106 protein-coding genes and 2 tRNA genes (1 of these 108 only partly in view) are annotated in these 115,343 nt (G+C 32.7%); 53 read left to right on the top strand and 55 right to left on the bottom strand.

From position 1 onward, the window contains the following. The 5 genes from Q4Q47_RS10820 to Q4Q47_RS10800 form a co-directional block, all read right to left on the bottom strand. Positions 1 to 6,335: the 5' portion of an RHS repeat-associated core domain-containing protein gene (locus tag Q4Q47_RS10820; protein ID WP_303306673.1), read on the bottom strand. The gene continues 229 nt to the left of window position 1, outside the view; 6,335 of the gene's 6,564 nt are visible here — the first part of the coding sequence; it begins with the start codon at positions 6,333 to 6,335; the stop codon falls past the left edge of the window. 16 nt (positions 6,336 to 6,351) lie between these two features. Continuing rightward, complete coding sequence (locus Q4Q47_RS10815; protein ID WP_303306672.1) at positions 6,352 to 6,804, bottom strand: T9SS type A sorting domain-containing protein; 453 nt, start codon at positions 6,802 to 6,804, stop codon at positions 6,352 to 6,354. Between the two features lie 5 nt (positions 6,805 to 6,809). Next, the gene (locus Q4Q47_RS10810) at positions 6,810 to 8,087 is read right to left on the bottom strand and encodes a hypothetical protein (RefSeq protein WP_303306671.1); all 1,278 of its coding nucleotides are present in this window, start codon (positions 8,085 to 8,087) and stop codon (positions 6,810 to 6,812) included. Continuing rightward, the gene (locus tag Q4Q47_RS10805; protein ID WP_303306670.1) at positions 8,084 to 8,935 is read right to left on the bottom strand and encodes a hypothetical protein; all 852 of its coding nucleotides are present in this window, start codon (positions 8,933 to 8,935) and stop codon (positions 8,084 to 8,086) included. Before Q4Q47_RS10805 ends, Q4Q47_RS10810 begins: the two co-directional genes overlap by 4 nt. A 644-nt stretch (positions 8,936 to 9,579) precedes the next feature. Next, positions 9,580 to 9,652, bottom strand: a tRNA-Gln gene (locus Q4Q47_RS10800). Positions 9,653 to 9,889: 237 nt separating this feature from the next. Here Q4Q47_RS10800 and Q4Q47_RS10795 point away from each other — a divergent pair. Both Q4Q47_RS10795 and Q4Q47_RS10790 read left to right on the top strand, forming a co-directional pair. Further along, a complete protein-coding gene (locus tag Q4Q47_RS10795) occupies positions 9,890 to 13,201 on the top strand; it encodes a DUF2723 domain-containing protein (protein WP_303306669.1) in 3,312 nt (1,103 codons plus the stop codon). 6 nt (positions 13,202 to 13,207) lie between these two features. Further along, positions 13,208 to 13,939, top strand: a complete 732-nt coding sequence (locus tag Q4Q47_RS10790; RefSeq protein WP_303306668.1) for a polysaccharide deacetylase family protein — start codon at positions 13,208 to 13,210, stop codon at positions 13,937 to 13,939. A 77-nt stretch (positions 13,940 to 14,016) separates the two neighbouring features. Here the strand turns inward: Q4Q47_RS10790 and Q4Q47_RS10785 are convergent, their stop codons facing one another. Continuing rightward, positions 14,017 to 14,313, bottom strand: coding sequence for a thioredoxin family protein (locus tag Q4Q47_RS10785; protein WP_169672107.1), 297 nt, complete (start codon positions 14,311 to 14,313; stop codon positions 14,017 to 14,019). A gap of 54 nt (positions 14,314 to 14,367) precedes the next feature. Next, positions 14,368 to 15,603, bottom strand: coding sequence for a metallophosphoesterase (locus Q4Q47_RS10780; protein WP_303306667.1), 1,236 nt, complete (start codon positions 15,601 to 15,603; stop codon positions 14,368 to 14,370). 180 nt (positions 15,604 to 15,783) lie between these two features. On the opposite strand from Q4Q47_RS10780, the gene polA reads away from it, so the two are divergent. Beyond that, positions 15,784 to 18,639, top strand: coding sequence for a DNA polymerase I (gene polA, locus Q4Q47_RS10775; RefSeq protein ID WP_303306666.1), 2,856 nt, complete (start codon positions 15,784 to 15,786; stop codon positions 18,637 to 18,639). A gap of 17 nt (positions 18,640 to 18,656) precedes the next feature. Here polA and Q4Q47_RS10770 read toward each other — a convergent pair whose 3' ends face one another. Next, the gene (locus Q4Q47_RS10770) at positions 18,657 to 20,573 is read right to left on the bottom strand and encodes a T9SS type A sorting domain-containing protein (RefSeq protein ID WP_303306665.1); all 1,917 of its coding nucleotides are present in this window, start codon (positions 20,571 to 20,573) and stop codon (positions 18,657 to 18,659) included. A 177-nt stretch (positions 20,574 to 20,750) separates the two neighbouring features. On the opposite strand from Q4Q47_RS10770, the gene Q4Q47_RS10765 reads away from it, so the two are divergent. After that, positions 20,751 to 22,673: a sensor histidine kinase gene (locus Q4Q47_RS10765; RefSeq protein WP_303306664.1), complete on the top strand. Its 1,923-nt coding sequence runs from the start codon at positions 20,751 to 20,753 to the stop codon at positions 22,671 to 22,673. Then, positions 22,670 to 23,296: a response regulator gene (locus tag Q4Q47_RS10760; RefSeq protein ID WP_303306663.1), complete on the top strand. Its 627-nt coding sequence runs from the start codon at positions 22,670 to 22,672 to the stop codon at positions 23,294 to 23,296. The genes Q4Q47_RS10765 and Q4Q47_RS10760 overlap by 4 nt, the downstream gene beginning before the upstream one ends. 87 nt (positions 23,297 to 23,383) lie before the next feature. Here Q4Q47_RS10760 and Q4Q47_RS10755 read toward each other — a convergent pair whose 3' ends face one another. Continuing rightward, complete coding sequence (locus tag Q4Q47_RS10755) at positions 23,384 to 23,953, bottom strand: hypothetical protein (protein ID WP_303306662.1); 570 nt, start codon at positions 23,951 to 23,953, stop codon at positions 23,384 to 23,386. 121 nt (positions 23,954 to 24,074) lie between these two features. On the opposite strand from Q4Q47_RS10755, the gene Q4Q47_RS10750 reads away from it, so the two are divergent. After that, on the top strand, positions 24,075 to 24,917 hold the full coding sequence (locus Q4Q47_RS10750) for a hypothetical protein (RefSeq protein WP_303306661.1): 843 nt from the start codon (positions 24,075 to 24,077) through the stop codon (positions 24,915 to 24,917). A gap of 297 nt (positions 24,918 to 25,214) precedes the next feature. Here the strand turns inward: Q4Q47_RS10750 and Q4Q47_RS10745 are convergent, their stop codons facing one another. After that, on the bottom strand, positions 25,215 to 27,161 hold the full coding sequence (locus Q4Q47_RS10745) for a YgiQ family radical SAM protein (protein ID WP_303306660.1): 1,947 nt from the start codon (positions 27,159 to 27,161) through the stop codon (positions 25,215 to 25,217). A gap of 138 nt (positions 27,162 to 27,299) precedes the next feature. Between Q4Q47_RS10745 and Q4Q47_RS10740 the strand changes: the two genes are divergently transcribed. The 14 genes from Q4Q47_RS10740 (at position 27,300) to Q4Q47_RS10675 (ending at position 42,192) form a co-directional block, all read left to right on the top strand. After that, entirely contained in the window at positions 27,300 to 28,271 is a 972-nt protein-coding gene (locus Q4Q47_RS10740; RefSeq protein WP_303306659.1) for a hypothetical protein, read from the top strand. A 5-nt stretch (positions 28,272 to 28,276) separates the two neighbouring features. Then, a complete protein-coding gene (locus tag Q4Q47_RS10735; RefSeq protein ID WP_303306658.1) occupies positions 28,277 to 29,356 on the top strand; it encodes a DUF3179 domain-containing protein in 1,080 nt (359 codons plus the stop codon). Between the two features lie 165 nt (positions 29,357 to 29,521). Further along, positions 29,522 to 29,977 (top strand): 50S ribosomal protein L13, encoded by a 456-nt coding sequence (rplM, locus tag Q4Q47_RS10730; RefSeq protein WP_303306657.1) that lies wholly within the window; start codon positions 29,522 to 29,524, stop codon positions 29,975 to 29,977. Further along, positions 29,977 to 30,363: a 30S ribosomal protein S9 gene (rpsI, locus tag Q4Q47_RS10725; RefSeq protein WP_303306656.1), complete on the top strand. Its 387-nt coding sequence runs from the start codon at positions 29,977 to 29,979 to the stop codon at positions 30,361 to 30,363. The genes rplM and rpsI overlap by 1 nt, the downstream gene beginning before the upstream one ends. 215 nt (positions 30,364 to 30,578) lie before the next feature. After that, on the top strand, positions 30,579 to 31,409 hold the full coding sequence (gene rpsB / locus Q4Q47_RS10720) for a 30S ribosomal protein S2 (RefSeq protein ID WP_303306655.1): 831 nt from the start codon (positions 30,579 to 30,581) through the stop codon (positions 31,407 to 31,409). 85 nt (positions 31,410 to 31,494) lie between these two features. After that, positions 31,495 to 32,469 (top strand): translation elongation factor Ts, encoded by a 975-nt coding sequence (gene tsf, locus Q4Q47_RS10715; protein ID WP_303306654.1) that lies wholly within the window; start codon positions 31,495 to 31,497, stop codon positions 32,467 to 32,469. Positions 32,470 to 32,615: 146 nt separating this feature from the next. Then, complete coding sequence (locus Q4Q47_RS10710; RefSeq protein ID WP_303306653.1) at positions 32,616 to 33,254, top strand: TlpA disulfide reductase family protein; 639 nt, start codon at positions 32,616 to 32,618, stop codon at positions 33,252 to 33,254. A 111-nt stretch (positions 33,255 to 33,365) separates the two neighbouring features. Next, positions 33,366 to 34,073 (top strand): UMP kinase, encoded by a 708-nt coding sequence (pyrH, locus tag Q4Q47_RS10705; protein WP_303306652.1) that lies wholly within the window; start codon positions 33,366 to 33,368, stop codon positions 34,071 to 34,073. A gap of 138 nt (positions 34,074 to 34,211) precedes the next feature. After that, the gene (gene frr, locus Q4Q47_RS10700) at positions 34,212 to 34,769 is read left to right on the top strand and encodes a ribosome recycling factor (protein ID WP_303306651.1); all 558 of its coding nucleotides are present in this window, start codon (positions 34,212 to 34,214) and stop codon (positions 34,767 to 34,769) included. 59 nt (positions 34,770 to 34,828) lie between these two features. After that, a complete protein-coding gene (locus tag Q4Q47_RS10695; protein WP_303306650.1) occupies positions 34,829 to 36,100 on the top strand; it encodes a DUF5686 family protein in 1,272 nt (423 codons plus the stop codon). Positions 36,101 to 36,148: 48 nt separating this feature from the next. Continuing rightward, complete coding sequence (locus Q4Q47_RS10690; RefSeq protein ID WP_303306649.1) at positions 36,149 to 38,536, top strand: efflux RND transporter permease subunit; 2,388 nt, start codon at positions 36,149 to 36,151, stop codon at positions 38,534 to 38,536. A gap of 91 nt (positions 38,537 to 38,627) precedes the next feature. After that, positions 38,628 to 40,061: an asparagine--tRNA ligase gene (asnS, locus tag Q4Q47_RS10685; RefSeq protein WP_303306648.1), complete on the top strand. Its 1,434-nt coding sequence runs from the start codon at positions 38,628 to 38,630 to the stop codon at positions 40,059 to 40,061. Between the two features lie 68 nt (positions 40,062 to 40,129). After that, a complete protein-coding gene (gene rpoN / locus Q4Q47_RS10680; RefSeq protein ID WP_303306647.1) occupies positions 40,130 to 41,587 on the top strand; it encodes an RNA polymerase factor sigma-54 in 1,458 nt (485 codons plus the stop codon). Further along, positions 41,587 to 42,192, top strand: coding sequence for a hypothetical protein (locus Q4Q47_RS10675; protein ID WP_303306646.1), 606 nt, complete (start codon positions 41,587 to 41,589; stop codon positions 42,190 to 42,192). The genes rpoN and Q4Q47_RS10675 overlap by 1 nt, the downstream gene beginning before the upstream one ends. Positions 42,193 to 42,351: 159 nt before the next feature. On the opposite strand, the gene Q4Q47_RS10670 is transcribed toward Q4Q47_RS10675, so the two are convergent. The 11 genes from Q4Q47_RS10670 to Q4Q47_RS10620 form a co-directional block, all read right to left on the bottom strand. Continuing rightward, positions 42,352 to 42,852, bottom strand: coding sequence for a barstar family protein (locus Q4Q47_RS10670; RefSeq protein WP_303306645.1), 501 nt, complete (start codon positions 42,850 to 42,852; stop codon positions 42,352 to 42,354). Between the two features lie 40 nt (positions 42,853 to 42,892). After that, positions 42,893 to 43,585, bottom strand: coding sequence for a porin family protein (locus tag Q4Q47_RS10665; RefSeq protein WP_303306644.1), 693 nt, complete (start codon positions 43,583 to 43,585; stop codon positions 42,893 to 42,895). A gap of 349 nt (positions 43,586 to 43,934) precedes the next feature. Then, the gene (locus Q4Q47_RS10660; RefSeq protein WP_303306643.1) at positions 43,935 to 44,411 is read right to left on the bottom strand and encodes an ExbD/TolR family protein; all 477 of its coding nucleotides are present in this window, start codon (positions 44,409 to 44,411) and stop codon (positions 43,935 to 43,937) included. Positions 44,412 to 44,436: 25 nt separating this feature from the next. Further along, positions 44,437 to 45,024 (bottom strand): ExbD/TolR family protein, encoded by a 588-nt coding sequence (locus Q4Q47_RS10655; RefSeq protein ID WP_303306642.1) that lies wholly within the window; start codon positions 45,022 to 45,024, stop codon positions 44,437 to 44,439. Positions 45,025 to 45,027: 3 nt separating this feature from the next. Then, positions 45,028 to 45,459, bottom strand: coding sequence for a hypothetical protein (locus Q4Q47_RS10650; RefSeq protein ID WP_303306641.1), 432 nt, complete (start codon positions 45,457 to 45,459; stop codon positions 45,028 to 45,030). A 19-nt stretch (positions 45,460 to 45,478) separates the two neighbouring features. After that, positions 45,479 to 46,261: a MotA/TolQ/ExbB proton channel family protein gene (locus Q4Q47_RS10645; RefSeq protein WP_303306640.1), complete on the bottom strand. Its 783-nt coding sequence runs from the start codon at positions 46,259 to 46,261 to the stop codon at positions 45,479 to 45,481. 73 nt (positions 46,262 to 46,334) lie between these two features. Continuing rightward, positions 46,335 to 46,422 (bottom strand) — tRNA-Ser (locus tag Q4Q47_RS10640). A gap of 76 nt (positions 46,423 to 46,498) precedes the next feature. Then, positions 46,499 to 47,530, bottom strand: a complete 1,032-nt coding sequence (locus Q4Q47_RS10635; RefSeq protein ID WP_303306639.1) for an asparaginase — start codon at positions 47,528 to 47,530, stop codon at positions 46,499 to 46,501. A 3-nt stretch (positions 47,531 to 47,533) separates the two neighbouring features. Continuing rightward, positions 47,534 to 48,301 carry a TatD family hydrolase gene (locus tag Q4Q47_RS10630; protein WP_303306638.1) on the bottom strand — a complete coding sequence of 256 codons (768 nt, stop codon included), beginning with the start codon at positions 48,299 to 48,301 and terminating at the stop codon, positions 47,534 to 47,536. 148 nt (positions 48,302 to 48,449) lie between these two features. Further along, a complete protein-coding gene (locus tag Q4Q47_RS10625) occupies positions 48,450 to 49,184 on the bottom strand; it encodes a tetratricopeptide repeat protein (RefSeq protein WP_303306637.1) in 735 nt (244 codons plus the stop codon). A gap of 5 nt (positions 49,185 to 49,189) precedes the next feature. Further along, complete coding sequence (locus Q4Q47_RS10620; RefSeq protein ID WP_303306636.1) at positions 49,190 to 49,771, bottom strand: RNA polymerase sigma factor; 582 nt, start codon at positions 49,769 to 49,771, stop codon at positions 49,190 to 49,192. Positions 49,772 to 49,903: 132 nt separating this feature from the next. Here Q4Q47_RS10620 and Q4Q47_RS10615 point away from each other — a divergent pair, with 132 nt between their 5' ends. Together Q4Q47_RS10615 and Q4Q47_RS10610 are read left to right on the top strand one after the other, a co-directional pair. After that, on the top strand, positions 49,904 to 50,398 hold the full coding sequence (locus tag Q4Q47_RS10615; RefSeq protein WP_303306635.1) for a hypothetical protein: 495 nt from the start codon (positions 49,904 to 49,906) through the stop codon (positions 50,396 to 50,398). 81 nt (positions 50,399 to 50,479) lie between these two features. Then, entirely contained in the window at positions 50,480 to 51,454 is a 975-nt protein-coding gene (locus Q4Q47_RS10610) for a hypothetical protein (protein ID WP_303306634.1), read from the top strand. Positions 51,455 to 51,609: 155 nt separating this feature from the next. On the opposite strand, the gene Q4Q47_RS10605 is transcribed toward Q4Q47_RS10610, so the two are convergent. From Q4Q47_RS10605 to Q4Q47_RS10480, 26 genes are all read right to left on the bottom strand, one after another. Next, a complete protein-coding gene (locus Q4Q47_RS10605; RefSeq protein WP_303306633.1) occupies positions 51,610 to 52,704 on the bottom strand; it encodes a DUF4476 domain-containing protein in 1,095 nt (364 codons plus the stop codon). Positions 52,705 to 53,072: 368 nt separating this feature from the next. Then, entirely contained in the window at positions 53,073 to 53,600 is a 528-nt protein-coding gene (locus Q4Q47_RS10600; protein ID WP_303306632.1) for a GNAT family N-acetyltransferase, read from the bottom strand. A 154-nt stretch (positions 53,601 to 53,754) separates the two neighbouring features. Next, positions 53,755 to 54,336: a DUF1287 domain-containing protein gene (locus tag Q4Q47_RS10595; RefSeq protein WP_303306631.1), complete on the bottom strand. Its 582-nt coding sequence runs from the start codon at positions 54,334 to 54,336 to the stop codon at positions 53,755 to 53,757. A 196-nt stretch (positions 54,337 to 54,532) separates the two neighbouring features. Further along, complete coding sequence (locus tag Q4Q47_RS10590) at positions 54,533 to 55,150, bottom strand: hypothetical protein (RefSeq protein ID WP_303306630.1); 618 nt, start codon at positions 55,148 to 55,150, stop codon at positions 54,533 to 54,535. Positions 55,151 to 55,217: 67 nt separating this feature from the next. Then, positions 55,218 to 55,520: an antibiotic biosynthesis monooxygenase family protein gene (locus Q4Q47_RS10585; protein WP_303306629.1), complete on the bottom strand. Its 303-nt coding sequence runs from the start codon at positions 55,518 to 55,520 to the stop codon at positions 55,218 to 55,220. 186 nt (positions 55,521 to 55,706) lie between these two features. Then, positions 55,707 to 56,204, bottom strand: coding sequence for a YybH family protein (locus Q4Q47_RS10580; RefSeq protein ID WP_303306628.1), 498 nt, complete (start codon positions 56,202 to 56,204; stop codon positions 55,707 to 55,709). Positions 56,205 to 56,460: 256 nt separating this feature from the next. After that, positions 56,461 to 56,973 (bottom strand): GNAT family N-acetyltransferase, encoded by a 513-nt coding sequence (locus Q4Q47_RS10575; RefSeq protein WP_303306627.1) that lies wholly within the window; start codon positions 56,971 to 56,973, stop codon positions 56,461 to 56,463. A 355-nt stretch (positions 56,974 to 57,328) separates the two neighbouring features. Then, positions 57,329 to 57,805, bottom strand: a complete 477-nt coding sequence (locus Q4Q47_RS10570) for a YHS domain-containing (seleno)protein (protein ID WP_303306626.1) — start codon at positions 57,803 to 57,805, stop codon at positions 57,329 to 57,331. Position 57,806: 1 nt separating this feature from the next. After that, positions 57,807 to 58,010, bottom strand: a complete 204-nt coding sequence (locus Q4Q47_RS10565) for a hypothetical protein (protein ID WP_303306625.1) — start codon at positions 58,008 to 58,010, stop codon at positions 57,807 to 57,809. Between the two features lie 12 nt (positions 58,011 to 58,022). Beyond that, positions 58,023 to 58,367, bottom strand: coding sequence for a YciI family protein (locus Q4Q47_RS10560; protein WP_303306624.1), 345 nt, complete (start codon positions 58,365 to 58,367; stop codon positions 58,023 to 58,025). Between the two features lie 99 nt (positions 58,368 to 58,466). Then, entirely contained in the window at positions 58,467 to 59,747 is a 1,281-nt protein-coding gene (locus Q4Q47_RS10555) for an RNA polymerase sigma factor (RefSeq protein WP_303306623.1), read from the bottom strand. Positions 59,748 to 59,797: 50 nt separating this feature from the next. Further along, positions 59,798 to 60,310: a DinB family protein gene (locus Q4Q47_RS10550; protein ID WP_303306622.1), complete on the bottom strand. Its 513-nt coding sequence runs from the start codon at positions 60,308 to 60,310 to the stop codon at positions 59,798 to 59,800. Between the two features lie 106 nt (positions 60,311 to 60,416). Then, positions 60,417 to 60,794, bottom strand: coding sequence for a nuclear transport factor 2 family protein (locus Q4Q47_RS10545; RefSeq protein ID WP_303306621.1), 378 nt, complete (start codon positions 60,792 to 60,794; stop codon positions 60,417 to 60,419). An 86-nt stretch (positions 60,795 to 60,880) separates the two neighbouring features. After that, positions 60,881 to 61,321, bottom strand: coding sequence for an SRPBCC family protein (locus Q4Q47_RS10540; protein ID WP_303306620.1), 441 nt, complete (start codon positions 61,319 to 61,321; stop codon positions 60,881 to 60,883). Positions 61,322 to 61,493: 172 nt separating this feature from the next. Then, positions 61,494 to 62,282, bottom strand: coding sequence for a PhzF family phenazine biosynthesis protein (locus Q4Q47_RS10535; RefSeq protein ID WP_303306619.1), 789 nt, complete (start codon positions 62,280 to 62,282; stop codon positions 61,494 to 61,496). Positions 62,283 to 62,350: 68 nt separating this feature from the next. Continuing rightward, positions 62,351 to 62,992, bottom strand: a complete 642-nt coding sequence (locus Q4Q47_RS10530; protein WP_303306618.1) for an MIP/aquaporin family protein — start codon at positions 62,990 to 62,992, stop codon at positions 62,351 to 62,353. 194 nt (positions 62,993 to 63,186) lie between these two features. Beyond that, a complete protein-coding gene (locus Q4Q47_RS10525; protein WP_303306617.1) occupies positions 63,187 to 63,585 on the bottom strand; it encodes a GlcG/HbpS family heme-binding protein in 399 nt (132 codons plus the stop codon). A 119-nt stretch (positions 63,586 to 63,704) separates the two neighbouring features. After that, a complete protein-coding gene (locus Q4Q47_RS10520) occupies positions 63,705 to 64,544 on the bottom strand; it encodes a helix-turn-helix domain-containing protein (RefSeq protein WP_303306616.1) in 840 nt (279 codons plus the stop codon). A gap of 172 nt (positions 64,545 to 64,716) precedes the next feature. Next, positions 64,717 to 65,274, bottom strand: a complete 558-nt coding sequence (locus Q4Q47_RS10515; RefSeq protein WP_303306615.1) for a hypothetical protein — start codon at positions 65,272 to 65,274, stop codon at positions 64,717 to 64,719. A gap of 358 nt (positions 65,275 to 65,632) precedes the next feature. Next, positions 65,633 to 66,286 (bottom strand): class I SAM-dependent methyltransferase, encoded by a 654-nt coding sequence (locus tag Q4Q47_RS10510; RefSeq protein ID WP_303306614.1) that lies wholly within the window; start codon positions 66,284 to 66,286, stop codon positions 65,633 to 65,635. Positions 66,287 to 66,293: 7 nt separating this feature from the next. After that, positions 66,294 to 66,761: a VOC family protein gene (locus tag Q4Q47_RS10505; protein ID WP_303306613.1), complete on the bottom strand. Its 468-nt coding sequence runs from the start codon at positions 66,759 to 66,761 to the stop codon at positions 66,294 to 66,296. A 65-nt stretch (positions 66,762 to 66,826) separates the two neighbouring features. Further along, entirely contained in the window at positions 66,827 to 67,573 is a 747-nt protein-coding gene (locus Q4Q47_RS10500) for an AraC family transcriptional regulator (protein WP_303306612.1), read from the bottom strand. Between the two features lie 137 nt (positions 67,574 to 67,710). Then, entirely contained in the window at positions 67,711 to 68,211 is a 501-nt protein-coding gene (locus Q4Q47_RS10495) for a hypothetical protein (RefSeq protein WP_303306611.1), read from the bottom strand. A gap of 187 nt (positions 68,212 to 68,398) precedes the next feature. Then, on the bottom strand, positions 68,399 to 68,791 hold the full coding sequence (locus Q4Q47_RS10490) for a DUF4345 domain-containing protein (RefSeq protein ID WP_303306610.1): 393 nt from the start codon (positions 68,789 to 68,791) through the stop codon (positions 68,399 to 68,401). Between the two features lie 68 nt (positions 68,792 to 68,859). Further along, positions 68,860 to 69,561, bottom strand: a complete 702-nt coding sequence (locus tag Q4Q47_RS10485; RefSeq protein WP_303306609.1) for a helix-turn-helix transcriptional regulator — start codon at positions 69,559 to 69,561, stop codon at positions 68,860 to 68,862. Between the two features lie 159 nt (positions 69,562 to 69,720). Further along, positions 69,721 to 70,479 carry an NADase-type glycan-binding domain-containing protein gene (locus Q4Q47_RS10480; RefSeq protein WP_303306608.1) on the bottom strand — a complete coding sequence of 253 codons (759 nt, stop codon included), beginning with the start codon at positions 70,477 to 70,479 and terminating at the stop codon, positions 69,721 to 69,723. A gap of 610 nt (positions 70,480 to 71,089) precedes the next feature. Here Q4Q47_RS10480 and Q4Q47_RS10475 point away from each other — a divergent pair. From Q4Q47_RS10475 to Q4Q47_RS10460, 4 genes are read left to right on the top strand one after another with little or no spacing between them, the layout of a single operon-like run. Beyond that, entirely contained in the window at positions 71,090 to 73,045 is a 1,956-nt protein-coding gene (locus Q4Q47_RS10475; RefSeq protein ID WP_303306607.1) for a DUF7849 domain-containing protein, read from the top strand. 40 nt (positions 73,046 to 73,085) lie between these two features. Beyond that, on the top strand, positions 73,086 to 75,683 hold the full coding sequence (locus tag Q4Q47_RS10470; protein ID WP_303306606.1) for a CHAT domain-containing protein: 2,598 nt from the start codon (positions 73,086 to 73,088) through the stop codon (positions 75,681 to 75,683). Continuing rightward, the gene (locus tag Q4Q47_RS10465; protein ID WP_303306605.1) at positions 75,646 to 76,095 is read left to right on the top strand and encodes a retropepsin-like aspartic protease family protein; all 450 of its coding nucleotides are present in this window, start codon (positions 75,646 to 75,648) and stop codon (positions 76,093 to 76,095) included. The genes Q4Q47_RS10470 and Q4Q47_RS10465 overlap by 38 nt, the downstream gene beginning before the upstream one ends. Before the next feature lie 58 nt (positions 76,096 to 76,153). After that, positions 76,154 to 76,786, top strand: coding sequence for a response regulator (locus tag Q4Q47_RS10460; RefSeq protein ID WP_303306604.1), 633 nt, complete (start codon positions 76,154 to 76,156; stop codon positions 76,784 to 76,786). Between the two features lie 650 nt (positions 76,787 to 77,436). Here the strand turns inward: Q4Q47_RS10460 and odhB are convergent. Next, complete coding sequence (gene odhB / locus Q4Q47_RS10455; protein ID WP_303306603.1) at positions 77,437 to 78,645, bottom strand: 2-oxoglutarate dehydrogenase complex dihydrolipoyllysine-residue succinyltransferase; 1,209 nt, start codon at positions 78,643 to 78,645, stop codon at positions 77,437 to 77,439. A 46-nt stretch (positions 78,646 to 78,691) separates the two neighbouring features. Further along, positions 78,692 to 81,433, bottom strand: coding sequence for a 2-oxoglutarate dehydrogenase E1 component (locus Q4Q47_RS10450; RefSeq protein ID WP_303306602.1), 2,742 nt, complete (start codon positions 81,431 to 81,433; stop codon positions 78,692 to 78,694). A gap of 233 nt (positions 81,434 to 81,666) precedes the next feature. Between Q4Q47_RS10450 and Q4Q47_RS10445 the strand changes: the two genes are divergently transcribed. Further along, positions 81,667 to 82,119, top strand: coding sequence for an alpha-ketoglutarate decarboxylase (locus tag Q4Q47_RS10445; protein WP_303306601.1), 453 nt, complete (start codon positions 81,667 to 81,669; stop codon positions 82,117 to 82,119). A gap of 7 nt (positions 82,120 to 82,126) precedes the next feature. On the opposite strand, the gene Q4Q47_RS10440 is transcribed toward Q4Q47_RS10445, so the two are convergent. Next, a complete protein-coding gene (locus Q4Q47_RS10440; protein WP_303306600.1) occupies positions 82,127 to 82,558 on the bottom strand; it encodes an RrF2 family transcriptional regulator in 432 nt (143 codons plus the stop codon). A 121-nt stretch (positions 82,559 to 82,679) separates the two neighbouring features. Here Q4Q47_RS10440 and Q4Q47_RS10435 point away from each other — a divergent pair, with 121 nt between their 5' ends. The 22 genes from Q4Q47_RS10435 (at position 82,680) to Q4Q47_RS23830 (ending at position 103,812) form a co-directional block, all read left to right on the top strand. After that, complete coding sequence (locus tag Q4Q47_RS10435) at positions 82,680 to 83,180, top strand: c-type cytochrome (protein WP_303306599.1); 501 nt, start codon at positions 82,680 to 82,682, stop codon at positions 83,178 to 83,180. A 99-nt stretch (positions 83,181 to 83,279) separates the two neighbouring features. After that, positions 83,280 to 83,852 carry a fasciclin domain-containing protein gene (locus tag Q4Q47_RS10430; protein ID WP_303306598.1) on the top strand — a complete coding sequence of 191 codons (573 nt, stop codon included), beginning with the start codon at positions 83,280 to 83,282 and terminating at the stop codon, positions 83,850 to 83,852. 29 nt (positions 83,853 to 83,881) lie between these two features. Further along, a complete protein-coding gene (nosZ, locus tag Q4Q47_RS10425) occupies positions 83,882 to 85,846 on the top strand; it encodes a Sec-dependent nitrous-oxide reductase (RefSeq protein WP_303306597.1) in 1,965 nt (654 codons plus the stop codon). A gap of 283 nt (positions 85,847 to 86,129) precedes the next feature. Beyond that, a complete protein-coding gene (locus tag Q4Q47_RS10420; RefSeq protein WP_303306596.1) occupies positions 86,130 to 86,729 on the top strand; it encodes a hypothetical protein in 600 nt (199 codons plus the stop codon). A gap of 45 nt (positions 86,730 to 86,774) precedes the next feature. Beyond that, entirely contained in the window at positions 86,775 to 87,215 is a 441-nt protein-coding gene (locus Q4Q47_RS10415; RefSeq protein ID WP_303306595.1) for a nitrous oxide reductase accessory protein NosL, read from the top strand. A 4-nt stretch (positions 87,216 to 87,219) separates the two neighbouring features. Further along, on the top strand, positions 87,220 to 88,455 hold the full coding sequence (locus Q4Q47_RS10410) for a nitrous oxide reductase family maturation protein NosD (RefSeq protein WP_303308458.1): 1,236 nt from the start codon (positions 87,220 to 87,222) through the stop codon (positions 88,453 to 88,455). Continuing rightward, the gene (locus Q4Q47_RS10405; protein WP_303306594.1) at positions 88,449 to 89,156 is read left to right on the top strand and encodes an ABC transporter ATP-binding protein; all 708 of its coding nucleotides are present in this window, start codon (positions 88,449 to 88,451) and stop codon (positions 89,154 to 89,156) included. The genes Q4Q47_RS10410 and Q4Q47_RS10405 overlap by 7 nt, the downstream gene beginning before the upstream one ends. After that, positions 89,149 to 89,931, top strand: coding sequence for an ABC transporter permease (locus Q4Q47_RS10400; protein WP_303306593.1), 783 nt, complete (start codon positions 89,149 to 89,151; stop codon positions 89,929 to 89,931). The genes Q4Q47_RS10405 and Q4Q47_RS10400 overlap by 8 nt, the downstream gene beginning before the upstream one ends. A gap of 18 nt (positions 89,932 to 89,949) precedes the next feature. After that, on the top strand, positions 89,950 to 90,372 hold the full coding sequence (locus Q4Q47_RS10395; protein ID WP_303306592.1) for a hypothetical protein: 423 nt from the start codon (positions 89,950 to 89,952) through the stop codon (positions 90,370 to 90,372). Positions 90,373 to 90,416: 44 nt separating this feature from the next. Then, the gene (locus Q4Q47_RS10390; RefSeq protein ID WP_303306591.1) at positions 90,417 to 90,812 is read left to right on the top strand and encodes a hypothetical protein; all 396 of its coding nucleotides are present in this window, start codon (positions 90,417 to 90,419) and stop codon (positions 90,810 to 90,812) included. 325 nt (positions 90,813 to 91,137) lie between these two features. Then, a complete protein-coding gene (locus tag Q4Q47_RS10385) occupies positions 91,138 to 91,983 on the top strand; it encodes a hypothetical protein (RefSeq protein WP_303306590.1) in 846 nt (281 codons plus the stop codon). Positions 91,984 to 92,271: 288 nt separating this feature from the next. Continuing rightward, positions 92,272 to 94,272, top strand: a complete 2,001-nt coding sequence (locus Q4Q47_RS10380) for a TonB-copper family protein (RefSeq protein ID WP_303306589.1) — start codon at positions 92,272 to 92,274, stop codon at positions 94,270 to 94,272. A gap of 155 nt (positions 94,273 to 94,427) precedes the next feature. Further along, entirely contained in the window at positions 94,428 to 95,876 is a 1,449-nt protein-coding gene (gene nirK, locus Q4Q47_RS10375; RefSeq protein WP_303306588.1) for a copper-containing nitrite reductase, read from the top strand. A 38-nt stretch (positions 95,877 to 95,914) separates the two neighbouring features. Further along, positions 95,915 to 96,664 (top strand): formylglycine-generating enzyme family protein, encoded by a 750-nt coding sequence (locus tag Q4Q47_RS10370; RefSeq protein ID WP_303308457.1) that lies wholly within the window; start codon positions 95,915 to 95,917, stop codon positions 96,662 to 96,664. Continuing rightward, a complete protein-coding gene (locus tag Q4Q47_RS10365; RefSeq protein ID WP_331497707.1) occupies positions 96,661 to 97,380 on the top strand; it encodes an SCO family protein in 720 nt (239 codons plus the stop codon). Before Q4Q47_RS10370 ends, Q4Q47_RS10365 begins: the two co-directional genes overlap by 4 nt. A gap of 5 nt (positions 97,381 to 97,385) precedes the next feature. Then, entirely contained in the window at positions 97,386 to 97,820 is a 435-nt protein-coding gene (locus Q4Q47_RS10360) for a c-type cytochrome (RefSeq protein ID WP_303306587.1), read from the top strand. A gap of 17 nt (positions 97,821 to 97,837) precedes the next feature. Further along, the gene (locus Q4Q47_RS10355; RefSeq protein ID WP_303306586.1) at positions 97,838 to 99,178 is read left to right on the top strand and encodes a cbb3-type cytochrome c oxidase subunit I; all 1,341 of its coding nucleotides are present in this window, start codon (positions 97,838 to 97,840) and stop codon (positions 99,176 to 99,178) included. Positions 99,179 to 99,319: 141 nt separating this feature from the next. Then, positions 99,320 to 100,093: a CbbQ/NirQ/NorQ/GpvN family protein gene (locus Q4Q47_RS10350; protein ID WP_303306585.1), complete on the top strand. Its 774-nt coding sequence runs from the start codon at positions 99,320 to 99,322 to the stop codon at positions 100,091 to 100,093. Positions 100,094 to 100,160: 67 nt separating this feature from the next. After that, positions 100,161 to 101,936: a nitric oxide reductase activation protein NorD gene (locus Q4Q47_RS10345; protein WP_303306584.1), complete on the top strand. Its 1,776-nt coding sequence runs from the start codon at positions 100,161 to 100,163 to the stop codon at positions 101,934 to 101,936. A gap of 28 nt (positions 101,937 to 101,964) precedes the next feature. Continuing rightward, the gene (locus Q4Q47_RS10340) at positions 101,965 to 102,942 is read left to right on the top strand and encodes a DUF438 domain-containing protein (RefSeq protein WP_303306583.1); all 978 of its coding nucleotides are present in this window, start codon (positions 101,965 to 101,967) and stop codon (positions 102,940 to 102,942) included. Then, positions 102,933 to 103,574, top strand: a complete 642-nt coding sequence (locus tag Q4Q47_RS10335) for a cytochrome c oxidase subunit 3 (protein ID WP_303306582.1) — start codon at positions 102,933 to 102,935, stop codon at positions 103,572 to 103,574. The genes Q4Q47_RS10340 and Q4Q47_RS10335 overlap by 10 nt, the downstream gene beginning before the upstream one ends. A gap of 1 nt (position 103,575) precedes the next feature. Continuing rightward, entirely contained in the window at positions 103,576 to 103,812 is a 237-nt protein-coding gene (locus Q4Q47_RS23830) for a cytochrome C oxidase subunit IV family protein (RefSeq protein ID WP_303306581.1), read from the top strand. A gap of 128 nt (positions 103,813 to 103,940) precedes the next feature. On the opposite strand, the gene Q4Q47_RS10325 is transcribed toward Q4Q47_RS23830, so the two are convergent. The 5 genes from Q4Q47_RS10325 to Q4Q47_RS10305 all read right to left on the bottom strand — a co-directional run bounded on the left by Q4Q47_RS10325 (position 103,941) and on the right by Q4Q47_RS10305 (position 108,423). Further along, positions 103,941 to 105,155 (bottom strand): hypothetical protein, encoded by a 1,215-nt coding sequence (locus tag Q4Q47_RS10325; RefSeq protein ID WP_303306580.1) that lies wholly within the window; start codon positions 105,153 to 105,155, stop codon positions 103,941 to 103,943. Between the two features lie 262 nt (positions 105,156 to 105,417). Continuing rightward, positions 105,418 to 106,149, bottom strand: coding sequence for an iron-sulfur cluster repair di-iron protein (gene ric / locus Q4Q47_RS10320; protein WP_303306579.1), 732 nt, complete (start codon positions 106,147 to 106,149; stop codon positions 105,418 to 105,420). A gap of 51 nt (positions 106,150 to 106,200) precedes the next feature. After that, entirely contained in the window at positions 106,201 to 106,635 is a 435-nt protein-coding gene (locus tag Q4Q47_RS10315; RefSeq protein ID WP_303306578.1) for an RrF2 family transcriptional regulator, read from the bottom strand. Between the two features lie 422 nt (positions 106,636 to 107,057). Continuing rightward, the gene (locus tag Q4Q47_RS10310; protein WP_303306577.1) at positions 107,058 to 107,405 is read right to left on the bottom strand and encodes a hypothetical protein; all 348 of its coding nucleotides are present in this window, start codon (positions 107,403 to 107,405) and stop codon (positions 107,058 to 107,060) included. Positions 107,406 to 107,448: 43 nt separating this feature from the next. Next, positions 107,449 to 108,423 (bottom strand): polyprenyl synthetase family protein, encoded by a 975-nt coding sequence (locus Q4Q47_RS10305; RefSeq protein WP_303306576.1) that lies wholly within the window; start codon positions 108,421 to 108,423, stop codon positions 107,449 to 107,451. A 123-nt stretch (positions 108,424 to 108,546) separates the two neighbouring features. Between Q4Q47_RS10305 and Q4Q47_RS10300 the strand changes: the two genes are divergently transcribed. Genes Q4Q47_RS10300 through Q4Q47_RS10285 form a run of 4 tightly spaced genes read left to right on the top strand, consistent with a single transcriptional unit; the run spans position 108,547 to position 115,263 of the window. Beyond that, on the top strand, positions 108,547 to 109,152 hold the full coding sequence (locus Q4Q47_RS10300) for a TetR/AcrR family transcriptional regulator (protein WP_303306575.1): 606 nt from the start codon (positions 108,547 to 108,549) through the stop codon (positions 109,150 to 109,152). 1 nt (position 109,153) lies between these two features. Then, entirely contained in the window at positions 109,154 to 110,497 is a 1,344-nt protein-coding gene (locus tag Q4Q47_RS10295) for a TolC family protein (RefSeq protein ID WP_303306574.1), read from the top strand. Between the two features lie 13 nt (positions 110,498 to 110,510). After that, positions 110,511 to 111,680: an efflux RND transporter periplasmic adaptor subunit gene (locus Q4Q47_RS10290; protein WP_303306573.1), complete on the top strand. Its 1,170-nt coding sequence runs from the start codon at positions 110,511 to 110,513 to the stop codon at positions 111,678 to 111,680. A gap of 22 nt (positions 111,681 to 111,702) precedes the next feature. Further along, positions 111,703 to 115,263: an efflux RND transporter permease subunit gene (locus Q4Q47_RS10285; protein ID WP_303306572.1), complete on the top strand. Its 3,561-nt coding sequence runs from the start codon at positions 111,703 to 111,705 to the stop codon at positions 115,261 to 115,263. The last annotated feature ends 80 nt before the right edge of the window (positions 115,264 to 115,343 follow it).

The following is a 115,343-nucleotide window of genomic DNA, read 5'->3' as shown; positions in this document are numbered from 1 at the left end:
GATCTCCCTGGTAGATGTTCAAGTAATACAGTATTACCATCAGTTGATTCAAACCGACCATAATCTATTCCAGCTCCTCCTCCAAAACCAACATTTCCATTAAAATTGAAATAAAGACCATAATTATTTGTACCATCCCTTACTATTCCTATATCAAAACCAATTCCTCCTATAAAAGCACCGTTAACTGAAACTCCAACAAAATATGGAGTATAACCACCGCCACTAAAGCCTCTTGAATTTTCATCAATAAAAGAAGATGTATATTCTGATCCAGCCAAAAGAGAATCTATCCAAAAACCTTCCTCCATACGTTTAAATTCTTCAGCAGTAATAAAATGTCCTCCACTTGCATCAATAATAACTTCTAGTTTTTTCTCTGGGAACTTAATAGCATCTTCAATCGTGCCACTGCCTCCTGCCTTGGTAGTCCACGAAAAATCCAAACCTCTAGCTTCATTTGTAGTAAGTCCAACTGTTCCTAATGGAGTAAGCACCGAAACCTTAGTTGCAAATATACCAAATGCCTTGCCTCCGGTTAATAAAGCATGAATACTTTCTCCTGTAATAGCTCCTAGAATAGCACCTATAATAACCCCTTTCCAAGTGTCTCCATCCCATTTCCAGTTAAAAGGGTTTAATTCGCCAGCATTAGCAACTGTGCCTCCAATATAGGCACCAACAAGAGCCCCAATAAGAATTGGTAAAAGAGCTTCTCCCGATGGGTCGGCATATTTTAGAGGGTTGTTCCATACATAGCCAAATCTATTAAAACTTTGGGTATTATAAGGGTCTTGTACAAAATTATCTGGCGATAAAAACCTTCCTAAATTAGCATCATACATACGACCATTCATATGTATAAGCCCTACACTCACAAAGTGTTCATGCCCAGTATAGCCTCTTCCTAATAACGACGACTCGTAATTAAATGTTGTAGCTCCATTTAATCCCAAAAATTGCTCTACTTTACCCCAAGCCCCAAAATGAGTTTGCTCTACAATATTGGCACTGCTGTCGGTAATCGATAAAATACTACCTAAATAATCACGGTGTAGATAAGCCCACCCTAGCCCTCCCGAAGGGAGGGAACTATCCTTAATGTGCACTATGGGTGCAGTATAGGCATCTCCACCAACATAAGTTATTATTTTTGTAGAGCTGTCGTTACTATCATGTACAATTTCTATAGGCATAATAGATGAATAAGTTTTTTTATACCTAAGGTTTTCCTTATTGCTGTCTAACCCACCATAATAAGCCACTGTTCTGTTCATCATAGGGCCATATTCAAAATTAACACGACCCTTATTTTCTTCTAAAATATTAACAGGTTTTTTAAAAGCATTATAGGTTATTTGCTGTAGCGCATGATCTGCATAGTATGTATCTCCTGTGGCATTTAGCTCTATTTCTTTCAATTTATACCTGCCTTGTGTTTGATACGCATAATCTCCTACTGCCGAATTGTTTGTTATTCTACCTAAAGGATCGTAACTCTTGGTATGCGAAATGGCACCTGAAATTTGAGTGAGTCTATCTAAATTATCGTAGGAGAAATTTTCTGACCCTGTAAATGCTTTATTATGTCGGCTTGTTAGATTACCTCTTTGTGCATCAAAGCTAAGATCCAACTCTAAAGCGATAACCCCATTGGGATCTGCTTTTTCATCTTTAAATTTTACTGGTAGCCCGTACTGATCATACTCTTTACCCTTAACAATACCATTTCCTAAATTAACCTCGGTAAGTTGTCCACGGTTATTTACAGTGCTGATTTTCCAAAGTATGGTACCTGCATTAAAATCGCTTACTTTATTTAAACCACCCGATTGGGCATGAAAATGGTTTTTAATTTTAACTGTGTTTTCATCTCCTGAAATTAAACTTTTAGAATAATAGGCTTCATCCTGTATTCTTCCTTGGCTATCGTAAGTAAACGTTTTCTTAAAGCTGGCATGATTTGTTGTTTCTTGTACAAAGTTTAACCTGCCTTTATGAGTGCCTGACATATCGTAATCGTAAGTATAAGTAAATGTTTTGCTGTTAATGTTGTCGGTACTTGAAATGTTTGTAATCAATTTAGTAGTATTATCATACTGATAGCTTGAGGTTATATTGGTTTCATTTCCTGAGATGGTTTTACTTATTGTTTTACCGTAATCATCATAAACCATGTTAGTTTCTCCATTATCAGGTGTGGTCTCCTTGGTTAATTCCCCAAAAATATTATACTCATAAGTATATATTCCAGCAGAAGGGTCGTTCATCTGGGTTTTTCGCCCCCAACCATCTATGTTCATGGTAATCACATGACCTCCATAATCGGTTGTTTTATTAGCTCCATTGGCATAATAGGTATAATTAACGGTACCACCAGGGTCCTGCACCTGTACAATGTTACCCAGAGCATCTTTGGTTGTTGTAACCGTTTTAACCCCATCATCTGCTGTTCCAGTTAATCCATTATAAGTAAGATTTATGGTTCTGCCTGTTGGTAAGGTTCTGGAAAGCTCACGACCGTACTCGTCGTAATAATAGCTAGTCCAAAGCCTTATTCCTCCTGTAAAAGGGTCGCTCTGCCTGGTTATTCTACCTTGAATATCATATTCATAATCTAAATCTACCCATTCATTGTTTACATTACGCACTCTAGTTTTGGTTTCCCATCCCCAACGGTTCACGTAGATTTCTTCCTCACCTCCTAAACTATTCGTTGTAGTTCTTTTTAAATTTCCGGTAGAGCCTCCTAAATACCCAATAGTAATGGCATTACCTATATAGTCTTCTTCTTCAATTAAACGATTCCAACTATCAAATTGATATGCTGTGGTTTGTCCAAACGGGTTAGTTTTAGAGACTAGATGACCATTAGTGCTGTTATAAACATAGGTTGTTTTTAAGCCTTCTATATCTTCAGCTTCTGTCATAAAACGGCCATCAATACTATACTTAAACTTTTCTGTTCTTTGCTTACCGTCTCCACTTAGTGTTTTTTGAGTGATGTTACCAAAATTATCATAAACAAAGGTTTCTGTTAACCATGGTGTGCCATTTCCTTTTTTCTTTATTTCTGAAACTAGGTTATTGGCATAGGCATATTGCTCTTCCGTACTAAATGTATCACCTCCTAAAGTTTTGCTTATTACTTTTTTGGTTGGCCTTCCTGCATGATAACTAGCATCTATAGCAGCTGTATTATTGCTATAAGTAAATGTAGTGGTGCTTGATCCTCCAGAATATGTACTGTTAGTTGACAGCAGGTTATAATACGAATCGTAAGTTAAGTTTTCTGTTGTGGTTACATTACTAAGACCATTGGTAGTAATCACTTTATTAGGGTGATTTTTAAAGACCTTACTACTGCTTAGCGAAGTGGTATACTCATAAGATGTTTTACTTACGAATGATGTTGGCTCATTTTCAGACGGGTTAGCGCCTGATATCGTCCATTGTTTAATGGGTGCATTTCTTTTGAGTGGATCGTTTTCCGTAGTTGTCCACAATGTACCTACATTAGTTCCTTCCCAATTGGTTCTTGAAAACTTTGTAAAGCCTATAAAACCTAGTCCTTCAAGATTTGCTACTGCGCCATAATACCTAAACCGTTGCTTCCGTTCTAAGAGGCTGGCATTTTGTGTCACTTCTTCTACGACTTTTAGAGACCCTCCATTAGCAATATCTACAAAAGGATATGTTTGAGAAGATCCCGCTGAGTATATTGAAGAATTTCCATCTAATTTTGCATATTTCATGGTGGTTACAATACCGTTATTTTCATTTCCGATAAGACAAACATCTGATCTATGATCTTTTTTAATATCATAGGCTTGTATTTTTTTACCACAAATAAAGGCATACTCGGATCCTTTTCTTCGACTAGAGATATCTGTATAAACGGGTATTCCATACTTGGTAATACCGTCATTATTAGCTTCCACATAATTGGTGAATCTAAAATTGATATCACTGTTGGACGTCATTCCAAAATTCGCCACAATACCTAGGGCTTGATGCGAGTGTGTATCAAAATGTCGAGGCGTTATTGTTTTGTGATATACGATGTCTGTTTTGCCGTCATTATTAAAGTCTACAGGTATATAGTAATACTCAAAGATTGACTCGTCTCCTACTACCGAAAAAGGCCATGGCCTGTCTTCATATATATAATTTGATCCACCCCCACTAAAATCGCTATAAACAACCTGAATATCTTTGCTAAAAACGGTATAGTTCTTCCCAGTAGAAATAAAGAATTTCCAGATACTACTACCGTTGGCTGTGGCAATAGCAAAATCTGATTTTCCATCACCATTATAGTCTCCAGGAAGAATCGGGTAATCTAAATCTATACCTGTATCTGATTTTTCTTCAATTAATCCTAAAGTAAGATCTTTTGTCAGCTTATAAACATATACTTTACCACCAGTAAAATGTAAAATATCCGTCTTTCCATCACCATCAAAATCCGCAGGAATTAATCGATCATTATTACCCACGGGAATGTTTAAACGCCCTAATTCTTTTGAAAAGTTAGAGGTTGCTCTTCTATCCAAATTTATAAAATAGGCATCGGAATAGTTGTAGTTATAGTCATCACATTCTTCTATGTATTGATCAAGCCAATGATCATACTCCATATGGCAATTTCTTTTGTAACTATATGGTTTACTGATAGCTATCACATCCGTTATTCCATCTCCATTAAAATCTCCCGACAAATAGTTCAAAGGCACCATATCCCCTTCATTGTCAGGATTTGTTCTGCCTGTAAAATCTACACCAGGTTTTGCATGAAACCCTTCTTTTAAAGTAAGGTGGTCAGCTCCTTTATAGTCTACGCTTGCACTGTTAGATATGATGTTACTTGCAGTTACTTCAAAACCAGACTCCGTTTTACTACCTCCATTCACAGGCGTTGTAATATTTAAAACTTGTGGATCATCACTCTTTTTAGCATACCTTGGGGCATTCCACTGCTTTGTATACTTTAAGGTAACCCCATATTTGATATCATAAAATTCAAACTTGTCACCTTTTCTGGCTACTAACCCCTGTTGAGTCATTACTTTATTATTGACATCTAACAATGTGCTTGTAAAAAGACCATCATAAGTGCCAATCCATTTCTTTGATCCTACAGCATTATTTTCATATATTTCCTTAAATAATCTTATTTTTTTGTCTTCATCAGTATTCCTAATCTTCTTATAAGTAACGATGTCCATTTTACCGTCACCATCAAAATCTCCATTGATCATATTATCATCTTGGGCTGAAATATCATTATACAAACTAAAGGGTTGATCTATTTTATCTAAATCATCTACTGTAGAATCATATGCGAACTTTACTGGAGCCAAAGCTTCATAAGCACTATTTTGCTCTGTAATACTACTTAGTCTTTCATAATCTAAGGAACTATAATCATAAACTAAATCGTATTTTCTATAGAGTTGTCCATTGGATTTTATTTCTATACGGTCTAGAATATTACCGTTTTTAAAACCAAAGTCTGCGACAAAAGAATAATCATTTCGCTTTCTGTCTTTATAAAAAAACTGAATATCATTGGGTGCCGATTGACCTTCCTGAGCGCCATAGGTTATGTTTTTAATAAGTAGTATGCCTAAACTATTCTCATAGCTATAATTTACATTATTGTTTTGTGTATCTTGCCTTTTAGAAATAGCCCATTCCAATTTACTAAGACTATTATTACCGTTACCATACCAAAACCTTGACCCATCGGAGTTATAGACTATAAAATAAGATGGTCCGTAATTTGCCCCATATGAAGACGTGCCATGGGCTACAACTTTTATGTTAGAATAATTTTCAGTTTGATAAACAGACCCGTCTGCTCCGTAAGTCCCACTTTTTAATATTAAACGTTGTCCGTCTAATGCGTATCTATCATTGCTATCAAAATCTACTGGGTCAATGAAACCGTCATGGTATAGGGTGGTAGGCACTCTTGTTATGGATGATAATCCTGTAATATTCCAACCCCAACCTGCTATACCATCAGAAGATTGGCTACTGTATGCCAACCCTATAGATGGCGAACTTCCTTTAATGCCTGATGGTAATGTAAACGGTACTTGGTAAACTGCCGCTCCTGATGCAGAAACTGTTGTTCCTCCAGAAGTTGATAAACCTACGGTAGAATTGGTTGTTGTTGATAAATTAGAACTAGTAAATGAATTTAAATTATCGTTAGACGTACTTTCGTGAAATTGAACACTGGAATTTTGTAGTGCAATATTCTGAGACGTAATATTAGAAATATTAAGCAATAAAGCACCTAATACTATTATTTTATAGTTTTTCATTTATTAAATGAATTATTTATTTTTTGATGATTTTTTTAGTGAGTGTCGTTCCGTCCTTAAGAAAGAATCTTACAATATACAAGCCAATAGGCCATGAAGACAAATCTATGTTGGCCTCATGATTTCCCAAAGTATAATTAATACGATGTATTTTAGAGGTTAAGTCTATAAGTGCTATTTCGTTAATAGCATGGCTATAATCTTGATCCCATTTAATAGTTAGAAGCCCTTTTGTAGGATTAGGGAAGATTGCTAAACTGTTATCGAATTCTTCATTAACAATAATTTCTTCTTCCTGACTAACTGTCTCTTTTTTATTAACACTTTTAGCAGTATTGCAGCTACCATCTTCGCAATATTTTCTTTCGACTTGATTGCTTGCAGAATCGTATGAAAAAATAAGTTTTGATTGCGAAAATACTATTGTAGTCATTAAAAAAAATAAAAGCGTAAGCGTATTGTTCTTCATAAATATTATTTTTTACTGTTAAGCAATTGTTCAATTTCCGCTAACCTTTTAGACAAAGACTTTAATGCTTCGTTTTCCTTTTTAAGCATTTCAATTTCCTTTTCTTGCTCAATAGTATAAAGCGTTAACTCCTCAATTTTTTGAAGTAGTTTAGAGTCCATTTCTCCTAAAAAGAAACCGTCTTTTTTAACTTCTTCTGCACTTGGAATGTCTTTTAAATGGCCGTTTTCTTTTATGTGTTGTTCTACTTCTTTTAGTGTTGGTAAATCGTAATTCTTTTTGAAAACAAAATCTGCCCAATTCGCATAGGTGGCTACTTTTACTTCTGTCGCTGCTATATCTCCATTTACGCCTAGTTTGAAACCTTTGGTATCTGTGGTGCCGATGCCAAAGTCTCCATTATTTTTAAGATATAAATGGTTATCATCATAATTTCCTGATCCTGAAAAAATCAATCCACCCAATGCCGAATGTTTTATTGCTGCATTGGTGTGCCCTGCTCTATGAAATGATAATACAACATCACCTCCATCACCATTTTGTAGTTCTAAAGTGTGCGCACCTGTTTGCCAGTGAGGACTAGTAACATTACCTATATCTCCCGTTATCGTTGTAGTTCCATTAACATGAAGCCTTTCAACGGGATTAGTGGTTCCTATACCAAAATACCCACTATTGATATAAGAATCTGCATTTGGTCTTAAATAAATATCTGCATTACCCGTGCCATCTCTTAATATCAAATTAACATTGTCTGATGCTTCCCAAAAACCAGACCAATTGCTACCATTTGTATTCATCCTTGATATCCAATGGTCTGTAGATTTGTCGCTATAAATATCTAATAATGCATTTGGTCCGGTCGTTCCAATACCTACACTTCCATTCGAAGCAATATGCATTCTATCTATATTCCCTGTTCTAAACCTTAAATAATCTCCTGAGTTACTTCCATATATCCGAGCATTTGTACCTCCCCATTCTATAGCATAAACATCATCCAACCGGATTAACCCAGAACTAATATGTAACTTTTGCGAGGGGCTTGTTGTACCAATTCCCACACTACCAAAATTCTTAATAGTCATAATATTTCCTGCCCCAACATTAGTTCCTTGGGAAATATTCAAATCATTATTTAAGCCATGGTTAATATGAAAAATAGAGTTTCCATTGCCAGGCAAAAAAGATATCGCAGCTTGATTATTTCTATTTAATTCAGCTGTTTGCCCAAACCCCAAATGACCGATTATTAAACTTAAACTAAAAATTACTTTTCTCATTTTTGTATTGTATTTAATTGTTGTTCAAGTTTTGTTACTCTTTCTAATAATAATTTAAGCGTCTTATTTTCTTCTTTAAGTTCTTTTATTTTAGAAACTTGTTTTTCTAAAGCTTTTATTCCCTTCTGCTGCTCAATTGTATACAGGGTTAATTCTTCTATTTTTTGAAGTAGCTTAGAGTCCATTTCTCCTAAAAAGAAGCCATCCTTTTTTACCTCTTCTGCACTTGGAATGTCTTTTAAATGGCCGTTTTCTTTTATGTGTTGTTCTACTTCTTTTAGTGTTGGTAAATCGTAATTCTTTTTGAAAACAAAATCTGCCCAATTTGTATAAGTTGCCACTTTTACTTCTGTAGCTGCTATTTTTCCTTGGACACCTAGTTTAAAGCCTTTGGTGTCTGTGGTGCCGATACCTAAATTACCATTATTGTCAAGCCTCATATATTCGGTTAATTGGTGTTGAGCACCAGAATCATAACTAATATGATTCCTATAAAGCCATCTAAAACCATAATTTGAACCCTCAAAAATGCCTTTACTGGTATATGTATTTCTTCCATAATAATTATCTTTAGCATCATCATCATTTCTGTAGGCATTAAAACCAATGTATCCAGCCCATTTGCTAGAACTCCCTCCCCAGTTAGCTTCATTAGTCCAGTCTATATTTAACACTCCCCATTTGCCAACTGAAGCTCTTCCTTCAACTTGTAATTCACTGTATGGAGTTGTTGTTCCAATACCAAGCTTTCCATCTTGTTTAAATGTTGTTCCATTAATAGTTTGATCCTGTGCGCTTAATTGTAAAACAAACAGGCTAAGGCTAAAAATAAATAAAGCTTTTTTCATTTTTAAATTATGATTTAATTTTAAGTTTTAAAATCACAAAAAATTATAGAGGGAGAGGCTATAACAATTTGGGGGTTTTTTATGCTATTCTTTGTAAGAAAACAAATGTAAATACAAATGGCTTTATAAGAAAATTTATATGACAAAAAAAATATTGATTTTTTTGTTACAAAACCAAAATGGTGAGTTTGGAAAAAAGACGTTGTAGTTAAGAAATGAAAAAAGCAGGCCTTGAAGTGTGAATTTCTCTTTGGCTTACTTGATATTCACGAGCCTTCAATGTGATTTCTTTTGATTGGTACCCTCATTTAAACTCTCAAATTGCATCATTTCGACACAGTATAATTCCGGTAAAATTAATTTCAGTAAGTCTTATGATAATTCCAAGGGTCGTTTTTTTGACAAGGATCAAATTATATTTTCATTCCACGCACAACTTTTGCGCATGATCCCCTAAACTTCTTGCCTAGACGACTTTACTTTTTAAAATAAAAAAACCCAATCAAACTAATGATCGGGTTTTACAATTATGTTGGCCCACTAGGACTCCCTTCGACTACGCTCTGGACAGGCTTCTCGCCCAAACACTGTAATCTTAAAACAAAAAGTCCTAACCTTTTTCAAGATCAGGACTTCAATTAATGTTGGCCCACTAGGGCTCGAACCTAGACTCTTTGGTACCAAAAACCAACGTGTTGCCAGTTACACCATGGGCCAATGTATTATTGAGGGTGCAAATTTAGTACAAAGTTTTATTTGTACAAGTATTTTTTGAAAATAATTTCGAATACTTAACGTTTCCTTTAAAAACACTTGGAATATCATCAGTTATTATGATTGTTTTTATATGACATTATCCGATGTAATTTCACATATGTTAAGACTAACTAAATAGTTATGTCTCGTTTCATATTTATTATTAAATTCGCCAAAGCAAACAAACTATAGATATACATGGCACATTTCAACTTTAAAAAATGGAATACTCTTTTAGGTTGGTTATCTTTTTTAATAGCTCTTATCACTTACACCTTAACAGTAGAACCCACTGTAAGCTTCTGGGATGCAGGTGAATATATTTTAACATCATCTAAATTGCAAGTTGGACATCCTCCAGGAGCACCATTATTTCAAATGTTTGGTGCCTTTTTCTCAATTTTTGCTTTAGAACCTTCTCAAATTGGGTGGGTGATGAATATGATGAGCGCCGTATCTAGTGCATTCACTATTTTATTTATGTTTTGGACGATTACTTTATTGCTTAAAAAACTTGTTGGTAATAATGGAGATCTTAATAAAAGCCAATCTATGGCTATTCTAGGAAGTGGTCTGGTTGGAAGCTTAGCTTTTACATTCACAGATTCTTTTTGGTTTAATGCCGTTGAAACTGAGGTATATGCCATGGCTACCTTAATTATGGCTGTTTTATTTTGGCTAGGTTTACGTTGGGAACAAGACATGAATAAACCTCGTGGAAATCGTTGGCTTATTTTAATTGCCTTTGTTATCGGGTTATCTTTTGGGGTTCACTTTATGGGATTACTTACTATTCCTGCTATTGGTCTCGTTTATTATTTTAAAAATTATAAAACCATTACGGTTAAAAACTTCATTCTCGCCAATGTTGTTTCAGTAGCCGTTTTACTATTCATTTTTAAGCTCTTAGCTCCAAATATTCTTAAAATTTTTAGTGTTTTCGAAATCTTTTTTGTGAATACTATTGGATTACCTTTTAATTCTGGATCTATCATTGCAGGCTTATTATTATTGGCTGTTATATACTATGCATTACGTTATACCAGGCAAAAAAACTTTGTTCACTTAAATACAGGAGTCCTTTGTCTAACCTTTGTTATTATTGGGTTTTCCACATGGCTTATGCTTCCTATTCGTGCGAATGCCAATGTGGTCATTAATGAAAACAACCCATCGAGTGCTAGAGAATTACTAGCTTATTATAACTTAGAGCAATACCCTGAAACACATTTGTTTTATGGCCCCCAGTTTACAGATCAATATGCCTACCTAGATGAAAATAATCCTTATGTCGATGACAAACCAAAATATGAAAAAGACGAAGCAAAAGGTGAGTATGTTGTTGTAAACGATTATAAAAACGCGAAGCAAAATTACAACTCAAAACATGCTTCCTTTCTTCCACGTATGTGGAGTGCCGAACATGCTGAAAATTATATGATGTTTTCTGGTTTTTTAAACTTTAAGTTAAAACCGGATTATCAAATGGAAAATCAATTACGAACGACGGTTTCAAATTTTAAAAATGATGTTGCCCAAGGCAATGTAGATTACGAGGACTATAACAATTTCTTAAAACGATTTAAAAGCTATATAGATATTGAAAAACCTTCACTTGGAAGCAACATCGCTTACATGCTTGAGTATCAATTAGGGTACATGTACTGGCGTTATTTTATGTGGAACTTTTCTGGAAGACAGGACGATATTCAAGGCCGTTATGATAATCATGGAAATTGGATTACAGGTATAAAACCTTTAGATGAAACACTTTTAGGCTTCTCACAAGATAACTTACCAAGTGATGTTAAAAACAACAAAGCGAGAAACACCTATTATTTATTACCTTTTATATTAGGAATTCTTGGGTTTTTCTTTTTATTCAATAAAGATAAAAAGCTGTTTTGGACTATGCTTGTTTTTTTCCTTTTTACAGGAATAGCCATTCAAGTTTACACCAATGTACGTCCATTTGAACCTCGTGAACGCGACTACTCGGTTGTTGGCTCTTTTTATGTGTTTGCGCTTTGGATTGGTTTTGGAGTCTATGCTATTTTTGATACCTTAAAGAAATACATGCCAGAAAAATTATCAGCACCAATCATTACGGTAGCTTGTCTCATACTGGTTCCTGGTATTTTAGCTGCCAACAATTGGGATGATCATGATAGATCTGATAAATACACGGCTAGAGCTATGGCAAAAATGTATTTAGACTCTTGTGCAGAAAATGGTATATTATTTACTATTGGTGATAATGATACTTTTGCGCTTTGGTATGCTCAGGAAATTGAAGGGTACAGAACCGATGTCCGTGTTGTTAACACCAGTTTATTCCAAACCGATTGGTATATAGACCAAATGAAGCGTAAAGCATATGAAAGTGACCCTATACCATCTCAATTAACACACGATTTATACAAATACGGTACTAACGATTATATAGTCATAGAACCTGTTGTAAAAGACACTTTAGAAGTCAAGAAATTTTTAGATTTTGCTGCAAGTAATAATCCGAAAACAAAATATAGGTATGTATTACAGCAACAAGGTGTTGACCTCAACCAAGTAAGAAATCAAGATTTAAATGCCACCTATTTACCTACTGAGTTTTTAAGAATTCCTGTAAACAAAGAGAATGCTTTAAACTCTGGTATTGTAAAACCTGAAGATGCTGGTAAAATAGTACCTTATATTGATATAAATATTAAAGGAGGCGCACTTTATAAAAACAGGTTGCTTATGCTGGATATTGTTGCCAATAACGAATGGAAACGCCCCATATACTTTACAGGAGGTAGTTTTGGTGACGATGATTATATCTGGATGAAAGATTACTTACAGCTTGATGGTATGTGCTATAAATTGGTCCCTATTAAAACAGCTGTTGACAGAGCCAATCCATTTGACATGGGACGTGTAGATGCCGATCTTATGTATGAAAAGGTAAAAAAATGGGATTGGGGCAATAGTGGAAGTCCAGATATTTATCATGATGTTGAAACTCGTAAAAACTCAATAACCTATAGAGGCAATTTAGCCAGATTAATTGAAAAATTAATTAATGAGGAAAAATTGGATAAGGCAGAAGAAATAGCAGATATAGCCATGAAAAATATGCCCGTTGAATATTTTGGGTACTACACACTATTAGAACCTTATATTGGTGCCTATTACGAAGTTGGCAACAAAGAAAAGGCACAGCGTTTGTTTAAGGAGGTCGCTAAAAAATACCAAGAAAACTTAAGCTACTATAGCAGTTTAAAAACCGATAATCAAGAACGTTTATTTGAAGATATTTATACGGATATTCAGCGTTATAAAGGGCTGGTTGATGTTTTAATAGAATATGATATAGAGTTCGCCGAAACGGAAGGAGACATTTTTAACAATCATTTAAGATCATTTAAACATTTTTATGGTGATCAACCAGAAGAAGAATTAACGCCAAAAGTTGAAAAAGACATTCAGTCTACGGATAGTATCGTGCCAATAGATAGTACTAATTAACATGGTATGAGGTATGCCTTAACACCTGTAAAAACACCTTTAGTTGCTAAAAAAATGTTCCCAAATTATATTTGGGACATCCCGACAACGGATAAAGTTTTATACCTAACATTTGATGACGGTCCCACTCCAGAAATTACAAACTGGGTACTGGACACTTTAAAAGAATACCATGCAAAAGCTACTTTTTTTTGTATCGGAAATAACATTGAAAAGCACCCGGAGATCTTTCAAAACATCTTAGATGAAGCCCATAGCATTGGAAACCATACTCACAATCATGTTAAGGGCTGGAAAACTAAAAGTAAAGACTATTTAAAGAATATTGAAGCCGCACAAAAGACCATTAATAATCAAATTCTAAATAACAATTCTGAAATCATCAATCATCAATCATCAATCGTTAATCATCAATCGTCAATCATCAATCGTCAATCACCAATCATTAATCTATTTAGACCTCCTTATGGGCAGATAACTCCTAAACAAGGAAAAAAGTTAATAGCATGGGGTTACAAAATAATCATGTGGGATGTGCTGTCTTTTGATTGGGATCATACTGTTAGTGAGGAAACCTGCTTAAACAACGTTACTAGTAAAGCAACCAATGGCAGCGTTATTGTATTCCACGATAGCGTAAAAGCTTCAAAAAACATGCAGTATACACTGCCAAAAACATTAGAATTCTTTAGTAAAAAAGGGTACTCCTTTAAAGCTATAAAATCAGAAAAAAAATAGCTAAAGTATATTTATTTTAAAAAAGTCCACTTCAAAAAATTGATTTTGATTGAGATTCCTGTCTTCACAGAAATTTGTTAAGCGTATTGCTGAATAATGCCTATAAGTGTATTGGCATCCTGTTCTCCGCTTTGGCGCCATTTCATCTCGCCGTCTTTATAAATAATAAGTGTTGGTAAAGTTTTCACTCTTAAAGCTTCTGCCAGTTCTTCATTCTTTTCAACATCAATCTTTATAACTTTAGCTTTATCACCAAGTGCTGCAGCAACATCTCTTAAAACAAGATGCATAGCTGTTGACTGATCATTCCATTCTGTATAAAAATCTAACAAAACAGGAATTTCTACATCTATAAGTTCCCCAAATTTTGACATACCTTATTGTTTATTAGTCAAATTTTCTTATACAAATATAGCATTTCTTAGCAATTATGCGTTATTTGCACCTTTTTTAAGTTCTATAACTGTAATTTCTGGCCATATTCCTACACGCCCTGGAAATGCTAAATACCCAAAGCCTCTATTTACATTTATATACTGCCCTAGTTCCTCATAAATACCTGCCCAATATTTATAACGCCATTTTGCAGGGCTCCACTTAAACCATCCTGGTATTTCAATACCAAACTGCATCCCATGGGTGTGGCCACTTAACGTTAAATGATAATGATAATCGTCTTGAATCACCTTTCTTTCCCAATGAGATGGATCGTGGCTCATCAAAATCTTAAAATCATTTTTATCAATAACACTTGAAGCTTTTTTTAAATCACCTGCCGTTTTAAATCCGCCTGCTCCCCAGTTTTCGACACCAATCAAAGCAATGCGTTCACCATTTCTTTCTAAATACCTACTCTCATTCAACAATACATCGAACCCTATGTCTCTTTGGAGGTTTTTTAAATCTTCTAAATTTTGTTTTTTTGCTTCTTCAGACTCCCATTGAACATAATCGCCATAATCATGATTCCCTAACACAGAAAACAAGCCATCCTTAGCCTTTAGTTTGCCAAAAATATTTTTATAAGGTACCAATTCCTCTGCTTTGTTGTTTACCATATCACCCGTAAACAATATCAGATCGCTTTGCTGCTCGTTTATTAAGTCAACTGCATAATTCACCTTATCCATATTATCAAAACTCCCAGAATGGATATCGCTAATTTGAGTTAATTTGTAGCCATCAAAAGCCTCAGGTAAATCCTCAAAGTGAAGCGTATATTTTAATACTTTATAATTGTACCTTCCTTTATAAATTCCATAAATAATGGAGGCTAACGGTATAGTAGCAATACCCAATGCAATCTTGCTTATAAACTGGCGTCTTGACGCAAAATAATTTCCTTTAGCCGTATCACCTTCAGTAAAATACCTAAAAACCGCTTGTGGTACTCTAAAAATATCTTCACCAACCATAATAGCTAACACAACCATTTTAGGCACTAACAAGGCTATAAAAAACCCAAAAGCATACGCATGTCCATGAGAGAACCCATCACTTCTATTAAAACCGTAATAATGAAATACAAAATTACCTATCACTAAAACGGTGATAAACCAATATAGTATTTGAAGCCAATTATTTTTTGAAACCGTTTTAAATGCTTGAAAAGCATAAATATCTGCGATTCCAAAAATGACCAGAAAAATAATCCAACGAAGCATATTTCTTTTTTATCAAATATAATGGTATTCTAAATTAATGATTGTAAAGTGAATTTTATTTAACTAATTGTTAAGATTTAAGGTATTTTGCATTTTAAAAAATATTAAATCGAAAACAGACTTAAATCAAATTTTAAGCATAACTTTTTGTAGCTTTGATTTTCCATCAAAATAAACAAAATGTCAGATAACAAACGTGTCTTTTTAGTTGATGCCTTCGCATTAATTTTTCGTGGCTACTATGCCTTTATAAAAAATCCTAGAATCAATTCTAAAGGTGTTGATACTTCGGCAATTATGGGGTTTATGAACTCTCTTTTAGACGTGATCAAGCGTGAACGTCCAGATCATTTAGCAGTTTGTTTTGACAAGGGAGGAAGTGTAGACCGCGTTGATATGTATGAAGCTTATAAGGCAAATAGAGACGAGACACCTGAAGCAATAAAAATTGCTGTTCCCATTATTCAAGACATTTTAAAAGCCATGCACATTCCTATTATGGTTAAGGAAGGTTATGAAGCCGATGATGTTATTGGAACACTTGCTAAACAAGCCGAAAAAGAAGGTTATCAAACCTTTATGGTGACTCCCGATAAGGATTTTGCACAATTGGTTTCTGAAAATATTTTTATGTATCGCCCAGTTTTTGGAGGTGGTTACGAAACTTGGGGCATCCCTGAAGTTCAGAAAAAATTTGAAGTTACTGATCCCTTACAAGTCATTGACTTTCTAGGAATGATGGGGGATTCCAGTGATAATATCCCTGGGCTTCCTGGCGTTGGTGAAAAAACAGCAAAAAAGTTTTTAGCTCAATATGGCAGTATGGAAAACCTCTTAGCCAACACCAATGAGTTGAAAGGCAAAATGAAAGAGAAAATTGAAGCAAATGGTGAATTGGGAATCTTATCAAAAAAATTGGCGACCATAATGCTAGATGTCCCAGTAACTTTTGATGCTAAAGATTTTGAATTAGACCAACCCGATATTCCTAAAGTAACTGAGATTTTCCAAGAATTAGAATTTAGGCGTTTAATTGACAATTTCAATAAAACATTTACTACTAATAGCGAAACTCCGCAAACGAATACAGCATCAACTACAAAACAAGCAGAAACAAAAGCGACGCCTAAAGAACAAGCGTCAGCCGGAGCAGGACAATTTTCTTTATTTGGAGGTGATGTTTCAGATTCAAAAACCCCAGAAGTCACTTCAGAATATACACGAAAAACAGCCGAAACAACATCTCATTTTTACCAAAGTGTAGATTTTGGAATGGCCACCAAACTCTTCATTAAAAATTTAATGAATCAGACTTCTGTATGTTTTGATACTGAAACCACCGGTTTAAACCCTATTACAGCAGAATTGGTTGGTATCGCTTTTTCATGGGAAGTAGGCAAAGGATTTTATTTACCATTTCCGGAAGACAAAACAGAAGCACAAGAACTTATTGAACAATTTCGGCCTTTTTTTGAAAGTGAGGATATTCAAAAAATTGGCCAAAATTTAAAGTATGACATTAAAGTTCTTGCTAAATATAATATTGAAGTTAAGGGGAAGTTGTTTGACACGATGCTGGCTCATTATCTTATCAATCCTGATATGCGGCATAACATGGATGTGTTAGCCGAAACATATTTGAATTACACCCCTATTTCTATTGAAACACTTATTGGAAAAAAAGGAAAAAATCAATTATTGATGCGAGATGTTCCTTTAGAAAAACAAACCGAATATGCGGTTGAAGATTCTGATATTACGCTTCAATTAAAAGAGCATTTTGAAAAAGAATTAGGAGAAGCTAATACTCAAAAACTTTTCGATGATATTGAAGTACCTCTACTGCGAGTACTAGCTGCTATGGAATTAGAAGGTATTAATTTGGATAAAAAATTCCTTGAGACGCTCTCGGAAGAATTAAATAAAGATATTGCTTCATTAGAAACTAAAATTTACGAGGCTGCCGGCGAGGAATTTAATATCGCATCACCAAAACAACTAGGTATCATCCTTTTTGAAAAATTAAAACTTGTAGATAAGCCCAAGAAAACCAAAACAGGTCAATATGCCACGTCTGAGGATATTCTATCTTACTTAGCAAAAGAACATGATATTATTCAAAATATTTTGGATTATAGAGGTTTGGCAAAACTAAAAAGCACCTATGTTGATGCTTTACCAAGTCAGGTTGAAGCATCAACTGGTCGTGTACATACAGATTATATGCAAACTGTTGCAGCCACCGGTAGATTAAGTAGCAACAACCCTAATCTTCAAAACATTCCTATTCGTACTGAACGTGGCAAACAGGTCAGGAAGGCTTTTGTTCCACGAAGTGAAGATTACACACTTTTAGCTGCTGATTATTCTCAAATAGAACTCCGCATTATTGCAGCCTTAAGTGAAGAAGAAACCATGATTTCTGCATTTAAAAATGGAGAAGATATTCATGCATCTACAGCTTCAAAAGTATTTAATGTGCCTTTAAATGAAGTAACTCGCGAGCAGCGTAGCAATGCTAAGACTGTTAATTTTGGTATTATATATGGTGTTTCAGCTTTTGGACTAAGTAATCAAACAGACTTATCGCGAAGTGAATCTAAAGAACTCATCGATACATATTATGAGACCTATCCAAAACTCAGAAACTTTATTAGTGAACAAGTTGATTTTGCCAGAGATCATGGGTATGTACAAACAGTATTGGGACGTCGTCGTTACTTAAAAGATATTAATTCCAGAAATGCTGTTGTTCGTGGTGCTGCCGAACGTAATGCCGTAAATGCACCCATACAAGGCAGTGCTGCTGATATTATTAAAATTGCCATGATTAATATTTATAACAAGCTAGAAGCCGGCGATTACAAAAGCAAAATGCTATTGCAAGTTCATGATGAATTGGTGTTTGATGTCTATAAACCCGAATTAGAAACCATCAAATCTCTTGTTAAAACCGAAATGGAAAACGCTTACACGTTATCTGTTCCTTTAGATGTTGATTTAGATATTGGTGATAACTGGTTGGAGGCGCATTAACATGAGTAATGTCTGTTTTAATTTTTCATAAATTTTATACCTTTTTGGTTATCAATGCGAATAAAATATAGTCCATTGGTTAAGTCCAAGATATCTATTGGTTCATTATTTTTTATGTTGTTTGACTTAAGTTGAGTTCCTAAAATATTATAAATAGCATAATTTTTAATTCCTGTAAGACCTGAAATTTTAATAAAATCTGAAGATGGAATAGGATATAATCTTAATACATTTTCATTTACAAACATTTTTACATGAAGTGCTTGATTTGTGGAACGTTGATATGAAAACCCATTTTGCATCGATGTACTTTTTGTAAATCCACTTTTGCTTAAAGTGTTCCCTGTCCACGATGTAAATTTTATATCTATATATATATTGTCGGTTAATAAATGAACTACCATATCTAAATTGAGCATACTTTGCGGATCACTACTAATAGTGTTTTCCCAAGTATCAAAATTAAGAGCTTCAATATTTGCTGTTGTTCCAAAAGCCCATTCAGTATCTAATGGACTTACTAATGATGTATAATCTGTTTCAAAAGCAATATTGAAAATCCCTCCTGTATTTGCTCTTGTTAACCATACATTATCTGTAATTCTGTCTTGGTTGGCTTCTTGAGTCCAATCTGAATTATCAATTAAAGAAAACGCTTGCGAAGCCCCTGTCCATATTGATTGGGGAAATTCAAATACTCTCACATGACCAGATAAATTGGCACTTCCATCATTATTAAAAGCTCCAACTGCGACTATACCATTAGCTGACATTGAAACAGCTCCACCGAATTCATCCTGGACAGCCTCTCCAACTATACCATTACCCTGTTGAATCCAATCAAGTCCATTATATCTAAAAACGCGAACATGCCCAATATTATAACCCGTAACGCCAGTACTATTATCATATGATGGTGCTCCAATAGCCACCGTTAAACCGTCCGAGCTTAAAGAGAATGTATTAGGATTACCTACACTATCTCCGCTTGTTTCACCATTAATATCAGATCCCATTTGTACCCAATCACTACCATTATATTGAAAGATTCTTACATGCCCAGAAATAGTTCCATTACCGTCATTACCACTTGCTCCCATGGCTACCCTATTACCATCACTAGATAATGAAACACCTCCAGGGTTATCATTGGCAAGTTCTCCTGCTATGCCTGATCCTAATTCAATCCACGCACTCCCATTATATTCATAAACTCTGGTACTCCCCAAACTGCTTCCTAAGCTATCATCACCGGGAATAGCTATGGCCAAACGCGACCCATTAGCTGATAGTGAAACGCCTCTTCCTAATTGATCAACTGCATTGCCAACAAAATCCGCTCCGGTTTGTAACCAATTTGTACCATTAAAAGAGAACACACGTACATTCCCTGAAAAACTACTATTTGTACTGGAACCGATGGCTACATGCAACCCGTCTGAGGATATGTCTATCTTTGTACCATTGCCATCATTGTTTCCTGCTCCTAAAATACCGGTTCCTACTTGTACCCAATTACCGCCACTGAAATCATAAACTGTTGTTTCACCAGAATTTATGTTAACTCCAGTGTTGCGTACGGCATGCACTGCCAATCTTAAACCATTGGACGATAAGGATACTTCGTTTCCGAAAAAAACACTTGCAGCCGGACCGTCAATATCCTGACCTAATTGAAACCAAGTCCCATTAATATTTTGATATACCCGCACATGACCAGAATCGGTTCCATTTCCGCCATTAGAGGATGCTCCTATGGCAACAATTGTTCCATCAGCAGATATAGAAACTGATCGTCCTGAACGGTCAACAGCTGCTTCTCCATCAATATCTTGGCCAACCTGTGTCCATTGAGAATACGCACTACTAATACCTAAGAATAGAAAAGTAAAAATTAAAACAATCACTTTAATTTTTTGAGTAATTTTTTTCATAGCAAAATCATTTTCAATTATCAAATAAAATTATAGCTATAAAAATTATTCCCATATACCTAATTATAGGTATATCTTCTTTGGATTGATTGGACTATTTTTGAAAGTATAAACCTCAAAAAACACAGCAAGCAAAGAAATATTCAGTAATTTTAACAATAGCTATCTATTTTATTCATGAAAAAAACACTAATCATATTATGTTTTATTTCCTCTTTTGCTTTTTCGCAAAACAAAAAAATTGATAGCCTTAAATTAATCGTTGGCGTTTCTCAAGATTCATTTAAAATTGCAAAAGTAAATTTACAATTGGCAAAGCTTCATGAACGCATAGACCTTAATAAAGGAAAAATATATGCCTACAAAGCCTTTAAATACAAAGCCAACGACTCGCTGTTAGCCGAAACTAACAATCAATTAGGTCGTTTTCAGTTTTTTACGGCCCAATTAGATTCTGCAACCTATTATTTTGAAAACACAAAACGATTACTCCAAAAATTAAATGATGAAAAACGTGTTGCTATAGTAAACATAAGTCTTGGAGCTATACAATTACGCCTTGGAGATTATAATAAGACCATAAAAACATTAACAGAGAGTGCTACTTATTTTGAAAAAACCAACGATTCGCTTAATACCGCAAAATGCTACAGTAATATAGCAAGTGCGTTTGCAGAATTAGAGCTTTATCCTAAAGCCATAGAATATAGCGAAAAAGCCTTGGGGGTGTTTGAAAATTTAAAACAGACTCCATTTCAATTGATTACTTTACCAAACCTAGCAACACAATACTATAAAAATGGTGACACCATTAAAGCCATTATTTATAATAATGAAGCTGAACAATTGGCCATTAAAGTTAATGATAAACGATCGTTGTCAATTATCTATAACAATTTAGGAGAGTTATATTTAGATAAAGCCCCGCAAAGAGCGCAATTATATCTTGAAAAAACGTTGCAGCTTAAAAATGAGATTAATCTAAAATCGGGTATTGAAATTACCCAAAGTAATTTGGGCTATATTCATCTTAAAAACAAAAACTATAAGATTGCTATTTCCTACTTTAATAAAGCTATAAAGCAAGTTAAAGGCAAACCATTGGTCTTTGTTTATAATAATTTAAAAGAAGCTTATAAAGGTTTAGGCCAAATAAATAAGGCTTTGGAATATTCCGAAAAATCTAACATTCTTAATGATAGCATCTTAAACACAGAAAATCAAAAGAATTTTTTAGAAGTGCAAACCAAATATGAAACCGAGAAAAAGGAAAAAGAAATTCTACAATTACAAACTGATAACATTAAAGTAAACTACAAACGAAAACAAAATCGGAACTTATTAATTGCTACATTATTTGCACTATTATTGGCTTTATTACTGATCTACTTTTTACAGAAAAATGCAAAGAAAAAGCGAATCATTATGGAACAAAATTTAACCATTCAAGAACAAGATTTCAATCAGCTTTTAAAAACGCAAGAGCTTGAAGGGATTGATGCTATAATAAACGCACAAGAAATTGAACGCCATAAAATGGCTGCAGATCTACATGATAATTTAGGCAGTAAGGTTGCTACGCTTAAGTTATACCTCGAAAGTTATAACGACAAAGAAGATTTTTCTGAATTCTATGATAAACTTAAAAAGTTGATGAATGATACCTATAATGAAATTAGAAGCATTTCGAAAAATAAAAATTTTGGAGCTCAAATTAATAAAGGATTAATTCCGTCTACAAAAATCATTGCCAAACGCATTTCTGATTCTAAAAAAATAGATATCAAAGTTATAAATATTGATGTGAATAAACGCATTGAAAACAAATTAGAAATTCAAGTGTTTAGAATTATTCAGGAATTACTTACAAACATTATTAAACATTCAAAGGCTTCGGAAGCCATAGTACAATTTTCAGAACATGATAATACATTGAATATTATCGTTGAAGATAATGGTACTGGCTTTGATATCAATACACCCAAATCAGGAATTGGCTTAATAAATATAGAGAAACGCATCGAAAATATTGAAGGAGATTTAGTTATAGATACTTTAAAAGGCAATGGAACTACTATTATTTTAAATATCCCATTATGACCATTAAAATTATTATAGTAGACGATCATCAATTATTTATAGATGGTATAAAATCAATCTTATCTAAAGCCTTAGAAATTGAAACTATTGGTGAAGCCAATAACGGTCTTGAAGTATTAAAATTACTTGAAAATGGCATAGAGCCGGATATTATTCTTACGGATATAAGAATGCCCATTCTAGATGGTGTTTCGTTAACAAAAACATTAACCAGAATGCATCCGAAAATAAAGGTATTAGCATTGAGCATGTTCGATCAGACGATTGATGTTGTTGAAATGTTGGAAGCGGGAGCTAAAGGATATGTTACAAAAAATGTGGATAAGAAAGAACTGATCATGGCCATTAATACTTTAGTAAAAGGCGAATTCTTTTTTAGCGATAACCTTCCTGACGATATAAAAGATTGGTTTCATAAAGAGCATATAGAAACTGAAAGTACATTAACAAGACGTGAAAAAGAAATATTGAGCCTTTTAGTGAAAGGGCGTACCTCGATTGAAATGGCAAAACAATTAAAATTAAGTAAATACACTATCGATACACATCGAAAAAACATTCATAAAAAACTTGGTATTAAAAGTAATACGGGGTTAGTAAAGTACGCTCTTAAAAATCTTTAAAGAGCACAATTGCTTATTGATTTTGATTTAAGCCTTGAAGGTTATTGGTTAGAGACTCATTAGGAAACACCCCTAAACTAAAAACTTTCAAAGGTTATCTAAACTCGGTTTAATAGTAACGGTAACCGTAATAGAAACATCTGTTATAAAACTCACAGGATTATCAGACACAGAACCATGATACAAAAATCCAATAGATCTAAACATGGTAATAGCAGTATTAACGTTAGAGAAATCTCCGTCTAGGGTGAAAAGTGTATTATTAAAATCTGCCTGTGCCAAATTAGTTACCACGGTATCAAAAGATTCACCTCCTTGCCCGACAGAAAAAGTTATTTGCCCTTCAACAAAAGCATCAGGATTTCCTTGAACATTTTTAAAAAAATAACGCACGCTATTAATTTCAATTTTTGTAATCTCGTCTGGAGAGCCAAGAAAGTCTACTATATTAGGGTCTTCAGCAAAATTCCAAACCCCAAAGTTAGATTCAAAGTTCATGGCTTCATCTGGAGTACTACCATTAGGAACATTAACTTCAAGTTCAGTAATAAAAGTAGATTGTACTTCAATTTCTTCCTCAAATAGTTCTTCCAGCTCATCACAACCAAAGCAAAACCCTAGAAATAATAAAAACATATACTTTATTACTAACTTCATTTTATTGCTGTTTTTAGGTTTCAAGTAAAATTATAGCACCTTCTCAATCAATCAAATACCTAATTATAGGTATTTGATACTCAAAGCTCTGTCAATAGTTTTGTTATAAAACCTTAACATCATGAAATCAATTTCTTTATCTCTCATTATTATCATACTATTTACAACCGGTGTATCCTCTCAAAACATTGGGCTTAAGGATATCGTTCAAAAACGTTCAAACGAGTTTAACGCCTCCGTTAAGGCAGATCAGTATGGCGGCAGTATAGCTTTTAACAGAACCTACAGAACCAATTGTGTTGGTACTTATGATATTATCTGGAAATTCAATAAAAATTTATCTCAATTACAGAATGGAGAACGATTTACCATAACCATTACATGTAAAAACTGCAGAACAGCCTGTGGTTATAAATGGACGATTGCCAATGTATATGCAGCAAATAATATCACTAGTATTAGTCAATACCCAAACTACGCCTACAATGCCAACATAACACAGGTTAGCACAACTGCCTCTTCGTCTGGTGTTCATGATTGGTATCCTAGGCACAGATCTCATACCTATACCTTTGTTTATAATAAGAAGAAAAATGTGCCATTAACAGCTTTCGTATTCAATTTTGCGGGGTATAATGTGTATTATGTCTTTGAAGAAGGTGCTTCGGGTTCAAAAGCAGTTAACTGCCATACCTTATTTGGTCTTGGAAAGCTTATATATGGACTGGAATTAGGTGCTTATGAAGGTTATGGGTGGGAATGGATGAATACTACAATTGATTATGCCCTTGAGCATATTAAAGCATCAAATTGCTTAAGCAGCACCTATCTTACAGATTTAAAACGCCAAATTTATAGATCCCCAAACACAAAAACATTTTTAGAAGAGATAAAATCTTATTCCAGAAAACTTGATAGTGAAATTACTAGTTCGTGTGGATGTTGTGCAACCTGTAAAAATTAAAGAGAAATAAAAACCTATGCTTTTAACACTCTAAAATTTCATAAAAACGATTCCTTATACCAGTTCTGATTTAAAATTGTTCAAATAAAACACAGCGACTTTTTACATAGGTGAAAAAGAAAATGCAAACATAGCCTTCGCTACGGTTAATTTTTATTTTAAAGCATAGGTGAAAAGGGCAAATTTTGGTGAGTAATTTTAAGTTAGGAATGGTATTATTAGTTGAAACCACTAATCAACTTGTTAGATTTCATTTTTTTTTACAGCAAATAGATTATGCTTTTTTATAAAAACCCGTTAATTGTGCTTCCTTTTTGACCGAAACTTAGCCTTATTCTTTCGCTTGTTAAAAGGAACTGCATCATCAAAAGTATGCTTAGGTTTACCAGGTTTATTTTTTCGCCATTTGTCGTTTTCTGGCAATAAGACTTTTAATAAATCCTGACGCCCCAATTTACTTAAGGTCTTTCTAATCCAATCTTTATTTTCCTTTTTATACCAAAAGAAAAATCGGTGCTGTTCATCTTTTTCCTTACGTGTTTTTGGTGTATTTACTTTTTTAAGTGTATAAGGATGATACCCGCTATAGTAAATGACGGTAGCCACTGTCATAGGAGTTGGTGTAAAACCCTGTACCTGCTCAAGTTGGAAACCCATATCCTTGGTTTCAGCAGCCAGGTTGGCCATATCTTCGACTTCGCAAGCCGGATGATTTGATATAAAATAAGGAATCAACTGAAGCTTTAAGTTCTTTTTAATATTGATCTTATCAAAACGCTCCTTAAACTTATGAAAATAAGTAAACGATGGTTTACGCATTAACTTTAAAACGGGGTCACTAGTATGCTCTGGCGCTACCTTAAGTCTACCAGACACATGTTTTGTCATCACCTCTTCAGTATAATCATCCAATTCTTTTGCATCCGCATTTTTATTAAACTCCGGCACAAGCATATCATGACGAATACCACTACCAATAAAGGATTTTTTTACTTTTGGATGACTATCAACTGCCTGATATAATTTGGTTAAAGGTTTATGAGAGGTATCTAAATTACTACAAATAACTGGCGAAATACAGGAAGGTGCCACGCACTTGTCGCATATAGATTGTACTTTCCCTTGCATTTTATACATATTCGCACTTGGCCCACCAATATCTGATAAATAGCCTTTAAAGTCTGGCATATTTGCCACAGTGTCAACTTCGCGCAATACAGACTCCTGACTACGAGATGCAATAAACTTCCCCTGATGCGCTGAAATAGTACAAAAACTACACCCGCCAAAACAACCACGATGTATGTTTATAGAAAATTTAATCATTTCAAACGCAGGAATAGGTCCGCGTTTGTTGTATTTAGGATGCGGCAGACGTGTATATGGTAAATCGAAAGAGGCATCTATTTCCTTTTCCGTCATGGTAGGGTATGGCGGATTAATCATCAAAGTCTTCTCACCTACTTTCTGAAAAATACGACGCGCAGCCAACTTATTAGATTCCTGTTCAATAATTTTAAAGTTAGATGCAAAAGCTTTCCTATCCTTTAAGCACCTTTCGTGCGATACAATTTCAACATCTTCCCAATTACTATTCTTAGGTACTTTAGCGCCTTTATCTAAAAGCACTGCCGTTTGTTTTATAGTAGTAATACTGTTAAAAGGCACGCCTTTTTGCAACAAGCGAACAACCTCTCTTAAAGGTTGCTCTCCCATACCGTAAACCAACATATCTGCTTTCGAACTTTCTAAAATAGTAGGCACTAATTTATCACTCCAATAATCATAATGCGTTACACGACGTAAAGAAGCTTCAATACCGCCAATTAAAACAGGAACGTCAGGCCATTTTTCTTTTAATATTTTAGAATAAACTGTTGTGGCATAATCTGGCCGAAAACCAATATCTCCATTTGGCGTATACGCGTCTTTATCACGACGCTTTTTATTAGCATTGTAATTGCTAATCATGGGGTCCATACAACCACCTGTAACTCCAAAAAACAATTTTGGAGCACCCAATTTTATAAAATCTTGAAGATTATCGTTAACATTAGGTTGCGGCACCACAGCTACACGCAAACCATAACTTTCTAAAATACGCCCAATTACAGCAGGACCAAACGACGGATGGTCTACATAAGCATCACCACTAAATAAAATAACGTCTAGTTCTTCCCAACCACGTATTTTAACCTCTTTGTTTGTGGTAGGTAACCAATCTGAAAGTTTTAGCTCTTGCATAACTCTGCAAAAGTAGGCAAAAATTGACTCTTAAATAAAATAGACAAATGAATCATATATGTAAATCATTATTAATGTTAAAATTAGTAAGGCTACTTATTTTTTAACGACACCTTATATAGCGTTTAGAGATTTGCCATGAATTTTAGAGAACTTTTTTTCATTTTGTGTGTTTTAGTTATTACCCCAATTAGTGCTCAAACTTGCTGTTCTGGCGGCATCCCCTTATCGAATAATTTAGGATTGGCTCAACAGGAAAAAGGTACTATTCAAATAGGTTTGAGCTATGATTACAATAATTTAAACACCTTAAATTCGGGTACTGAAACTCTAAATGACAATTCTAGATTACGTATCACGCATTCGGTTTTATTGAACACCAATTATTCTATTACCAATAGACTGTCAATCGAAGGTTTATTCACTTGGGTAAATCAAAGACGGAAAATTTCGCAATTTGGAAATGAAAACTTAGATCAAACTTCGGGTATTGGAGATGCTGTCTTATTGTTAAAATATAACTTTCCCGAAATATTAGGTAAAGAAAGTAACATCGCCATTGGTCTAGGCTCAAAAATTCCTTTAGGGTCATCCACAGAAACAAACGATCAGGGAATCACATTGAATGCCGATTTACAGCCCGGAAGTAATGCCTGGGACATTATTTATTGGTCCTCTTTTTCTAAGAACTTTAACTTTAGACCTTCACTAACGTTTTCTTCGAGAGCCATTTATAGAAGTACAGGAACAAATGATTCTTATTTTGGAAATAGCTCCTATAAATTCGGTAATGAATTTCAAGGGTTTATAAGTTTCTCAGATCAATTTGCACTATTTAAAACTTTATCAACCCCTAGCCTTTCATTTAAATATAGAAATGCAAGGCAAGATAAAATTGATGGTTTCAACTTAGATAATACAGGTGGTAATTGGGTTTCTATAATACCCAACTTCTCAATTAACCTAACACCTAACATCGTGTTTTCTACGAAGGCAGAATTACCTATTTATAATAATGTTGACGGTACACAACTAACACCAACTTATAGAATTACCTCTGGATTTTTACTAAAAATAAATCCTAAAAAGAATGTTTTACAATTAAATTAAACGCTATGAAAAAAAAAGTTTTTTACTTATTTGTATGTTGCTCGTTGCTAATTTCCTGTAGTAGCAGTAACGATGCTAGTAATTACATCTCTCCTGAGAATAGTAACAATAATAATATTTCTGGACAATGGTCAATACCTATTTCAGAAGTCAAAGACGGGGGCCCAGGTAAAGACGGCATTCCATCAATTGATAATCCTAATTTTACTACTGTCAATAATGCCAACTTTCTAAATGATGATGATCTTGTTGTCGGAATTGTAAAAGGTAACCAAGCAAAGGCTTATCCGCACATTATCTTAGATTGGCATGAAGTAGTTAACGACGAAATAGATAACACCTTTATCACTTTAAGTTATTGTCCATTAACTGGGACTGCTTTCGCTTGGGAAAGCAAAAGTAATGGAGCTTTTACCACTTTTGGTGTGTCTGGCTTGCTATACAATGCGAATCTTATATTATATGACAGGAATACAGATAGCAATTGGTCCCAATTAGGGCTTGAATGTGTAAACGGACAACTAATTAACGATAAGCCAAAATTAATTGATGTTGTAGAAACTAATTGGAAAACATGGAGAGCACTTTACCCAAATACAGAAGTTTTAACAACACAAACAGGTTTTTCAAGAACTTATGACACCTATCCTTACGGAGATTATTCAACAAATAATGCTCGATTCATATTTACACCTTCAATTACCAACTCTGCTTTACCTAATAAAGATCGTGTTTATGCAATTATAGATAATAACAAGTCTAAGGTCTATCAATTTTCAAACTTCAATAATGGGCACGTAATTAGAGAGACCTTTAACGGTACCAGCTATTTAATTGTAGGTAACGAAGATTTAATCTACGGATTTAAACTATCTATTGATCATGAAAATTTAACTTTTGATTACGATTTTAGTAGTTCTGGCGTTTTCTTTAAAGATAATGAAGGAAACAAATGGTCCATTTTCGGCAAAGCTATTGAAGGTCCGAGATTGGGAGAAACACTTTTAGGAGCGAAATCTGTTGTAAGCTATTGGTTTGCTATAGCGGCTTTTTACCCAAATCCAGAAATTTATACACCTCAATAAGCAGCCGTTAAAACCCAGTATCTAACATACAATTTATCAATAAATTTCGATGTGAAAATTTTACATGAAATAATATCACTCCTCTATTTGATAATCAAATATATAATCGTAAATTTGCAAACTCTTTTTGAGAGAGGAATGTTTAATAAATAAAAATTAATTAGTGTGGATACATTAAGCTACAAAACGATTTCAGCCAACAAGGCTACTGTAAACAAGCAGTGGGTTTTAGTTGATGCTGAAGGTCAAGCACTTGGTCGTCTCGCTTCTAAAGTCGCAAAACTTTTAAGAGGTAAGCACAAGCCAAACTTCACACCACATGTTGATTGCGGCGATAACGTTATTATTATCAATGCAGAAAAAATCAGCTTATCTGGAAACAAATGGAACGATAAAACGTACATTCGTCACACAGGTTATCCAGGTGGTCAAAGAAGTTTAACTGCTACAGAATTGTTTGGAAAAGACCCAGCAAGAGTGGTAGAAAAATCAGTAAAAGGAATGTTGCCTAAAAACAAATTAGGTGCAGATTTATTCCGTAATTTAAATGTTGTTGTTGGTTCAGCTCATACTCATGAAGCTCAAAAACCTAAAACAATTAACTTAAACGAATTCAAATAATGGAAGTAATTCACAAAATTGGTCGTAGAAAGACGGCTGTTGCTCGTGTGTATGTTGCCCCAGGAAAAGGGAACATCACGATTAATAAAAAAGACATAACGTCTTACTTTACTACTGCAACATTACAGTACAAAGTAAAACAACCTTTAGTTATGACTAACAATGATAGCAACTTTGATATTACAGTAAATGTATTTGGAGGAGGTATTACAGGTCAAGCAGAAGCTGTTCGTTTAGCTATATCTCGCGCCATGTGCGAATTAGATGCTGAAAACAGATCAACTTTAAAACCAGAAGGTTTATTAACTAGAGATCCAAGAATGGTGGAGCGTAAAAAATTCGGACAGAAAAAAGCGCGTAAGAAATTCCAATTCTCTAAACGTTAAAATCCTGAACTGGATTCAGGATCTGTTTCTCAGATACCTTTATCATGTTCAAAAATAAAAATTAAAAAGTTGCTGAAATAAATTCAGCATTTTAAAAAAACTAGTTATTGTTGTCCTAGTCCAAAAGACAGGATTTAGTTTAGCATCTAAATGAAGCCAAAAGCTAAAAGCTGAATGGAACATTGCTAATTCAACAGAACGTAAACTATTACAAAATGGCAGTAGAAGTAAAAGAATTACTTGAAGCAGGTGTACACTTCGGTCACCTTACACGTAAATGGGATCCAAACATGGCTCCTTACGTATATATGGAGCGCAACGGTATCCATATTATCAACCTTTATAAAACAGCGGCAAAAATTGATGAAGCAGGTGCTGCATTAAGCAAAATTGCTAATTCTGGTCGCAAAATTTTATTCGTTGCAACAAAAAAACAAGCAAAAGATATCGTAGCAGAAAAAGCTGGTTCTATTAACATGCCTTACATCACAGAGAGATGGCCAGGTGGTATGCTAACTAACTTTGTTACTATTAGAAAAGCTGTTAAAAAAATGGCTTCTATTGATAGAATGAAGAAAGATGGTACGTTTATGACGCTTTCTAAAAAAGAGCGTTTACAAGTAGATCGTTTAAGAGCTAAGTTAGAAAAAAACTTAGGTTCTATTAACGATATGACTCGTTTACCAGGCGCTTTATTTGTTGTAGATATTAAGCGTGAGCATATCGCGATTAAAGAAGCACAAAAATTAAACATTCCTATTTTTGCAATGGTAGATACCAACTCTGACCCACGTCAAGTTGATTATGTAATCCCTGCAAATGATGATGCTTCTAAATCAATTGATAAAATTTTAACTCACGTTACAGCTTCTATCGCTAATGGTTTAGCTGAACGCAAAGCAGAAAAAGATGCTACAGCGTCTGCTACTGAAGCTCCAAAGGCTAAAGCTAAAGCTGCTCCAGCTAAAGACACTCCGGCTAAAGATGCGGCTCCTAAGGCGAAAGCTGCTCCAGCTAAAACAGTTGCAGCCGAAGAAGAAGAATAAATTAACAATTACACAATACAAATAAGTCGTTTAATTTTTTTCTTAGCCGAAATTATTTGAACGACTTTTTTAAATTAAATAAGATATGGAATCTACAGTAAAAATTACAGCAGCAGAGGTAAACAAACTAAGACAAGCAACTGGTGCTGGTATGATGGATTGCAAAAAAGCTTTAGTTGAAGCTCAAGGCGATTTTGACAAAGCCATTGAAGTATTACGTAAAAAAGGACAAAAAGTAGCCGAAAAAAGAGCTGACAGAGATTCTTCTGAAGGTGCAGCTATTTCCAAAATTAATGCAGACCAAACTCAAGGGGTTGCTATCGTATTAGGTTGCGAAACTGATTTTGTTGGTAAAAATGAAAATTTTATAGCATTAGCAAATGAATTAGCTGAAATTGCTTTAAACTATAATACAAAAGAAGATTTTTTAGCTGGTGATTTTGGAGGCATGACCGTTGCAGATAAACTAACTGAACAAACTGGTGTTATTGGTGAAAAACTAGACATCACTGCTTTTGAAAAATTAGAAGCTCCTTTTGTTGGAACTTATGTGCATATCAATAAAATTGCTGCATTAGTAGGTTTATCTTCGAAAGTAGATAACGCTGAGACATTAGTTAAAGACGTAGCTATGCAAGTAGCTTCTATGGGAGCAACTACTTTATCTTATAAAGATTTCGATCCTGCGTTTATTGCTTCAGAAACAGAAGCTAGAATTGCAGTTATTGAAAAAGATAATATTGAATTAGGTCGTTTAGGTAAAACACTTAAAAATGTACCTCAGTTTATTTCTATGGCACAATTAACTCCTGAGGTTTTAGCTAAAGCTGAAGAAGATGCTAAAGCTGAATTAAAAGCTGAAGGTAAGCCAGAACAAATCTGGGATAGAATTTTACCAGGGAAAATGGAGCGTTTTATTTCTGATAACACAACTCTTGATCAAGAAAAATGTTTATTAGATCAAAACTTCATTAAAGATGAAAAGATAAATGTTGCTAAATATGTAACATCTTACGGCGATGTTGAAATCACAGGTTTCAAACGTGCTTCTGTAGGGTAATAAATAAATTCCTGTGCAGACAGGAATCCTAATAATAAAAGCCACTATTCTTTAGTTAGAATAGTGGCTTTTATTATATTATACTTTTAACACTAAAAAATAATTCTCTTCGTTTAACACCTAAGTATTTTACAAAAACCTAACAAATGAAAAAACTAGCAACCATATTAATGGTTTTCAATTTACTAACAATTAGTTCATTTAGTCAAATAGATTCAATTGCTATTAATAAAATGCGGCACCCAGAAGCTTTATTAAATAAAAAGCTTCCTGATTTTTCAGGTACAAGCTTATCAGGTATTTCATGGGATAATAGTAAAATTAAAGGAAAAGTAATTCTTATCAACTTTTGGTTTATAGGTTGCCCTCCTTGCATGAAAGAAATAGAATATTTAAATCAAATTAATAAAGAGTATAAAGACAAGGATTTTGTTTTATTATCAATAGCACCCCAAATTGCAGAAGATTTAAATTCTTTTAATAATAAAGAATACCAAGAAAATGTTCCGTCTCAAGTTAGAAAAGTCTTAAAAGCACCTATCATTGAATATGAAATTATTCCCGTTTGCGATACTAAGAAATATAGTGACTATACAAAAATGGGAATTGAATGTAATTATACTTATAATAACTTCAATGTTTTAGGGTTTCCAACAACTTTTATAATAGACAAAGATGGCATTATAAAATACATTAAGACAGGGTTTGCTGTAAATTCGAATAGCGACAAACAATTAATAATTGGTGAATATAAAAAAGTAATAAACGAATTATTAGAAAAATAAAAACTATTAAACGTAAACAATAAAATCTTCTTTCATAAAATAGTATATTCACTATATTTGCAAAACTTTAGTTTCCGCTTGGACGGAAACCTCACAAATCAAAAATAAACTGTGAAATACAAAAGAATACTCCTTAAACTATCAGGGGAAGCATTAATGGGAGATCGCCAATATGGTATCGACCCAGAGCGATTAGCAGAATATGCACAAGACATAAAAACCATTACAAATAAAGGTGTAGAAGTTGCCATTGTTATTGGAGGTGGAAACATCTTTAGAGGTGTCGCAGGAGCTAGCAAAGGTATGGACCGTGTACAAGGTGACCATATGGGTATGCTGGCAACCGTTATTAATGGTTTAGCCTTACAAGGCGCTTTAGAAGATGCCGATATACCAACACGTTTACAAACAGCAATTAAAATTAACGAAGTTGCCGAGCCTTTTATTAGAAGAAAAGCCATGCGTCATTTAGAAAAAGGACGTGTCGTTATTTTTGGCGGTGGTACAGGAAACCCTTATTTCACTACAGATTCTGCTGCCGTTTTAAGGGCTATAGAGATTGAAGCAGATGTTATTTTAAAAGGAACCCGTGTTGATGGCATTTATAATAAAGATCCCGAAAAAGATAACAATGCTATTAAATTTAATTTCATATCTTTTGATGATGTTTTACGTAAAGGGTTAAAAGTAATGGATACCACAGCATTTACGCTTAGCCAAGAAAATGAATTACCTATTATTGTTTTCGATATGAATAAAAAAGGTAATTTATTAAAAGTAGTTTCTGGCGAAAAAATTGGTACTGAAGTTAACTTATAATATTTGGCGTAATTTTTGAAATAAGTATATTCGTATTTGGTTTTGAACCAATAAATTAAAATGCGAATAACATTTGTACAAGTCATTTTAACGAATAAGTATAGATAATCATATATATTGACCTAAAAGTTTGACACAATGAACGAAGACATACAATTTATATTAGATTCAACAAAAGAAGCTATGGATAATGCTCTGAAGCATTTAGAAAAGCAATTTGTTAATATTAGAGCAGGGAAAGCCAGTCCTGCTATGCTTGGTAGCGTCATGGTAGATTATTATGGGTCACAAACGCCATTAAGTCAAGTTGCTAATGTAAATACACCGGATGGAAGAACCATTACCGTTCAACCTTGGGAAAAAAGTATGCTACAAGAAATAGAACGTGGTATAGCCTATGCAAACCTTGGTTTTAACCCAATGAATAATGGTGAAACTATCATTATTAACGTTCCACCTTTAACAGAAGAACGTCGACGTGATTTAGCAAAACAAGCTAAATCTGAAGCTGAGGATGCTAAAGTTAGTATAAGAACAGCTCGTAAAGATGCTAATCACGACATTAAAAAAGTAGACGATATATCGGAAGATTTAATAAAGAATGCTGAAATTGACGTACAACAAATGACTGATACTTACGTTAAAAAGGTTGATGATCTTTTCGATATAAAAGAAAAGGAAATTATGACCGTATAATTTAAAAAAGCGACATTTTAGTCGCTTTTTTCGTAAACCTTTAGTCTCTCAATTCTTAAATGATAAAACACTTTTCCCTCTTACTTTGTTTTATTTGTGCAACCTTTACATATGCGCAAAGGTCATCAGAAAACATTTTAGAACCCGCTCAGGATTCTATTAAAAAAAATGAATTTATTAAACACCTTGGTAACGGGTATCTACCTACCAAATATTTCAACTTCGATTTAAGATATTTAATTAAATACAACCAATATGAGGGTGTAAGAACAGGCATAGGTGGGGTTACTAATGACAACTTTTCTGAAAAATACCGTATAAATAGCTATGGCGTATATGGTTTTAGAGATCATCGTTTTAAATATAGCATCGGTGGAGGTTTTAGATTAGCTAAAAAAACAAATACCTGGATAAATCTAACCTATACTAATGATTTACAGGAAACAGGAAGCACTAAGTTTTTAACAGATGGCCGGTTCTTTCAATTTTTTGAACCTCGCTTATTAAACATAGATTTGTTTCACAAACTTGTTACAAAATCTATAAATTTAGAGCATCAATTAAATCCCAAATTATTAACAGAAACTGAATTGGCCGTTAGTAATATAGATCCTACTTACAACTACGGATATGTTTTAGACAATAATATAGTTAACTCTTTTCATTTAACTACAGCTAAGTTGTCTTTACAATGGAATCCGTTTAGTAAGTTTGAAATTTTAGAGAACGAATTAAAAGAAACTAAAAAAGGCTATCCACAGTTTACACTTCAATATACCAAGAGCTTTAAAGATGTTTTTAAAAGTGATTTTAACTTTTCTAAATTAGATTTTAGAACTATTTATAAAATTGGAAATGAAAATGATGGGGTTTCTGAAATAACTTTAGTTTCTGGAATAACAAATGGTAATACACCGTTAACACACTTGTATCATGCTTACCCCAATAATATTACCAAAGAAACTATTATGCAACGTTTTTCGGTAGCTGGACTAAATAGCTTTGAAACCATGTATTTTAATGAGTTCTTCTCAGACAAGTTCACGACAGTACAGTTGAAGCATTATTTAAAACCTTTTAATATTTCAGAACATTATAAACCGCAAATCGTTTTAATAACTCGATATGCCTTAGGGGATATAAAACAACCTGAATTGCATCAAAATGTAACTTTTGGATCTTTAAAAAAAGGATACACAGAATCTGGGTTTGAAATTAATAAATTGCTGTTTGGCTTTGGCTTAAGCTTTACATACCGCTACGGCGCCTATCATTTATCAGAATTTAGTGACAATGTTGCTTTTAAGTTTACATTTAACGTCTCTTTATAATGTATTACACTCCTTTTTTCTACCTTTGCGCTTCGTTTTATATAAAGCATGTTTAAACTTTTTACAGCCAACTTTTGGGACGTTACCGCCAGATTGATTTTACGCAATAAAATCATCATTCTGCTTGGAATTATAATAACCACATATCTTTTTAGCACCCAGTGGGATAATATGCGTTTCACTTATACTGAGGCTAATTTACTACCGGATGACCATGAGGTAAATATAACTTACAATAACTTTTTAAAAATCTTTGGGGAAGAAGGGAACCTTATCGTTCTTGGTGTAAAAGATAGCACCCTTTTTACAGTTGAAAAATTAAATGCCTGGAATAAGCTCTCCGAAGGTTTTAAAAAATATAATGAAGTTGAAACAGTTGTTTCTATTAAAGACCTTCAAAAGCTTATAAAAGATACTAAAAATGAAAAATTTAATTTAGAACCGTTTATAAAAGACTCTATTTCGTCTATTGCACAAGTCGAAACGCTTCAAGAAGAACTCTTTAAAAAATATCCTTTTTACGATAATTTTTTATTCAATAATAAAACAAAAACTATTCGAACGGCTATATATTTAGACAAAGCTATTGTAAACACAGCTGCCAGAAAGGATTTTGTAGTTGATATTTTAATACCTAGTATAGATGCCTTTCAGGAATCGAATAATTTAGATGTTAGAATATCTGGAATGCCTTATATAAGAACATTAAATTCTCAAAACATTATAGATGAAATAAATCTATTTGTTCTTGCGGCGTTATTGGTGACCTCTTTAATTTTCTTTTTCTTTTTCAGATCGTTCAGAGCTACTTTTATTTCACTGGTCGTAGTATGCATTGGGGTGATGTGGACTCTTGGGATATTGGGTTTACTAAACTATGAGATTACTGTTTTAACGGCATTAATTCCGCCTTTAATTATTGTAATAGGTATTCCAAACTGTATTTTTTTAATCAATAAATACCAGCACGAAGTTAAATTACATGGTAATAAAGTAAAATCATTACAACGGGTTATCACCAAAATTGGGAATGCCACTTTAATGACCAATGTAACGACAGCATCCGGTTTTGCTACATTTATACTAACAGAAAGCACATTATTAAAAGAGTTTGGTATTGTGGCATCTTTAAGTATTTTAGCCATTTTTATTTTATGCCTGCTTATTATTCCTATTATTTACACCTTTTTACCTTTTCCTAAAGACCGTCATTTAGAGCATTTAAACAAACGCTGGATAGGTGGTTTTGTAAATTGGATGGAACACATGGTAAGGCAAAAACGTATTGCCATTTATACCACATCTTTAATTCTACTTATAGCCAGTATTATTGGGATTTATCAAATTAAAATATCAGGTAGCTTAATTGAAGACATGCCGCAAGAATCCGGCTTTGTAAATGACATCCGTTTTTTTGAAGAGGAGTTTAATGGTATAATGCCTTTAGAAATTATGATTGACACTAAGCGTAAAAAAGGTGTTATGAAACTTTCTACTTTGAAACGCATGGATCAATTAGAGGATTTAATTATTGAAACTCCAGAATTGTCTAAACCAATCTCTGTAGTCGGTTTAGTTAAGTACTCTAAACAAGCTTATTATAATGGTAATACTAAATTCTATCAATTACCGACATCTCAAGAAAATAGTTTCATCCTATCATATGCTAAAAACTCATCTTCAAACGTAGACTTACTTAAGAACTTTGTTGATAGTACTGGTCAATATGCTCGTATTACAACATTTATGAAAGATGTAGGAACCGATAAAATGGAACGCATTGAAGAAAATCTAGAAACCAAAATAAACAAAGTTTTTCCAGAGGAAAGGTACGATGTTACCATGACAGGGAAAGCCTTGGTCTTTCAAAAAGGCACCAAATATCTTGTTAAGAATTTAGCAATATCATTATCACTTGCCATCTTTTTAATATCCCTATTTATGGCATATATGTTTAGGTCGGGAAGAATGATTATTGTATCGTTAATACCAAACTTATTACCATTGTTAGTAACAGCAGGTTTAATGGGCTATTTAGGAGTTCCTATAAAACCTTCAACTATATTAGTATTTAGTATTGCTTTTGGTATTTCTGTAGATGATACCATTCACTTTTTAGCAAAATATCGTCAAGAACTTCAAGCGAACCATTGGAAAATTAAAGTCTCTGTTTATGGTGCTTTACGTGAAACCGGAGTTAGTATGTTTTATACTTCTATCGTATTATTCTTTGGATTTTCGGTATTTACTATTTCAAGCTTTGGTGGCACCGTTGCATTAGGAGCCTTAGTCTCTGCTACCCTGCTATTTGCCATGTTATCAAACCTTCTTTTATTACCCTCTCTGTTACTATCGCTAGAGCGTAGTATTGCGAATAAAGAAGTACTAAGAGAACCGGCTATTAATATTATACCTGAAGAAGACGAAGATGAATAAATTTCAACATAAAACTGATTTCGTTTTTTAAATATTTGATGCTCGAAAGCCAATTGGCTTTTTTATCTTTACATTTTAAATTTTAGCATATATGAAATCACGAACTGTTTCAGAATTACTATCTCAGGATATCGTTTTCCCAGAAGTAGAAATTAAAGGTTGGGTTAGAACCTTTAGAGCAAATCGTTTTATTGCCATAAATGATGGTTCTACACTAAATAATATTCAATGTGTTGTTGATTTTGAAAATTTCGATGAAGCGCTTTTAAAGCGCATTACAACTGGAGCAGCTATACATATTAAAGGCGAATTAGTTGAAAGCCAAGGAAAAGGGCAAAAAGTCGAAATACAAGTAAAAGAATTAGAGGTTTTAGGAGATTCGGATCCTGATAGCTACCCTATTCAACCAAAAAAACATTCATTTGAGTTTTTAAGAGAAAATGCACATTTACGTACACGTACAAACACATTTAGTGCTGTGATGCGTTTACGTTCGGCATTATCGTTTGCTATTCATAAATATTTTAACGAGAATGGCTTTTACTATATGCACGCTCCTATTATAACAGGAAGTGATGCTGAAGGAGCAGGAGAAATGTTTAAAGTTTCTAATCTAGATGCTAAAAATCCACCTTTAAATGATGAAGGCCATATAGATTACTCAAAAGATTTCTTTGGAAAAGAAACCAATTTAACGGTTTCTGGTCAACTTGAAGCTGAAACCTATGCGATGTCTTTAGGCAAGGTATATACATTTGGCCCTACCTTTAGAGCGGAAAATTCGAATACATCGCGTCATTTAGCTGAATTCTGGATGATTGAGCCTGAAGTCGCTTTTATGGATTTGGCTGGTAATATGGATTTAGCTGAAGATTTTATGAAGTCTGTTATAAAATACATTTTAGATAATAACCGTGAAGATTTAGAATTTCTAGATAAGCGTTTACAAGATGAGGACAAAACAAAACCTCAAGCTGAAAGAAACGAAATGACTTTAATAGAAAAATTGAATTTTGTAACAGAAAATCACTTTAAACGTGTTAGTTATACTGAGGCTATTGATATTTTACGCAATTGCAAACCCAATAAGAAAAAGAAATTTAAATATTTAATTAACGAATGGGGAACAGATTTACAAAGTGAACATGAGCGCTTTCTTGTAGAAAAACACTTTAAATGCCCCGTAATTTTATTCGATTATCCAGCAAATATTAAAGCCTTTTATATGCGTTTAAATGAAGACGGAAAAACGGTTCGTGCTATGGATATTTTATTCCCAGGTATAGGTGAAATTGTTGGTGGTGCACAACGTGAAGAACGATTAGATGTGCTAAAACAAAAAATGGCTGCCATAAATATTCCTGAAGAAGATCTTTGGTGGTATCTAGATTTACGAAAATTTGGTACAGCAGTTCATTCTGGGTTTGGTTTAGGTTTTGAGCGTTTAGTTATGTTTGCAACTGGAATGAATAACATTAGAGATGTGATCCCTTTTCCAAGAACACCTCAAAATGCAGAATTTTAAAAACAATAGTTCTTTGGCTATTTACAGATAAAAGTTTTTTTTATTTTTATCTTAAACCAAATCAAAATATGCTTAAGCAATATTTACAATTTAAATTATCTCAAAAGCTATCACCTCAGCAAATTCAATTAATGAAGTTGATACAGTTGCCTACACAAGCTTTTGAACAACGTTTAAAACAAGAATTGGAAGAAAATCCAGCTCTTGAAGGTGGTAAAGAAAATAATGAAAATGAATACGATTCTGAGTTCGATAATGCTGACGATTTTAATGATAGTGAATCTATAAACGCTGATGATATTAATGTTGATGAATATTTAAGTGATGATGAAATTCCAGATTACCGTACGCAAGCAAATAATTACAGTAGCGATGATGAAGAAAAAACGATACCCTATGCAGCTGGAACCTCATTTACGCAACATTTAATAAATCAATTAAACACCTATCGACTTAATGATGAAGAACATGAAATTGCAGAGTTTTTAGTTGGAAGTGTTGATGAGAGCGGGTACATACGAAGAGAATTAAGTGATATTATGGATGATTTGGCTTTTACCCAAAACGTTTATACCACTGAAGAAAAAATTGAAAGTGTTCTAAAAATTGTACATCAATTAGATCCTGCGGGTGTTGGAGCAAGAAACTTACAAGAGTGTTTAAGTATTCAACTGCATAGAAGAGAAAAAACACAGCCTTGTGAATTAGCAATTAATATTATTGACAATGCTTTCGACCAGTTTACAAAAAAACATTATAAGAAGTTAATTCAAAAATTTGATATCTCCGAGATACAATTAAAAGAGGCTATTTCAGAAATTGAGCATTTAAACCCAAAACCGGGAGGTTCTTATGCCGGAAATAATAGAATTGTTGAACATGTCGTTCCAGATTTCGCTATTAAAATTGTAGATGGCGAATTGGAGCTCACTCTAAATGGAAGAAATGCTCCAGAACTTCATGTATCAAGAGAATACAACAACATGCTTAAAGGCTATAAAGACACCAAAGACAAGTCCAAGTCACAAAAAGATGCTGTTATTTTTATCAAGCAAAAATTAGATGCTGCAAAATGGTTTATCGAGGCTATAAAACAACGTCAGCAAACTTTATTTGTTACCATGAGTGCTATTATGCATTACCAAAAAGACTATTTTTTAACAGGCGATGAGCGTAACTTAAAGCCTATGATTCTAAAAGATGTTGCCGATGAAATCTCTATGGATGTTTCAACAGTGTCAAGAGTTGCAAATAGCAAGTATGTTGATACCCCTTACGGAACAAAATTGATTAAGGAGTTCTTCTCTGAATCTATGAAAAATGACCAAGGAGAAGATGTTTCTACAAGAGAAATAAAAAAAATCTTAGAAACAGTCATAGAAGAAGAAAACAAGAAAAAACCTTTGACCGATGAGACCTTGGCAAGTATTCTAAAAGAAAAGGGGTATCCTATAGCACGTCGTACAGTCGCTAAATACAGAGAGCAACTAGATATTCCTGTTGCTCGATTACGTAAAAAGATATAATGGATAAAATACTAAAAAGTATCTCATATATTTTTCATCCATTATTTATGCCTATACTAGGTGTTATTTTCTATTTTTATAAATCACCACGATTCATCCCAGAAGAAATAATGAAAGCTAAGTTAGTATCTCTTTTTATACTAACGATTATTTTACCCATTCTCCTTTATTTTTTGTTAAAGACATTAGGTAAGGTAAAATCTATATACCTGAAAACTACAAACGAACGTATTATTCCTTTAATACTTAACTGTTTTGTGATTATAATAGTGTTACAGCGCATTATAACACCTTCTCAAATTATAGAACTTTATTTTTTCTTTGTTGGTATACTAATCTCTACTATGGCGTGCCTAATGCTCGCTTTTTTTAAATTTAAAGCAAGCATACATATGATTTCTGTTTCTGGGTTGTTTATGTTTTTAGCAATCTTAAGTATACATTTTAGTATAAACATGAATAGTACATTAGCTTTAATGGCAATAATAACGGGTGCAGTTGCTACATCCAGACTACATTTAAAAGCACATACTTATAAAGAACTTATCATGGGAATGTTTATTGGGATAATCCCGCAGTTAATTCTAGTGCCTTATTGGTTATAGTAGATTCCCATCTTCATGGGAATGACAAATAACGGTATTGTGTATGATTTCGTTACGTGTTTAAGCAACTAGAAACCGAATAGAAAATCCTCGCGGATTTTCGTAAGTAAGCTTGCACTAGCAATGAATTAAAGGACACGTTGTTGTGCTTTCGTTATTTTATTTCTTTCGGCTTTCATTCAACCATTCGGCTGAATTCCAACTCGGACTGATTCCGCCTAATTCAGGAAATTCCAAATCAGGATTGTCAGATTGGACAAGTCCGATTAATTTTTGTCCAGTTAAAAGCCAATTCCGTGATTCTCCAGCAATAATGTCAAGAATTCCTTCCGCAAAATTTTTGTCGGATTCCACAAAACTATCATAATGCCTAAATACTAAAATGAGCCCTTTATATCTTTTGTTATACATACCTGAAAGACAATCCGAGAATGCGTTTAGATTTTCTCCATAATATTCGGAAAAATTAAGAGCAGTTTTTATATTCAGATGTGCGTTTTTTTTATTCCGATTTCGAGTATTCATTTCTATAACCTCAAAATTATTATTGGAAAACCAAATTATGTCTTCGTCCAAAATTCCATTTTTGAAGTATTTGCATATTGGTCCATCTTTCAAAATTTCAATATCTCGTTCTATTTTATCCTCTTTTAGTTCCATTTTTTGTTTCAATATGTGCGTTCTGGATAATGAAGCACAACTATAAGATATAAAACATCAAGCCAATCTTTACAGCATTCATATCAATTTTATTCCCGTCTAAGCTAGCATCTCCAGAAAAAATAGGATTCAAAGCGTAATACAAAAATATATTCCATGTATTATAGCCCGCACTGAGTGTTATACCATATTGAAAGTTATTAAAATCCTCAATATTACTAAACCTCAGCTTTCCTAAATCACCTCTATACTTTGTAGTATGGGCAAATACATAACCTAGCTTAAAACCCATGTAAATACGCCAAAAATTATAATCTGTTGCTGTAGATGTACGCCATCTAAACTCAATAGGGAGTTCAATTAAATGGCTTGAAAATTTATTTTTAGTAAATGTATTACTATCCTTTAAAACACTATAAATAGTACTACCTGTATTATCTTTATTTATGAGTAAGTTTTGATTAAATGAATTAGCTGAATATCCAAGACCTAAACCTATGGCAATATTTCTATTTTTATTAATAGGCATATCTTTAATAAAACCTAGATGAAATCCTAAAGAAAAGCCACTTTGTGAAACATCTTTTGGCATCTTACCTAGCAAATTATAAGTGACGCCCGCATAAAATTGGTCCTCTTTATATAGCGAATCAATTTCTTTATCATTAATTTCCTGGGCAAAACAGCACACAAAATTCATTAAAAAAAATATGGAAATAAATAGTTGTTTCATCAATAAGCGTATTATTATACTAACATTAACTTAAGATCGATTATTATTTTACTCAAATTTAGCGTATTAATTATATTTATGTCCGATCTAGGCTTTCGACTGCGCTCAAGATAAACCAAAGTCACGACCTATTTAATACTTTTAAAATCAATAACCTCTCAACTGCGCTCGAGGAGACAAATAGAACATATTCGCTTTCATTCATCACAACCGAATGGTTATGGATTATTTATTAATCAAACTCCAGTTAACATTACAATTATAAGTAAAATTGTCCAGGTTTTTAAATATAAAAAGGCGTTTTGAATTATCAAAACGCCTTTATTTATATAAAATTAAGAATATAAAACTAATCTCTTCCTAGCACAGTACCTTTTTTAGTCGTGTAGTTGATTTTAAGTGCATTTACTTTTCTTAATTCCTGTTTTATATCTCCAATTAACCCCATATTAGCGTCACTGTCTACTTTCAGAGCAGTCGTTAAAAATGGTATTAATTCTTCTCGTTTAGAAGCTCTCTCTGCTGCAATAAAAGCAGCAATTTCGTTTACATCTGCAAACTTATCATTAAGTTGTATTTTTGCTTCTGTACCGTATTGCTTAAAATTATCGCTTGGCTTACCTGCATATATGTACATTACCAAATCCTTCTTATCTAACTTCTCTACCTGATCTGCAAATGGTAGATTGTTATCAATCATTAAAGTATTTTGCCTCATTACAGTAGCTACCATAAAGAAGAATAATAACATAAATACAATATCTGGTAAAGATGCGGTATTAACTGCTGGCATATCGCCACTTTTTTTCTTTTTAAATTTAGACATATTTATATAAATGTTAAATTTTAAATTATTGTACTTCAGAAAGTTTTTGAGGATAATCTACTTTAATTTGATCTATCTTCGCTTTTAACTTTTCCTTATTCCCTGGCCAGTTTACATCTTTATAGTTTGCCTGCATTTCTGCAAAAGGCTTTCCATATAGTTCTTGAGCTCTGATATTTCTTAATTCATTATAAGCTGCCACCAATTCATTTTGGACTGCTATATAAGTCTTGTAAGTTGTTTCACGCTCATTTTTTAAAGATATAATTGCTTTATCCGGGTTATCAGAAGATGACTTATCTCCTTCCCCTTTACAATAATCGCATGATCCGTCGCCACCGTTATCTAAAAACTTAACAGCTGCTTCTCTTAAATTCTCAAGTTCCATTAATTCATCTTCCACAAGTAACTGATCTTTACCATTTAATAAAACAGTAAAAATGTTTCTTTGCTTGATAACAACTTCTTCATCAGATTCTTCCATGGGTGGAAGCTTTCGGTTAATCCCAGAATCTGTTTCAATAGTAGTAGTAACTAAGAAAAATATTAATAGTAAGAACGCAATATCGGCCATGGAGCCTGCATTTACTTCTGGTGCTGCTCTTTTTGCCATAATTTATTTATTAAATATTTTTTTAACTCCTGAAAATACCATAGATGCTATAGCTAAAAAAGCCAATACATAAAATGCATATAATCCAGCGCCTACTTTCTTAGACGTCGACTCTGTAACATCTAACCCTTTATCTGTAAAGGGTGTTAAATCTAAATCTGTACCTGAAGACATAGAATAAGAAATAAGGATAATGACTAAAAATGCTCCTACAGTCATTAATGTCTTTTTAATATTTCCTGCAAAGAGTCCTTTTATAACGAATATAAGAACCATTACTAATATTAATCCAAGTACAGCATATGCAATATATAGCATATTTCCGCTCATACTTAAAGCATCTTTTTCATCGCCTGCTATTATCATCAGCGCAAAAATCGCGCCAATAATAGCAAGCGCAAAAGCTACTATTTTTAAAATTTTATGTAATTTCATAATTTTTTATATTTAATTATTACTTTTTATTTCTAATTAATAGATCCATTAACGTAATAGAAGCATCTTCCATATCGTTAACAATACTATCAATTTTAGCAATAATATAATTGTAAAAAATTTGAAGTATAATAGCCACTATCAAACCAAATACGGTTGTTAAAAGTGCTACTTTAATACCTCCGGCAACAAGAGATGGTTGCATATCTCCAGCAGCTTCAATTTTATCGAATGCTTGAATCATACCAATTACCGTACCCATGAAACCAAGCATTGGTGCTAAGGCGATAAATAATGATATCCAAGATACATTTTTTTCTAATTGTCCCATTTGAACACCTCCATAGGCTACAACAGCTTTTTCAGCGGCTTCAAGACCTTCATCCGTCCTGTCTAACCCCTGATAATAAATAGATGCAATGGGTCCTTTTGTATTTCTACATACTTCTTTTGCAGCTTCAACACCACCTGAAGATAAGGCATCCTCTACATTTTGTGTTAATTTTTTTGTGTTTGTAGTTGAAAGGTTTAAAAAGATAATTCTTTCTATAGCAATTGCTAAACCAAGAATTAAACATAATAATACAATTCCCATAAAACCTGCACCACCTTCAATAAAACGTTTCTTCAATTCTTGATGAAACCCAAGAGTTTCGCCTGCAGCAGCGGTTGCTTCTGACTCATCTTGAATAGTGTTAACAGTAGTTGTTACAGCTGTATTTGTGTTTGCAATTGTTGTTGCGTTAGTAGTTCCAAATGCCATCATTCCTGTTATGGCAAGGAGAGAAAATAATCTTTTCATGTTCTAGATCTTAAATATATTAGTTAAAGTGTTAAAGATATTAAAAAAAAAGCAATTAGAGACAAAATAACAGCAGAGAGGAAGGGATTCGAACCCTCGATACGCTTTTGACGTATACACACTTTCCAGGCGTGCGCCTTCGACCACTCGGCCACCTCTCTGTATTTCAATTGAACTTAATTACGGGGGCTCAAATAACAAAAAAAACTTTGAACGTTAAAATTTTAAGAGTTAATTTTAAGACATTTCACCTCTTAAGGGCGATTCATAGATGGTTTTGAGGCGATTACTAGAGACATTTTGCCCCAATAAATACATTAATTTACTTATTGCAGCCTCTGTTGTGATGTCTTTTCCAGAAATAACACCTATATTTTTTAGCTCATTGCTCGTTTCATAATGCCCCATCATAACACTTCCTCCAGAACATTGAGTAATATTTATGATATGTATTCCTTTTAAAATATTCTCTTTTAGCATATTAATAAACCATTTTTCGGTAGTACAATTTCCAGAGCCATAGGTCTCCATTATAACAGCTTTCAAATTTGAAGTACTAAAAATACTTTGCAATACATTTTCTGTAATTCCTGGAAAAAGTTTTATTAACGCAATATTATCATCTAATTTTTTATGGATCTTTAGAGCTTTCTTTAAATCGGGTTTAAATAAATATTCTTCATTAACTTTTAAATGAACCCCAGATTCTGCTAAATCAGAATAGTTCAAAGATGCAAAGGCTTCAAAATGTTCCGCATTTATTTTTGTCGTTCTATTAGCTCTATATAGTTTATATTCAAAATACAAACAAACCTCTTTAATTAATGGCTTACCTTTACTTTGTAATGAAGCTACCTGTATAGACGTAATTAAATTTTCTTTTGCATCTGTTCTTAAATCTCCTATTGGTAATTGAGCCCCAGTAAATATGACTGGTTTTGCTAAATTTTCCAACATAAAACTCAATGCTGAAGCTGTATAGCTCATGGTATCGCTGCCATGTAAAACCACAAAACCATCAAACGCATCATAACTAGTTTCTATTATTTCAGCTATTTGAACCCAATATTTTGGATTCATATTACTTGAGTCTATAGGTTCCTTAAAGGATACTGTATCAATATTACAATCTAAAAGTTGGAGTTCTGGGATTTTTTCTAAAAGCGTTTTAAAATCAAATGCGCGAAGTGATCCTGTTTTGAAATCTTTAACCATGCCTATGGTTCCTCCAGTATATATTAGTAATATCTTTGGTTTTATATCGCTCATATTTTAAACTTTAAAAACATCTTTGGAATTTTGAGTGGTAATAGCTGCTATATCTTCTAAGGATACACCATATATATCTACTAATTTTTCTAATACTTTTATGACATATGCACTTTCATTTCGTTTTCCTCTATATGGTACAGGGGCCAAATAAGGAGAATCTGTTTCTAAAACAATATGCTTTATATCAATTTGATTTAAAAACGTATCAATCTTTCCGTTCTTGAAAGTAACAACGCCTCCTATACCTAATTTCATGTTGTAAGAGATAGCTCGATGCGCATGTTCTAATGTTCCTGTAAAACAGTGAAAAATACCAAATAAATCATCACCTTTTTCTGCTTCTAAAACTTCAAATATTTCATCAAACGCTTCTCTGCAATGTATAACTATTGGTAATTTATATTGCTTTGCAATTCTAATTTGATGCTTAAACGCTTCTTGTTGAATTTCTAATGTTGATTTATCCCAATATAAATCAATCCCAATTTCACCTATGGCATAAAAATGCCGTTTTGCAAGCATATCTTCTACATGCTTTAACTCTTCCTTATAATTGTCTTTTACATGTGTAGGATGCAAACCCATCATTAAAAACACATTATTGGGGTAATCTTTTTCAAGTTGAAGCATCGCTTCTGTATACTCAGAATCTATAGCTGGAATAAAAAACCGGGAGATGCCTTGATCTATTGCAAGATCAATCATTTCATTTCTATCTTCATCAAAAGCTTCACTATATAAATGTGTGTGCGTATCTGTAATAATCATTTGGTAAAAATAAAAAAGTCATCATTAAATTGATGACTTTCTTCGAGCTTATTTAGGTTATACCTATTTGAGTGTAAAATTGGTATTATTTTCAAAATAGGTATCGCATCTCGTCTACGTTTAATGGAATAACTCTAATGTACAGCCTCTATTCTAATTTCTTAATTAATTTTTGCGCTTGTTTATAATCATCTGCATCTTCTGGTAGGGTTCTTAATATTTTTAAACAGGCATCATGATCTTTATGTTTTAATTTACTTAAAGCCAAATACCATGTTGCTTTGTTTTTATAAACTGACGACTCACTAGAAAGTCTACTAAACAAACTGTCGGCTTCATCAAATTCATCTAATTCTAATAGCGCTATTCCTCTATATAATTGCCATTCTTTATTTGAATCATCATTCGCTAATAACTGTCCAAAAACCGCTTCAGCTTTAACAAAATCTTTATTATTAAAAGCATTTTCAGCTGTTTTTAAAAGTTCATCTTGCCCGCCCCTAACTGTTAAACTAATAGTATCATAATTATTGTAATCGTTAAAAGTCGGATTAGAAAAATTGTTAAATGTAAAGATACCTATTAATAGTACAACACTTGCTGCCATAGCATATTGCCAAGGTTTAAAGCGAACCACTTTTTTAGCAGTTTCTTGTTTTTCAAAATACGTGTTAGAAATAGTTCTTAAATTATCCTGAAATGCAATTGAAGTCGCTTCATTTTCAAATTTATGCTCTAAGAAAGAAGATAATTCTTTATACGTATTAAATGCTTGATTAAAATCTAATTCATTTTTTAATCGTGATTCAAAAGTGTCTATTTCATCTTGAGATAATTCTTTAGATAAGTAGGATTCGAATAATATATAATTTTGATCTTCCATGACAATTAGTTATTAAGTTGGTTAAAATTTGGTGATTCTCGAACCAGCTCTGTCAATTTACCAATGCATAAAGATTTCTTTTTTCTAGCATAAGCATATGTTATGCCTAAACTTTTTGCTACTTCTTCCATAGATTTTATTTTAAAGGTAGCTGTTAATAAATCTTTACAAGCGGTTCCAAGTTTTTGAAACATTTCTGTAAATAAAGCTTGTTTTTCACCAAATACAGATGTTTCAAAAGCTAGTTCTTGAGCCTCGTCACCTTTAGATAAAAGGTCTTCATTAATTGTTACCTCTTTCTTAGAAAATTTTTTTAATTCGTTCAACCATTTCCGTTTGCATAGTAGAAAGAAATACGCATCAAACGGACAAGTAAGTTTTAATTTATTTTCACTCGCCTGATTATAAATTGTTATTAAAGTATCCTGGATGACATCTTGGGCCTTATCACCATCTCCACTGTTTTGTTTTATATAGTTAATCACTTTAGGAGCAAACTTATCATATATAGTTTGTATAATAAACGAGTTGTTTTTAAGCAACCCGTCTATATATTTCTGATCCTCGTGTATTTTTTTTTCATTCATCAACCCTTGTATTTGCTACTAAAATAAAAAAACTTTGAAATAAAAAGGTAACAATTTTTAAATGGTTCTGATATAAGGGTGTCACAGTAAAAATACTGGAACAGTTAATTAATCCATTAAAATTTAGAAATCATGAAAATCACAAAGAAATTTCACGAATACTTAAACAATATTAATGACGTGAGTAAAAAAACAATTTTAATTATCGGTACTGTAGTATTATCAATATTAAACTCTCATGCTACAACCTTAACAACGAAACTTAACACAACAACTATTAGTGTAAATATTACAAATGAAAACATCCTTAAGGTTTATGACTGGAAAGTGGAAACTGACAAAGGACTTTATTCCGGAACATCGCTTTCTATAAAAGACGCAAAACGAATGATCTTTTTAACAAGCTCTGGAGAAATTGTAAGAGCATCTAAAATTGAAAGTTATTTTGTTTTGAAAACTGAAGCAAAAAAGGACTCTAAAAGAAATTATTTCTGGGAAGTCGAAACTGTAACAGGATATGCAAAAGGCTATTCTTCAACTGAAGCATACGCACATAAAATGATGCAATTAGTAGCCTCTGGTGATGCTATTGTATCTAAAAAAATAATCAGTCAACCTCAACAATAAAAAATAATTACCAAAGCAGGGTAACAAAATAGTTACCCTGTTTATATAAACTTGAATAATAAATTTTAAACCCAATTAATCATGAGAAATTTTAAACACATTTTAGCAACTTTTTTAATGTCAGCTTTATTACTAACTAGCTGTTCAAAAAATGACGATGGCGATATTTTAATTCGTCCAACTGCCGAAGATTTTAATAATTTAAAAGAAGCTGCTTTAGAAAATTTAACACAAACATTTCAGTTTAATGCTGACGATGGAAATGTAACGTTAACATCTGAAAAAGGAGTGCAAATTTACATTAGTAGTACTTGTTTAACTTTAAACGGAAATGCTGTGACCGGAACAGTAGATGTAGAATTCGTTGAACTTTTTGACAAAGGCAGTATGCTTACAACGAACAAGCCAACCATGGGAACTTTACCAAATGGCGATAAAGCATTGCTTATTTCCGGAGGAGAATTCTTTGTAAATGCGACTCAAGATGGTGTCGCCTTAGAAACCAATTGTGGTTTTCAAATGCAAATTCCAGCAGATTTAACAGGAGGTGTAGATAATGATATGATACTTTGGGAAGGTGAAATTGACGAAAACGGAAACCTTGCTTGGGATGAAGTTAGAGAAGATGCTGCAGGAGGACAAGGTGGTGTGTTTGGAGAAGGAAACCAATACTATGGCTTTTTTCAATCGTTTGGATGGTCTAACGTAGATCGTTTTTATAATGATCCACGCCCAAAAACAACTATTCTAGTCGGTGTACCTGAAGGGTATAATAATACGAATAGTTCTGTTTTTATCTCTTATGATGGAGAAGACACCGGCTTAGCAAATTTAGATACCTACGATGCTGAAACTGGTTTATTTAGTGAGCATTACGGGCAAATCCCTATTGGGTTAGAATGCCATATTATCTTTGCTACCGAAGATGGAGATAACTGGAAATATGCTATTAAAGCTGTAACTATTACAGAAAATGGTGTTATAACATTTACCGATGGCGAAACATCCGTAGCTACAGAAGCACAATTAACAACCATAATTAATGGTTTACCATAAAACATCTACTCATTTTGAATATCTACTTATGTGGTTAACTTGAATTGTTAACCAAGGTATAAAACCAGAAACATAAAGTTTCTGGTTTTTTTTTGAAAAATAACTTTTTTGTATGTAGTCTTTTTTAATCGTTTAGATTATTTAATTTATAAACATTATTGTTTGTTTATAAGAAACTTATCAAATTCTTGTTTTGAACTTAGGAATTTCAACATACCTCTAAATGTATACATCTTATCAGGAGAAGGCGCATAATCATATAGATATTTGATAACTTCCAATCTATCTTTATCAAAGTTAAATATAGATACGATTTCTTTTAATTGCTCCATTGATAAGCATTTTTTTTCTATATTTTTTTTTGCCATTTCCTTTTGTCTATCAGAAAACCTTTGATCTTTAATTGATATAAGGACTTGTGCAAATTCTTCGCTATCGATATAACAGTCATTATCAGGATAAGGAATAGTATCAGGATCTTCAAATGCTAAATGATCTTCAATATACATTTTAAGATCATCTTTATAATAGGTATGACTTATGAGTTGCAAGCTTTTTATGAAGTTCCCCATATCAAAACATTTATTAAGTGCAAATTTCAGAAAAGCCAATCGGTTTTTTTCCAATTGTAACTCCAAACCTAATTTCATTATTTGTGCGGTCGAAAAGCAATGTGTGGTCACTTGTTGTTTTAAAAATTCCAACTGTTGATTATCATTTTTATCGAACAACAAACCATTTAAAAAATAATTAAAGTCATTTTGTGCCATAGGCAAGCTACAATTAACTCCCGTCGGACCTACATAACCATCTGAGTTTGGAAAATCAATAGAGGAATAGTCTCTGTTGTTAGTATTAGGGTTGTTATCAGGTCCTAAACTCCCGTCTATAGCTTGGGTATTATGATACAGTCTGATCGCATAAGAAAGTGTAGAGAAAGTATCATAAATATTAAAAAAATTATTCTTATCGATGATTTTAGGGTACGCCGTTAGACAAAGCTGATATTTAATTTTATCATTGGGCATATAGTAACATATATCTAGTAACTGTAAGGTCGTACACCATTCACTTGAAAAATATTGCCTGGCATGATCATAACGAACTTCTCTATTGGCACTTGACTGAATAGAAGTCATAAATTTCTTATATACCTTGTCTGAGCTTGCATTATTATTCTGGGCTGATGTTTGATCATGTATTAATAAAACTAATATTAATGTAAATATGGTAATCGCTGTTCTTTTCATTCTTTTTTATTAATTAATAACTTAAAAACACTCTACTCAAAATCAATGCCATTATTTCTATTTTTAATTAACGACCATGTTTTGGTTAAATAAAGTTTAAATACAGTTTAGATATTGTTATATTATAAAGTGATGCGCAAACTTAATGACAAATAATAAATTGCTTTAAAATATACCTCTCAAAAATAAAGAAACAGCATATAAATGTATTCGAAAAGAGACAAAAATTGATAAACGTATTAATTATAAAAGCTAATCAATTTATAACCGAGATTGCTATTAACTAAAGGTGCAAAAAATTTGTATCTAGTTACATGAAAGTCAAGCAGCAATTTTATTGCCTTGAGGAACAATCATCATCGCTGTACTCAATCTTTTTTTACTCCATAATTAGGGTTAAACCAAACCATATGCAAAGGTGTTTCAAATTCCCATTTTGATATAAATATCTTGTCTTTTTGACGTCCTTCATTTATAAACCCAAGACTTTCATAAAATTTCACATTCCGTTCGTTATGCTCCCTTGTATATAATTCGATCCTTTTAATATGAGTCAATTCAGACATCACATTTTTTAAAAAACTTTCAAATAATTTCCTTCCAATTCCTTTTCCTTGACTATTTGGATCAACAATGATTGTCAAATCAGTTAAGACATGCTGAAAAGCAAAAATATTTGGAGTGTATGCGTGAATCTCTCCAACTATTTTTCCATCTATTACTCCAATCAAGATTAGTCCGTTGGTAATAGAATTTGTTAGAAAGTCAGATACGTACTTTTCATTTATTTCATCTCTATTCCGAATTATTCCATCAGAAATTTTCGCTACTTTTCTGTAGATTTCTAGTAGTTCGGATTTATTTTTTATTTCAGCCTTTTTTATTTCAAATTCCATTTTTAAGTATTAAGCACAACGGTCATATATAAGAATAGTACAGTTTTTATACGATAATCTTTTGCAATTAAATCAGACCTAACAAAGCAAGTACCTACCTTTAATTTGGTCTAAATTGGCAATTTTTATAGAACACTTTGTTAGCACAAATGTTTTATTCTTCATACCTGTAATGTCCAATAATTTTATAATCAAAAAGACAGTCCGCTAAAACCTGTCCATCACCAATATTATGAACAATTAAATGCCGTTTTCCGTCTGCTGATTTTTTGTGGACAACAATTCCAATATGAGTTACTGCTCCACCTAAATTCCAACAAACGATGTCTCCAGGCACATAATTTTTCGCCTTATCAGAGATTGTTTTTTCAGCACCTTTTCGCTTAAAAAAGGTCATTAAATTAGGTACTCTTCGATGGTCAATATTTTTATCTGTTGTTTTAAGTCCCCAATTTTTTGGATAAGCACTGAAGTTAGCTTTCATATCTTCATGAACATTTTTCTGTAAATCAATTCCCATTTTTCGATAAGCACGAATTACAACGTCTGTGCAAACTCCTTTATCACTTGGTACGTCGCCATTTGGATAATCAATTGAAAAGTAACTTGGGTCATAAATAACTTTTTGTTTTGTCAATTCAAGAGCGCAATCAGATAATTTAAATTGCTCAATTTTTGTTTGTGAAAAACAAAAATTGAGGTTGAAAAATAATACTATTAGAAGTGTTTTTCTCATATGTACATTAACGTTTCAGCTGAAGCAATACTGCTTAGTTTTATTGAAGCTAGTTATTACTAAGATATAAAATAGAGTTCAAATACAGCTTGATTATTTTTAATAACGAAAACGAATCGACAGAGAAGAAATCATGATCTGTATAATAACTAATTGATTTACTATAATGTTTCTTTTCTCATTGCTTTTATCTGAATCAAGCGGTATAGTCTCCCTTTTTTTTAGATGTTTTTTTTGAATCGTATCGATAGTAAATTTTTAGTATGCCATAAATAGAAAAGAACAGGGCTAAAATTGAAAGACAAATGATAATATACCAAAAATTAAATTCGAAAACAGCTACCCCGGCAAACATACCGGTTCCTATAAAATATAGAAGTGGTTTAATACCAAACGCGTGTAAAATTAAAGCAAAAATAGGAGGTGCCACAATCCATAAATTAAAACCATAAGCCCACGATCCAGAAACAATCCCTACTACAGTTATTATTATTAGATATTTATTAACTTTTCTACTAGTTGTGGCATCTTTTAATAATTCTATTATCAAACGAATAAATACATAAAGCACATAGAGTTCTCCAATAATTAATAACCACAACATTCCTTTTGAATGATTAGCAACAAGAAAATCACTTCCTTGTAGAATTTCAGGGAGATTAAATTCAAACTCCGTCAATCCTATTGATTTTAAAAGAATCGGAAAATTTAAAGCCCGAAATACAAAAGGAACAATTGACAAAATGATCACCAACAGATAACTTTTTATTTTCGTAAATGCATGCAATGATCCTGCAGAATCTTGTTTTTTCATTAAAAAGGTTTTTTAGTCATTTGTCAATCCTAAAATAATATTAGCCATATTTTTTCTAGCAATTAGTTCAATTAACCGCGTTAAATGCTCCTATCTTTTCCTCTGTTTCATATAGTTTTTCGAATCCAGAGCTTAAATCTTCGTAAGTACTTTCATTTATATTTTTAAAATCTTTATAGGATTGTTCGTCAGTCCAAGTATCAATAAGAAGATAAGTATCATTCATATCTGGGCTTTTATGTAAAAAAGAACCTTTATAATTATCAGAACTCATAAATAGTCTTGACCAAGTTCCGAATTTTCCATATTCTGATTCAAATTCTGTTTGATTTTCTTCATTCACTTTATACTTCCAAACTATTGAGTACATATCATTTTTAAATTTAATTTCAGCTTCTAAGGTATTGCTTACAACGATTCCTAAATGTGTTTCAATAAATTTTATGTAATGCTATCGATGGTTATTTCTCATTTCAAAATAAGTAGCAGGCTTTCCAAACACCTCCTGATTTTCTTGATGTTAACCTACCTGATTTTCTAATCTTAGATTGTATTATTAATTATTCTGAACCGTTTCAAATACAATTTTCCACGAGTTGTCCGGTTGTCTTTTCCAGGCAATAATATAGGTTCCAACATTTTTAATGGTGTCTTGACTTTGCTTATTAATAAAAATTTCATTAAAACTATTATGGGAAATGACCATCTCTTCCGAAGTAATGAAAGATGGTTTCCCGTGAGAAAGAAGTTGGACATCATATTTGTCATAAATTCTTTTCCAAATAGCTTTTGTCGAATCTTTTGAAATTTTACGAATTGGTGTGTCTGGAAAGACATTGGTGAATTCATCTTCAAAAAAATCAATCCAATCATAATCGAACCGTTTGTACACCGTATAAAAACTGTCTATTTCTTTTTCTATAGTGGCTTCAAGGTCAGAAATCGAAGTATTTACAGGTTTTTCCACCCTGTCTTTTTTTTGACGCTGACATCCAGACGTTATATTGAATAATAGAATCAGCCCGAAAAAGACAAGTGGTTTTATGTTTTTCATATTCCTTAATGCTAATGACCTACAACATGGGTTTGCTCACAAACACCATTTCTTAACTTCCTAATAGGTTATATACATAAGTATATGTCTTTTAGGAGACTTAAAAATAATAAAGGTGAGTGAATATATTGTTATAGTTATAGAAATAATATGACAAATTGCTGGTCTAACAACTAGAATTTCGAAGTGAGATAAAACCGTTTAAAAATTTACTGTTTCAGCCATTATTTAGAGTACGTTTTTGTTGTGGTGTTATTTACCAAGGCAACCCTTTTAATTTAATCCTTTGAGGATTCATTTTTTCCTTTTTCGATAATAACATCGTATTTGCCTTCCATAATTTTTCTCCTGTTGATTGTTCAAAATAAACTGGACAATCTACTTTGTACCAATTTAATTTTTCATAAAAGGGAATCAAATTGTCAGCACAAAGCAAGACTCCCATTTCACAGTTCAAATCATCAAAAATTAGATCTTCTGTAGCCTCTAACGTTTTAGATGCGTATCCCTTTTTTCGAAATTTCTTCGGTGTTATGACATTATTTATACCAGCAACTTTGAATATCTTATTATCAATCCTAATATGGGTTTCGATAATATTGTAGAAAGTCGCAATTTGGTCATTTTCATAAAAGATAATTGTCCAATCCGGAATTGCCCATTCCATTTCATTTACAATGGGAATATGTCCAAACTCACCTTTGATAAATGCATTTAACTTGTCTTTAGTTTGTTCTAATAATTCAGAATATTTCTTTACCTCAATCATCTATTGTTTGGTTTATTTTCAAAGCACCTTAACGGCGGTCTTGCATTAAAGGATAGTGGTAAAATAAAGGATTTTTGAAACGAACTATCCTCGAGGCAGAGCCATAGAGGTATTTCGCTCATTTCATACCCAATCAAGTTGAGTACAAAGTTTTGACTTTTGGGTCAAAAAAAAATCTATATTTTAGATTCCTATTTTCATGAGAATGGCAATTTCAATGGAAACCACGACGCAGAGCGTCGTGGCATTCTTTTCGTTTAAAAAGTGCTACTTTCTGTTTACAATTTACATAATTAAAACAAAATAGCGATTTGGGTAGCACTCAAATCGCTATTACTTTTATATCTTTTTGTAGTTAGTATTTCTTCCAGTTCGTTTCACATTTCTGTAAATTTTCTTTTAGATTTTCTTTCCAATCTGCTTTTACGCCTTCACCATCAAAAAGATATAGTTTACCGTCTATAACCTCAAAAGAGTTAGGATTAGTATTCGCAGTAAACCCTTTACTTACTGCAAAGGCACAATAACCTCCATACTGTGGGGCATATTTCCCAGGGTTTCCAATAAACAAATTCTTGTTTTCTTCTGATGAAAAATTCCAATCAGCATTTTTCCAGTTATATGAATACGTTTCATTGCCAAGTACAGCTTTGTTCTCTATAAAATAGGTCACGGCATCATAGCCATTTATGGCTTGATTTGAAAACATAGGTTTATTAACTCCTTTATCTCCCCAAGATAGTGGAGATATGCGTTTTACCTTTGCAACTGTAAAAACCAATGTAATTATTACTACGAACAATACGAGTATTATTTTTGTTCTCTTTTTCATTTTATTTGTTTTGCCAGTTTACTTCTGCTTTTTCAATTCGGTTGGGCAACAATTTAAATAAGAACTTGGCAATCGAGTTTGAGAAAAGATAGGTTTTACCATCAATTGTCAAACGGTGTTTACCACCTTTTATATCTATTTTTCCTGTACTTACGGCAAAGGCACAATGTCCATCGTAGGCTATAGTATTATTTTGATTATTCATAATATTCGATTTTTAGTTGATACCGTCCATTTGCTTAATAGGTCTAACCTCAATGGTCGCTTCTGCATCATCAAACATGGGGTTTGCTTTTGCAATTTCAATGGCTTCTTCTAGGTTTTCGGCCACAATGTGGAAGTATCCAACGATTACTTCTTTCGATTCGTTAAATGGGCCATCTTTAAAAACGCCTTTATTTCCATGAATAATTGCTCCGTCCATTTCCAAAGGTTGTGCGCCTTTCAATTTTCCGGATTCCATAAGCCCTCCGATATATTTTCCAATTTTTTGGACGTGGGCTTGTTGTTCTTCTGGAGAAAGTTCTGCTAAATGGTCTCCTTTTGTTTTGATAAAAATCATAAACTCTTGCATAATTTAATTTCTTGAATGATTAATAATATTGTTATGACCTAAAGTCAAATGAAAGACATCAAAAAGGACATTGAAATCAAAAAAAAATTAATTTCTTTCAGAATACTTCCTTAATTTATTGTTTATAAGTGGTTTAAATTTTTCATCGAAAGGTAATTTTAATAGCTCATTTAAGGTTTTAATGGCCATTTTCGGAGCGTTATTTTGAAAATGAAGTTCTGCCTTTGTTGTATAATATGGTATATAAGAACGGAATGCTGGGTTATCTTTTATTTTAGTGAGTTGCTTAAGTGCTTTCTTTGGACTACCAGTTTTAGAAAGAACAACCGCACGATTGAGTAAGATAATTGGCGATTTATCTATTTCAATAAGCATGTCATACAAAGATAAAATGCCTATCCAGTCTGTAGATTCATAAGTCAATGCCGTACAATGATGCGCAGAAATAGTGGCTAGTATATGATAAATAGAAACCTCATCTTGTGTCGCGGCAAACTCTAAATAATAGAGTCCTTTTTTTATCAATTCGTTATCCCATTTGTTTCTTTCCTGATGCTCTAAATCCAATAGATTATCAAATTCGTCAATTCTCGAATTGAATCGAGATGTATTAAAGGTCATCAATGCTAATAAGGCATATGTATTGGAAGATTTTATAGTTGGATTGGATGCAATAATTTCAGCAAGTCGAATAGCTTCTTCACATAACTCAAAACGAATCATACTATCTCCCGATGTTGAATTGTAGCCTTCATTGAACAATAAATAAATGGTTTCAAGAACATTTGATAACCGTTCTTCAAGTTCCTTTCCAACAGGTACTAAAAAAGGAATATCTGCATCTTTTATGGTTTTTCTTGCTCTTACTAATCGTTTGTTGATGTTTTCTTCGTTAGTTAAAAATGCTTTTGCAATTTCGGGAATACTAAACCCGCAAAGTGTTTTAAGCGTTAAGGCGATTTGCGAATCTGATGAAATAGATGGATGACAACATGTAAAAATCATTCGTAATTGATCGTCTGCTATTTCTTTGTCAGTAAAAATATGTTCTAAAGCAGGTTCTAAAGTCCATTCCGATTGCAAGTGATGCACAACATTAGAAGCATATTGCCTTTTGTACTTTTCCTTATTCAGGATATTTACTGCTTTGAATTTTGCAACTCTGTAAATCCATCCAACCGGGTTTTCAGGTACGCCGCTATAAGTCCATTTATTTAGTGCTTCAAGCATCGCTTCCTGTACAACATCCTCGGCAAGTTCAATATTTGAAGTCCCGAAAGTTTTAGTCAATACAGAAACAAGTTTACCGTATTCATATCTGAATAAGTGGTCAATTTTGTCCGATATATTCTTTTCATCTCTGGGCATTTTATATATTGGCTACAATGATTTGTATAAAGTGCATTTTACATCTTGTTTTAGGTAGTCCTTTTTATTTCTGTCATTCTTGCTAAATGATGGTCATCGTGTTCAGCTACAAACAAAAACAAATCCATGGTTCTCATTGGTTTTTTTAGTCTGGGGTGCAGGGCCGTTTTATACACATCCTGTTCTGTCAATTCATCTAGTTTATTCAATGTTACTTTTCGTAAATTCTGAAATTGTGACAGCAAATTATTAATGTCCGTTTTGTTATGCAGAGCTAGGTCTGTTTTTTTGTTTTCCAAATCAGCCGTTCTTAAATATTCCTTATTTTCCAAGATATCGTCAAGTCGTCCTTGCCATAATGGTTCTAAATCAATTAGATGTCCGATATTTTCTTTTATAGACCATTTTCCATCCAGTTTGACTTCTAACAATTCAGATGGTATTTGCTCAATTTTTGTTTTTAATCGTATAAAGGTACCATCAAGTCTTTCAATAATTGATGGAAAAATATTTTGCTGGAAGGAAAATTCAAATTTTCGTTCAAACCATTTTATTTGTTGCATAGTGTTCGTTTTAATTACCCATAACTGTCTGGTATATGAAAAGTGAGTATTAACTTTGAAGAACCAGACTAGTATTTTTCACAGGACACAGTATTATACGTCTACTTTAACTTCCTAATTGTCCAACTAATTTTCGGGCAATAACTGTGTCGTATATAATCTTTAGCTTGCTGATTTTATTATGTAAGTCAAACTCTATAATATCAACAACATCAAATTCTACTTTTTCATTATTCTTTAAAGTCCATTTATATGTAAAATATAAAGCTAAACTATTTGAGTCATTTTCTTCAAAAATTCCTAATAGGTGAAGTTTGGAATTTGCTGTGTCACTACTCAATTCGTGATAAAACTCATTTGCTTTTTTAATTCCATAAAGAGGAGAGTCAACAATTCCTTTTTGATTAAACAGCTTAATTACATTTTCAATGTCTCCTTTTTCAAGGTAATTTATGTATTTATTAGCAATTTCTTTTTTTGTCATTATATTCATTTACAACCGTTATACAACAGTTCGTTATTTTGCTTTGTTTGCGTACAAGGTGCCCTTGTACACTTTCATGCTTTATTTCATATTTTCTTTTCCAAATATTCTTTTAAGCTTTCTTTAATAAAATAATTCCAGCCTGCAACACCACTTTCTCTTTTGAATTCAGGGATATTGTCAGGGAAATTTTCAACGACGGTGAAGGTCAACTTTAATTTTGTCTGGTAATGCTCCTCCATTAGTTCAAAAAGCGAAATTGCACTGCCAGGGTAACCCTCAAATTTCCATTCGTAAGCTATTTTCTTCATAGGAATTACTTCCGTCAACTTCCATAAGTGGGGAAAGATTCTATCTTCAACCTGAATGACAAATCCTGTTTCAAATCCAACTACGGGTTCAAAAGATGAAATGTTAGGAAAAAACCATTTTATCATTTTATCAAGTACGGTTATCGCATCCCAGACATTTTCTAAAGAAGCGTTAAAAGTTTGTTCTACAATAATAGGTTCTTCTATATTTTTCATAAGGTGTCCACTTTATAGTTAGTTGTTTTCTGAGTGAAGTACAACGTTTTGTGTATGGCTTGCTCCTTTATCACTAAGATAAGGAATAAATACAAACCTTTTGCTTAGAAGTAAGTGTCTTCCGAAAGGGAAATCAGATACGGTGGATTGCACTTGCTGTTTGCTACAGTTTTTAGTCAATCCATAAAGAACCTATTGAATACGTTTTTGCTTGACCGCTTATTATGACTCTATCGTTTTTATCTCGACATTTTAATTTTCCAACTCTTTCGGAAATTTGCATAGCGGAAAGCTCCTTTTTGTTAAGTCTGTTTGACCAAAATGGGATTAGAGAACAATGTGCTGAACCTGTTACCGGATCCTCTAAGATGGAGGACTGTGGTGTGAAAAATCTTGAAACAAAATCACAATTATTGCCTTTAGATGTCACAATAACGCCTCCCGGGTCAAGGTTTATTTGGTCAAATATTTGCCTATTAATTTTGATGTTTTTTATCTCTTCTTCAGAGTCGTAAATTAACATATAATCTCTTGACTTATAAACTTCCTTAGGCTTTATATTTAATGAATTTTCTATTGTTTCTGGTAATTCCGAAACCAGAGGTATTCTTGATGGAAAATCCAAAGAATAAAAATCGTTTTCTATAAAAACTGTTAAATCTCCACTCAACGTTTCAAAGATTATTTTGTCTTTATCGTAATTTAAAATTGAATTCAAACAATGTGCCGTTGCAAGAGTAGCGTGTCCACATAAATCCATTTCAATTTCTGGAGTAAACCACCGTAAATGTATTTTGTCTCCTTTGTCAACATAAAATGCAGTTTCTGCTACTGCATTTTCCTTAGTTATTTTTAAAAGTAACTCGTCTGACAGCCATTCATCTAGAGGAACAATGCAAGCTGGATTTCCACCAAAAACCTTATCAGTAAATGCATCTATTTGATAAAGGTCTAATTTCATTTTTATTAGCTAGGTATAAAGTGCAATTTAATGCATTTTTAGGATACGTTGTTACCTGCTGGCTTTATTCATTCTGTTTTATTAAATACTTTCCAAACTAATACTGCTACTATGGCACCTAATGTTGGCGCAGTAATATAAATCCAAAGTGCTGTAATGTTTCCAGATACAATTGCTGGTGCAAAACTTCTCGCTGGATTAAATGAACCACCAGAAATTGGACCTGCAAATAGGATGATTCCAGTAACTACCAATCCTATTATAAACCCTGCCATATTAGAAAATTCTTTTTTAGCTGTCACTCCTAAAATGGTGAGCATTAAAAAGAATGTCAATATAAATTCTAAAATGAAGGATTGTAATAATTCGCCAGATGGAATTGTAGATCCTAATGTTAAATTTTGAGGAAACATAAATTTAAGCAACCCACTTGCTAAAATAGCTCCGAGAATTTGAGCAGAAATATAAAATGCCGCATCCTTTTTTGTCGTTAGCTTTCCTATTGCTAAAGCTATAGTAATGGATGGGTTTATGTGTGTGCCAGAAATATTTCCGAAAATATAAATCATAGCGCTAATTATTATTCCAAAAGCTAAAGCAATTCCTATTAAACCTAAATCCCCACTGGTTTGTTGGTTTACTATTATTGCTCCTGTACCACAAAAAACTAAAGCAAACGTGCCAATAAATTCAGCAATATATTTTTTCATATTATTCTTAAAAGTAAAGAAGCTGTCTAAAAAATGCCATTATGTACATTACCGAGAAACAAAATGTATTTTGCTTCGAAGGTGGTAGCGAAGCTGTAATGTGTTGATTCAAAAAATATAAGATTCTTCGCTATGCTCTGAATGACAAAATGTATTACTTTTTAGACAGCCTCTTTACTTTAATTTGTATGTTATTAGATTGCTGATGCTCCTGCTTCTGCAACAGCGTGGTCATTTTCAACTGAACTTCCACTTACTCCAATAGCTCCAATGATTTCGCCTGATGCATTTTTAATTGGTACACCACCTGGAAAAGTAATAAGTCCATTATTTGAATGCTCGATATTGTATAGAGCACCTCCTGGCTGAGATAATTCCCCTATTATTCCAGTATTCATATCAAAATAACGAGCTGTTTTCGCTTTTTTAATAGAGATGTCAAGTGAACCTAACCAAGCACCATCCATACGACTAAAAGCTACTAAATTTGCTCCTGCATCTACAATGGCGATGTTCATTTTTGTGTCTATAGATCTAGATTTTTCTTTTGCAGCTGAAATAATTTTTTCAGCTTGTGATAATGAAATATTCATAATTTTCTGTTTTAGTATTGTTATTAATTTGATGCAAATGTACTACGAGAATCATCTTATCAAGTTACTAAAACAGTTCAACAACTTATGAAAAAAGGTCAATTTTGAAAAGGTTATTCTTAATTAGAGGTTTCCTTTGGGTTAAAACCGAATTTGTTTTTAAATGCTATACTGAAGTTTGAAAGGTTGTTATAGCCAAAATCTAAATAGATGTCTGATGGTTTTAAAATCCCTTGTTCTAATGTTTCTTTTGCCTTTTGAAGACGTTTGTCCTGAAGCCATTTTCCTGGCGACATTTTGTATTCGCTAACAAAACGGCGTTTAAAAGTAGATAAACTCATATTGCATAAAAACGCGATTTCCTCTAATTTTAGGTTAGAATGCATTTTGTTTTCAACAATTTTTTTAAATGGAGAAGTGTCTTTAATTACTAAAGAATGTAGATATAACTCAAATTTTTTTCCATATTTCTGTAGAAGATAAAGCATCAATTCTTCAAATTTTATAGAAAGTAAATTCTCCATAAAAACCGTTGGTGCTTCACTAATCGTTGATAATGAATTTAAATATGAAATGATATACGCATCATTTCTAATGACAAAATATGGTATTTCATCTTTTACTATTTGTTTGTTTTTAGAGTTTTTTTCTAAAAACTCTTTGAGTTTTTTCTCAGAAAAAAACAAAAGCTTACAATAATAAATAGCATCAGTATCTAATAATTCTGTCCAAAGCCAATTTCCTTTTTTTAGAAGTAAGGATTGGTCTTTATTTACTGCAACTGATGTTCCCGCGAAGTGTACTTGCTTTTTTCCAACTTGTAAAAAGCTAAACATATTCATGCCTAAATTAACCTTACTTTTAACAACATCATTAGTCATTTTAAAATCATAAACGAATACATCAGGGCTTTCTTTTTTGTCCTTAATGTAGATTTCCGGTATGTTTTCTATTGACATCTAGGTTTTTTTCAATGTTTGTTAAGTCACGTAGCTTACACAAGTTAAAGATTAGTTACGTAGTCAAGCACCTAAATTAATAAATACAAACCGAATAGAAAATTCGCGACGATTTTCGTAAGTAGGCTTGCACCAGCAATTAATTTTATACGGTTTGTTATGTGTTCGTTTTTTATTCCAATTCTGCTTTAAAATCGCCTTCTATTTCAATTTCCCCACTACAATCCGATTCGCAAATCCCTTTAAAGTAGAATTTTCCAAAAATCATTTCTCCTTTTTGTTTAGGAATCGATTTAACAGTTAATTCTTGTTTAAGTCTTTTGATTTTCGGTTCAATTGGTGGGCCAGACATCCAATAATTAAATTCTGTTTTGAATCGGTTATCGATTATTTTTATGATCAAACTTTGACTATATGCTGGATTGGTCTCAAATATATTCAATTCAAGTGTGTCTGAGCCAATTCGTTTCAATTCCGCAAACCTCATTAATCTTAAACTGTCTTTATTTACAATCGCATTGGATTTCACGATATATTGAGTTGAGTCAGGAACATTATCATATCCAGATTCCGTTTTTAAAGTCAGAGGATTGAGCATAAATTCCGTTGAATTAAATAAGTTGCTATTTAATTCATTGTCAATAATTATTTTGTCAAATTCAGATTTATTGTTTTTAATTCCACAAGAAATTAAAATTGAACAAAATATTATTATGTGTAGTTTTTTCAAATCAGAGTAAGTTTTTCAAATGTTTGACAACGTTTATATTTGATAAATTAGTTGCGTTAAATAACTTAACTAATTTATCAAATATAAACCGAATAGAAAATCCGTGAGGATTTTCAGGTCATACTCAAGCGATATATTCAGCATCGATCAAAATCATTGCCTCGATGGACAGTTTGAAGCTTAAGGTTCCATAGGAAGAACTGAACGCTCATTTGGAAAAGCTTCGCCTTAAAAGGGCTATTTACATCTAAAATAAAACCGTTTGAACTGTTTGAATTTTGAAAGAACAATACTTAAATTAAAAACAAAAGCTCTATAAAAAGAAGCTTTTGAAAACCTTATGCAACAATTACCATTGTTAGCAGTAGTTTTTTTGCAGTAGATAATATTGAGATGTCAAATTATGGATTTGTCCATTAAACTCAATTGGAGACTCAATTTGTTCTCTTTTTTCGATTATCTTGAATTCGGTTTGGTGTATTATAGCCTCAACGTCTTCGGATTTATATTCTGTAAATCCATACTCGGAGAAGTCAAGTGATTGTCCCTTGATATAAGGTCTAAAAGAAATAACAAACAGCCCGTCCTTAGTTAATGTTCTATAAACTTCTTTTAATACCGCAGACGGGTTTTGCCAAAAATAAATAGTATTAGCTGTACATATTTTGTTAAATGCCTCTTCCAAAAATGGCATTTTTTCTACATCTGTAAGAATTAGATCTACATATCCAGCCTTAATGAGATTGTCATTAATTTTCTTAGCTTCAGCGATCATTGTCTCAGAAATATCTATGCCTGTGTAATAAATATTATTTCCAGAATTAAGAATATCTTTTATAAACTTACCGTTACCTGGTCCAATTTCTAATACTCTATCAGCGTTACTTACTTGTAATAATTCATAAGTTGTTTTGCTAATAAACTTGTTCATTTTATTCATTCCTAATGCCACCTCAATTCCAAACGCTCCTGAAGGATGTGCTAATTGTTTTGCTATCTTTTCAAAATCCATTTACAATCTATTTTGGTGTTTCAGAAAAAGTTAAGATAAATCCGTTTAAATCCATTATGGCAAACTCATTGGTACCGTAAAAGGTTTTATTCATAGGCTTTATTATTTTAACCCCATCTACTATCTTTTTATAAAGATCATTTATGTTTTCAATTCGAATGTAAAATGTTAAAGCACCTCCAACATTCTGTGGTTCTAGTTCTTTATATTCATCTTTTAATGATTTTTCTTCTTGAAACATCAATCCAACATTGTCGAACATCACGTAGCCCCATTCGTATTGACCAGATTCTGGATTGGTATCAACTAATTTAAAACCTAACCTCTTAGTGTAATAATCTAAAGTGGCATTTACGTTTTTCACCATTATATTTGGTGTGAGTGATTCTAATTTCATCATAGTATTTTCTTTTGCTTGAGAATAAGAATTAAAATAAAAACTAGCTAAGGTTAATATTAGCATATATTTTCTCATCCGCTATTTTTTGAGGCAAAAGTACAAGGTAGAAAAGAGTTATACCTTGTAAAAAAACGACAAAATTAAAACTCCGAAGGATTTATTCCTGCCATTCGATTAATCTCTTTTGTAAGGTGTGAATGGTCAAAATAACCATTATCAAAAGCCGTATTTAATAAACTTTTAGTTGGGTTATTAGAAATACTTTCAACCGTTTTGCTAAATCGAACTATTGAATGGTATTCTTTCATAGTAACCCCTACAGTTGCTTTAAAACGTCTCTCTAATTGCCTTAAACTTATAAAATGATTTTGAGCTATTTTAACCAAGTCTATCGATTGAAAATTAGAACTAATAGAAGAACAAACTGAAAGTACTAAACTATTTTTATTTGAATTTGAACAATTGATTAGTTTCATTAAAAACTCCTCGATAAATTGTAGTTTATCACGATGGTTTTTTTTACTAATTAGTTCTTCGTATATAAAATTGTCACACTTTGGGATTATATCGGAAGCATTTATTGTTTTATTTTTAATTTCTGAGAGTGGAATATTTGAAATAGCGTTGAACTGTCCAGTTTTAAAACGAATTCCAAAAGTCTCTGAATTTTCTTTAGAAACAACATTTCTATATGTTGTCATCATCCCTGAAACCCTAATACTATTATCCCAAAAAGTGTATGAGTCTTTGTCTATATCAAAAATAAGGTCAACATATCCATCTGGAAGGATTCTAGATTCCGTTGCATAATCAGAGCTTCCTGACACCCAATAAGTATCAATGTATTGTTCTAATAAAACTGTTGGTGAGTATTCTTTATAGTTCATTAATGGCAACGTTTATCTATATGGAAAGCTCAGTCTTTGTGTGCAAGGATTTTCCGGAGGAAAATCAGATGCAAGCAAACAAAGCAACTCACATTGGTTAAGCTAAAAGTAGCAATTTTTTATATACAATGTTGTGCTTAGTTTTTTATACTATCAGTTTTGAATTTATATTCTTCAACTATCTCTTTCATTTTATTTCTAAATTTTTGCCCTACTTGAACATAGCTTGTATCTGCTACTTGTCCCTTTTGGTCTAAAATTAGCCTTTGTTCATATTCGATATCAAAAATCATTCGGTTATGTCTAGGGTTTTCTTTAGAGAATTCAACTTTATAAATCTTTCCTTCTTTTACCCCATCAGTTATATATCCAGTTGAAGTTCCAGTATATATTTTTCCGTCAAATGTAAATTTATATCTAAAGTTTCGCTTACTGTATTTTTTATAAATATTTGATGAACCATATATTTTTCCATAAGTCATAGTCAGATTTTCTTTTATATCATCTTTTTCAATTTGATTGTTAAAATAAACTAGAAAAAAAACAACTATAATAAAAGGAGATAAGATGAAATAGTAATATTCTTTAATGAACTGATATAGGTTGATAATGTTTCTTCTCAAAATAGATTTATCCATTTTTCTTTTTATCCTCTCGATATTCTGTATATGGCATAATTAAGCACAACGTGTTCGTGCATGAGTAGTAGCGGATTTTACGCAACTACCTTTCAGTTGACAATATACTTTAATAAAATGAAATAGCGGTTTGGGTGCTAACTCAAACCGCTATTGCTTATACACCGTGTTAGCCACTGGCATTATTTTATACTTGACCTAAAACATTAATCAGGCAAAAAGCATTTGCAACACCTAATATAATTTCAAATAAAATTCCTTGAGTAATTTGCTTACTCGGCTTTCCATCAGCTTTTAGGCTTATTAACCTGCCAATTGCAAAGCCTAGAAAAATTAATGAAGCGACTAAATGCGAATTAAAAGTTAACTTTTCGATAAATGTTCCAAGTAAAATAATGATTCCTGCACAAAGCATTACTGCAGCAACTCCTCTCATTTCATTTAATAAACTGGTATCATTTTCTAGTCTGATTCCTGAGCTTTTTAAATATGTTTTTATTGGGTTGCTTAACCTCATTATACCTACAAAGACAAGCATTAAAGCTGATAATGTTAAGATTACGATTCTGATGATTTCCATTTTTAGATTTTTTAATTAATATTTCTGCAAATGTAAATTGTGGCTGTGACAGAGGTGTGTCAAGGGTATTATTGATTTTTTACATATTTTTCGAAATACTCCTTTATGGTCATATTGTGTGGACTAAATGTTTGGCTTTCAGTCACAAGCTTTTCAATAAAATCTATTCTGAAGTGTCTAAAATCATTGCGTAATCGACAAAAGGCGACTAGTAGGAAATCTCCATGGATGCTGTAGATAGCAAAAGGCTCAATTTCTCGAGTGGTTCGTTTATTTTCAGAAGAAGTATAGTCAATTGCTATAACTTTATATTGGGTAATAGCCGATTGTATCTGCATTAGGTTGCTGCTCGTTTTTTCTTCATTGTTGTTCCCGCTAAAATAAATTCGGTCCGCCAACAAATCTGCGTTCCCCTTTTGAGAGTATCGTAAAATGGCTTTTATTTTTTCTATGGCACTAGTTACGTTTTTAACAAATGAGAGGTCTTTGTTTTTAATAGCTAATTGTTCAATAGTGATTAATGCATTGGCTTCGTCTTCTGTGAAAAGAACAGGTGGAAGATGATAGCCTTCCATGATAGAATAGCCTTTTCCTTCTTCGGTCACAATAGGTATTCCTGATTTTTCGAGTGTGCGAATATCTCTATAAATAGTTCTTACACTTACATCATGCTTTTCGGCCAGTTGTTTTGCTGTAATAATTCTTTTGGATTGCAGTTGGGTAAGAATAGCTGTTAATCTCGAAAGTCTTGGCTTCTCTTTTTCTTCCATTTTCGTATTTCTGATTGTGGCTAAAGTATTTGTATATGATTTGTTGCGTGTTTAAGCACTTAATTTAGCAAATAAAAACCGAATAGAAAATCCGTGAGGATTTTCGTAAGTAGGCTAGAACTAGCAATAAATTTTATACGGTGTTACCACACGTAATTTTTAATGCACATCTATTCCGTCAAAAAATATTTCGGATATTGCTGTGTCATCGTACTTATCTCCTTTATAAACTTCCATAATCTCAAATCTTATTTTCCATTTTGGCATCTTTTGTAGTTTTTCATAATCTTTTCTTTCAGAATGTCCAATTGGTTTTTCTAATTTAATTGATTGTAAAGAATAAACATCTTTTAGATTAATTATTCCATAAACTGTATCGTTAACATACATTTTAAGTTTCTTTACTCGCGAATTATTTTTCCAAGCTTCCTTACTTTTTATATAACCATTAGCAATTTTAATAACTGTTACTCTCGGATGTTTTGGAACAAATGTGAACTCAATAAATTCTCCAATTCCGTAACCTTTTATTCCTTCAACCCAAGCTGTTTGATAACTAAAATCATTGATGTTATTTATCTCATAAGAATTTTTATTCTGATTTTTTAAAAATGATGAAGAGTTAACTGTATAATCTCCAGCACCACAATACCAGCTGCAACCACCACCTTCAATATCCCACATTGTGTTATAAGTCTCGTCATATTTTTCAAACAGTTTCAACTCTTTTTCAGTCAGATTGTCCCAACTTTTCTTTTCAGATTCTAAATCTTTAAACAATTGGTTTCTTTCTTTCCAGTCATTCTGTACTTGAATTCCAAAATCGAAGTTCATTTCAATTTTTGTTTCAAATTCTTTCAGGTTTTGACTAAATGAATGAAAAGTGATAAAAATAAATATTGTAATTATAGATTTCAATTTGCGTTCAGTTTTTATATGTGGTAACGTGTTTCTATGGTTCGTTGCGTGAAAATACAATTAAATTATCGGAATAAGTAATGAGCTATTTAAGCTGTTTAAACTTTATAAAAACGGGTTTTCAAAACCTGAAATATAAAAAAACATAACTAAACTGCTTTAATAGTGGTTTTGCAAACATAAAACTATCAAACTGTTAGCCTGACGCAGCAATGAACTATACATTTCTTAAGTTTACAAATCTATTAAATTTAGGGGTATAAATCAGAAAGAACAAAAGAGAGAAATAAGGTTAGTATACACGGTGAAGCTAAGACTTCAACAACATTGATAACCCTCTCTCTTTTATTTTGTTTTGTTATAATTGCACTTCTAATTTTTATTTAAAAATAGGTAACAAAATCCCCATGTTTTGTATATAAATACAAAACAACATAATGAAAAAAGCCATGTTTATATTGATTGCGATAATAATCATACTATTAGTACTAGTTGCTAATATAATGGTTATAGCGTCTAATTTTAATATCTCATGCTAAGACAGAATCATGCAAAACTATTTTAAAGATGGCACTTTTTGTATATTTAAACCTATTTAACCATAATTTTCATGAACAAACTTTTCCTTTTTATTTGCTTCTCATTTATGTATGCCTATAGTTACTCCCAACAGCTACTTGTAAACGACACCCTTACAAGAACAGCAACTATTAATAACACAACTAAGGGAAATGAAATAATTTTCACTCCGGAAACACCTACTTTAAATCAAATAGCTGGTGCACCGAAAGCATTTTACACCCATTACTGGGAATTTGGTGACGGGCATTATAGCACCGAAGAAAAACCAAAGCATGTGTACAAAAGTATAGGCGAATATGAAGTAAAGTTATGGGCTACCAATAATTACGATACGGGCAAACCACCAACAACAAGACCTAAAAAAATTGCTATTAATTCCATAACAACCGATTATGAAGATTTAGCGATCATGGACAAAGACTTTACGTTAAAACGCAACCGTGAACCTGTTCCCGAAGAAGAAATAGTAACCATAATGAGTTATAAAAATATTAAGAATTATGTAACCAATGGCAAAATATACCTGTTCTATAATGAGCTTAAATATAAAACCAATAATTTTGAATTGTTGGAAGCCAGGACGCATCATAAAGAAAAAAACATTTCAACAGACGAGTTTGCATATACAAATAACATTGATAATGAAGGCACGTACTTAGCTTCTTTAAATAATGATCTTATTAATTCAAGTATCGTATTACAGGATTCAACGGAAAAAACAAATCTGCCTTTAACCATCGCAGAATCTCAAGCATATTATAAAGACTGGAGCCTTTTGGAATTCAATAACATGCAACCTAATGAAGAACGCCATATCTTTTTTAGTTTTAAAACGACCCCGGAAATGGTTAAAGATACCAGTGCTATTATATCGGTTCGCGGTATTTATATTCCGGATAACAACTATGATAATCATAAAGTAAAAGACATGGAAATGGAAATTGTTACCTCGCATGATCCTAACAAAATGTCATCAAATGGTACTTTTATGAATTATAGATTAGTCCGTTTTAAAACCTTAAAATATAAAATTAAGTTTCAAAATAATGGTGAAGGTCCTGCAAGAACCATACGGTTGGAAACTGATATTCCTGAAATGCTGGACAAATCGACTTTAAAGGTTATGGACATGTATCCCAAATGTGATATATGCCCAAAACGAGATGTTCTGTATAGTTGTTTAGACACCACGTTTACAAGTACTCAGGCTATCTTTACTTTTAAGAATATTTATCTTCCCGGAAGCGAACAAAAAAATGTAAAAGAATACGATTCGACAAAAGGTTTCGTAAAATACAGCATTAAGTTTGCTAAAGATTTTCATAAGAAAAAAACAAAAAGTAGAACGGCCATTATTTTTGATAAAAATGACCCGATTATTACGAACTATTCAACGACTCGGTTTTTACCAGGAATATCCATTGGTGCTAAAATGGGCTATAATTCGTTTAACGACTTAAAAAATTCTGAGAGTTACTTTTTTGGTGCGACATTATCTCCTTTTAAATCTTATAGGTGGTATTGGCAAGTGGAGTTAATGAATAATTTTCATAATTATGAAGCAAACACCAATGTTAGAGAAGAGTTTATACAGGAAGCACAAGGCTTTCGGTTTTTACAACGCACCACTACCGATGTTTCTTATGAAAATATTGACTGGGATATTCCAGTTTTAATTAGATATAACGTGAATAACTACATAGGTCTAGGTGCTGGTTTGCAAAACACCATTTCTCTTAGTGAAAAACAAAACCAAACTATTTTTATAGAACAATTTGAAGGTGTGGAACCGGGTGTACCTGTTTTTAACACTATGACGAATAATATTAATGAAACTAATTCTTTTACCAATTTAAGAACAGGTTTATTGTTTGAAGCCACAGCTGGTTTTGCTAGAATTGGTCCAAGTATGGGTGCCCGTTATATCATGAATTTTGAAGATAATTTTAACTATTGGCAATTCTATGCTATTTGGAAATTCTGAAGCTAATATCAAATAAACTTCATTTTGGCAACTCATTCTTATGAAAAAACTAGGTCTAATTTTCTTTTTAATTTATGGCATGGCGTTTTCTCAAAATTTAGAAGAAAACATCTATGTAGCGACCGAAACATTTATCAGTAATCAGAATCATGCTTCGCTGAAACTTTTAAGTGAACAAGAATCTACATTCAAAAAACAAGCAAAAAGCAAAAGTGAGCAATTAGCACTTGTTTTTTTACAATGTCATAAAGGATATTATTTAGATCAAAACTCGTTGCTAAAAGAGGCGATCTCAATTTTTGAAGACGCTTTAAACCGTTTTAAAACAAATGAGCTTTCAAAACTTTCTGATTTCGATATTATTGAAAGCTGCTTGATCCCTCTGGGCAATCTATATACTAAAACGGGTGATTATACAAATGCCGAAAATATAATAAAGCAATATATCTTTTTAGCAGAAAAAAACAATCATATAAAACATCAAACAAGTGGCACCATTAATCTAGCCATTTTATATAAAACTACTGGAAAGTATGAAACCGTATTAAATCTAACTTCCAGTTATCTTAATAAACAAAACCTGAATAAACAACAAAAACAAAAAATCACTCAGTTAAATATTGAGAGCCAAATAGCATTAAATGCCATAAATAATGTTTCGGACATTCCTAAAACAATCAATAATACTCCCTATAATCAGCATAGAAACAATTATCTAATCCAGTTACAAAATGGCAATTATATAGAGGCATTAAAAGCCTTCAATGTGGCAAAAACACATATTTATAAGGACAGCTTGTCTAGAAGAAAACTCGCAAAACTTTATTTCGAAGAAGCGCAGCTTAGCAAACTATTAAACAATTTAAACGAAGCTAAAAACGGTTTGAATTTAGCACTCCAAACGTTATTGCCAAATATAAAGTCCATTGGATCTATTAATAAAAGCAACTTATATGCTGAAAATACCTTTATAGCTATTTTTGATTTATACGCTACGCTTCAAAAAAACTATAAATCGGCACTTAGCTACTATGATTTAAGTTTTTATGTGTCACGATTATTAGAAAATAACTGGACCTCTCAAGAAAACAAAAGATCGAATCAAGCAGGCAACAGAATTCGTAGTGAAAAATGCATAGATATTATCTTTAATGAATACCAAAACACGCCAAATGACACACTTTTATTCACAGCCTTTCAATATGCAGAATTGAATAAATCGGGAATATTAAAAGAACAGTCTTTAAAAAAAATGCTTTTAAGTAAATATCCTAACGATAATTTACTACTTAAAGAAGCTCATTTATTAAAAAAACAAGAAAAAACAACTAACCTCCTAATAAATGAACAATTAGGTAAATCTCAAGCTTCGGTAATTACAGCCTTAAGCTCAGATTTGAATGAAATAAGCATTAAATTAAAAATACTAAAAGAAGCTATAAATAAAAAATACCCTGAGTTAGGAGTTCCTAATTTTTTGATTGATGACCTACAAAATAAGCTATTAAAAGATGAAGCCGTTTTGGTTGAATATTTTTATGGCAAAAAAAACATCTATCAATTTATAATTTCAAATGATGGTATTAATCTTAGTAAAATTAATTTGAATGATGCTACCAAAAAACAGATCTCAGATTTTATTCATTTATTTGATACTGCATCCGTAATAAATAATGATATAAGCAAATTTACAACGGCTGCTTTCACACTTTATAACATCCTGAATCTTGCAAAAATGACAACCTTTAAAAATGCTATCATTATCCCGGATGGATTATTAAATTTTATACCATTTGAAGCTTTACTGACTTCTAAAACGAATACAACAAATTTTTCAAAAATGCCATTTGTTGTACAAAAGCAAAACATCATTTACAATACAAGCACAGCATTTTATCTAAAAAAAGAAGAAAAAAATAACACCAATAACCTTCTTGGTATCTTTCCCGTATTTGAAAAAACAAAAAATAGTTTAATCCATTCTATCGACGAGGCAAATGCTATAAAAGAAGAAATGCAGTCCACTCTTTTTTTAAAGGATCAGGCAACTAAAGAAGCCTTCATTAAAAATAGTCCGGACTATAGTATTATTCATTTATCTACGCATGCTAGCAGTGGTGATTTTTCAACCTCAGCAAATATTGAATTTTATAAAAACACGATGTTTTTAAACGAGCTATACAGCCTCAATCTAAACACAAACCTTGTCGTTTTAAGTGCCTGTGAAACAGGTGTTGGGGCATTATACAAAGGAGAAGGGGCCATGAGTATCGCTAGGGGATTTCAATACGCCGGAGCACAAAACGTCTTGTTTTCTTTATGGCAAATAAACGATCTATCTACGTCTCAAATTATGCAGTCCTTTTATAAAAATTATAGTGACAATAAATCCGCTAATACTTCAAACCATCAATCAAAATTAGATTATTTGAAAGATGACTCCATTAGCAATATAAAAAAATCACCTTATTACTGGAGTGCTTTTGTTTATTATGGTGAATTAACAAAGCCAACTAGTGCTAGTAAATTAATTTATGCCTTCATTGGTCTATTTATCTTCCTGATTATATTACTTTTACTGTTGAGAGTTAAAAAAATTAATGGAAAAGGAAAAGACACTACAGGAGTTCCTTCATAAAAAAGGGTATATTAAAGTAAAGCTACATCTAACTAAAACAAATCATTTTGAAATAAAAGCGACGATTAATGGTCACAAAGGATTATTTATTTTAGATACAGGAGCATCAAGTTCTTGTGTAGGTTTTGAAGCTGCTGACACTTTTAAACTAAAAACTGAAGATTCTATTATTAAAGCAGCTGGGGCAGGCGCTATAGATATGGACACCAAAATGTCTAAAAAAAACAAATTGAAGATTGGAAAATGGAAACGCAGTAAAGTTGTTCTAGTTTTATTTAATCTCACTCATGTAAATACCGCTCTAATAAATCATAATTCTAAACCTGTCGACGGAATTATTGGAGCTGATATTTTAAAAAAAGCTAAAGCTATTATAGATTATGAAAAGAAATATCTATATTTAAAACTATAAAACATATGTAAGCGCAAACAACATATTTAATTAATAGCATTTTAATTCTCCTCAAGTAATGAACACCTCAATAGTGATTGCTGACGATCATCCGTTGATGTTAAGAGGTCTAACTGATTTTTTAACTTCTAAAGGTTATAATATAATAGGAAGTGCCCAGGATGGAAATGCGGCCTATACTCTTATAATAAAATTAAAACCAGAAATAGCCATTCTAGATATAAGAATGCCACATAAAACAGGGCTGGAAATAGCCGAAGCCTGTAAAAAAAACCATTTAAACACCAAAATTATCCTTATCACTTTTGATAAAGAAGAAGACCTATATGATAAAGCTAAAGAGTTTAACGTTTTTGGGTATATTTTAAAAGAGTTTGCCATTGAAGAAATTGAAACTTGTATCAAGCATGTTATAAATGGCACTCCATACTTTAGCGAAGAAATTGCATCTTATTTAAACTCAAGCAATTTAGAACAAAAGCCTGATGTATTAAATTTGTTAACGAAGTCCGAACTAAAAATAGTAAGACTTATTTCCGAAAACAAAACCAGTCATGATATTGCAGAAGACTTATCAATTTCTGTTCGTACTGTAGATAAGCATAGAAGTAATATCGTTGCCAAATTAGGCTTAGATAACAAACCTACATCGCTTTCAATTTGGGCCAATTTAAATAAAGCTCATTTTTAAAAAATACGTAGAAGTGCTTATTTTTTTTTTCATATCTAGAACATACCTTTACAGGGCTATTAATTAGTTCTTAGGGAGAATTAAAGAAGGTTCTAAATTGTTAGATTTAGGGCCTTCGCTTTTTTAAATCAATTAAGTTTTTAAAATGACGCACAAATCATTTAACTTATTTTTTGAAGACGTCTAAATGAACAATAAACCAGAAATTCATAAACTCTATTTTAAAAACAAAACCAGTGATATAAACGAATCACAAGTGTTTTTGTGAGATTTAATTGACATACGATCATCTTCTTTAATTAAAAATACGTAGAACTGCGTATTTTTTTTTTCGTCTATGCAACATACCTTTACAGGGCTATTAATTAATTCTTTGAGAGGGAATTTTTCATAAAAACTCTGTTCTACATAGGTTCAGAGTTTTTAATCTAAACATTTAAGGAAATAACAAGTTTAAAGTAACAACAATGCAAAAAGGAAATGATGTTATTGACAAGTACTGTATGATAGGACTAGGTGTTTTGGTCATTATTGTTATTTCTATAAACCTTATAATGTGTTTTAGTTAGTTTTTTTATACTTAGTTAATTAAAAAGGAGCTACCAATAATAATTGGTAGCTCCTTTTTTTAACATTTTAGATATTTATTACTAAAGCTCTAAAGCTTTCTTAATATCATTATTCATTAATATTTCTACTGGATTCTCTAAAGCTTCTTTTACAGCAACTAAAAAACCTACACTTTCTTTACCATCAATAATTCTATGATCATAAGAAAGTGCAACATACATAATTGGACGTATTTCTACTTTTCCATCAATGGCTACCGGACGTTCTACGATATTGTGCATTCCTAAAATACCACTTTGTGGCGGATTAATAATAGGTGTAGACAACATACTACCAAAAACCCCTCCATTAGATATGGTAAACGTTCCACCTGTCATCTCATCAACCGTAATTTGTCCATCACGAGCACGAATAGCTAAACGCTTTACTTCTGCTTCCACACCCCTAAAACTTAAATTCTCTACATTTCTCATGACAGGAACCATCAAGCCTTTTGGTCCAGAAACAGCTATACTAATATCACAAAAATCATAGCTTAGCATTTCTTTTCCGTCAATCATTGAGTTAACTGCTGGATACATTTTTAATGCTCTAACAACTGCCAATGTAAAGAAACTCATAAACCCTAAACCAACACCATGTTTCGTTTTGAATGTTTCTTTGTATTCAGAACGTAATGCAAAAATTGGAGACATGTCAACCTCATTAAAAGTTGTTAACATAGCTGTCGTATTTTTAGCTTCAACTAAACGCTCTGCCACCTTACGACGCAACATGGACATTTTACTTCGCGACGTTCCTCTACTTCCTCCTGTTGGTGTTCCCATAGAAGGTATAGCCTTTACAGCATCTTCTTTAGTAACTCTCCCATCTTTTCCTGTTCCAGAAATAGAAGTGGCATCCATCCCTTTTTCTGCTAAAATCTTTTTAGCTGCAGGACTTGCAGAACCAGTTGCATATGTTTTTGCTTCTGGAATAGCCGGTTTTGGTGTTTCCATTTTTGGTGCTTCTTCTTTTTTCTCTGCTTTAGATGCATCCCCTTCAGGTTTTGTAGCACTTGTGTCTATTAAACAGACAATAGCTCCAACAGCAACAGCATCACCTTCTTCTGCTTTAAGCGTAATGATTCCACTAGCTTCTGCTGGCAATTCTAAAGTTGCTTTATCACTATCTACCTCAGCTATAGCTTGGTCTTTCTCAACATAATCTCCATCTTCCACTAACCATGTTGCTATTTCCACTTCTGTAATGGATTCCCCCGGCGAAGGCACTTTCATTTCTAAAATCATTCTTTATAATTTTAATTGTATATGAATTATTTCTTTTAATATTAAATTAGTCGATATTGAAAACAGCATCAATTACAGCGCGTTGTCTTCTTTTATCTCGTGTACTGGATCCTGGTGCTGGCACCGAACTATATGACCTTGAAGCTACTTCTAACTTAACCAAATCCATACGTTGCGCCATAAAACTCCAAGCTCCCATATTTTTAGGCTCTTCTTGTGCCCAAACATATTTTTCTACATTGGGATACTTATTTATAACATCTTGTATACTTTCTAAATGTAATGGGAACAATTGCTCAATTCTCACTAAAGCGACATCTTCTCTTTCTAACAAGTCTCTTTCTGCCAATAAATCGTAATAGAATTTACCCGTGCAAAAAACTAATTTTTTCACATGTTTGGGAGCAATCGTATCATCTATGATTTCTTCAAATTTACCACCTGCCAACTCATTTATTGACGACACTGCTTTTGGATGACGCAATAAACTTTTGGGTGTAAATACGACTAATGGTTTTCTAAAATCGCGTTTCATCTGACGACGCAATAGGTGAAAAAAGTTTGTTGGTGTCGTACAATCTGCAACAATCATATTATCTTCACCACACAATTGTAAATAACGTTCTATTCTAGCTGATGAATGCTCAGACCCCTGTCCTTCGTATCCATGAGGTAATAAAACAACAATACCGTTTTGAGATTTCCATTTATCTTCAGCTGCCGATAGATATTGGTCAAAAATAATCTGTGCACCATTACTAAAATCACCAAACTGTGCTTCCCAAACAGTTAATGTATTTGGATTCGCCATGGCATAACCGTAATCAAAACCAAGGACCCCATATTCAGATAAAAAGGAATTATAAATATCCATTTTACCTTTATTCTCAGAGTTTGTATTTAATAAATTAATACGTTCTTCTGATATTTCATCTCTTAAAATGGCATGACGATGACTAAATGTGCCACGTTCTACATCTTGACCTGAGATGCGTACATTAAAACCTTCTTCCATCAAACTACCATAGGCTAAAGTCTCAGCCATTCCCCAATCAAGCTTATCGGTTTCGAAAACCATTTTTTTACGTCCATCAAGAATTCTTTCCGCTTTACGTAAAAACTTAACACCTTCTGGGACTGTTGAAATTATTCTCGAAATACCTTCCAATTTAGTCTTTGAATAAGTAGTATCTACGGTCTCAAGCATACCATCTATACCTTTACGCTCAAACGCTTTCCATCGCTCTTGCATAAACTCTCTAACTTTTGAAGATTCTGCTGCCTTAGATTTTGCATATTCACTTTCTAAGGTTTCCTTAAAATCTCCAACAATTTTATCTACGTATGCTTTATCTATAGTGCCTTCTGCAATTAACTTGTCTGAATATATTTTAAACGGATTAGATTGTTTGGCTATATTTTTATATAGTTTAGGTTGTGTAAAACGAGGCTCATCACCTTCATTATGTCCATATTTACGATATCCTAGTAAATCTATATATACGTCTTTTTTATAGCGCATTCTATATTCTAAAGCCATTTCAACAGCATGTACCACGGCTTCAGCAGCATCTGCATTAACATGTAAAACTGGTGATAAAGTTACTTTAGCAACATCTGTACAATACGTACTAGATCGTGCATCTAAATAATTAGTCGTAAAACCAATTTGATTATTAACAACTATGTGAATAGTTCCTCCTGTTTTATAGCCATTTAATTGACTCATCTGCCCTACTTCATACGCAACTCCCTGTCCTGCAATAGCAGCATCCCCATGTACTATAATGGGTACTATTTTTGAATTATCGCCATCGTAATCGCTATCAATTTTTGCCCGTGTAATCCCCTCAGCAACTGGAGCAACAGTTTCTAAGTGTGATGGATTTGGAACCAAATTCATCTTTATACTTTTGCCATTTTGATAGGTTTTATCTAACGTTAAACCTAAATGGTATTTTACATCGCCATCAATATTTGCATCTTCAAAATCTTTACCATCAAACTCGCTAAAAAGTTCATTTAGCGGTTTTCTAAAAATATTAACCAACGTACTCAAACGGCCACGATGTGCCATTCCTAAAACACATTCTTTTACGCCATATTTTTTCACCGAATAAAAAAGCACATTACTAATTGCTGGTATTAAAGACTCACCTCCTTCTAAAGAGAAACGCTTTTGTCCCACATATTTGGTTTGCAAAAAGTTTTCAAACGTAACGGCCTGATTTAATTTAGAAAGAATATATTTCTTAGTTTCTGTCGAAAATTCAGGATGATTATCATTTTTATTAAGCTGTTCTTGCCACCATTTAATAATCTCTGGATTCCGCAAATACATATATTCGACACCAATGGAATCACAATAAATTTTTTCTAAATGAGTAATTATTTTACTCAATTTTTGAGCGCCTATACCCAAAATATCGCCAGCATTAAAAACGGTATCTAAATCGTTTTTGGAAAGATCGAAATTCTCTATATCTAAAGTAGGTGTATAGCTTCTACGTTCTCTTACGGGGTTTGTTTTTGTAAACAAATGACCACGCATTCTATAGCCATCAATAAGCCTAACGACATTGAATTCTTTTTGAACTTGCTCTGGAATTTGAGTAGAAACACCTTCTACAAGCTCTCCGCTTAATCCATAGTTCTCACTACCAAAATCGTAACCTTGGAAAAAAGCTCTCCAACTAGGTTCTACCGAATCTGGATTTTGTAAATATTGATCGTATAAATCAGCAAAATATGCTGTATGCGCTGCGTTTAAAAATGAAAATTTATCCATTGTTATTTTTAATCCCGTGTAGGTTAGTCAAAATATTTTTCAAAAATACAACTTTTACTAAAATTAGATGTTTCTTTGACTATATTTATAGGCGTACAATATGCTTTTAATGAATATACTAGTATTACCTGTTAATTTTCTAATGATTTCTAATTTTGATGAAGACATTCCCTATCATTAATAAAAAAATAATTTTAATTATACTTGTTGTTTCGTTTAATCTAAACGATTTAATGGCACAACAGAAAACTAACTATTTTTGGAGTCATGTTCGTTTTGGGGGCGGTATTGGGTTAAATTTTGGTGATCGTTTTTTTAGTGGCACCCTCGCTCCTAGTGCTATTTATGAATTTGATAATACTTTTGCATTGGGTTTAGGAGCCAATGGAACATTTGATAATCAAAAAAATGTTTATAAATCAACCATTTTAGGAGGTAGTTTAATCGGACTATTTAATATTATCAATGAATTACAACTTTCAGCTGAATTTGAACAACTTCACGTGAACCGACGATACAGTGATTTAAATATTCCTGAGGATAATTATTGGTCGCCTGCGTTATTTCTTGGTGCCGGTTATAGAAACGGCAATGTTACTTTTGGGATAAGATATGATGTTTTATATGATAAAAACAAAAGTATTTATATAGACCCTTGGGCGCCTTTTGTAAGGTTTTATTTTTAAACCTAGATTAAAGAGGTAAAAAAGCATCTCCTGATTTAACTTCCACAATCAAATCTTTGATAGTTTTAGATTTTAAACTGTTTAATATATAGCTTCTTGAAGGGCTTAATATGTTATGTAGCGGACAAGGTTTTTCTTCATTACATTTTTTTAAACTCATCAGACATGAATTTAGTCTTTTTTCACCATCAATAACATTAACAATACTTATTACAGGACGATTCAGATTTGTTTCATCTAAGTAAAACCCACCTTTTGGCCCTCTAACAGACGACACTATTTTTTCTTTAACCAATGCTTGCAACAACTTGGCAATATAAGCTTGTGGAACATTTATAGGTTGAGAAATATCCTTAGCCATAACCTTATTTTTTTCGCTAGCATTTAAAGCTAAAAACAACACCGCCTTAATAGCATATTTTGATGAGTTCGATAACATTTTTTAAATATAATAACTCTGATGCAAATATAAAAAGGATGTTTTTATCCTTAATATGATTTTTATCATATTTTATTGAAGTATTGGGCTTTAAATTTGCACCATTAAACCAAAATCAATTATGAAAAAAGCACTAAACATCGCCATGGTATTATTTATCTCACTACTAATGAGTTGTGGTGGTAAAGAAGAAAAAAAGAAAACAGGATTTTCTTATGATAAAAAAGCACCTACAGAACAAAAAGCAAAAAAAGAGGCCACTGTACCTGCTTCAAAAAAAATAGATTTGGCTAACAAAGGGGTTGGTCCTATCTCATCTATGGCCCTTCCTTCAGAAATCGATCAAACTATGGCAACTCATGGTGCAGATGTATTCAAGAAAATGTGTACTGCTTGCCACAGACCAGATAAAAAATTTATTGGACCTGCTCCAAAAAACATTTTAAGCAGACGTTCTCCGGAATGGGTTATGAATATGATATTAAACCCGGATGAAATGGTTCAAAAAGACCCATTAGCAAAAGCATTACTTATTGAATTTAATGGATCTCCTATGGCAAATCAAAACTTGTCTGAAGAAGATGCCAGAGCTGTATTAGAATATTTTAGAACATTAAAATAACAATCCATGAAATGAGCATAATAAAATATTTTGATCCAATCCTAAATATTTGCTATGTGAATGACATTTGACTATTAACTAACTTATAAATATAAACGGATGAAAACATTAAAGCAAACGGTTCTTATGCTGCTGTGTATTATAACATTCACAGCTTGTAAAAACGAAAACAAAGAGACCTCAACAAGTTCAAAATCTGAAGAAGTAACCACTTCAGAAAAAAAATCTGGACAAGCTTTTATTAAAGATGACGAAGGTAAACCAACTGTTTTACACATTGCTATTGGATCTAAAGATCACACGACTTTAGTGGCTGCTGTTCAAGCTGCAGAATTAGAGAATGCTTTAGTAAATGCAGGGCCTTTAATGGTATTTGCTCCCACAAACGAGGCATTTGCAGCTTTACCAGAAGGTACTGTAGAAAATTTATTGAAGCCGGAAAATAAAGACGCTTTAGCTAATATTCTAAAATATCATGTAACCCCTGGAAATTATTCAAAAGATTTTCTCAAAAGGTTTAAAAAACTGGGACAAGCTAATAACGGTTATGTTAAGGTAGAAGTTGTAGATGGTGAACCACTAATTGGTGGTGCAAAAATTATTGCAAGTGTACCAGCAGGTAATGGCATTGTACATGTTATTGACAAAGTATTGTTACCTCCTACGGAATAGTTAAAAACACTAATTAAATTTAAAAGACAATGAAGAATATTTTAAAATCAACTCTTGCATTATTAAGTGTTCTTGTAGCATTTACAAGCTGTGATAATGCATCTAAATCTAATTCTGGAGCACTTTCTAGTAGTGCAGCAGAAAAAGTTTATGTAGCTCCTGGAGAACATGACGAATTTTACGCCTTTATATCTGGTGGGTTTAGTGGACAACTTTCTGTTTACGGATTACCATCTGGACGTTTATTCAAAGTAATTCCTGTATTCTCCCAAGATGCTGAAAAAGCTTATGGGTATAATGAAGAAACAAAACCTATGCTAAACACATCTCATGGTTTTGTGCCTTGGGATGATGCACACCATCCAGATATTTCTCAAACAAAAGGTGTCGTAGATGGGCGTTGGGTATTTATTAATGGTAACAACACACCACGTATTGCAAAAATAGATTTAACGACTTTTGAAACTACGGAAATCATTGAAGTTCCAAATAGTGCCGGTAACCATAGTTCTTCTTTTGTAACTGAAAATTCAGAGTATGTTGTTGCTGGAACGCGTTTTTCTGTACCGATTCCTCAAAAAGATATGCCTATAAAAGATTATAAAGGTAATTTTAAAGGGGCTTTATCTTTTATCTCTATAGATCCGGAACATGGTCATATGGATATTAAATTCCAATTAATAATGCCTGGTTTTGATTATGACCTATCACATCCTGGTCGTGGAAAATCTCATGGTTGGTTCTTCTTTACGACATATAATACTGAAGAAGCAAGCACCCTTATGGAGGTTAATGCATCTCAAAACGATAAAGATTTTATTGCAGCAGTTAATTGGAAGAAAATCGAAGAATATGTAAATAATGGTGGTGGTACTATGATGCCAGCAAAATACGCTCATAACGTTTATGATGAAGCAACGCATTCTGCTACTTCAACTATGAAAAAAGAAGTACGTGTAGTTAATCCACTAGAAGTCCCTGGGGCTGTATATTTCTTACCAACTCCAAAATCTCCACATGGTTGTGATGTGGACCCTTCCGGTGAATATATTGTTGGTAATGGAAAATTATCTGCTAATTTAACGGTGCATTCTTTTACTAAAATGTTAGCTGCTATTGAAAACAATAAAGTGGCTGGTGACGCTTACGGAATCCCTATCTTGAATTTCGAAGATGTATTAGCTGGTGTTGTTGAACAACCTGGTTTAGGGCCTTTGCATACAGAATTTGATGGCAAAGGAAATGCCTATACGACCTTCTTTATTTCTTCTGAAGTTGTAAAATGGAAATTAGGAACTTGGGAAGTTGTAGACAGACAACCTTGTTACTATTCCGTTGGTCACTTAATGATTCCTGGAGGAAACTCACAAAAACCGTTTGGTAAATACGTAGTAGCGATGAATAAGATTACCAAAGACCGCTATTTACCAACAGGTCCAGAAGTAACACAATCGGCTCAGCTTTATGATATTTCCGGAGAGAAAATGGAATTATTATTAGATTTCCCAACAATTGGGGAACCTCACTATGCTGCTGGTTGTCCAGCAGATTTAATAAAACCTCGTTCTAAAAAGCTCTTTAAACTAGAAGATAATAAACATCCATATGCTACTTTAAACGAAGCAGACACTAAAGTTGTTAGAGATGGCAAAACGGTTCATATCTACATGACGACCATACGTAGTCACTTCGCTCCAGATAATATTGAAGGTGTTAAAGTAGGAGACAAAGTTTATTTCCATGTAACAAATTTAGAACAAGATTACGATGTTCCTCACGGTGTCAGTATGATTGGAGCTAATACTTCAGAATTACTAATTATGCCAGGACAAACAGAGACCTTCCTATGGGAACCTAAACAAATAGGTGTATGGCCTTTTTATTGTACAGATTTCTGTTCGGCGTTACACCAGGAAATGCAAGGATATGTTCGTGTATCTCCAGCAAATTCTAACACCCCATTAAAATGGTCGCTTGGTGAAGATATTGAATAATAATTTATACTCTTTTTCATTTCAAATTACTGTGAAGTGAAAAAGAGTATAAGATTAGGGGAATTTTGTTTTAGTGTTTATTTCCCTATTAAGGCGAGAGTCATTCATTTCGCTCTCGCCTTTCTTTTTAAAACACTAAATTCCTGCGAAAGCAGGAATCTTATGAACATTCTACTAATTAGTTAGCACCTGAATGTTTAATGCTCTTGAATAAGGGAAACACCTTAAAGTGTCTATAGTATAACTAAAAAATGAGATTCCCGTTTTCACGGGAACTATAAAGATGAAAAGATCTAATATCATCATGTTTATTGCAGCATTATTACCACTGGGATTATTCTTATTTCCCCTTTGGAAAATAACACTGGAAGCACCGCAATACCCCACCCCGCTAGGTATGTATATTCATATTAATGATTTTTCTGATGTACATCCACATGATATTAAAAACATTAATTTAATGAATCATTATGTAGGAATGAAATACATTCCTGAGGCCATTCCGGAATTCAAAATTTTTCCCATAGGAATTATTATTACAACCGTTATAGGTTTAATTATAGCCTTTAAAGGGAACTACAAATGGTTTTTATTTTGGTTTGTTTTAATGATTGTTTTAAGCAGTGCCGGACTTTATGATTTCTATCTTTGGGAACATGACTATGGCCATGATTTAGATCCTAAGGCTATTATGAAGTTTACAAATCCCGATGGGAGTGTTATGGGTTTTCAACCACCCTTATTTGGAAGTAAAGACATTTTAAACTTTAAAGCTCATTCTTACCCAAGACTAGGGGCCCTTTTCTTAGGAGTTGGAATTGCAGCCTCATTTATAGCTTATTTAATTGGGAAGAAAAACAATAAAAAATCAGTGACCATGTAAGAAATACACAAACACTAAAACACTAAAACACTAAAACACTAAAACATGAAAACACTAAAACACTATTCAACAATAACATTATTGCTGCTATTATGCTTTGGCTGTAATGTTAAACCACAAGCCATTGATTATGGAAATGACGGTTGTCATTTTTGCAAAATGACTATTGTAGACAAAGTTCATGCTGCCGAAATTGTTACAAAAAAAGGTAAGACGTATAAGTTTGATGCTACAGAATGTATGATCAATTTCATAGGAGAATTTGACGCCTCCGAAATTCAACTTTATTTATCGAACAATTATAACGAGCCAGAAGCTTTGATAGACGCTACGCAATCAACGTTCCTAATAAGCAAAAATGTTCCTAGTCCTATGGGGGCATTTCTATCCGCTTTTAAATCTGAAGAAGACGCTAAAAAAGTTCAAAAAGAAAAAGGAGGAACACTTTATACCTGGAAAACGTTATTAGCGCACTTAAAAGGCTAATATGATGAAAAACTTATTGCTTTTTTTCGCAGCCATTTTTATGGCTCACTCTATATATGCTCAAAATATTGAAGTTTGCAGTACATGTACTATTTCGACTTTAAAAAAAGCTATTTCAGTTGCAAAAGATTTTGATACCATCTTAGTTAAAAAAGGCACTTATAAAGAGCATAATATTCTAATTGATAAACCACTAACAATTATTGGTAAAAACTATCCTGTAATTGATGGAGAACTAAAGGGTGAAATCATAACTATTGTTTCTGATCATGTGACTGTTGATGGTCTATTTATTATAAATGTTGGCACTAGTTACACGGAAGATTATGCAGCTATTCGAGTAAGAAAAAGCAAAAACTTCGTCATTCAAAACTTAGTTTTAGAAAAGCTTTTTTTTGGAATTTATTTGGAAAAATCACGAGATGGAAAAGTGTTTCATAATAAGATCATAGGAGAAGCCATTCAAGAATATAATTCCGGAAACGGGATTCAATTATGGTACAGCAAAAATATTGTCATTGAACACAATTTTGTAGAGCATGTACGTGATGGGATTTATTTAGAATTCTCTGATGATTGTTTAATTAAAAATAATGTTAGTGCAGAGAACCTCCGCTACGGTTTACATTTTATGTTTTCCAATAACGATATATATCAGGATAATACTTTTGAAAAAAACGGTGCTGGAGTGGCCGTTATGTTTTCAAAAAAAATAAAGATGTTAAACAATACGTTTAAAGAAAACTGGGGAACGGCATCCTATGGTATGCTTTTAAAAGAAATAAATGATGCTGAAATTATAGGGAACACTTTTGAAGAAAACACTATTGGTATTAACATAGAAGGCTCCAACCGTATTGTTTATAAAAACAACAACTTTATTAATAATGGATGGGCTATTAAAGTTCGTGGTGCTTGTTATACTAATCATTTTTTAGAAAATAACTTTCTATATAATTCTTTCGATATTTCATATAACAGCAAGGTGAATGATAATATTTTTAATAAAAATTACTGGACGAACTATACAGGTTACGATTTAAACAAAGATGGGATTGGTGATGTACCCTATAGGCCCGTAAAACTATTTTCATATATTGTAAACAGAACACCAGAAACGATCATTCTATTACGCAGTTTATTTATCGATATTATTGATTTTTCTGAAAAAGTCTCACCTGTTTTCACACCCGATAATTTATTAGACAACAATCCATTAATAAAGAGAATAACATGGTAAGTATTGAAAATCTACATAAAAAATTCAATAAAAATATTGTATTAAGTGGTGTTGATTTAAGCATTTCTGAAGGTGGTATTTTTGCTATTCTTGGACCAAATGGGTCAGGAAAAACCACACTTATTAAATCTATTTTAGGTATGGTTATTCCAAACAAAGGTACTATTAATGTCCTTGGTGAAAATATTAAAAACAACTCCAGTTATAGACATAAAATTGACTATTTACCGCAGATTGCTAATTTTCCTAGCAACTTAAAAGTTAAAGAGCTTATTAAAATGATCAAAGATTTACGTGGTCATACTAATGAAGATCAGCACTTAATAGAACTCTTTACATTACAACCCTTTTTAGATAAAAAATTAGGCAATCTTTCTGGAGGCACCAAGCAAAAAGTAAATCTGGTTTTAACCTTTATGTTTGATAGTCCTCTCATTATTTTAGATGAACCAACCACAGGCTTAGATCCTATTTCGCTTATCCGATTAAAAAATTTAATTCAGACAGAAAAAGCTAAAGGAAAAACTATCTTAATCACTTCTCATATTATGAGTTTTGTTGAAGAAGTTTCAGATGAAATTGTATTTCTTTTAGAAGGGCAAATTTACTTTAAAGGTTCTATTTCAGAATTAAAAAACAAAACTGGTCAGCCAGATTTTGAACATGCCATTGCATCCATTTTAACTGATAATCATGCTTAAAATATTAAAATATAGTTTTTTCGATTTAATGCGTAGCCGTTGGAGTTATGTATATTTCGCTTTTTACTTATTATTAGGAATTGTTTTACTCTTCCTTAATAATGATTTATCAAAGGCAGTTATTACATTAATGAATGTTATTATCGTGCTAGTCCCTTTAATAGGCACCATTTTTGGTGTCATGTATTATTATAATTCTAAAGAATTTACAGAACTCTTATTAGCCCAACCCTTAAAACGCTCATCGATATTTCTCGGACAATATTTAGGTGTCGCCATCTCATTATCTATGAGTTTAATTTTAGGTTTAGGAATTCCTTTTATTGCTTATGGATTATTCAAATCAAATGCCATTTGGGACTTCTCATTACTGCTTATTACAGGAACATTTCTAACACTAATTTTTACAGCATTAGCTTTTAATATTGCACTAACTAACGAAAATAAGATTAAAGGTTTTGGGTATGCCATATTACTTTGGCTCTTTCTAGCTATTATTTATGATGGTCTATTTTTAATGTCTTTAGTACTTTTTGAAGATTATCCATTAGACAAACTATCGCTAATTGGCACCATGTTAAATCCTATAGATTTATCACGAACACTCATTTTGTTAAAACTAGATATTTCGGCTTTATTAGGATATACAGGCGCCGTCTTTAAAAAATTCTTTGGAACTAATTTTGGGCTCATCATATCTTTTATAATGCTAACTATTTGGGTCATTTTTCCTGTATTACGAATTGTATTTAAATCGAAGAAGAAAGATTTTTAATATTGAACCTATTAAGATATGAGATACTTATCATTTATATTTCTAATCATTTTTGTCTATAGTTGTAAAAATAGTAAGGCCGAAATTGAAACAGATGCTAATCTTGAAACATTAATATTGAATCAAGGGAAAGCATGGCTTGTAAACCATGAGACTCATGTAGGTATTACTAAAATGGACTCTTTAATTACAAACTTCGATACGTTAAAAGACGAAAACTACAAACACTTGGGAGAATCCCTATCAAAACAAACCAGCTTTATAATTAAAAATTGTTCTATGACAGGAACAGCTCACGACCAACTACATGTTGTTTTGGTTCCTATGCTAGAAGAAATTTCTATCCTAAGAGAAATCGATGATATTACTATAAAAAAGGCAGCATTACTAAGGTTACAAATTTATATAGAAAAGTATTTTGAGTATTTTAAAAACGAATGACATGCATCATATTTTTATAACTAATAGTATTCTAAATTTGCCACATGATTAAGGCTTTAGCACATAAAATTATAGCATCGTTTTTGGTAATCATGTTATTTGCGCATAACATTAATACCCTGACGATTATAGGTGATTTTATCATTAATCAAGACTTTATTGCTAAAACATTATGTATTCAAAAAGAGAATCAACAAGGTTGTCATGGTAAATGTCATTTAACAAAACAACTAGCAGAAAGCAACCCTGATTCTGGTAATAAATTTCCTTCTCAAGAAAACAAAAGAGTAGCATTAGACATTTATTGCCTTCTTACTTCAGGTATCTTAGATATTCACTTAAACAAATTTATATTGCCTCGAGTGAACTTATTTCATGACTCACCAAAAAGCTTAAAAATGTCTTTAGAGGTTGAAACACCTCCTCCAATGCTTAGTTAATTTTTTTTGTTATACCGGTTATAGTTTGAATTTAATATAAAAGAAAATAATGATTTTTTTATATGAATTAAAAAACCAGTGCTCAGCTTGACTGGGTATGCAGCATAACCTTTTGTAGTCTGTCCTCGCGAAGGCGGAGAGTTTTATTTTATAATAAAACGCCCGTTCGGCAGGTGGGTAGAAAGGAAAAAAGGGTGTTTTATTGCTGTAAATTCAAATTATAAATGGTATAAAAAACCTGATGGTTTTATCTGTTCTTCTAGCTCATTTTAATGAGCGGGACAGCATTTACTACATATTTTTCGAAAACATTAAAAACATAAAAATGAAACTACAGTATATATTACCCATCTTATTTATAAGCCTATTTACAATAGCGTGCTCTACCGATGATAACGATACCCCGATAATAGATGAAATTGAAGGTCTTGTTAAAATTCAAGAGATTAAAAACAACGATCATACTATTGAATTATATAACAAAACAGGAAAATTCAATACAGGTTATAACCATGTAACTATAAGAGTTAAGGACAACACTAACGATTCTTATTTCGAAAATGCAAACATCTCCTGGATGCCCATGATGCAAATGCCATCCATGCAGCATTCTTGTCCAAAATCTGCAATTGTAAAAGCCTCCAATAAGAAAACACTCTATGAAGGTTTTGTAATATACCAAATGACAAATTCAGATGGTTCTGGATGGTCATTAACATTTGAATACACTATAGATAATACAGAATACACTGCTACAAACACTATTTCGGTTACACAATCTGAAAAGCAAAATGTAGCGGCTTTTATGGGAAGTGATGGTAAAAAATACATCGTAGCACTTATTAAACCAAAAGAACCTATCATTGGAATTAATGATCTTATGGTTGGATTATATAAAATGGAAAGCATGATGTCTTTCCCAATAGTGCAAGATTACAAGATTCTATTAGATCCAAGAATGCCAGGCATGGGAAATCACAGTTCTCCTAATAATACCGATTTAAGTTACAATGCAACAGATAGTATGTATCATGGCGACTTATCTTTAACAATGACCGGTTACTGGGTACTTAACTTAAAATTAAAGAATAGTGAAAATACTGTTTTAAAAGGCGAAGATGTCACGGATCAAAATACACAAAGTTCTCTATACTTAGAATTAGAATTTTAATCGAAAAGAATTCTTCAAGGGTCACCCTTGAGGTTTCTGATGAAATTGTCATTCCCGCACACGTGCTGAACTTGTTTCAGTAAAAGCGGGAATCTAAATAAATGTTTTTGTAAAAAATGAAGAGACTGTCTAAAAAATATCTGTTTTGTCATTTTGAGCGAAGTCGAAAAATCTCAATATTCTGATAAACAAATATTTAATTTTTAAGAGATTCTTCACTACGTTCTGAATGGCACTCTTTATACAGTCTCTTCATTAAAACACCTTCAACTTGATAATACGTCTATCATGAAAAAAATCTTTATAATAGGTATTTGTTTCTTTAGTAGCCATGTTCTTTTTTCTCAGGAAAATCGTTTAGAAATAAAAAAAGACACAACCATACTACAAGAAACATTTGTTATTGCTCAACGTAAATTAAGTAATTACCGTCAAGAAAAAACCTTATCGAGTATCGATGCCTATTTAGAAAAAGCCAATAAAGTGACCATGATAAAGCGAGGTAACTACGCTTGGGAACCCTCTTTAAATAATATGGTAAGCGACCGATTAAATGTCACCATAGATGGGATGCAGGTTTTTGGAGCATGTACCGATAAAATGGATCCTATTACATCGTATGTAGATGTATCTAATCTGGAACAAGTAAGCATCAATTCCGGACAAGAAGGCACTGAAAATGGGCATTGTGTTGGTGGCGGTATTGATTTACAAATTGCACCATCCAAATTCTATAATTCTGGTCTAAAAACCAGTATCGATTTAGGTTACGAAACCAACGGCAATTATAAAACGGCAGGTTTAGATGTAGAATATTCTGGAAATAAATTTTACTTAAATGCAGATGCCATATTTCGTAAATCAGATAATTATGATGCCGGCAATAAAAAAGAAGTCATGTATTCTCAGTTTCAGAAATACAATTTCTCACTTCAAGGTGGCTATAGTCTATCCAACCATAATATATTAGAAGCTAATATTATATACGATAAAGCTACAGATGTTGGCTACCCTGCTTTACCAATGGATGTTTCTTTAGCCGAAGCTTTAATTACATCTGTAACTCACAGGTATAAAAACGATTCTACTCGAATAAAATCATTAGAATCTAAACTATATTTTAACACTATCACCCATATTATGGATGATAGTAATCGTCCCAACGTACCCATTAGAATGGATATGCCCGGATGGAGTGACACCTATGGATTTTATAGTAAAGCGACCTTAAAAGAAAAAAAACATAGCTTACTTATCAACCTCAACGGATTTTACAATAAGTCGTTAGCAGAAATGACCATGTATCCAAACGATCCAAACCAACCAGATATGTTTATGTATACATGGCCAGATATTAGAACGCTTTACACAGGTTTATATATTAATGATCATATCACTTTAAACCCCAGAGAATCTGTTTCTACGACATTAAGGCTTGGTTTCCATCAAAATAAAATAGCAAAAAAAGTAGGTGTCGAAAGTTTGCAAATTTTTCATCCAAATATAAGTGATTCTAAAAACCGTTTTCTTTTAAGCCTTTCCGGAGAATATACCATTAAAAAAAATATGTTTGATGCAGTACTAGGTCTTGGTTACGGAGAAAGAGCACCTTCTGTGAGCGAAGGTTATGGTTTTTTCTTATTTAACAGTTTCGATAATTATGATTATATCGGTAACCCTAATTTAAAAAATGAAAAAGCTTTTGAATTAAATACCAAAGTCAACTTTAAACTCAATGCCTTAAAACTGGGAATCTCATCGTCTTTCTTTCATATATCAAATTATATTATAGGAGACATTGACGAAGCTGCAAATCCCATGACCATTGGCGCCAATGGTGTAAGGTTGTATGATGCTTTAAAGCATGCCTCCATTTTTGATGTTTATCTTAATTCAAGCTATAGTTTCTCAAAGCAAATTTCATTTAATAGCTCTGTTGGATACAATTATGGTGTAGGAAGCAACAAGCAAAACTTACCTTTAATTCGACCTCTTTCATATCTAGCCGAAATAAATTACAATACTCAAAAATTCAATGCCGCATTACAACTAGAAGGCAATGGTAATCAAAGTAAATACAGTAGTTTTTATGGTGAAGACGAAACATCTGCTTATGCCGTTTTAAATCTTAATCTAGGGAACATACTTTATTTGAAAAACAACAAATTAGTTTTTAAATATGGGGTTGAAAATATTTTAGATGCTAATTATTCAACTTATGCAGATTGGAATAACATTCCTAGGCAAGGAAGGAACTTTTATCTAAACGCTTCTTATATCATATTTTAAACATAAATCACTTATACACCATTTTGAAATTCAATCTGCATAACTGACAAATGTCATGTTTTATCAAAAGGTTAAAAAGTATTTTTGATTGAATATAAAAGGACATTTTTGTCTTTTATATGAATAACCAAATAATAATACTAAAACCAATAAGTATGAAACCATCGAATTCCCCATTTATTTTACTGGTAGCCATAGTGTTTCTGGTAACATCATGCATTAACAATCAAAAAAAAGCATATGATAATGCCGCAGACATCCCTGTAAGTAGAGAGATGATTGCAGAATTAACACCACCGCCTAATGTGCCTACACCTGTAGGTGTACGTAAAGCAAAAAAATTAATTGTTAATATGGAGATTCTTGAAAAAGAAGGCACGATGACCGATGGTACTACCTATAATTATTGGACTTTTGGAGGATCTGTACCAGGGAGTTTTATTAGAACCCGAGTTGGTGATGAAGTGGAGTTTACGTTATCTAATCATCCTGATAACAAATTACCGCATAATATCGATTTACATGCCGTTACAGGACCAGGTGGTGGAGCAACATCATCTTTCGTAGCTCCCGGTCATGAGAAAAAATTCAATTTTAAAACCTTAAACCCAGGCTTATATGTATATCACTGTGCAACAGCACCAGTGGGCATGCATATTGCAAATGGAATGTACGGACTCATTTTAGTAGAGCCAGCTGGTGGTTTACCTCCAGTTGATAAAGAATACTACATTATGCAAGGTGATTTTTATACTAAAGGTGAAAACGGTGAACCCGGCTTACAAGCTTTCGATATGCAAAAAGCAGTGGATGAAGATGCCGATTATGTGGTATTTAATGGCAAAGTAGGATCTCTTACAGGAGACAATGCCATCACAGCTAACGTTGGTGAAACAGTTCGTTTATATGTTGGTAATGGTGGTCCAAATTTAGTATCATCATTCCATGTTATTGGTGAAATTTTCGATAAAGTTATGGTTGAAGGCGGGTCTACAATCAACGAGCATGTACAAACAACGTTAGTCCCAGCAGGTGGAGCAGCCATCGTTGAATTTAGAGTTGATGTTCCTGGGACTTTCATTTTAGTTGACCACTCCATTTTTAGAGCCTTTAACAAAGGGGCATTGGGAATGCTAAAAGTTGAGGGAGAAGAAAATAAGAAAATATACTCTGGTGTCATACAAGAAGGTATCTACCATCCAGAAGGTGGGGGAATTCAAGCAATGCCTAATGGAGATGATAAAAAGCCAACACCCGTAGCATCAAAAACATTAGCTGAAAAAATGGAATCAGGAAAACAAATTTACATGAAAACCTGTTTTGCATGTCATCAGGCTGAAGGACAAGGAATTCCAAATGCTTTTCCTCCTTTGGCAAAATCGGATTACTTAAATGCTGATGTAAATCGTGCGATTAGTATTGTTCTTAAAGGAAAAACAGGAGAAATTACTGTAAACGGACAGAAATATAATAGTGTGATGACCAGACAAGCTATAAGCAATGATGAAGTTGCAGATGTTTTAACCTATGTGTATAACTCTTGGGGCAATAACAAGACAAACGTTACAAAATCTCAAGTAGACCAAGTTAAAAGCAGTCACTAATAAATAAAGAAGTCATGTATACCATCTTTAGACTGACTATGACACTCCTGGCCTTTTTCATTGTGAATTTGGCATACGGTCAGTCTAATATGGTATTAATCAAAGGAGGTACTTATATCCCGCTTTACGGAAGGGATTCATTAAAAGTTACCATTTCGGATTTTGAAATGGATGTGTATCCTGTAACAAATAGTCAATTTCTTGACTTTGTTAAGAAATACCCTAAATGGAAACGTTCTAAAGTAAAGAAGTTATTCGCAGATGGAAACTATTTAATGGGATGGAAATCTGATACAGAATTATCTGAAAAACAATCTTTAAATGCTCCCATTACAAATGTATCATGGTTTGCAGCGAAAGATTATTGTGAATGCCAAGGCAAACGATTGCCAACTGTAGATGAATGGGAATATGTAGCTATGGCAAATAAAGAATTGCCAGATGCCAGAGCATTGAAGAGTTACAACGCATACATTTTAGAATGGTACGAAACACCAAAAACATTTAATAATGATATAGGTTCAACCTTTAAAAACTATTGGAATGTGTACGATTTACATGGTCTGGTTTGGGAATGGACTTTCGATTTTAATTCTGTTTTAGTCTCCGGAGAATCAAGAAAGGATGTAGATAACGACAGCAATTTATTTTGTGGTAGTGCTGCTGTAGGTGCTACAGATTTAATGAATTATGCAGCATTTATGCGTTACGCAACCCGGGGTAGCGTTAAAGCAAAATATGCTATGAAAAATTTAGGCTTTAGATGTGTAAAGAATATAAATAAATGAAATATTTTAAATTAATAATACTACTCTTTATTTCCATACTGTCTTTTGCTTCTTGCAAGCAAGGGGCATCAAACAAGTTAAATGATCTAGCTGTTTATAAATGTGTTATGGGATGTGAAGGAAAAAGAACATACAACACCCCTGGTAGTTGCCTCGTTTGTAAAATGGATCTAAAAGCTATCGAAAACCCTTCAAAAGTAATTGCTGATAATGCCATTTCTGATGAATCCATCTTCAATTTAACCACAATCTGGAATACTGAAGAAGGTGAGACCATTAAACTTGAAGATTTAAAAGGAAAAACATTGGTATTGGTTATGATTTACACAACCTGTAAAGCAGCATGCCCAAGGTTAGTAGCCGATATGCGTAATATTGAAAAGCAAATTCCAAAAAATCAATTAAAAGACCTTCAGTTTGTTTTAGTAAGCATTGATCCTGAAACAGATACTCCAAAGCGTTTAAAATCCTTTGCCAAAGAAAATCATATGGACGGGCTACACTGGACTTTTTTACAAGGTACAGAAAGTAGTGTTCGAGAATTTGCAAATGTTTTAGCTGTAAAGTATAAGCAAATTTCACCTATAGATTTTTCACATTCAAACATTATAAGTGTCTTTAATCCTGGAGGAGAACTAGTGCATCAACAAGAAGGACTAGGTGTAGATAATAAAGAAACCATAAAAACAATCATAGAACTCACTAATAAAAACTAAATAATATGTTATCAAAAAAACAAGCACGTGCCTTTTTCCTTGGCGGAACTGTAGTGACTTTTTTAATATTTATAGGTTTAACCATTTACTCTTTTAGTAAATCACAAGACCAGTCTAATGACGAAAATATTACAGAAGCTGTCGTAAGAGGAAAAAAACTTTGGGAAGACAATAACTGTATGGGATGCCATACTCTCTTGGGAGAGGGAGCTTATTATGCTCCAGAATTAACTAAAGTTATAGATAGAAGAGGGGAAGGCTATATTAAAGCCGTATTAACAACACCCGTAGATTGGGCTCCAAATGGAAGAAAAATGGTGGCTTATGGATTTACTGCCGAAGAAGCTGCAGATTTAATCGCCTTTTTCGATTGGATAGACGATATCGATTTAAACGGGTTTGATACCGTTGTTTCACCACTAGCTAAAGACGATAACTAAACTAAAAAATAAAACAAATGAAATATAAATCACAAAAAGTAGCGTATTGGTTTTTTGCGCTTTCCATGTTATTATTTAGTCTTCAAATTATATACGGTTTTATAATGGGCTTTGCTCATGCAGGATTTGATGGATTACACGGATTTATTCCTTTTAATACAGCAAGAGCTGTACATACAAATTTACTTGTAGTTTGGTTATTATCTGGTTTTATGGGAGCAGCCTATTATATTATTCCCGAAGAAGCACAACGAGAATTGGTAAGTGTTAAATTAGCCTATGTTCAATTAATTAGCCTTGCCGTTGTTGGTGTTATTGCTATTGTTGGTTATCACTTTAATTACTGGGAAGGACGTAAGTTTTTAGAAATCCCTAGACCTTTAGACTATCTAGTAGTTGTAAATGTACTGCTATTTTTAGGACTCATATTAACAACCTTATTTAAAGGAAAACGTAGAACTACAACGGCATTAGTGCTTTCTATGGGACTTCTTTTTGCTGCCTTATTATATTTACCTGGCATGCTCCCTTTTGATAGTCAAGTAAAAGATTCATTTTTTAGATGGTGGGTTGTTCACCTTTGGGTTGAAGGCGTTTGGGAACTTATAATGGGTGGTATTTTATCATTCTTATTAATTAAACTAACTGGCGTAGACAGAGAAGTTATTGAAAAATGGTTATATGTCATTGTTGGCTTAACATTTTTATCCGGCGTATTAGGAACAGGACATCACTACTACTATATTGGAGTGAATAAAATTTGGTTAATCGTTGGAGGTATATTCTCAGCTTTAGAACCTTTAGCTTTTTTAGCAATGGCATTATTCGCTGTTAATATGTACCGAAAAGGAGAGAAAAAACACCCTAACAAGCTAGCCTTATATTGGACTCTTGGAGCTGCCATCGTATCATTCATTGGTGCTGGATTATTAGGGTTTGCACATACATTACCACAAACAAACCTATACACACATGGCACCTTAGTGACCGCCATGCACGGGCATCTTGCCTTTTGGGGTGCTTATGCCATGATTGTATTAGCAATTATTAGCTATAGTTTACCAAATATGACAGGAAGAAAACTGTATGAAAGTACTAGAGGCAGGATGGCTTATTGGATGTCTAATATTGGAATGATTGGTATGACTGTTGCCTTTGGTGTTGCTGGAGTCGTTCAGGTATATTTAGAACGTAAACTAAAAATGGAATTTATGGAAGTTCAAAAAGAAACTGAAATTCATTTTGTAGTACTAATTATTTGTGCAACGTTATTTTTAACAGGTATTACACTATATATCATAGATTTTATAAAGCACGGTAAGCCTACTGATGAAGCATTAGTAGCAACCACAAATTAAGTATAGATATTACACACAAAAAACCAGGGTTAGAATTTTATACAACGATAACTCTGGTTTTTTTATCCATTTCTATTTGGAAATTACCAAAGTAAAATAATGATTTTAATGTAGAAATGGTATTAATTAATAAACACTAAAATGAGTACACCATATTACCACGCTATTGGAAAAGAAGTCTCTGTTTTCGAGCAGGCTTACAAATGTAAACTACCTATTTTACTAAAAGGACCAACAGGTACAGGAAAGTCACGATTTATTGAGCATATGGCGTATGAACTAAACACAAAATTAATCACCATTTCTTGTCATGAAGAAACCTCTTCGACAGATTTAATTGGTCGGTTTATTATTAAAGGTGCCGAAACCGTTTGGCTGGACGGGCCATTAACCACAGCTGTAAAAGAAGGTGCTATTTTATATTTAGATGAAATTGCTGAAGCACGACCAGATGTTATTGTAGCCATACATTCCTTAACAGATCATAGACGTGAATTGTTTATAGATAAATTAGGGCAAACCATAAAAGCACATAAAGATTTTATGCTTGTAGCTTCTTTTAACCCTGGATATCAACGCGGATTTAAAGAATTAAAACCCTCTACAAGACAACGTTTTGTTGCGACATCTTTTGCCTACCCTGAACCTAAAATCGAAGCACAAATTTTAATTGCAGAAACTGGAGTTGAACCAGATATTGCTAAAAAATTAGTTAACATAGCCACAAAAATCAGAAATCTTACAGAACTAGGGTTAACCGAAACTGTTTCTACTCGATTATTGGTAGATGCCGCAAAATTAATTCATTCAGGACTTCCAAAACGTCTCGCTGTTCATGTAGCAGTCATAGAACCTTTAACAGATGATTTAGAAGTGATACAGGCACTTAAAGATTTGGGTGATTTAATGATATGAAAAAGTATTCAGTCGCAGTTGGCAGTGCTAGATTGTAAACTGAGACTGAAACTGAAAACTAAAGAGAATGTTTGAATTCGAACCAGATGAATATATTTTCACGAAGTTTGCCTTCTTTTTTAAAAAACGAAAAAAGAAAAAGGAAGCAGAACTTGAACATGCTATAAATTTAAGTGATGTAAAATCACGCCTTACCATATTTGCCCGCGCTATTACTGGACAATCCATTGAAATTTTTGAGGCAGAGCGCGAAGGTGGCTATAGAAATAATAACTTCTTTTTACCCACAAAGTTCTCTCATTTTAAAACCGAAGAAGAAAATGTATCATTTTACCTGTTTAGAGTACTCTATCTATCTATTCAAAAGAATTTGGATCTAAACTGGAATGATGATCAGGAACATGTGCTTCTAGAATCTCAACAAAAAGCTCTAGACACTTCAAATAAAGTATTACAAACACTGTTTACTCAATTTCCGATAACCGAAAATTATCATCAAAAATTCAAAACGTATTATAAAAGTAAGGCTACCACAAAACAACCTGAAGATTATTCCTTTATCTATGGTAAATGGATGCGGAATTCACCTCATGATGATTCTGAGAAACAACTTAAAAACTTTACAGACAAAGTAAAAGAAGCCAATAAGGAACAACCTCAAACCATCATTAAGTCTAAAGCTGTTGAGGAAATAATTTCAGTTCAAATAGATCAAAAACAGATGGAAGATGCCGTCTTGCAACATCAATTTGAAAAAGTAGAAACTGCTGAAGAATTTGGAGGTAATTTTAGAGATTTTGATGGTGATGATGATTTAGATGACCATTCTAATGCATTGGATGAAGTAAACATGAAGTTTACGGTTCGTGTGGATGACACAGCCCATTCGGTATATCAAGCAGATTTTATTGAAAATACAACGGTTTCTGAAAGCGCAGAGAGTGAAAGTAGTGCGTATTATTTAGAGTATGATGAATGGGATTATTCCAAACGAACTTACAAAGACAATTTCTGCAAAGTATATCCAAAAACACAATTAGAATCGGATGTTTCTTATTATAAAAAAACACTCAATAACCATCGTTCAACCTTAGTTGGATTGCGCAAGATGCTTACAACGGTAAATAATAAGTATCAGCAGCAACGTAGACAAACACAAGGAGAAGAATTTGATATTGATGCTATTACCGACTTGTTTGTAGATGTACATTCTGGGCATACCCCTTCAGAGAAAATCTATTTATCTAAACGAAAAAAAGAAAAAGATTTATCCATTTTATTACTGTTAGATATTAGTTTATCAAGTGATGGTTACGCAGCAGGCAATCGCGTGATAGATGTAGAAAAGCAAGTATCCATTCTATTTGGTGAAATTTTAGATGAGTTTAATATCGATTTTTCTATAGACTGCTTTTATTCAAAAACCAGAAATCATTCTACCTACTTAAGTCTTAAAGGCTTTGACGATCATTGGAATACCGCCAAATATAGAGTTGGTGCCATAGAACCTAGTGGCTACACACGTATTGGTGCCGCATTACGTCATTCTGGAGCTTTATTAGATAAACGTGACACTAAGAATAAATGGGTGATTTTAATATCAGACGGGAAGCCAAACGATTATGACAAATACGAAGGTAAGTATGGTATTAATGATGTCAAACAAGCCTTGCGTGAGTTAAACGAACGACAAATAAATTCGTATGCATTGGCCATTGAAGCCCAAGCAAAATATTATTTACCACAAATGTTTGGACAAAATCACTATCAAATTCTCACAACGCCAGTTGAACTTTTACAATCATTGGTGAAATTATACGAACGAATAAAGCATCAATCCTAATATTTAAAATCACATTTAAAAAAATATAATGAATTCATTTTTAACAGTTGCAGAGCAACTACCGGTAGGACATCCAGTAAAAGTTTATTACCAGGAAAGTGCCTTAATACAAGACCTTATATTAGACTTGTACGATTGTGACCCTGAAGAAGATTTTCAAAAATACTTTAACATTTTTAATCAATTGTCTACTATTGAAAAACGATTTAAAAGAAAGGAAAATCAATTATTCCCATACTTAGAAAAACATGGTTGGCATGGTCCTTCTCAAGGCATGTGGTCTTTTCACGATAATTTACGAGAGCAAATTCGTTTATTAAATACTTACAACTCAGAAAAGAACACAGTAAAAATTACAGATAACATACCTTATTTACTTGAAGGGATAAAACGCTTACTAAGTATTGAAGATATGCGTTTATTTCCAAATGCCATGGATTTACTTTCAGAAGATGATTGGAAAGAATTTCATATAGGTGATGAAGAAATTGGTTGGATGTTATCTGAAAAACCAGCACCTTATCCCCACATTGAAGAAACAGCTTACGTCCACCCAAGTGAAGACCATTCTAAACGTGATTTATCTTTTTCATTAGAAAACACATTTCACTATGATGAAGGCCATATGACCCCAGAACAAGTAAATCTTTTACTACGTTTTTTACCTGTAGATATTACATATGTTGATGAAAATGATAAAGTTATATTTTACAATAGAGGAGACGACAGGGTTTTTGCTCGTAGTAAAGGTATTATTGGTCGTGAAGTGCGCTTTTGTCATCCTCCAAAAAGTGTCGATATGGTCTTGCGTATTGTTGAGGAATTTAGAGCTGGAACAAAAGATGTTGCAGAATTCTGGTTTAATTTTAAAGAGAGAGTCATTCATATTAGATACTTTGCTATTCGAGATAACAACAAGCAATACAAGGGGGTTATTGAAATGTCCCAAGATATAACAGATATTCAAAAACTAGAAGGTCAAAAAAGGTTATTGGATTGGGATTAGAAGTTATACCAAATAAACTTCAAAATAACCGATTAAATTCGTTTGGTATTATGCATACACAAGAAATAGATCATAAAAACATCTACTACCCGCCCGGAGGTATTCTTATCTGGATCATTATTTTTTTAGAGTTGATTACTTTCGGTGCCACTTTAGTTGTGATGGTGTATTATGGTAATCAGGAATCGGAATTGTTCCATGATTCAAGCTTGAAATTAAACGCAACCTATGGTATGGTTAACACCATGTTATTATTAACCAGTGGTTTTTTCATGGCGATTTCTGTAACTGAATTAAAAAGAGGCAACAAAGAGACATTCAAAAAACTATTACTATTTGCTATGCTTTTTGGGTGTTTCTTTTTGTGCTTGAAGGGCTTCGAATATTACGAAAAAATAAATGAAGGCATTAGCATTGGATACAATACGTTTTTCTCTTTTTATTGGATGCTTACCCTGTTTCATGTTATCCATGTTATTGTTGGATTGGTCATTTTGACTTCAGTTTATTTTGGAATGAAAAAAGAAAATTCAAATACCGTTATTGAAGATGTTGAAGCCAGTGCTGCCTTTTGGCACATGTGCGATTTAATCTGGATCATATTATTCCCTATCATTTACTTACTTTTTTAATATGCACAAAACAGCAGCAATAACATGGATCGTTTTATTAGTGCTCACTTTAGCTTCTGCACTATTTTCTAAACTAGAGAGTAAATATGTTATACTCGTCATTTTAATCTTAGCGGCACTAAAATTTCTAGGAATTGTTTTTCAATTCATGGAAATGAAAAAGGCACATGTTTTTTGGAAGGTATTAATTATTGGGTTTTTAGTACTTTTTGTTATAGCGCTTTTGATTATGGTTTAGTTTATTTTGTCATTCCTGCGCAGGCAGGAATCTACTTGAATCTTAGAAATATTAAATAATTATATACTCTTACTAAATATATGCCATTAGAAATTACTCATTCATGAAGCATTTCGTTAACTAGTAGATTACTGCCTGCGCAGGAATGACAAATCAACATCTCTTTTCGTTCTAATAATATTAATCAAAATAAAAACGAGTCCAATAGGTAATAATAAACTGGACAAAAACAATAACGGGTAATAGTTTGGCAACAATCCTTTCCCAAAATAAAACAGAGCACCTTGAATGCCTAAGATTAATTCAGTGAAAATAAAGCCCAAAATAAAAGTAATGATCCCAACATTCAAAGTGCTGTTAAAAGTGATTAATTGACTTTGTAAAATATACGTAAATAAAAATCCGGAAATAACACCCAACATCACTAAATGGATAAATCCAATTATAAAATTACGATGCTGGTAAACTACAGTCGAAAATTCTGGAAATAGTGACAATAAGCTTAAAACCGTTTTTAACACAAAGCAAAACATCGCAAAACCAAGTGTGAAATTTATAAGTTTTGATTGCTTTATAAAAATAGCTCGTAGTTTTGGAATTATCAGTTTTAAAAAGAAAAATAACATCATTATTTGAAGAAATACTCCAACACCATTAATGTATAATAGCGCATTATGATTTACAAACCATTGAACTGGTAAAGCTAAAGTTAAGATTGTTGACCCTATTAATAACCTGAAAAAATATTTAAATTCCTTAGAATTCTGAATCTTTAATACGTGAAAAAGTATCGCAAAAACAGCTAGTAAAAACCAGCCGTTAAACTGAAAATGTAAAAAAAATTGTATCGCTATCTGGTAAAATGCTGAAGCCTGACCAAGCATAGAAACGGCTGGGCCCAAACACCAAACACCAACAGTAGATAAAAGCATAAACAAAAGAGACGCTTTTAATAAATAACGAGTTACTAACGAATCGGTTTTTTGATGTTTCCAGATAAGGTAAACAAAATAATAGCTACAGAATATATGCAAAGTTGAAAATGATATAGAAACTGCGGCATAGCCTTGCAAAGGAAAGCTAATCATCATACCAACAACAGTAAATTCTGTTACCCAAAATAAACGGCTATATATAGCCTTTCTTTCAGGAACAAAATAATGTACAATTAGTGTAAACAACATAAGATAAACCCAACCCAACATGGCAATATGCGAATGTGCATGTGTTAAAAACCTATAGTTAAAACGCATAGGATTGATATGCGTATATCGCAACACCAGTCCCATTATAGCAGCTATTAGGAAATTAATCAAACATGTAATAACAAGTTTTTTTGGCATAAAATTTATTTCTCCGATTAAAGATAATAAGTTCTTTTGTTTTATGTTATATCGATACAACCTAATCTGTCAAATTCCTATGTCATTCAGAGCATTCCGACAGTTGTCGGAGTCGAAGAATCTCACTATCTTAATGATACTATTTAAAAGATTCTTCAGTCGTCCCTCCTTCTGAATGACATAAATGCTTCTTAAATTCAAAATTCCAGAAAGTAATAAGAATACCTTTCTGGAATTTTTCAGTATTAATCAGAACTTGCTATTAATCAAACTGTTGTTCTAATTTAATAGCCTCAGGGAACAAAATGTTATTTTCTAAATGAATATGTAAATGCAAATCTTTTTCAAATTCCTCTAGCATAGCATAAGTCACTCTATAGGTATTACAAGCATCTGCAGGTGGTGTATAGTTGTTTGTTAATTTTGCAATCTCTCTAAAACGTACCCCTTCATTATCATGTTCATCCTTCATCATCGCTATGGGATTTTCAACGGTTCCAAAATGAGGTGCTTCTATAGCTGATTGAGCAACTGCGGCATGAATCATTTTCTTAACAAATGGAAACAGGATTAATTCTTCCTTTTTCATATGTGCAGCTAATTCCCCAGCAGACGCTGTAAAATGGGCATTAATTTTTAATAATTCAGGATGTCTTTCACCATGAACTTTACAAAGCTTGTCTAAAAACTGAAGTAATACAGGTACTTTCTCTGCAATATAACGATGGTGTTTTTTTTCAATATAATCCACCAACAAATCTAATGCCCATGATTTATAATCTATATTCTGACCAGTGGTCGAACTTAAAACATTTTTAAGTTTACCCAATAGCTCGGATGTATCTATACCATTTTTATCACACACCTCTTCCACTGTTCTGTCTCCACGACAACAAAAGTCTATACCGTAGTTACTAAAAACTGCAGCGGTTCTAAAATCTTCGGCAACAAATTGTCCGATTTGTTTTTGTGAGTCTTTAAGTGTTGTTTCCATAATAATTATTTTAATTCGGATAATTTTATCCTATTTTTATTCAAATTTTTTTTACATTTTTAAAAATGATGTGCCTGACTTAATATTAAGCGCCAATTCTTCAAGATTTGTGTTTTCTAACATAGATTTTAATTCTTCTCTAACAGATTTAAATTTATGATGAACTGGACATGGGTGGTTTTCATCACAAGTATGAAGCCCTAACCCACAACCATTATAAATAGCATCACCGTCAATAGCATTTACTATATGCGATAATTTTATTGAAGAAATCAATCCTTTTTCAATTTCAAAACCGCCATGTGCTCCTTTTGTGGAATTAATGACACCGTGTCTTACCAAGTCCTGAAGGATTTTAGCTGTAAATGCCTCCGGTGAATTAACCTCTCTAGCAATAGCCTTAAGACTAACGCGAACACCTTTATAAGAACTCAGCGCAATAAAAATTGATGCTTTAATACCATATTCGCAAGCTTTAGAAAACATATAGATTATAATTTGTTACAAAAATAAGCTATTTTTTTAATTAGGATAAATTTATCCTAATTAAAAAATCATGAAGTCATAAGATTCCTCGCTGCTCTCTGAATGACACTGACCTTTAAATAAAAAACAAAGTGCCATGTCATTCAGAAGGAGGAACGACTGAAGAATCTAAATTCGTTTTTGTTCCATTGATTAATACATATAGTTTTGTATTTCTTTTGTTTATAATTGATGTTTATATTTCGAGGTTTTCGTTGTGCTCTGAATGACACTGACCTTTGAACAAAAAAGAAATCGCTATGTTATTCTGAAGGAGGAACGACTGAAGAATCTAGAATCGTTTTATTTTCATTTGGTGTAAAGGTTATGAGATTCTTCGCTGCGCTCTGAATGACATCGCTCTTTGAACAAAAAAAATTCAATTAATAGTTATTTCTAAACCATACTTTTTGCCATTCACGCTTAAGGATTAAAAAGGAAACGTCCTCAGATAATTTTAGAACATCGTCCCCACTTAATGCTTTAACCTGTTTTTCTGGAACATCAATGATATAAAGCAGATTTAAATATTCGGTGAATTTTTCCTGAATTAAATTGTAAACGGTTTCGTGAAGTAAGAGTTTTAAACTTGAAGGTAGAACTTCTTCGTGAAAATCTAAATCGATATTGGCTAAAAGAAAATCCTTATTAAGCTGAAGGATTAATTTTTTATATAAATCCAATTGATTGGCTTCTTCAATTAGAGCTTCAAAAGTAACAGGTAACTTCATATTTAAAGATTTCCACCTCTGCGGAAATAGAAAAATTAATTATTTATACGTTTCTATTCATTAAACCATGACCAAAATCACGTAAAAGTGCTTTTTTCTCCTCAGATATATCTAAAGATTCTAAAACCAAAAAGGCTTTATTCGTATAATTTTTAATTTCTTCCTGAGTCATAGCTGATGCTCCAGAGGCATTAAAAATTTGTTTTACTATACCAATTTTGGAATCACTATCATTAGGGATCGTATTAAATAAATCTTTTAACTTAAGCTGATCTTCCTCATTGGAAAACTCTAAGGCTTTTAAATATAGATAGGTCTTTTTGTTTTCTATAATATCACCCCCAACCTGCTTTCCAAATGTTTCTGGATCTCCAAAAGCATCTAAAAAATCATCCTGTAATTGAAAGGCAATACCCAAATTTCGTCCAAATTCATAAATATTATTTTGGTCAACATTTGATGCATTAGCAACAATAGCTCCCATCTTCATCGCAGCTCCTACCAAAACAGCTGTTTTATATTCAATCATTTTTAAATATTCTGGAACGGTAACATCGTTTCTGGTTTCAAAATCTACATCATATTGCTGACCTTCACAAACCTCTATAGCAGTTTTGCTAAACAGTTTTGCCAAAGACTGAAAGGTACCAGCATTATAATTTTCGAACAATTGATAGGCCATAATCAACATAGCATCACCAGAAAGAATCCCCGTATTTATGTCCCATTTTTCATGTACGGTTTCTTGTCCGCGACGTAAAGGGGCATCATCCATAATATCATCATGAACCAACGAAAAATTATGAAAAACCTCAATACTTAACGCTGCATCCAAGGCTTTCTTATAATCGCTATTAAAAATTTCAGCAGTCATTAAAGTCAAAACTGGTCGCAACCGTTTGCCTCCTAAACTCAGGATATATTGAATAGGTTCATAAAGATTTTTAGGTTCTTTTAATGTTGAATATTTTTTTAAATAAGCAACAAATTCTTCTTGATATTTTTCTATTGAAAGCATGAAACAAAAATAAAGTAAATAGTATTACTAAAAAGTTCCTACATAAATTATATGTTAAAAAATTGTAAAACCTTGGAAACTTTTTTGGTTTTTAAAGTTTCCGTTATATATTTGCAGCCGATTATGAGAGAAAAGATTATACATAAAACAGCCGAATTGTTTCTTACGTACGGCTTTAAAAGTGTCACGATGGACGATATTGCTCAGGAAATGGGGATATCTAAAAAAACCATTTATGTGCATTTTGCAAATAAAACTAAATTAGTTGAAGCTGTAACGTTTGAACTATTTGAAAATATTTGCGACGGTATTGATACAATTTGTGAAGCTTCAAACAACCCTATTGAAGAATTATATGACATTAAAATGTTTGTGATGCATCACTTAAAAAGTGAAAAATCATCTCCTCAATTTCAGTTAAAAAAATATTATCCACAAATATATGATGTGCTAAAACTTAGGCAATTTGAAAAGATGCACGATTCGGTTAAAGATAGCCTTCAAAAAGGTGTTGACACCGAATTATTCAGATCAAATATTAATGTAGATTTTATATCCAGAATGTATTTTAATGGTATGACGGGTATAAAAGATGGCTCCATTTTTCCACTGACAATGTATACTATGGATTACTTAATGGAGAGTTATTTAGAATATCATTTAAGAGCCATCGTTACCGAAAAAGGCTTTAATATATTAAACAAATTTATAACATCAAATCAATCATAAAATGAAGAACAAACTAATATTAATATTTAGTTTATTATGCTCTATTGCCATGTTTTCTCAGGAAAACACTAAAAGTTTCTCCTTACAGGAAGCGATAGATTTTGCATTAGAAAACAACAGAACTGCAAAAAATGCAGCACGAGATATTAAAGCAGCTGAAAAACAAAAGTGGGAAACCACAACTATTGGATTACCTCAAATAAGTGCCAGTATTGATTATAATAATTGGTTAAAGCAACAAGTTTCTTTGATCCCAGCGGAGTTTTTTGGAGGAAATCCTGGAGAGTTTTCTGAAGTTGCATTTGGTACTAAACAAACTTTAAATGCCACAGTAAAGTTAGAGCAATTAATTTTTGACGGTTCATATTTGGTTGGTTTGCAATCAGCAAAAGTGTTTTTAGAAATCTCTAAAAATGCTAAAGAAAAAACCGATTTAGAAGTTAGAAAAGCCGTAATAAACGCTTACGGAAATGTATTACTAGCCGAAGAAAGCGTAAAAATTTTAGAACGCAACATAGCAGTTTTAAAGAAAAACCTTAACGAAACTACTAAAATATATGAAAACGGTCTAGAAGAAGAAGAGAGTGTAGAACAGTTACAAATTACATTATCTGGTGTTGAAAGTAATTTAAATAACACGACTCGTTTAAAAACATTAGCATACCAAATGTTAAATATAACATTGGGGACAGAAATAAATTCTAAAACCATGTTGACTGATAATTTAGAAAGCTTAACAGCACAAAACATTACCTTAGATCTCCTTAATGCTGAAGAGAATATAGAAAATAATATTGATTTTAGAATTGCAGAAAATGACAAGGTATCAAAAGAGCTTCTTTTAAAACTTGAAAGAAGTAAGGCATTACCAACATTAAAAGGGTTTATTAATGGTGGCTATTCCGGAAATAACGAAAATTTTGATTTTCTAAAAAAAGATCAAACATGGTTTGGTTCCTCATTAGTGGGTGTTAGTATGAATATTCCAATTTTTAGTTCTGGTGGAAGAGGCGCATCAACGCAACGCGCTAGAATAAATCTTGAAAAAGCAAAAGAAGACTTAACTGAGACTCAGCAAAAATTAAAATTTCAAATAGCATCAGCAAAAAGTGATTATCAATTTGCTATTGAAGATTACGATAACAAAAAGCAAAATCTGAATCTGGCTGAACGTATAGAGCAGAAAAACCAAACGAAGTTTTTCGAAGGGATTGCTTCAAGTTTCGAATTAAGACAAGCCCAAATACAATTATACAGTTCTCAACAAGAGTTTTTACAAGCCATGCTTGATGTCATAAATAAAAAAGCTGAATTAGAAACAGTATTAAACACTATTAACAATTAATCAATCATAAACAATGAAAAATATATTAATCCTATCATTCGTAACACTTGTTTTAGCATCTTGTGGAGCCGATAAAAAAATGGCTGTTGAAGATATTATAGCTTCTGGAAATTTAGAACAGATAAGAAAAAAGAAAGCAGAATTAGATGCTTCTGCTCAGGAAATTTCTTCGCAATTAAAGCAATTAGAATCAGAAATTAAAAAGCTGGATCCACAAGAAAGAATTCCTTTAATTACCACTTTTGAGACAAAGGAAGCTGTGTTTAATCACTATGTAGAATTACAAGGAAATGTGAGCACAAAGAAAAACCTTGTAATATACCCTGAATACTCAGGAACATTAACAAGAGTTTATGTTAAAGAAGGACAAAAAGTAGTTAAAGGACAAATACTAGCAAAAATTGATGACGGTGGTTTAAGCCAACAAGTAGCACAACTACAAATTCAAGCTGAGTTAGCAAAAACAACTTTTGAACGTCAGGAACGTTTATGGAATCAAAAAATAGGAAGTGAAATTCAGTATTTGCAAGCTAAATCTACTTATGAGGCACAGCAAAGAGCTGTTAATCAATTACAACAACAAGTTGGAAAAACAGTGGTTCGTGCACCATTTTCTGGTACTATCGACGATGTTATTTCAGAACAAGGAAGTGTGGTTGCCCCAGGACAATCCCAACTTTTTAGAATCGTAAATCTTCGAGACATGTACATTGAAACAGATGTACCGGAGCGTTACATTTCTAATATAACACCAGGCAAAGATGTACAGGTAGAATTTCCGATACTTGGAAAAAAGATGGATGCAAAAATTCGTCAGGCAGGAAATTTTATAAATCCTGCAAACCGAACTTTTAAAATTGAAGTGGCTGTTTCAAATAAAGATAAATCTATAAAGCCCAACTTAACAGCGAAGCTTAAAATTAACGATTATAAAAACGAAAAAGCCATATTAATACCTCAAAGTATTATTTCTGAAAATGCCGAAGGTCAACAATATGTTTATACCGTAACTGATAAAGTTGAAAACAAAGCGAAAGCAAAACGTGTTATTATTGAAACTGGAAAAACACAAGGCGATTATATAGAAGTCCTTTCTGGTTTAGATAATGGTAATGAGATTATTGATGAAGGCGCTAGAAGCGTTAAAGATGGACAAGAAGTAAAAATACTTGTTGTAGAATAATCAAACTAAATTCTAAAAACTAATGAGTAAAAATAAAAAACAAAAGAAAGTAGATAAAGAGTTTGGTTTATCGTCATGGGCAATTAACAATAAAACAACCATGTATGTTTTAATTGCCTTGATCTTGTTTCTTGGTGCTGGTGCCTATTTTAGTATGCCCAGAGAGAGTTTCCCGGAAATTAAAGAAACCAAAATTTATATCAGCTCTGTGTATCCAGGGAATACTGCCGAGGATATTGAAAAACTCATCACTGACCCTATTGAAGACAAGCTCAAAACGGTTAGTAATGTTGTTGAAATCACATCGACATCTCAAGAGGACTATTCTATTATTATTGTAGAATTCGATGAGAATATTTCTGTCGATGCAGCAAAACAAAAAGTAAAAGACGAAGTAGATACAGAAACGTCTGGCGAAGATTGGCCAACATTTAATGGGGCTAAAGTAGAACCTAATATTTTCGATTTAAGCATGTCTGAGGAGATTCCAATCCTCAATATTAATATCTCTGGAGATTACCCTATCGACAAATTAAAGGAATACGGGGAATATCTGGAAGACGAGATTGAAAGTTTGCAGGAAATCAAGCAAGTTGATATTCGAGGTGCTCAGGAAAAAGAAGTAGAAGTGGCCGTAGACATCTATAAAATGATGGCAGCTCAAGTAAGTTTTGATGATATCATTAATACGATTAGCAGAGAAAATATGACGATGTCTGCCGGTAATTTAATTACAAGCGGACAGAGACGTACTATTAGAATTATTGGTGAAATTGATGAACCAGATGAACTTGAAAGTTTTGTAGTAAAATCTGAAAAAGAGCACCCTATTTATTTAAAAGATATTGCTCAAGTTACTTTTAAAGATGAGGACAAAACAACTTACGCCAGAGAATTTGGCGCACCTGTTGTGATGTTAGACGTTAAAAAGCGTGCTGGAAAAAACATGGTGGCTGCTGCAGAACAAATTGAAGTGATCATTAAAGAGGCCGTTGACAACGTATTTCCTCCGGATTTAACAGTCACTGTGGCAAACGACCAATCTTCAAAAACTATTGGACAGGTTGATGATTTAGTAAACAATATCATATTTGGTATCATTCTAGTGGTAACCGTTTTAATGTTCTTTTTAGGATTCAAAAATGCCCTGTTTGTTGGTTTTGCGATCCCGATGTCTATGTTTATGTCTCTTATGATTTTAAACATGTTGGGATATACTATGAATACTATGATTCTTTTCGGTCTTATTATGGGGCTTGGAATGTTGGTAGATAATGGTATTGTAGTTGTTGAAAACGTCTATCGTTTAATGAGTGAGGAAGGTATGAGCCGTATTGAAGCGGCTAAGAGAGGGATAGGCGAAATTGCTTTCCCAATTATCATATCTACAGCAACAACAGTAGCCGCATTTATTCCATTAGGTTTATGGCCTGGCGTTATGGGGCAATTTATGATTTACTTCCCAATTACCCTATCGGTCGTATTAGGCTCCTCTCTATTTGTGGCTATCTTCTTTAACTCCGTTATGGTATCTCAATTTATGACTACCGAGGATAAAGACATGCCTTTAAAAAACATTATCAAAATCTCTGCAATTGTTGGAGGTCTTGGTTTATTCATTATGCTTGTTGGTGGAAGCTATAGAGGTTTGGGAACCTTAATGATAGTTACTGTTATTTTACTTTGGTTGTATCGCTTATTCTTAAGAGGCTGGGCTAATGGGTTTCAAAATAATGTATTACCTAAATGGGAACGTTTTTATGAAAAAACACTTCGTGGCGCATTAAGCGGAAGGAAACCTGCTATTATTGCTATCGGAACATTTGTTTTGCTAATTATAGCCTTTATGGGCTTTGGAGCATCTGTTGGAAGTCAACGTACAAAAGTGGAGTTTTTCCCGGATAATACGCCAAATCAAATTATAGTATATATAGAATACCCCGAAGGGACAGATATTGAAAAAACCAATGCTATTACAAATGATATTGAAGCGCGTGTTTATAAAATTATAAACGAAGAAGCTTATATGCATGGTGATTTTAATTTCTTAACCGAAAGTGCTGTGTCTCAAGTTGGTGCAGGTGCAGGAAACCCGCAAACTGATGGTGGTTCTCAAGCAGAAATGCCGCATCGTGGTAAAATAACAGCTACCATGCGTGAATATAAATTTAGAGATGGAGCCGATAGTAATGTTCTCCTTAAAAAAGTACAGGAAGATTTAAAAGATGTTTACCCTGGTGTTGCTATTTCAGTTGAAAAAGATGCTGTTGGTCCACCAGCAGGTTATCCTATAAATCTTGAATTAGAAGGCAACGACTATTCTGAACTGATTGCAACCGCTGAGAAAATGCGTGATTTTATCAATTCGAAAAATATTCAAGGTATTGACGAATTAAAAATTGATGTAAACAAATCAAAGCCAGCCATGCAAGTTCAGGTAGATAGGAAAAAAGCCGGAGAATTAGGTGTCACTTCTGGTCAGGTTGGTCAACAATTGCGTAATGCTATTTTTGGAGCCAAAGCAGGCATTTATAAAGAAGATGGGGAAGACTATGATATTTATGTGCGTTTTAATGAAGAAAACAGGTATAATACTAGTGCTATTTTCAACCAAAAAATCACCTTTAGAGATCCTGCTAGTGGACAAATAAAAGAAATTCCTGTTTCTACAGTCGCTAAGCAAAATAACACCTCTGGATTTAGTGCTATAAAACATAGAGATGTTAGACGTGTGGTAACATTATACTCTGCTTTAGCGCCTGGATTTACTGATGCTGGAGCCATAGTTACACAAATTCAAAATGAAATGCAGAGTTACACGGAACAACCTGCATCTGTTAAAGTGGATTATACAGGCCAAATAGAGGAACAAAATAAGCAAATGGCATTTTTAATGGGTGCCTTCTTTACAGGTTTAGGCTTGATTTTCTTTATTCTAATTTTCCAATTTAACTCTGTTTCTAAGCCAGGGATTATTATGCTCGCCATTTTCTTGAGTTTAATAGGTGTATTTGGCGGTATTGTTGCTACCGGTAGTGCTTTCGTAATTATGATGACCATGATGGGTATTATTTCATTAGCTGGTATTGTTGTAAATAATGGTGTGGTACTCTTAGATTATACGCAACTTTTAATTGACAGAAAAAAAGCAGAACACGATTTAGAGGATGATGAATATCTTGAAACTTCGGATCTATTAGAAGCGATTATAAAAGGAGGGAAAGCGCGTTTACGTCCTGTATTATTAACAGCTATCACGACTATTTTAGGTTTAATTCCTTTAGCAACCGGATTAAACATCAACTTCTTTACTTTGTTTAGTGAGTTCAACCCACACATATACATGGGAGGTGACAATGTCATTTTCTGGGGGCCATTGGCTTGGACTGTTATTTATGGATTATTTGTTGCGACATTCCTAACATTAATAGTGGTGCCTATACTGTTCTATTTAGTAACCAAATTTAAAATGTGGTTGTATAGCAATAGAGTAGCTAAATATTCAAAAAATGAACTGAAAGAGGTTTTAAGTACGAATAACCAGCCTCAAGAAGTTTTTAATATGGATAAACGATTAGATTAATTTCTAATTTAACTAAAACAGCTTGAAATATAGTTGTTACAAAAATCCTTTAGACCTTTACAAAGGATTGATTAATAGCA

It is taken from the genome of Flavivirga spongiicola, from assembly GCF_030540825.1.
In the GTDB taxonomy this organism is placed as follows: domain Bacteria; phylum Bacteroidota; class Bacteroidia; order Flavobacteriales; family Flavobacteriaceae; genus Flavivirga; species Flavivirga spongiicola.
Note: the sequence above shows the minus strand (reverse complement) of the source record. Positions and strands in the feature narration are given on the sequence as shown.

Excerpts from the sequence above, each read along its gene's own strand:
- Q4Q47_RS10440 (WP_303306600.1), bottom strand. The coding sequence starts at position 82,558 with ATGTTATCGAACTCATCAAAATATGCTATTAAGGCGGTGTTGTTTTTA.
- Q4Q47_RS10575 (WP_303306627.1), bottom strand. The coding sequence starts at position 56,973 with ATGATTGAGGTAAAGAAATATTCTGAATTATTAGAACAAACTAAAGAC.
- Q4Q47_RS10390 (WP_303306591.1), top strand. The coding sequence starts at position 90,417 with ATGATTAAGGCTTTAGCACATAAAATTATAGCATCGTTTTTGGTAATC.
- Q4Q47_RS10600 (WP_303306632.1), bottom strand. The coding sequence starts at position 53,600 with ATGGAATTTGAAATAAAAAAGGCTGAAATAAAAAATAAATCCGAACTA.
- Q4Q47_RS10400 (WP_303306593.1), top strand. The coding sequence starts at position 89,149 with ATGCTTAAAATATTAAAATATAGTTTTTTCGATTTAATGCGTAGCCGT.
- Q4Q47_RS10805 (WP_303306670.1), bottom strand. The coding sequence starts at position 8,935 with ATGAAAAAAGCTTTATTTATTTTTAGCCTTAGCCTGTTTGTTTTACAA.
- Q4Q47_RS10285 (WP_303306572.1), top strand. The coding sequence starts at position 111,703 with ATGAGTAAAAATAAAAAACAAAAGAAAGTAGATAAAGAGTTTGGTTTA.
- Q4Q47_RS10795 (WP_303306669.1), top strand. The coding sequence starts at position 9,890 with ATGGCACATTTCAACTTTAAAAAATGGAATACTCTTTTAGGTTGGTTA.
- Q4Q47_RS10415 (WP_303306595.1), top strand. The coding sequence starts at position 86,775 with ATGAAAACACTAAAACACTATTCAACAATAACATTATTGCTGCTATTA.
- Q4Q47_RS10740 (WP_303306659.1), top strand. The coding sequence starts at position 27,300 with ATGAATTTTAGAGAACTTTTTTTCATTTTGTGTGTTTTAGTTATTACC.
- Q4Q47_RS10745 (WP_303306660.1), bottom strand. The coding sequence starts at position 27,161 with ATGCAAGAGCTAAAACTTTCAGATTGGTTACCTACCACAAACAAAGAG.
- frr (WP_303306651.1), top strand. The coding sequence starts at position 34,212 with ATGAACGAAGACATACAATTTATATTAGATTCAACAAAAGAAGCTATG.
- Q4Q47_RS10535 (WP_303306619.1), bottom strand. The coding sequence starts at position 62,282 with ATGAAATTAGACCTTTATCAAATAGATGCATTTACTGATAAGGTTTTT.
- Q4Q47_RS10445 (WP_303306601.1), top strand. The coding sequence starts at position 81,667 with ATGGCACAACAGAAAACTAACTATTTTTGGAGTCATGTTCGTTTTGGG.
- Q4Q47_RS10585 (WP_303306629.1), bottom strand. The coding sequence starts at position 55,520 with ATGTACTCAATAGTTTGGAAGTATAAAGTGAATGAAGAAAATCAAACA.
- Q4Q47_RS10380 (WP_303306589.1), top strand. The coding sequence starts at position 92,272 with ATGAAAAAAATCTTTATAATAGGTATTTGTTTCTTTAGTAGCCATGTT.
- Q4Q47_RS10670 (WP_303306645.1), bottom strand. The coding sequence starts at position 42,852 with ATGGAACTAAAAGAGGATAAAATAGAACGAGATATTGAAATTTTGAAA.
- Q4Q47_RS10525 (WP_303306617.1), bottom strand. The coding sequence starts at position 63,585 with ATGAATATTTCATTATCACAAGCTGAAAAAATTATTTCAGCTGCAAAA.
- Q4Q47_RS10295 (WP_303306574.1), top strand. The coding sequence starts at position 109,154 with ATGAAGAACAAACTAATATTAATATTTAGTTTATTATGCTCTATTGCC.
- rpoN (WP_303306647.1), top strand. The coding sequence starts at position 40,130 with ATGCTTAAGCAATATTTACAATTTAAATTATCTCAAAAGCTATCACCT.
- Q4Q47_RS10785 (WP_169672107.1), bottom strand. The coding sequence starts at position 14,313 with ATGTCAAAATTTGGGGAACTTATAGATGTAGAAATTCCTGTTTTGTTA.
- Q4Q47_RS10540 (WP_303306620.1), bottom strand. The coding sequence starts at position 61,321 with ATGAAAAATATAGAAGAACCTATTATTGTAGAACAAACTTTTAACGCT.
- Q4Q47_RS10305 (WP_303306576.1), bottom strand. The coding sequence starts at position 108,423 with ATGCTTTCAATAGAAAAATATCAAGAAGAATTTGTTGCTTATTTAAAA.
- Q4Q47_RS10710 (WP_303306653.1), top strand. The coding sequence starts at position 32,616 with ATGAAAAAACTAGCAACCATATTAATGGTTTTCAATTTACTAACAATT.
- Q4Q47_RS10750 (WP_303306661.1), top strand. The coding sequence starts at position 24,075 with ATGAAATCAATTTCTTTATCTCTCATTATTATCATACTATTTACAACC.
- Q4Q47_RS10580 (WP_303306628.1), bottom strand. The coding sequence starts at position 56,204 with ATGAAAAACATAAAACCACTTGTCTTTTTCGGGCTGATTCTATTATTC.
- Q4Q47_RS10435 (WP_303306599.1), top strand. The coding sequence starts at position 82,680 with ATGAAAAAAGCACTAAACATCGCCATGGTATTATTTATCTCACTACTA.
- Q4Q47_RS10560 (WP_303306624.1), bottom strand. The coding sequence starts at position 58,367 with ATGATTTTTATCAAAACAAAAGGAGACCATTTAGCAGAACTTTCTCCA.
- Q4Q47_RS10485 (WP_303306609.1), bottom strand. The coding sequence starts at position 69,561 with ATGGAAGAAAAAGAGAAGCCAAGACTTTCGAGATTAACAGCTATTCTT.
- Q4Q47_RS10355 (WP_303306586.1), top strand. The coding sequence starts at position 97,838 with ATGAAATATAAATCACAAAAAGTAGCGTATTGGTTTTTTGCGCTTTCC.
- Q4Q47_RS10385 (WP_303306590.1), top strand. The coding sequence starts at position 91,138 with ATGAAACTACAGTATATATTACCCATCTTATTTATAAGCCTATTTACA.
- Q4Q47_RS10635 (WP_303306639.1), bottom strand. The coding sequence starts at position 47,530 with ATGAGCGATATAAAACCAAAGATATTACTAATATATACTGGAGGAACC.
- Q4Q47_RS10650 (WP_303306641.1), bottom strand. The coding sequence starts at position 45,459 with ATGAAATTACATAAAATTTTAAAAATAGTAGCTTTTGCGCTTGCTATT.
- tsf (WP_303306654.1), top strand. The coding sequence starts at position 31,495 with ATGGAATCTACAGTAAAAATTACAGCAGCAGAGGTAAACAAACTAAGA.
- Q4Q47_RS10420 (WP_303306596.1), top strand. The coding sequence starts at position 86,130 with ATGAAAAGATCTAATATCATCATGTTTATTGCAGCATTATTACCACTG.
- Q4Q47_RS10450 (WP_303306602.1), bottom strand. The coding sequence starts at position 81,433 with ATGGATAAATTTTCATTTTTAAACGCAGCGCATACAGCATATTTTGCT.
- Q4Q47_RS10595 (WP_303306631.1), bottom strand. The coding sequence starts at position 54,336 with ATGAGAAAAACACTTCTAATAGTATTATTTTTCAACCTCAATTTTTGT.
- Q4Q47_RS10410 (WP_303308458.1), top strand. The coding sequence starts at position 87,220 with ATGAAAAACTTATTGCTTTTTTTCGCAGCCATTTTTATGGCTCACTCT.
- Q4Q47_RS10625 (WP_303306637.1), bottom strand. The coding sequence starts at position 49,184 with ATGGAAGATCAAAATTATATATTATTCGAATCCTACTTATCTAAAGAA.
- Q4Q47_RS10470 (WP_303306606.1), top strand. The coding sequence starts at position 73,086 with ATGAAAAAACTAGGTCTAATTTTCTTTTTAATTTATGGCATGGCGTTT.
- Q4Q47_RS10315 (WP_303306578.1), bottom strand. The coding sequence starts at position 106,635 with ATGTTTTCTAAAGCTTGCGAATATGGTATTAAAGCATCAATTTTTATT.
- Q4Q47_RS10815 (WP_303306672.1), bottom strand. The coding sequence starts at position 6,804 with ATGAAGAACAATACGCTTACGCTTTTATTTTTTTTAATGACTACAATA.
- Q4Q47_RS10610 (WP_303306634.1), top strand. The coding sequence starts at position 50,480 with ATGAGAAATTTTAAACACATTTTAGCAACTTTTTTAATGTCAGCTTTA.
- Q4Q47_RS10545 (WP_303306621.1), bottom strand. The coding sequence starts at position 60,794 with ATGACAAAAAAAGAAATTGCTAATAAATACATAAATTACCTTGAAAAA.
- Q4Q47_RS10325 (WP_303306580.1), bottom strand. The coding sequence starts at position 105,155 with ATGCCAAAAAAACTTGTTATTACATGTTTGATTAATTTCCTAATAGCT.
- Q4Q47_RS10695 (WP_303306650.1), top strand. The coding sequence starts at position 34,829 with ATGATAAAACACTTTTCCCTCTTACTTTGTTTTATTTGTGCAACCTTT.
- polA (WP_303306666.1), top strand. The coding sequence starts at position 15,784 with ATGTCAGATAACAAACGTGTCTTTTTAGTTGATGCCTTCGCATTAATT.
- Q4Q47_RS10360 (WP_303306587.1), top strand. The coding sequence starts at position 97,386 with ATGTTATCAAAAAAACAAGCACGTGCCTTTTTCCTTGGCGGAACTGTA.
- Q4Q47_RS10310 (WP_303306577.1), bottom strand. The coding sequence starts at position 107,405 with ATGAAGTTACCTGTTACTTTTGAAGCTCTAATTGAAGAAGCCAATCAA.
- Q4Q47_RS10350 (WP_303306585.1), top strand. The coding sequence starts at position 99,320 with ATGAGTACACCATATTACCACGCTATTGGAAAAGAAGTCTCTGTTTTC.
- Q4Q47_RS10565 (WP_303306625.1), bottom strand. The coding sequence starts at position 58,010 with ATGAATAATCAAAATAATACTATAGCCTACGATGGACATTGTGCCTTT.
- Q4Q47_RS10780 (WP_303306667.1), bottom strand. The coding sequence starts at position 15,603 with ATGCTTCGTTGGATTATTTTTCTGGTCATTTTTGGAATCGCAGATATT.
- Q4Q47_RS10605 (WP_303306633.1), bottom strand. The coding sequence starts at position 52,704 with ATGAAAAGAACAGCGATTACCATATTTACATTAATATTAGTTTTATTA.
- Q4Q47_RS10755 (WP_303306662.1), bottom strand. The coding sequence starts at position 23,953 with ATGAAGTTAGTAATAAAGTATATGTTTTTATTATTTCTAGGGTTTTGC.
- Q4Q47_RS10660 (WP_303306643.1), bottom strand. The coding sequence starts at position 44,411 with ATGTCTAAATTTAAAAAGAAAAAAAGTGGCGATATGCCAGCAGTTAAT.
- ric (WP_303306579.1), bottom strand. The coding sequence starts at position 106,149 with ATGGAAACAACACTTAAAGACTCACAAAAACAAATCGGACAATTTGTT.
- Q4Q47_RS10765 (WP_303306664.1), top strand. The coding sequence starts at position 20,751 with ATGAAAAAAACACTAATCATATTATGTTTTATTTCCTCTTTTGCTTTT.
- rpsI (WP_303306656.1), top strand. The coding sequence starts at position 29,977 with ATGGAAGTAATTCACAAAATTGGTCGTAGAAAGACGGCTGTTGCTCGT.
- Q4Q47_RS10505 (WP_303306613.1), bottom strand. The coding sequence starts at position 66,761 with ATGAGAAAATATATGCTAATATTAACCTTAGCTAGTTTTTATTTTAAT.
- Q4Q47_RS10570 (WP_303306626.1), bottom strand. The coding sequence starts at position 57,805 with ATGAAAAAGAGAACAAAAATAATACTCGTATTGTTCGTAGTAATAATT.
- Q4Q47_RS10690 (WP_303306649.1), top strand. The coding sequence starts at position 36,149 with ATGTTTAAACTTTTTACAGCCAACTTTTGGGACGTTACCGCCAGATTG.
- Q4Q47_RS10675 (WP_303306646.1), top strand. The coding sequence starts at position 41,587 with ATGGATAAAATACTAAAAAGTATCTCATATATTTTTCATCCATTATTT.
- Q4Q47_RS10460 (WP_303306604.1), top strand. The coding sequence starts at position 76,154 with ATGAACACCTCAATAGTGATTGCTGACGATCATCCGTTGATGTTAAGA.
- odhB (WP_303306603.1), bottom strand. The coding sequence starts at position 78,645 with ATGATTTTAGAAATGAAAGTGCCTTCGCCGGGGGAATCCATTACAGAA.
- Q4Q47_RS10760 (WP_303306663.1), top strand. The coding sequence starts at position 22,670 with ATGACCATTAAAATTATTATAGTAGACGATCATCAATTATTTATAGAT.
- Q4Q47_RS10500 (WP_303306612.1), bottom strand. The coding sequence starts at position 67,573 with ATGAACTATAAAGAATACTCACCAACAGTTTTATTAGAACAATACATT.
- rpsB (WP_303306655.1), top strand. The coding sequence starts at position 30,579 with ATGGCAGTAGAAGTAAAAGAATTACTTGAAGCAGGTGTACACTTCGGT.
- Q4Q47_RS10490 (WP_303306610.1), bottom strand. The coding sequence starts at position 68,791 with ATGGAAATCATCAGAATCGTAATCTTAACATTATCAGCTTTAATGCTT.
- Q4Q47_RS10590 (WP_303306630.1), bottom strand. The coding sequence starts at position 55,150 with ATGAAAAAACAAGATTCTGCAGGATCATTGCATGCATTTACGAAAATA.
- Q4Q47_RS10645 (WP_303306640.1), bottom strand. The coding sequence starts at position 46,261 with ATGAAAAGATTATTTTCTCTCCTTGCCATAACAGGAATGATGGCATTT.
- Q4Q47_RS10615 (WP_303306635.1), top strand. The coding sequence starts at position 49,904 with ATGAAAATCACAAAGAAATTTCACGAATACTTAAACAATATTAATGAC.
- Q4Q47_RS10555 (WP_303306623.1), bottom strand. The coding sequence starts at position 59,747 with ATGCCCAGAGATGAAAAGAATATATCGGACAAAATTGACCACTTATTC.
- Q4Q47_RS10370 (WP_303308457.1), top strand. The coding sequence starts at position 95,915 with ATGACACTCCTGGCCTTTTTCATTGTGAATTTGGCATACGGTCAGTCT.
- Q4Q47_RS10395 (WP_303306592.1), top strand. The coding sequence starts at position 89,950 with ATGAGATACTTATCATTTATATTTCTAATCATTTTTGTCTATAGTTGT.
- Q4Q47_RS10665 (WP_303306644.1), bottom strand. The coding sequence starts at position 43,585 with ATGAAACAACTATTTATTTCCATATTTTTTTTAATGAATTTTGTGTGC.
- Q4Q47_RS23830 (WP_303306581.1), top strand. The coding sequence starts at position 103,576 with ATGCACAAAACAGCAGCAATAACATGGATCGTTTTATTAGTGCTCACT.
- Q4Q47_RS10520 (WP_303306616.1), bottom strand. The coding sequence starts at position 64,544 with ATGTCAATAGAAAACATACCGGAAATCTACATTAAGGACAAAAAAGAA.
- Q4Q47_RS10465 (WP_303306605.1), top strand. The coding sequence starts at position 75,646 with ATGGAAAAGGAAAAGACACTACAGGAGTTCCTTCATAAAAAAGGGTAT.
- Q4Q47_RS10495 (WP_303306611.1), bottom strand. The coding sequence starts at position 68,211 with ATGGATAAATCTATTTTGAGAAGAAACATTATCAACCTATATCAGTTC.
- Q4Q47_RS10345 (WP_303306584.1), top strand. The coding sequence starts at position 100,161 with ATGTTTGAATTCGAACCAGATGAATATATTTTCACGAAGTTTGCCTTC.
- Q4Q47_RS10530 (WP_303306618.1), bottom strand. The coding sequence starts at position 62,992 with ATGAAAAAATATATTGCTGAATTTATTGGCACGTTTGCTTTAGTTTTT.
- Q4Q47_RS10550 (WP_303306622.1), bottom strand. The coding sequence starts at position 60,310 with ATGCAACAAATAAAATGGTTTGAACGAAAATTTGAATTTTCCTTCCAG.
- nirK (WP_303306588.1), top strand. The coding sequence starts at position 94,428 with ATGAAACCATCGAATTCCCCATTTATTTTACTGGTAGCCATAGTGTTT.
- Q4Q47_RS10475 (WP_303306607.1), top strand. The coding sequence starts at position 71,090 with ATGAACAAACTTTTCCTTTTTATTTGCTTCTCATTTATGTATGCCTAT.
- Q4Q47_RS10430 (WP_303306598.1), top strand. The coding sequence starts at position 83,280 with ATGAAAACATTAAAGCAAACGGTTCTTATGCTGCTGTGTATTATAACA.
- Q4Q47_RS10300 (WP_303306575.1), top strand. The coding sequence starts at position 108,547 with ATGAGAGAAAAGATTATACATAAAACAGCCGAATTGTTTCTTACGTAC.
- Q4Q47_RS10770 (WP_303306665.1), bottom strand. The coding sequence starts at position 20,573 with ATGAAAAAAATTACTCAAAAAATTAAAGTGATTGTTTTAATTTTTACT.
- Q4Q47_RS10340 (WP_303306583.1), top strand. The coding sequence starts at position 101,965 with ATGAATTCATTTTTAACAGTTGCAGAGCAACTACCGGTAGGACATCCA.
- Q4Q47_RS10365 (WP_331497707.1), top strand. The coding sequence starts at position 96,661 with ATGAAATATTTTAAATTAATAATACTACTCTTTATTTCCATACTGTCT.
- asnS (WP_303306648.1), top strand. The coding sequence starts at position 38,628 with ATGAAATCACGAACTGTTTCAGAATTACTATCTCAGGATATCGTTTTC.
- Q4Q47_RS10620 (WP_303306636.1), bottom strand. The coding sequence starts at position 49,771 with ATGAATGAAAAAAAAATACACGAGGATCAGAAATATATAGACGGGTTG.
- Q4Q47_RS10510 (WP_303306614.1), bottom strand. The coding sequence starts at position 66,286 with ATGGATTTTGAAAAGATAGCAAAACAATTAGCACATCCTTCAGGAGCG.
- Q4Q47_RS10630 (WP_303306638.1), bottom strand. The coding sequence starts at position 48,301 with ATGATTATTACAGATACGCACACACATTTATATAGTGAAGCTTTTGAT.
- Q4Q47_RS10655 (WP_303306642.1), bottom strand. The coding sequence starts at position 45,024 with ATGGCAAAAAGAGCAGCACCAGAAGTAAATGCAGGCTCCATGGCCGAT.
- nosZ (WP_303306597.1), top strand. The coding sequence starts at position 83,882 with ATGAAGAATATTTTAAAATCAACTCTTGCATTATTAAGTGTTCTTGTA.
- Q4Q47_RS10735 (WP_303306658.1), top strand. The coding sequence starts at position 28,277 with ATGAAAAAAAAAGTTTTTTACTTATTTGTATGTTGCTCGTTGCTAATT.
- Q4Q47_RS10810 (WP_303306671.1), bottom strand. The coding sequence starts at position 8,087 with ATGAGAAAAGTAATTTTTAGTTTAAGTTTAATAATCGGTCATTTGGGG.
- Q4Q47_RS10290 (WP_303306573.1), top strand. The coding sequence starts at position 110,511 with ATGAAAAATATATTAATCCTATCATTCGTAACACTTGTTTTAGCATCT.
- Q4Q47_RS10405 (WP_303306594.1), top strand. The coding sequence starts at position 88,449 with ATGGTAAGTATTGAAAATCTACATAAAAAATTCAATAAAAATATTGTA.
- Q4Q47_RS10790 (WP_303306668.1), top strand. The coding sequence starts at position 13,208 with ATGAGGTATGCCTTAACACCTGTAAAAACACCTTTAGTTGCTAAAAAA.